105 protein-coding genes, 2 tRNA genes, 1 other RNA gene and 3 pseudogenes (1 of these 111 only partly in view) are annotated in these 114027 nt (G+C 58.6%); 54 read left to right on the plus strand and 57 right to left on the minus strand.

The window, feature by feature from the left end; translation table 11 throughout:
• Nucleotides 1–354 precede the first annotated feature (354 nt).
• Nucleotides 355–825 (plus strand): hypothetical protein, encoded by a 471-nt coding sequence (locus CJF39_RS09645; RefSeq protein ID WP_094993207.1) that lies wholly within the window; start codon nt 355–357, stop codon nt 823–825.
• Nucleotides 826–831: 6 nt separating this feature from the next.
• On the opposite strand, the gene CJF39_RS09650 is transcribed toward CJF39_RS09645, so the two are convergent.
• Nucleotides 832–2115 (minus strand): arsenic transporter, encoded by a 1284-nt coding sequence (locus CJF39_RS09650; protein ID WP_094993208.1) that lies wholly within the window; start codon nt 2113–2115, stop codon nt 832–834.
• 28 nt (nt 2116–2143) lie between these two features.
• Nucleotides 2144–2380 (minus strand): DUF1272 domain-containing protein, encoded by a 237-nt coding sequence (locus CJF39_RS09655; RefSeq protein WP_094993209.1) that lies wholly within the window; start codon nt 2378–2380, stop codon nt 2144–2146.
• Between the two features lie 211 nt (nt 2381–2591).
• Between CJF39_RS09655 and CJF39_RS09660 the strand changes: the two genes are divergently transcribed.
• Together CJF39_RS09660 and CJF39_RS09665 are read left to right on the plus strand one after the other, a co-directional pair.
• Entirely contained in the window at nt 2592–3197 is a 606-nt protein-coding gene (locus CJF39_RS09660) for a biliverdin-producing heme oxygenase (RefSeq protein ID WP_094993302.1), read from the plus strand.
• Nucleotides 3194–5431, plus strand: a complete 2238-nt coding sequence (locus tag CJF39_RS09665; protein WP_094993210.1) for an ATP-binding protein — start codon at nt 3194–3196, stop codon at nt 5429–5431. The genes CJF39_RS09660 and CJF39_RS09665 overlap by 4 nt, the downstream gene beginning before the upstream one ends.
• Before the next feature lie 112 nt (nt 5432–5543).
• Here CJF39_RS09665 and gltS read toward each other — a convergent pair whose 3' ends face one another.
• From gltS to gabP, 4 genes are all read right to left on the minus strand, one after another.
• Complete coding sequence (gene gltS / locus CJF39_RS09670) at nt 5544–6752, minus strand: sodium/glutamate symporter (protein WP_094993211.1); 1209 nt, start codon at nt 6750–6752, stop codon at nt 5544–5546.
• A 57-nt stretch (nt 6753–6809) separates the two neighbouring features.
• A complete protein-coding gene (gene hutG, locus CJF39_RS09675) occupies nt 6810–7748 on the minus strand; it encodes a formimidoylglutamase (RefSeq protein ID WP_094993212.1) in 939 nt (312 codons plus the stop codon).
• A gap of 19 nt (nt 7749–7767) precedes the next feature.
• Nucleotides 7768–8493 (minus strand): IclR family transcriptional regulator, encoded by a 726-nt coding sequence (locus tag CJF39_RS09680; RefSeq protein WP_094993213.1) that lies wholly within the window; start codon nt 8491–8493, stop codon nt 7768–7770.
• Between the two features lie 194 nt (nt 8494–8687).
• Nucleotides 8688–10079 (minus strand): GABA permease, encoded by a 1392-nt coding sequence (gabP, locus tag CJF39_RS09685; protein WP_094993214.1) that lies wholly within the window; start codon nt 10077–10079, stop codon nt 8688–8690.
• 545 nt (nt 10080–10624) lie between these two features.
• On the opposite strand from gabP, the gene CJF39_RS09690 reads away from it, so the two are divergent.
• The 5 genes from CJF39_RS09690 to CJF39_RS09710 are packed head-to-tail and all read left to right on the plus strand — an operon-like array spanning nt 10625 to nt 14816.
• A complete protein-coding gene (locus CJF39_RS09690) occupies nt 10625–11398 on the plus strand; it encodes an ABC transporter ATP-binding protein (RefSeq protein ID WP_094993215.1) in 774 nt (257 codons plus the stop codon).
• A gap of 13 nt (nt 11399–11411) precedes the next feature.
• Nucleotides 11412–12164, plus strand: coding sequence for a transporter substrate-binding domain-containing protein (locus CJF39_RS09695; protein ID WP_094993216.1), 753 nt, complete (start codon nt 11412–11414; stop codon nt 12162–12164).
• Between the two features lie 57 nt (nt 12165–12221).
• Nucleotides 12222–12914 (plus strand): ABC transporter permease, encoded by a 693-nt coding sequence (locus tag CJF39_RS09700; protein WP_094993217.1) that lies wholly within the window; start codon nt 12222–12224, stop codon nt 12912–12914.
• Nucleotides 12914–13603, plus strand: a complete 690-nt coding sequence (locus CJF39_RS09705; protein WP_094993218.1) for an ABC transporter permease — start codon at nt 12914–12916, stop codon at nt 13601–13603. The genes CJF39_RS09700 and CJF39_RS09705 overlap by 1 nt, the downstream gene beginning before the upstream one ends.
• Nucleotides 13584–14816 carry a methyltransferase gene (locus CJF39_RS09710; protein ID WP_094993219.1) on the plus strand — a complete coding sequence of 411 codons (1233 nt, stop codon included), beginning with the start codon at nt 13584–13586 and terminating at the stop codon, nt 14814–14816. The genes CJF39_RS09705 and CJF39_RS09710 overlap by 20 nt, the downstream gene beginning before the upstream one ends.
• A 39-nt stretch (nt 14817–14855) precedes the next feature.
• Here CJF39_RS09710 and uraH read toward each other — a convergent pair whose 3' ends face one another.
• Both uraH and CJF39_RS09720 read right to left on the minus strand, forming a co-directional pair.
• Nucleotides 14856–15266 carry a hydroxyisourate hydrolase gene (gene uraH, locus CJF39_RS09715; protein ID WP_094993220.1) on the minus strand — a complete coding sequence of 137 codons (411 nt, stop codon included), beginning with the start codon at nt 15264–15266 and terminating at the stop codon, nt 14856–14858.
• A gap of 24 nt (nt 15267–15290) precedes the next feature.
• Nucleotides 15291–15770, minus strand: coding sequence for a GlcG/HbpS family heme-binding protein (locus CJF39_RS09720; RefSeq protein ID WP_094993221.1), 480 nt, complete (start codon nt 15768–15770; stop codon nt 15291–15293).
• Nucleotides 15771–15906: 136 nt separating this feature from the next.
• Between CJF39_RS09720 and CJF39_RS09725 the strand changes: the two genes are divergently transcribed.
• The 5 genes from CJF39_RS09725 (at nt 15907) to CJF39_RS09745 (ending at nt 21915) form a co-directional block, all read left to right on the plus strand.
• The gene (locus CJF39_RS09725) at nt 15907–16581 is read left to right on the plus strand and encodes a heavy metal response regulator transcription factor (RefSeq protein WP_094993222.1); all 675 of its coding nucleotides are present in this window, start codon (nt 15907–15909) and stop codon (nt 16579–16581) included.
• Nucleotides 16574–17941: a heavy metal sensor histidine kinase gene (locus CJF39_RS09730; RefSeq protein ID WP_094993223.1), complete on the plus strand. Its 1368-nt coding sequence runs from the start codon at nt 16574–16576 to the stop codon at nt 17939–17941. The genes CJF39_RS09725 and CJF39_RS09730 overlap by 8 nt, the downstream gene beginning before the upstream one ends.
• 151 nt (nt 17942–18092) lie before the next feature.
• Nucleotides 18093–18168: transfer RNA gene (locus CJF39_RS09735), tRNA-Thr, on the plus strand.
• A 295-nt stretch (nt 18169–18463) separates the two neighbouring features.
• Nucleotides 18464–21064 (plus strand): autotransporter outer membrane beta-barrel domain-containing protein, encoded by a 2601-nt coding sequence (locus tag CJF39_RS09740; RefSeq protein WP_249275343.1) that lies wholly within the window; start codon nt 18464–18466, stop codon nt 21062–21064.
• Nucleotides 21064–21915: an alpha/beta hydrolase gene (locus CJF39_RS09745; protein ID WP_249275344.1), complete on the plus strand. Its 852-nt coding sequence runs from the start codon at nt 21064–21066 to the stop codon at nt 21913–21915. The genes CJF39_RS09740 and CJF39_RS09745 overlap by 1 nt, the downstream gene beginning before the upstream one ends.
• Nucleotides 21916–21995: 80 nt before the next feature.
• Here the strand turns inward: CJF39_RS09745 and CJF39_RS09750 are convergent, their stop codons facing one another.
• Nucleotides 21996–23279, minus strand: coding sequence for an OprD family porin (locus CJF39_RS09750; RefSeq protein WP_094993224.1), 1284 nt, complete (start codon nt 23277–23279; stop codon nt 21996–21998).
• 247 nt (nt 23280–23526) lie between these two features.
• Entirely contained in the window at nt 23527–24225 is a 699-nt protein-coding gene (locus tag CJF39_RS09755; protein WP_094993225.1) for a DsbA family protein, read from the minus strand.
• Between the two features lie 260 nt (nt 24226–24485).
• Here CJF39_RS09755 and CJF39_RS09760 point away from each other — a divergent pair, with 260 nt between their 5' ends.
• Nucleotides 24486–26558, plus strand: a complete 2073-nt coding sequence (locus tag CJF39_RS09760) for a TonB-dependent receptor (protein ID WP_094993226.1) — start codon at nt 24486–24488, stop codon at nt 26556–26558.
• A gap of 92 nt (nt 26559–26650) precedes the next feature.
• Here CJF39_RS09760 and CJF39_RS09765 read toward each other — a convergent pair whose 3' ends face one another.
• Together CJF39_RS09765 and aguA are read right to left on the minus strand one after the other, a co-directional pair.
• A complete protein-coding gene (locus CJF39_RS09765) occupies nt 26651–26851 on the minus strand; it encodes a hypothetical protein (protein ID WP_094993227.1) in 201 nt (66 codons plus the stop codon).
• Nucleotides 26852–27083: 232 nt separating this feature from the next.
• The gene (aguA, locus tag CJF39_RS09770) at nt 27084–28193 is read right to left on the minus strand and encodes an agmatine deiminase (protein WP_094993228.1); all 1110 of its coding nucleotides are present in this window, start codon (nt 28191–28193) and stop codon (nt 27084–27086) included.
• A gap of 325 nt (nt 28194–28518) precedes the next feature.
• Here aguA and rfbB point away from each other — a divergent pair, with 325 nt between their 5' ends.
• From rfbB to CJF39_RS09795, 5 genes are all read left to right on the plus strand, one after another.
• On the plus strand, nt 28519–29601 hold the full coding sequence (gene rfbB / locus CJF39_RS09775; RefSeq protein ID WP_094993229.1) for a dTDP-glucose 4,6-dehydratase: 1083 nt from the start codon (nt 28519–28521) through the stop codon (nt 29599–29601).
• 2 nt (nt 29602–29603) lie between these two features.
• Nucleotides 29604–30488, plus strand: a complete 885-nt coding sequence (gene rfbD / locus CJF39_RS09780; RefSeq protein WP_094993305.1) for a dTDP-4-dehydrorhamnose reductase — start codon at nt 29604–29606, stop codon at nt 30486–30488.
• 66 nt (nt 30489–30554) lie between these two features.
• Entirely contained in the window at nt 30555–32369 is a 1815-nt protein-coding gene (locus CJF39_RS09785; RefSeq protein WP_094993230.1) for a sensor histidine kinase, read from the plus strand.
• Complete coding sequence (locus CJF39_RS09790) at nt 32366–33760, plus strand: sigma-54-dependent transcriptional regulator (protein ID WP_094993231.1); 1395 nt, start codon at nt 32366–32368, stop codon at nt 33758–33760. The genes CJF39_RS09785 and CJF39_RS09790 overlap by 4 nt, the downstream gene beginning before the upstream one ends.
• 19 nt (nt 33761–33779) lie before the next feature.
• Entirely contained in the window at nt 33780–34235 is a 456-nt protein-coding gene (locus CJF39_RS09795; protein ID WP_094993306.1) for a thioesterase domain-containing protein, read from the plus strand.
• Between the two features lie 111 nt (nt 34236–34346).
• Here the strand turns inward: CJF39_RS09795 and CJF39_RS09800 are convergent, their stop codons facing one another.
• On the minus strand, nt 34347–34598 hold the full coding sequence (locus tag CJF39_RS09800; protein ID WP_094993232.1) for a pyocin S6 family toxin immunity protein: 252 nt from the start codon (nt 34596–34598) through the stop codon (nt 34347–34349).
• Nucleotides 34599–34614: 16 nt separating this feature from the next.
• Nucleotides 34615–35724: an S-type pyocin domain-containing protein gene (locus CJF39_RS09805; RefSeq protein WP_094993233.1), complete on the minus strand. Its 1110-nt coding sequence runs from the start codon at nt 35722–35724 to the stop codon at nt 34615–34617.
• A gap of 92 nt (nt 35725–35816) precedes the next feature.
• On the opposite strand from CJF39_RS09805, the pseudogene CJF39_RS09810 reads away from it, so the two are divergent.
• Nucleotides 35817–36062: pseudogene (locus CJF39_RS09810) on the plus strand (YiiD C-terminal domain-containing protein); the annotation flags it as partial.
• A gap of 24 nt (nt 36063–36086) precedes the next feature.
• Here CJF39_RS09810 and cysQ read toward each other — a convergent pair.
• Together cysQ and nudE are read right to left on the minus strand one after the other, a co-directional pair.
• Nucleotides 36087–36908 carry a 3'(2'),5'-bisphosphate nucleotidase CysQ gene (cysQ, locus tag CJF39_RS09815; protein ID WP_094993307.1) on the minus strand — a complete coding sequence of 274 codons (822 nt, stop codon included), beginning with the start codon at nt 36906–36908 and terminating at the stop codon, nt 36087–36089.
• Nucleotides 36909–36910: 2 nt separating this feature from the next.
• Entirely contained in the window at nt 36911–37477 is a 567-nt protein-coding gene (nudE, locus tag CJF39_RS09820; RefSeq protein WP_094993235.1) for an ADP compounds hydrolase NudE, read from the minus strand.
• Between the two features lie 87 nt (nt 37478–37564).
• Between nudE and yrfG the strand changes: the two genes are divergently transcribed.
• Entirely contained in the window at nt 37565–38227 is a 663-nt protein-coding gene (gene yrfG, locus CJF39_RS09825; RefSeq protein ID WP_094993236.1) for a GMP/IMP nucleotidase, read from the plus strand.
• Between the two features lie 98 nt (nt 38228–38325).
• Here yrfG and lysM read toward each other — a convergent pair whose 3' ends face one another.
• A complete protein-coding gene (gene lysM / locus CJF39_RS09830) occupies nt 38326–38766 on the minus strand; it encodes a peptidoglycan-binding protein LysM (RefSeq protein ID WP_094993237.1) in 441 nt (146 codons plus the stop codon).
• A gap of 114 nt (nt 38767–38880) precedes the next feature.
• On the opposite strand from lysM, the gene CJF39_RS09835 reads away from it, so the two are divergent.
• The 5 genes from CJF39_RS09835 (at nt 38881) to CJF39_RS09855 (ending at nt 44959) form a co-directional block, all read left to right on the plus strand.
• A complete protein-coding gene (locus tag CJF39_RS09835) occupies nt 38881–39768 on the plus strand; it encodes a LysR family transcriptional regulator (RefSeq protein WP_094993238.1) in 888 nt (295 codons plus the stop codon).
• Nucleotides 39769–39862: 94 nt separating this feature from the next.
• Nucleotides 39863–40702: a formate dehydrogenase accessory sulfurtransferase FdhD gene (gene fdhD, locus CJF39_RS09840; protein WP_094993239.1), complete on the plus strand. Its 840-nt coding sequence runs from the start codon at nt 39863–39865 to the stop codon at nt 40700–40702.
• Complete coding sequence (locus CJF39_RS09845) at nt 40699–43047, plus strand: FdhF/YdeP family oxidoreductase (RefSeq protein WP_094993240.1); 2349 nt, start codon at nt 40699–40701, stop codon at nt 43045–43047. Before fdhD ends, CJF39_RS09845 begins: the two co-directional genes overlap by 4 nt.
• A gap of 256 nt (nt 43048–43303) precedes the next feature.
• Nucleotides 43304–43780 (plus strand): glycine zipper domain-containing protein, encoded by a 477-nt coding sequence (locus CJF39_RS09850; RefSeq protein ID WP_094993241.1) that lies wholly within the window; start codon nt 43304–43306, stop codon nt 43778–43780.
• Nucleotides 43781–44032: 252 nt separating this feature from the next.
• Nucleotides 44033–44959: a hypothetical protein gene (locus CJF39_RS09855; protein ID WP_094993242.1), complete on the plus strand. Its 927-nt coding sequence runs from the start codon at nt 44033–44035 to the stop codon at nt 44957–44959.
• A 136-nt stretch (nt 44960–45095) separates the two neighbouring features.
• Here CJF39_RS09855 and CJF39_RS09860 read toward each other — a convergent pair whose 3' ends face one another.
• Entirely contained in the window at nt 45096–45560 is a 465-nt protein-coding gene (locus tag CJF39_RS09860) for an Lrp/AsnC family transcriptional regulator (RefSeq protein WP_094993243.1), read from the minus strand.
• 128 nt (nt 45561–45688) lie between these two features.
• Here CJF39_RS09860 and CJF39_RS09865 point away from each other — a divergent pair, with 128 nt between their 5' ends.
• From CJF39_RS09865 to CJF39_RS09885, 5 genes and pseudogenes are all read left to right on the plus strand, one after another.
• Complete coding sequence (locus CJF39_RS09865; protein ID WP_094993244.1) at nt 45689–46024, plus strand: hypothetical protein; 336 nt, start codon at nt 45689–45691, stop codon at nt 46022–46024.
• Nucleotides 46025–46127: 103 nt separating this feature from the next.
• Nucleotides 46128–47888: a GspE/PulE family protein gene (locus tag CJF39_RS09870; protein WP_094993245.1), complete on the plus strand. Its 1761-nt coding sequence runs from the start codon at nt 46128–46130 to the stop codon at nt 47886–47888.
• 86 nt (nt 47889–47974) lie between these two features.
• Nucleotides 47975–48448: pseudogene (locus CJF39_RS09875) on the plus strand (SPFH domain-containing protein); the annotation flags it as partial.
• Nucleotides 48449–48719: 271 nt separating this feature from the next.
• Complete coding sequence (locus tag CJF39_RS09880; protein ID WP_094993246.1) at nt 48720–49034, plus strand: DUF2388 domain-containing protein; 315 nt, start codon at nt 48720–48722, stop codon at nt 49032–49034.
• Nucleotides 49035–49267: 233 nt separating this feature from the next.
• Nucleotides 49268–50410, plus strand: a complete 1143-nt coding sequence (locus CJF39_RS09885; protein WP_094993247.1) for a DegT/DnrJ/EryC1/StrS family aminotransferase — start codon at nt 49268–49270, stop codon at nt 50408–50410.
• A 53-nt stretch (nt 50411–50463) separates the two neighbouring features.
• Here the strand turns inward: CJF39_RS09885 and gcvH are convergent, their stop codons facing one another.
• From gcvH to CJF39_RS09925, 8 genes are all read right to left on the minus strand, one after another.
• Nucleotides 50464–50847 (minus strand): glycine cleavage system protein GcvH, encoded by a 384-nt coding sequence (gcvH, locus tag CJF39_RS09890; RefSeq protein WP_094993248.1) that lies wholly within the window; start codon nt 50845–50847, stop codon nt 50464–50466.
• A gap of 62 nt (nt 50848–50909) precedes the next feature.
• On the minus strand, nt 50910–51992 hold the full coding sequence (gene gcvT / locus CJF39_RS09895; protein ID WP_094993249.1) for a glycine cleavage system aminomethyltransferase GcvT: 1083 nt from the start codon (nt 51990–51992) through the stop codon (nt 50910–50912).
• Between the two features lie 156 nt (nt 51993–52148).
• Nucleotides 52149–53765 (minus strand): ABC transporter permease, encoded by a 1617-nt coding sequence (locus tag CJF39_RS09900; RefSeq protein ID WP_094993250.1) that lies wholly within the window; start codon nt 53763–53765, stop codon nt 52149–52151.
• Between the two features lie 131 nt (nt 53766–53896).
• Nucleotides 53897–54898 carry an extracellular solute-binding protein gene (locus CJF39_RS09905; RefSeq protein WP_094993251.1) on the minus strand — a complete coding sequence of 334 codons (1002 nt, stop codon included), beginning with the start codon at nt 54896–54898 and terminating at the stop codon, nt 53897–53899.
• A gap of 118 nt (nt 54899–55016) precedes the next feature.
• On the minus strand, nt 55017–56234 hold the full coding sequence (locus CJF39_RS09910) for a 2-octaprenyl-3-methyl-6-methoxy-1,4-benzoquinol hydroxylase (protein ID WP_170942667.1): 1218 nt from the start codon (nt 56232–56234) through the stop codon (nt 55017–55019).
• Between the two features lie 85 nt (nt 56235–56319).
• The gene (ubiH, locus tag CJF39_RS09915) at nt 56320–57507 is read right to left on the minus strand and encodes a 2-octaprenyl-6-methoxyphenyl hydroxylase (protein ID WP_094993253.1); all 1188 of its coding nucleotides are present in this window, start codon (nt 57505–57507) and stop codon (nt 56320–56322) included.
• Nucleotides 57504–58838: a Xaa-Pro aminopeptidase gene (gene pepP, locus CJF39_RS09920; RefSeq protein WP_094993254.1), complete on the minus strand. Its 1335-nt coding sequence runs from the start codon at nt 58836–58838 to the stop codon at nt 57504–57506. The genes ubiH and pepP overlap by 4 nt, the downstream gene beginning before the upstream one ends.
• Nucleotides 58839–58867: 29 nt before the next feature.
• Nucleotides 58868–59431, minus strand: a complete 564-nt coding sequence (locus tag CJF39_RS09925) for a YecA family protein (RefSeq protein ID WP_094993255.1) — start codon at nt 59429–59431, stop codon at nt 58868–58870.
• 134 nt (nt 59432–59565) lie between these two features.
• Between CJF39_RS09925 and CJF39_RS09930 the strand changes: the two genes are divergently transcribed.
• From CJF39_RS09930 to CJF39_RS09945, 4 genes are all read left to right on the plus strand, one after another.
• Nucleotides 59566–59775 (plus strand): TIGR02449 family protein, encoded by a 210-nt coding sequence (locus CJF39_RS09930; protein WP_094993256.1) that lies wholly within the window; start codon nt 59566–59568, stop codon nt 59773–59775.
• Nucleotides 59772–60089 (plus strand): cell division protein ZapA, encoded by a 318-nt coding sequence (locus CJF39_RS09935; RefSeq protein WP_047279798.1) that lies wholly within the window; start codon nt 59772–59774, stop codon nt 60087–60089. Before CJF39_RS09930 ends, CJF39_RS09935 begins: the two co-directional genes overlap by 4 nt.
• A gap of 31 nt (nt 60090–60120) precedes the next feature.
• Nucleotides 60121–60298, plus strand: a non-coding RNA gene (gene ssrS / locus CJF39_RS09940) — 6S RNA.
• A gap of 56 nt (nt 60299–60354) precedes the next feature.
• The gene (locus tag CJF39_RS09945) at nt 60355–60990 is read left to right on the plus strand and encodes a 5-formyltetrahydrofolate cyclo-ligase (RefSeq protein WP_094993308.1); all 636 of its coding nucleotides are present in this window, start codon (nt 60355–60357) and stop codon (nt 60988–60990) included.
• Between the two features lie 22 nt (nt 60991–61012).
• Here CJF39_RS09945 and CJF39_RS23025 read toward each other — a convergent pair whose 3' ends face one another.
• Nucleotides 61013–61162, minus strand: coding sequence for a hypothetical protein (locus CJF39_RS23025; RefSeq protein WP_088500203.1), 150 nt, complete (start codon nt 61160–61162; stop codon nt 61013–61015).
• Between the two features lie 195 nt (nt 61163–61357).
• On the opposite strand from CJF39_RS23025, the gene CJF39_RS09955 reads away from it, so the two are divergent.
• From CJF39_RS09955 to CJF39_RS09970, 4 genes are all read left to right on the plus strand, one after another.
• Entirely contained in the window at nt 61358–61807 is a 450-nt protein-coding gene (locus tag CJF39_RS09955; protein WP_094993257.1) for an EVE domain-containing protein, read from the plus strand.
• Between the two features lie 166 nt (nt 61808–61973).
• A complete protein-coding gene (locus CJF39_RS09960; RefSeq protein ID WP_094993258.1) occupies nt 61974–62939 on the plus strand; it encodes an HlyD family secretion protein in 966 nt (321 codons plus the stop codon).
• Complete coding sequence (gene rbbA / locus CJF39_RS09965; RefSeq protein WP_094993259.1) at nt 62936–65665, plus strand: ribosome-associated ATPase/putative transporter RbbA; 2730 nt, start codon at nt 62936–62938, stop codon at nt 65663–65665. The genes CJF39_RS09960 and rbbA overlap by 4 nt, the downstream gene beginning before the upstream one ends.
• A complete protein-coding gene (locus tag CJF39_RS09970; protein WP_094993260.1) occupies nt 65665–66783 on the plus strand; it encodes an ABC transporter permease in 1119 nt (372 codons plus the stop codon). Before rbbA ends, CJF39_RS09970 begins: the two co-directional genes overlap by 1 nt.
• A gap of 96 nt (nt 66784–66879) precedes the next feature.
• Here the strand turns inward: CJF39_RS09970 and CJF39_RS09975 are convergent, their stop codons facing one another.
• Nucleotides 66880–67284, minus strand: a complete 405-nt coding sequence (locus CJF39_RS09975) for a flagellar basal body-associated protein FliL (protein ID WP_094993261.1) — start codon at nt 67282–67284, stop codon at nt 66880–66882.
• 185 nt (nt 67285–67469) lie between these two features.
• On the opposite strand from CJF39_RS09975, the gene CJF39_RS09980 reads away from it, so the two are divergent.
• The gene (locus tag CJF39_RS09980; RefSeq protein ID WP_094993262.1) at nt 67470–67811 is read left to right on the plus strand and encodes a bacteriocin immunity protein; all 342 of its coding nucleotides are present in this window, start codon (nt 67470–67472) and stop codon (nt 67809–67811) included.
• Between the two features lie 61 nt (nt 67812–67872).
• Here the strand turns inward: CJF39_RS09980 and CJF39_RS09985 are convergent, their stop codons facing one another.
• On the minus strand, nt 67873–68556 hold the full coding sequence (locus tag CJF39_RS09985) for an energy transducer TonB (protein ID WP_094993263.1): 684 nt from the start codon (nt 68554–68556) through the stop codon (nt 67873–67875).
• A gap of 363 nt (nt 68557–68919) precedes the next feature.
• Between CJF39_RS09985 and glpT the strand changes: the two genes are divergently transcribed.
• Nucleotides 68920–70263 carry a glycerol-3-phosphate transporter gene (gene glpT, locus CJF39_RS09990; RefSeq protein WP_094993264.1) on the plus strand — a complete coding sequence of 448 codons (1344 nt, stop codon included), beginning with the start codon at nt 68920–68922 and terminating at the stop codon, nt 70261–70263.
• Here the strand turns inward: glpT and CJF39_RS09995 are convergent.
• A complete protein-coding gene (locus tag CJF39_RS09995; protein ID WP_094993265.1) occupies nt 70260–70907 on the minus strand; it encodes a gamma-glutamylcyclotransferase in 648 nt (215 codons plus the stop codon). The genes glpT and CJF39_RS09995 overlap by 4 nt on opposite strands.
• 240 nt (nt 70908–71147) lie before the next feature.
• On the opposite strand from CJF39_RS09995, the gene CJF39_RS10000 reads away from it, so the two are divergent.
• Nucleotides 71148–71627: a sn-glycerol-3-phosphate transporter gene (locus tag CJF39_RS10000; protein WP_170942666.1), complete on the plus strand. Its 480-nt coding sequence runs from the start codon at nt 71148–71150 to the stop codon at nt 71625–71627.
• A 92-nt stretch (nt 71628–71719) separates the two neighbouring features.
• On the opposite strand, the gene CJF39_RS10005 is transcribed toward CJF39_RS10000, so the two are convergent.
• The 5 genes from CJF39_RS10005 to trxA form a co-directional block, all read right to left on the minus strand.
• Nucleotides 71720–72688, minus strand: a complete 969-nt coding sequence (locus CJF39_RS10005; protein ID WP_094993266.1) for a CDP-6-deoxy-delta-3,4-glucoseen reductase — start codon at nt 72686–72688, stop codon at nt 71720–71722.
• The gene (gene ubiD, locus CJF39_RS10010) at nt 72688–74154 is read right to left on the minus strand and encodes a 4-hydroxy-3-polyprenylbenzoate decarboxylase (RefSeq protein ID WP_094993267.1); all 1467 of its coding nucleotides are present in this window, start codon (nt 74152–74154) and stop codon (nt 72688–72690) included. Before ubiD ends, CJF39_RS10005 begins: the two co-directional genes overlap by 1 nt.
• An 88-nt stretch (nt 74155–74242) precedes the next feature.
• Nucleotides 74243–76225, minus strand: a complete 1983-nt coding sequence (locus CJF39_RS10015) for an acyltransferase family protein (protein WP_094993268.1) — start codon at nt 76223–76225, stop codon at nt 74243–74245.
• A gap of 122 nt (nt 76226–76347) precedes the next feature.
• Nucleotides 76348–77607, minus strand: a complete 1260-nt coding sequence (rho, locus tag CJF39_RS10020; protein WP_047291176.1) for a transcription termination factor Rho — start codon at nt 77605–77607, stop codon at nt 76348–76350.
• A 234-nt stretch (nt 77608–77841) separates the two neighbouring features.
• Nucleotides 77842–78171, minus strand: a complete 330-nt coding sequence (gene trxA / locus CJF39_RS10025) for a thioredoxin TrxA (protein ID WP_016783018.1) — start codon at nt 78169–78171, stop codon at nt 77842–77844.
• Nucleotides 78172–78446: 275 nt separating this feature from the next.
• On the opposite strand from trxA, the gene ppx reads away from it, so the two are divergent.
• Nucleotides 78447–79949, plus strand: coding sequence for an exopolyphosphatase (gene ppx / locus CJF39_RS10030; RefSeq protein ID WP_094993269.1), 1503 nt, complete (start codon nt 78447–78449; stop codon nt 79947–79949).
• A 52-nt stretch (nt 79950–80001) separates the two neighbouring features.
• Here the strand turns inward: ppx and ppk1 are convergent, their stop codons facing one another.
• Entirely contained in the window at nt 80002–82239 is a 2238-nt protein-coding gene (ppk1, locus tag CJF39_RS10035) for a polyphosphate kinase 1 (protein WP_094993270.1), read from the minus strand.
• Nucleotides 82240–82689: 450 nt separating this feature from the next.
• On the opposite strand from ppk1, the gene CJF39_RS10040 reads away from it, so the two are divergent.
• A complete protein-coding gene (locus tag CJF39_RS10040) occupies nt 82690–83307 on the plus strand; it encodes a DedA family protein (protein ID WP_094993271.1) in 618 nt (205 codons plus the stop codon).
• A gap of 201 nt (nt 83308–83508) precedes the next feature.
• Nucleotides 83509–84177 carry an isoprenoid biosynthesis glyoxalase ElbB gene (gene elbB / locus CJF39_RS10045; protein ID WP_094993272.1) on the plus strand — a complete coding sequence of 223 codons (669 nt, stop codon included), beginning with the start codon at nt 83509–83511 and terminating at the stop codon, nt 84175–84177.
• Here elbB and CJF39_RS10050 read toward each other — a convergent pair whose 3' ends face one another.
• The 5 genes from CJF39_RS10050 to CJF39_RS10070 all read right to left on the minus strand — a co-directional run bounded on the left by CJF39_RS10050 (nt 84178) and on the right by CJF39_RS10070 (nt 89863).
• Nucleotides 84178–84630 carry a YaiI/YqxD family protein gene (locus CJF39_RS10050; RefSeq protein ID WP_094993273.1) on the minus strand — a complete coding sequence of 151 codons (453 nt, stop codon included), beginning with the start codon at nt 84628–84630 and terminating at the stop codon, nt 84178–84180.
• A gap of 65 nt (nt 84631–84695) precedes the next feature.
• Complete coding sequence (locus tag CJF39_RS10055) at nt 84696–86591, minus strand: cytochrome c/FTR1 family iron permease (protein WP_094993274.1); 1896 nt, start codon at nt 86589–86591, stop codon at nt 84696–84698.
• A gap of 66 nt (nt 86592–86657) precedes the next feature.
• On the minus strand, nt 86658–87290 hold the full coding sequence (locus CJF39_RS10060) for a LysE family transporter (RefSeq protein WP_094993275.1): 633 nt from the start codon (nt 87288–87290) through the stop codon (nt 86658–86660).
• 105 nt (nt 87291–87395) lie between these two features.
• Nucleotides 87396–87953, minus strand: coding sequence for a mechanosensitive ion channel family protein (locus CJF39_RS10065; protein WP_094993276.1), 558 nt, complete (start codon nt 87951–87953; stop codon nt 87396–87398).
• On the minus strand, nt 87953–89863 hold the full coding sequence (locus CJF39_RS10070; RefSeq protein ID WP_094993277.1) for an ATP-binding cassette domain-containing protein: 1911 nt from the start codon (nt 89861–89863) through the stop codon (nt 87953–87955). The genes CJF39_RS10065 and CJF39_RS10070 overlap by 1 nt, the downstream gene beginning before the upstream one ends.
• A 50-nt stretch (nt 89864–89913) precedes the next feature.
• On the opposite strand from CJF39_RS10070, the gene CJF39_RS10075 reads away from it, so the two are divergent.
• Complete coding sequence (locus tag CJF39_RS10075) at nt 89914–90378, plus strand: TIGR02444 family protein (protein WP_094993278.1); 465 nt, start codon at nt 89914–89916, stop codon at nt 90376–90378.
• Here CJF39_RS10075 and CJF39_RS10080 read toward each other — a convergent pair.
• On the minus strand, nt 90375–91313 hold the full coding sequence (locus tag CJF39_RS10080) for an AlgP family protein (protein ID WP_094993279.1): 939 nt from the start codon (nt 91311–91313) through the stop codon (nt 90375–90377). The genes CJF39_RS10075 and CJF39_RS10080 overlap by 4 nt on opposite strands.
• Before the next feature lie 259 nt (nt 91314–91572).
• Here CJF39_RS10080 and CJF39_RS10085 point away from each other — a divergent pair, with 259 nt between their 5' ends.
• Nucleotides 91573–92238, plus strand: a complete 666-nt coding sequence (locus CJF39_RS10085; protein ID WP_094993280.1) for an FKBP-type peptidyl-prolyl cis-trans isomerase — start codon at nt 91573–91575, stop codon at nt 92236–92238.
• 65 nt (nt 92239–92303) lie between these two features.
• Here CJF39_RS10085 and rsd read toward each other — a convergent pair whose 3' ends face one another.
• From rsd to CJF39_RS23170, 8 genes and pseudogenes are all read right to left on the minus strand, one after another.
• Nucleotides 92304–92795: a sigma D regulator gene (gene rsd, locus CJF39_RS10090; protein WP_094993281.1), complete on the minus strand. Its 492-nt coding sequence runs from the start codon at nt 92793–92795 to the stop codon at nt 92304–92306.
• Between the two features lie 192 nt (nt 92796–92987).
• Nucleotides 92988–93515 (minus strand): disulfide bond formation protein B, encoded by a 528-nt coding sequence (locus tag CJF39_RS10095; protein ID WP_094993282.1) that lies wholly within the window; start codon nt 93513–93515, stop codon nt 92988–92990.
• Nucleotides 93516–93735: 220 nt separating this feature from the next.
• Nucleotides 93736–94977 carry a heme biosynthesis protein HemY gene (locus CJF39_RS10100; RefSeq protein WP_094993283.1) on the minus strand — a complete coding sequence of 414 codons (1242 nt, stop codon included), beginning with the start codon at nt 94975–94977 and terminating at the stop codon, nt 93736–93738.
• On the minus strand, nt 94974–96101 hold the full coding sequence (locus CJF39_RS10105; RefSeq protein WP_094993284.1) for a uroporphyrinogen-III C-methyltransferase: 1128 nt from the start codon (nt 96099–96101) through the stop codon (nt 94974–94976). Before CJF39_RS10105 ends, CJF39_RS10100 begins: the two co-directional genes overlap by 4 nt.
• Nucleotides 96102–96117: 16 nt before the next feature.
• A complete protein-coding gene (locus tag CJF39_RS10110; protein ID WP_094993285.1) occupies nt 96118–96885 on the minus strand; it encodes a uroporphyrinogen-III synthase in 768 nt (255 codons plus the stop codon).
• A complete protein-coding gene (gene hemC / locus CJF39_RS10115) occupies nt 96882–97823 on the minus strand; it encodes a hydroxymethylbilane synthase (RefSeq protein ID WP_094993286.1) in 942 nt (313 codons plus the stop codon). The genes CJF39_RS10110 and hemC overlap by 4 nt, the downstream gene beginning before the upstream one ends.
• A 125-nt stretch (nt 97824–97948) precedes the next feature.
• A complete protein-coding gene (locus CJF39_RS10120; RefSeq protein WP_094993287.1) occupies nt 97949–98695 on the minus strand; it encodes a LytR/AlgR family response regulator transcription factor in 747 nt (248 codons plus the stop codon).
• A pseudogene (locus tag CJF39_RS23170) lies at nt 98692–98823 on the minus strand (sensor histidine kinase); the annotation flags it as partial. The pseudogene CJF39_RS23170 and the gene CJF39_RS10120, both read right to left, overlap by 4 nt.
• A 257-nt stretch (nt 98824–99080) precedes the next feature.
• On the opposite strand from CJF39_RS23170, the gene argH reads away from it, so the two are divergent.
• Nucleotides 99081–100475, plus strand: a complete 1395-nt coding sequence (gene argH / locus CJF39_RS10130; RefSeq protein ID WP_094993288.1) for an argininosuccinate lyase — start codon at nt 99081–99083, stop codon at nt 100473–100475.
• 94 nt (nt 100476–100569) lie between these two features.
• Here argH and CJF39_RS10135 read toward each other — a convergent pair whose 3' ends face one another.
• Entirely contained in the window at nt 100570–101229 is a 660-nt protein-coding gene (locus CJF39_RS10135; RefSeq protein ID WP_094993289.1) for a glutathione S-transferase family protein, read from the minus strand.
• Nucleotides 101230–101356: 127 nt separating this feature from the next.
• Between CJF39_RS10135 and CJF39_RS10140 the strand changes: the two genes are divergently transcribed.
• The gene (locus CJF39_RS10140; RefSeq protein ID WP_094993290.1) at nt 101357–101641 is read left to right on the plus strand and encodes a hypothetical protein; all 285 of its coding nucleotides are present in this window, start codon (nt 101357–101359) and stop codon (nt 101639–101641) included.
• An 8-nt stretch (nt 101642–101649) separates the two neighbouring features.
• On the opposite strand, the gene dibA is transcribed toward CJF39_RS10140, so the two are convergent.
• Nucleotides 101650–103572 (minus strand): phosphodiesterase DibA, encoded by a 1923-nt coding sequence (gene dibA, locus CJF39_RS10145; RefSeq protein ID WP_094993291.1) that lies wholly within the window; start codon nt 103570–103572, stop codon nt 101650–101652.
• A gap of 150 nt (nt 103573–103722) precedes the next feature.
• On the opposite strand from dibA, the gene desA reads away from it, so the two are divergent.
• Nucleotides 103723–104907: a delta-9 fatty acid desaturase DesA gene (gene desA, locus CJF39_RS10150; RefSeq protein WP_094993292.1), complete on the plus strand. Its 1185-nt coding sequence runs from the start codon at nt 103723–103725 to the stop codon at nt 104905–104907.
• Between the two features lie 43 nt (nt 104908–104950).
• On the opposite strand, the gene CJF39_RS10155 is transcribed toward desA, so the two are convergent.
• The 4 genes from CJF39_RS10155 to gabD all read right to left on the minus strand — a co-directional run bounded on the left by CJF39_RS10155 (nt 104951) and on the right by gabD (nt 109212).
• Nucleotides 104951–106165: a response regulator gene (locus tag CJF39_RS10155; RefSeq protein WP_094993293.1), complete on the minus strand. Its 1215-nt coding sequence runs from the start codon at nt 106163–106165 to the stop codon at nt 104951–104953.
• A 144-nt stretch (nt 106166–106309) separates the two neighbouring features.
• The gene (gene gabT / locus CJF39_RS10160) at nt 106310–107593 is read right to left on the minus strand and encodes a 4-aminobutyrate--2-oxoglutarate transaminase (protein ID WP_094993294.1); all 1284 of its coding nucleotides are present in this window, start codon (nt 107591–107593) and stop codon (nt 106310–106312) included.
• A gap of 8 nt (nt 107594–107601) precedes the next feature.
• Nucleotides 107602–107733, minus strand: a complete 132-nt coding sequence (locus tag CJF39_RS23480) for a hypothetical protein (protein ID WP_262373531.1) — start codon at nt 107731–107733, stop codon at nt 107602–107604.
• Nucleotides 107734–107769: 36 nt separating this feature from the next.
• Nucleotides 107770–109212, minus strand: a complete 1443-nt coding sequence (gene gabD / locus CJF39_RS10165; protein WP_070411468.1) for an NADP-dependent succinate-semialdehyde dehydrogenase — start codon at nt 109210–109212, stop codon at nt 107770–107772.
• Nucleotides 109213–109559: 347 nt separating this feature from the next.
• Between gabD and CJF39_RS10170 the strand changes: the two genes are divergently transcribed.
• From CJF39_RS10170 to CJF39_RS10185, 4 genes are all read left to right on the plus strand, one after another.
• A tRNA-Arg gene (locus CJF39_RS10170) sits at nt 109560–109636 on the plus strand.
• Nucleotides 109637–109878: 242 nt separating this feature from the next.
• The gene (locus tag CJF39_RS10175; RefSeq protein ID WP_249275345.1) at nt 109879–110397 is read left to right on the plus strand and encodes an RNA polymerase sigma factor; all 519 of its coding nucleotides are present in this window, start codon (nt 109879–109881) and stop codon (nt 110395–110397) included.
• A gap of 10 nt (nt 110398–110407) precedes the next feature.
• Complete coding sequence (locus CJF39_RS10180) at nt 110408–111340, plus strand: FecR family protein (RefSeq protein WP_094993310.1); 933 nt, start codon at nt 110408–110410, stop codon at nt 111338–111340.
• 115 nt (nt 111341–111455) lie between these two features.
• Nucleotides 111456–113903 carry a TonB-dependent siderophore receptor gene (locus CJF39_RS10185; RefSeq protein WP_249275346.1) on the plus strand — a complete coding sequence of 816 codons (2448 nt, stop codon included), beginning with the start codon at nt 111456–111458 and terminating at the stop codon, nt 113901–113903.
• A 70-nt stretch (nt 113904–113973) separates the two neighbouring features.
• On the opposite strand, the gene CJF39_RS10190 is transcribed toward CJF39_RS10185, so the two are convergent.
• Nucleotides 113974–114027: the end of a YdgA family protein gene (locus CJF39_RS10190; protein ID WP_094993296.1), read on the minus strand. The gene runs 1425 nt beyond the window's last position; 54 of the gene's 1479 nt are visible here — the last part of the coding sequence; its start codon lies beyond the right edge, outside the window; the stop codon is at nt 113974–113976.

Genomic DNA, 114027 nt, shown 5'->3' on the forward strand with positions numbered 1-114027 from the left:
CTCGGCATGTCGCCTGTTGCCATCTATCCCATTACATCCCAGGGTATTCGGGAAGATATTCTTAACCGCCATAACATCCCCTGCGCAAATTGACGATCCGTGTTCGCCGCCTAAGTGCGACAGGACGCTACTTCACAATGTTTGGCTTATCCGTAGGAAAACTCTCAAAAGTTATAAAAAGTCGTCTATCAGGCCTACCGATGTGGTCGGAAGGTTTTGGGGCATCTGGCCCGTTTCTGACCGCGCTTTACACGGGTGAAGGGGAGATAGAACAAGGATAACCAGCCACTTCGCTTGGCGATTGCGAAGAGATGGAGTTCAATCCTCTCCTCAGCCTCCACAGGACACACGTTCATGGCAACGCCAAAGAAACAGCACAAGCACGCGCAGCGGGCCAAGTCCAAAGCCAAACAGAATCGTATGGGCAAGCCAGCGAACGCTTCGGCTTCTGCCCAGATCGATCATCCGTTCGATGACGTGAAGATCGACCTCAGCACCTTCGACTTCCAGGACATCAAGGAAAACGGCTTCGAACCTTCAGATTTCGACGACCTGTTCCAGGCCATGAAAGCCGCCGAAACCAGCGGGCTGCAAGCCATGTGCAGCGTGTTCCTGCAATACCCGGTGCTGGAGCTGGTGATTTCAGAGGAAGAGGAAGAAGACGCCACCGATTTTCTGATGGGCCTGTTGATTGCCTTCCGCATGACCGTGCACGGTGACGACGAAGACGCCGCACTGGCCTGGGTCGAAACCCCGGCCTTCCAGTCCGCTTACGTTGAAGCCTCGCGCCTGCTGGCCGAACATAGCGCCCGTAACGCGCACTGACCGCCCTCAGCCACCCAACCGAACAGCAAGCGCTGCCAAGGTAATCAGCAACACGGGCACGGTCAGCACAATGCCGACCCTGAAGTAATACCCCCACGTGATGCGGATCCCCTTGCGCGCCAGCACGTGCAGCCACAACAACGTGGCCAGGCTGCCAATCGGGGTGATTTTCGGGCCCAGGTCGCTGCCGATGACGTTGGCGTACACCATGGCCTCCTTGATCACGCCCGTGGCGCTGCTGGCGTCGATAGACAGCGCGCCGATCAGTACGGTCGGCAAGTTGTTCATGATCGACGACAGCAGCGCCGTCAGCAGCCCCGTGCCGAGTGTGGCGCCCCACACGCCATGCGCGGCGAATGCATCGAGCCAGCCGGCCAGTACGTTGGTCAGCCCGGCATTGCGCAAGCCATAAACCACCAGGTACATGCCCAGGGAAAAAATCACAATCTGCCAAGGTGCTTCCTTGAGCACTTTGCGGGTTGAAATCTTGTGCCCGCGAGCCGCGATCAACAGCAGTAACGCCGCGCATAACGCCGAGATGGCACTGATGGGGATGCCCAGCGGCTCCAGCGCAAAACACCCTGCCAGCAGAATAGCCAGCACCCACCAACCGGCGATAAACGTGGCGCGGTCGTGAATAGCGCTGGCCGGGGAATCCAGTTCGGCGGGGTCATAGCGCGCCGGAATATCGCGGCGAAAGAACCACAGCAGCATGCCCAGCGTCGCCGCCACGCTCACCAGGTTGACCGGCACCATGACCGCTGCGTATTGGTTGAAGCCGATTTTGAAGAAGTCGGCCGACACGATGTTCACCAGGTTCGACACCACCAGGGGCAAACTGGCGGTGTCTGCGATGAACCCCGCGCCCATTACAAACGCCAGGGTCGCCGCTGGCGAGAAGCGCAGCGCCAGCAGCATGGCAACCACAATCGGGGTCAGGATCAGCGCCGCACCATCATTGGCAAACAGCCCCGAGACCAGCGCGCCGAGCAATACCATGAAGGCGAATAGCCGTTTGCCACTGCCCTGCCCCCACCGCGCCACATGCAACGCCGCCCAGGCAAAGAACCCCGCTTCATCCAGCAACAGGCTGATAATAATCAGCGCGACAAACGTGCCGGTGGCGTTCCAGATAATTGACCACACCAAAGGGATGTCGCTCACGTGCACCACGCCAAAGATCAGCGCCAACACCGCCCCCATCGACGCGCTCCAGCCCACACCCAAACCGCGGGGCTGCCAGATGACCAACACAATCGTGAAGACGAAAATCGCACTTGCTACCCACATCAAACGTTTTCCTCGCTACAGCGTTTAATTAACAGCCTTCAGGCGTGTTCACCCGCACCGTGGAGGCCGGGTTATCGGTGAGCTTACTGGCCGGGCGACGCGGACGGGCCAGCAGTTCGCCGCCGCAGTTGGGGCACAGCCCGCCCAGTTTTTGTTCTGAGCACGCGGCGCAGAAGGTGCACTCGAATGAACAGATACGTGCATGTGACGCATCCGGCGGCAAATCGCAATCACAGCATTCACAATTGGGGCGCAGTTCGAGCATGGTGAATCCTCGCAGTCACGGGGGCCATAAAATGACGTGTTCGATCGTACCGTCGATCCAGTGTTGAGCCCTTGGGCTCGCACAAAGTGCTATCAATCTGCCAGACTTTTCCTTCACGACCTGACAGATTAATTGCACTTTTTTCACGCCATGGCTTCAAAAAGTCATGAACGTCTATTTATTGCGCACGCAGAGAGCCCTGTTACACGGCATGCCACCAGTCCAACCTTCCCCTGCTGCGCCCAGCGTCCTGAATGATCTGCGCGCCGGTACGCACACCCTGCACGTTGCGCTGGAGCAGCGTTTACCGTTTTTTTCAGACACGCTCGACCTCGAACGTTACACACGCTTGCTGGGTGCGTATTTCGGGTTTTATGAGGCGCTGGAAGACCGGCTGATGCGCAGTGCGTTTATCCCGGCAGGCTTTGACCTGCATGCGCGACTCAAGACCCCTGCCTTGGCGCAGGACCTGTCAGCACTGGGCATTGACACCCAAGCCCTGCCCCGCTGCCCGCACCTGCCTGACTTGCGCAGTGAAGCCGCCACGTTGGGCGTTTTGTATGTGCTCGAAGGCGCCACCCTGGGTGGCAATGTGCTGCGTAAGAGGGTGGCTGAGCAGTTGGGCCTTGATGCCGATACCGGCGGCGCTTTCCTGTTTGTGTATGGCGAAGACACCGGCCAGCACTGGAAAGCATTTCTGGAATTTTTGGGCAGTGTGCCGCTCGATGCCACAGGGCGAAGCGAAGCCGCACAGGCTGCCTGTTCAACGTTTAGCTGTTTCGAGCAGTGGCTCGAACGCCAGGAGGTTTTGCTATGAATCCACTCGACACTGAGGCGTTTGAAGCCCTGCTGGTCAATTGCGCCGATGAACCTATCCGCTACCCGGGCGCCATTCAGCCCCACGGCTTGCTGCTGACGTTGTCTGAGCCTGACCTGCACATCCAGCAAATCAGCGACAACGTACAGCGCTTGTTTGGCCTGAGCGCTCAGGCGCTACTGGGCGAGCCGCTGGCCATGCTGACGGGCCCCGAAGCGGCTAGCGCCGTCAAGAATGCGGCCGTGTTTGCCGCCCAAGTGGACGTGCCACCGCTGGAGCTGGAACTGCAGGGCATTCAGTACGAAGGCCTGTTGCACCGCGAAGGCGGCGTGTTGGTGCTTGAGCTGGAATTGAAGCCCGACGCGGTACAGATCCAAAGCACGATGGACAAAGTGCGCAACCTGAGCCGCATGCTGCAACGCTTGCAAGCGGCCAAAACCTTGCCCGCTCTGTACGAAATTTGCGTCCAGGAAATCCAGGCCCTCACCGGCTACGACCGCGTGCTGATCTACCGTTTTCAGGAGGAAGGCCACGGCCAAGTCATCGCAGAAGCGTCAGCACCGTCGATGGAGCTGTTTAACGGCATGTTCTTCCCGGCCTCCGATATCCCGGAGCAAGCCCGCGAGCTGTATCGCACGCATTGGCTGCGGATCATTCCGAACGCCGACTACCAGCCGGTCGAACTGGTGCCACGCCTGCGCCCCGACACCGGCGAAGCGCTGGACCTGAGCGGCGCCGTGCTGCGCAGCGTGTCGCCTATTCACTGCCAGTACATGAAAAACATGGGCGTGCTGTCGTCAATGAGCATCTCGCTGATGGACGGCGAGCGGTTGTGGGGCCTGATCAGTTGCGGCCATCGCCAGCCGCTGCACGTGCCCCACGAACTGCGCATGGCCTGCCAGACAATCGGCCAAGTGCTGTCGCTGCAAATCAGTGCGCTGCAAACCCTGGAAATCAGCCGCCAGCGCGAAGCCAAAATGGACGCGCTGGTGCAGCTCAACACTGCCATGGTCAACAGTCAGGAGAATGTCTTTGACGGCCTGGCCGCAACCCCTCAATTGCTGATGTCACTCACGGGCGCCAGCGGCGTAGCGATTATGGAAGACAAGGTGCTGCACCGTTACGGCGAGTGCCCGCAACCTGATGAAATCCGTGCGCTGTACCAATGGTTCAAGGCGTCAGGCGATTCGGTGCTCTCCAGCCACAGCTTGTCCACGCTTTACCCGCCCGCCGCGGACTACAAAGACATCGCCAGCGGCCTGCTGGCCATGACCCTGCCCAAGCCGGTCGACAATGCCGTGCTGTGGTTTCGCAAAGAGGTGAAGGAAAGCATCCCGTGGAGCGGGGACCCGAATAAACCCCTCAACCTTGAGGCCAGCGCCACCGGCCTGCGCCTGAGCCCGCGCACCTCATTCGAGCTGTGGAAAGTCGAGATGGACGGTATCTCCAGCAAATGGAGCCACGGCGACCTGTTCGCGGCCAACGACCTGCGCCGTTCGGCCCTGGAGAACGATCTCGCCCGCCAAGTACTGCGTGAACAACAGGCGGTGCGTGCCCGCGATGAACTGGTGGCGGTGGTCTCCCACGACTTGCGCAGCCCCATGACCATCATCTCGATGCTCTGCGGCATGATGCAAAAAGCCTTCAGCAGCGACGGCCCGCACACCTCACGCCGCATCACCTCGGCCATCGACACCATGCAACAAGCCAGCAGCCGCATGAACGTGTTGCTGGAAGACTTGCTGGACACTTCCAAGATCGAAGCCGGGCGCTACACCATCAACCCGCAGCCGCTGGACGTGACCCAGATTTTTGAGGAAGCGTTCTCGTTGCTGGCACCCTTGGCGCTGGACAAGTCGGTAGAACTGACGTTCAACGCTGAGCCCGACCTGAAGATCCACGCCGACCCGGAACGCCTGTTCCAGGTGCTCTCGAACCTGATCGGCAATGCGATCAAGTTCACCCCGGCAGATGGCAAGATCGGCGTAGCGGCCATGTCCAATGGCGATGAAATCGTGTTCAGCGTGCGCGACTCCGGCAAAGGCATTGCACCTGAGCAGTTGCCGCACATTTTCGAGCGCTACTGGACGGCCAAAGAGGGCAATGCCGCCGGCACGGGGTTGGGGCTCTACATCTCCCAAGGCATCATCAAGGCCCACGGCGGCCAGTTGCTGGCCGAGAGCAAGCCGGGCGAAGGCAGCGAGTTTCGCTTTACCGTGCCGAAACTCGCCTGACAACGCCCCGGCTACGGGTTGGCATCACTGCGGCAGTCGCTGCCGGGGTTCGGGGCTGTGATCGATTGCGACGCGATCGGCCGCCTCGTACCTCGCCAGCGTATTGACCGGCTCAGGCAAACGCGTTGATGAACCAGGTGATCATCGGGATCGCCACGATGTCGATCAAGACCGCGCCACACAACGGCACGATGATGAACGCTTTGTACGAAAACACTTTGTAGTGATCGCAGATTGCGCCCATGTTGGCCACGGCATTGGGCGTGGCACCCAGCCCGTGCCCCATGAAACCTGCGCACAACACAGCGGCGTCGTAGTTGCCGCCAAACAGGCGAAACAGCACAAAGATGCACAGCAGCAACATGATCACCACTTGCACCACCAGAATCACCAGCAACGGCATACCGAGCTGTTCCAGCTCCCAGAATTTGAGACTCATCATGGCCATGGTCAGGAACATGCCCAGGCTGACATCACCGATGGTGCTGACCGCATGGTCGGGCAGTTCTACCGCCTGGGTACGGTCGTTGAGGTTGCGCAGCACGATCGCGACAAACATGGCGCCCACGTAGCTCGGCAACACGATGCCCAAGTGTTGCTGCAAGCTACCGCCCAGCCAGAAGCCCACCACCATGATCACCACGATGCAGGTCAGCAGGCGCAGTAGCGTAGCTGCGTCCAACGCCGCAGGCGGTGTGTGGACCGCACCTTCAAACGCCTTAAGCGAGCCCGCGTCTTCCGCTTTGACACTCAGTTTGTTGCGCTCGATCAACCAGCGCGCCAACGGGCTGCCGAGCAAGCCGCCCGCCACCATGCCGAAGGTAGCCGCCGCGAGTGCTGCGGTGGTCGCCCCCACGGCACCCAGGTTTTCGGCAATCGGGCCAAAGGCCGCTGCCGCGCCAAACCCGCCTTCCAGCGAAACCGCGCCCGCCATGATGCCCAGCAACGGATCGATGCCCAGCGCCTTGGCCACGCTCACGCCGACCACGTTTTGCACCAGCGCCAACCCCCAGCACGCACCGAGGTAGATGAACAGCAGCTTGCCGCCCTTGCGTAACAAGCCCAGGCTGCCGCCCAACCCGACGGTGGTAAAGAACGCGACCATCAAGGGGGTTTGCAGGCTGGTGTCGAGGGTCAGGTCGAGCAGTTGCCGATCGCGCAACAGCCAAATCAGCAAGGCAAAGCCGAAGCCCCCGATCACCGGCGCGGGGACGCAGAGTTGGCGCAGCCAGTAACTGTGTTTTTTCAGTTGGGCACCCAGGCCCAGCAGGAGCAACGCGAGAGCGAGGGTGCTCAGCGCATCCAGTTGGAATGTCAGCATGGCGAATTTCTCTTTTTTTTATGATTCAACAAGCGGGTTCAGGAACGAGGGGAAAACTTAATTAATCAGGCTGGCCAGCAGCCGCGCGCCGATGCGGGCGGTTCTGTGGTCGATGTCGAGGCCGGGGTTGAGCTCAGCAATGTCGGCCATGCGCACTTTGCCGCTGGCCTTGGCGCGCCGCACCAGGTGCTCGACGATGTTCAGGTCGACGCCGTGCGCCGACGGGGCGCTCACGCCCGGCGCCTGGCTGGCAGGCAACACGTCCAGGCAAATCGTCATGTAGAGGTGATCCACACCCTCCAAGAAGTCATCCAGCGCGGTTTCCAGTGCGGGCATGTCCCAACTGTTCATGTGCCGGTCGAGGCGGTAACGCACGTTCAGCCGTTCGGCCTGTTCGAACAGGGCCTGGGTGTTGTTCAACTGGCTGACGCCCAGGCAGCAATACGCAAACGGCATGTTGGCGCGCTGGCAGTACTCGGCGATTTGCCGGAAGGGTGTGCCGGAGCTGCTTTGCTCGGCGTGGCGCAAGTCAAAGTGCGCATCAAAATTGAGAATGCCAATGCGCGGTGCGGGGGTTTGCATGCGCAGGTAATCGGCAAGCCCGCTGAAACTGGCGAAGGCGATTTCATGCCCACCCCCCAGTCCCAGTGGCAAATGCCCTTGGGCCAGCAGCTCACTGACCTGCGCCGCGTAAGCGTGTTGTGCGCCTTCGAGGTCGCTGCCCACACAGGCTACGTCCCCGGCGTCATACAACGGCGCGCTGCCGTGCCACGCCAGATTGGCCAGCGCCGAACGCAAGGCCGGTGGCCCCAGACGCGCGCCTGTGCGGCCTTGATTGCGTTTGACGCCCTCATCACTGGCCAGACCAATGAGCGCCGCGCCCGCAGGCACATTCGGCAACAGCGGCTTGATCCATTGATGCCAGCGCAGGGCACCCTGCCCTTCGGCGGCGTCAATACGGCCTGTCCACAGGGACATGTCAGGTACAACGGTCATGCGAAAACTCCCATTACATTCAATCCAGGCGAGCGCTTAAGCGCAGCGCGACGTCCTGCGTCCAACGGATCAGGCGCTCACTGCGTTGCTGGGCACGAAAGGCTGGGGCCATGAGGCTGATGGCGCCTTGCAGGCGCTCGCGGCTGTCGATCAAGGGGGCGCTGACGCCCCAGATGCCGTCGTCGATTTCACTGAGGCTCACGGCGTAACCCTGAGCGCGGATCTGCTCAAAGCTGCGCCGGTAATCTGCGCACGCCGCCTCGTCGACGCCCTGGCCGTGCAGTAAGGCCAGGCTGTGAGCCGGGTCCATGTGTGCCAACAGCACACGTGCCGAAGCGCCCACCAACAGCGGCTGGGCGAGGCCTTTTTGGTAGCAGCAGCGCAAAGGTTGCGGGCTGTCGACCAATTCGATGCAGATCGCCTGACCGTTGCTGGGCACCATCAGCGCCACGCTTTCCTGGCTCAGGTCGGCCAGCCGTTTGAGTTCGGGCTTGGCCAGCGTGACCAGTACCGCCTCGCGGTCGAATTTTTTTGCCAACTGCAAACAGGCCGGGCCCGGCAGGTAGCGGCCCTGTCCGTTTTCTTCGGCCAGCCCCCAACGCAGCAAGGTTTTGAGGTGGCGGTAGGTGCTGCTCAGTGGCTGGCCCAGTTGCGCAGACAGCTCGCGGGCAGAGATGGCCTCGCCGGATTGCCCCAGCGTGACGAGGATGTGCAGCAAGCGATCTGTTGGCGTGTTGTTGTTCATTGTCGGCCCCATGCTCTTGATCGCATGGTGCACGGAGTTTCCCATTAGCTGAAATAGCATTCCCACAGAGTGAGAAATACCCCGCAGATAGTGATCAACGGTCGTGGCGGAGGGCGTTATTGAAGGCAAAAAAAGACCGCCATCCGTTTCGATGGCGGTCCGGGTGGAACTCAACCGCTTGAGCCGTCCTGGCGTCAGTTGAGTACCGGTGCCCCCATTCTTTCAATTCGACGACGACGGGCGACCAGCAGGCCCGCCGTGACCACAAAGAGGCTCAGCAAGCCGGTGGCGATGATCTCGACCTGATGCGCTTCTTGAAACAGCATGACGGTCAAAATTGCCACGATGAACACAATCACCGCCCACGTCAGGCCCGGAAACAGCCACATCTTGAACGCAATTTTTTCGCCCTGAGCGGTGCGCTTCTGACGCATGCGCAGTTGCGAAACAGCAATCACCAAGTACACCAACAAGGCGATAGCGCCGGAGCTGGCGAGCAGGAATTCGAACACCGCCGACGGCGCCACATAGTTGGCGAACACCGCCAGAAACGCAGCACCAGTGGACATCATCACAGCCCAGTAAGGCGTACCGCTGGTATTGGTACGCTTGGCCACAGCCGGGGCGTCACCGCGGTTGCTCAGCGAGAACAACATGCGCGACGAGGTGTAGAGCGCCGAGTTCAGGCAACTGGTCACGGCAATCAGCACCACGATATCGACGATCAGCTTGGCGTTCGGGATGCCCATGCGATCCAGTACGGTCTGGTACGAACCAACCTGCGCCAGGCTCGGGTCGTTCCACGGCACCAGCGCTACAACCAGAAAGATCGACACGAGGTAGAACAGGCCAATGCGCCAGATCACCGAGTTGGTGGCCTTGGTGATTTGCTTGCTCGGGTCTTTGGATTCCGCCGCCGCGATGGTGACGATTTCAGTGCCCATGAACGAGAACATGGTGGTCAGCATGGCGGCCAGTACCGCGCCCATGCCGTTGGGCATGAAGCCAACGGTGTCGACCAGATGGGAAACGCCGCTGACTTGGCTGTTGGGTAAAAGGCCAAAGATCGCCAATACACCCAAAATAATGAAGCCAATGATCGCCAGCACTTTCACCAGCGCGAACCAGAACTCGAACTCGCCGTAGTTCTTCACGCTGAACAGGTTGGTGGCGGTCAGCAATAAGGTGATGACCAGGGTAAACACCCAGATCGCCGTGTCCGGGAACCACGCGTGGAGAATGGTGGCGGCCGCGTTGGCCTCCAGCGGAATCACCAAGACCCAGAACCACCAGTACAACCAACCGATGGTGAAACCGGCCCAGTGACCAATGGCACGGTCGGCGTAGGTGGAGAACGAGCCGGTATCGGGTGAGGCCACAGCCATTTCGGCCAGCATGCGCATCACCAGCACAACCAGCGTACCGGCGGCGGCGTAGGCCAGCAGCACGGCAGGGCCAGCCTGCGCAATGGCGTGACCGGAGCCCACAAACAGGCCGGCGCCGATGACGCCGGCAATCGACAGCATGGTCACATGCCGTGGCTTGAGCCCTTGTTCCAGATGGTTAGAGGATTGCGTATTGCTCATTGCGACTACCTTTGATTGAAGCCATTCCGAGCACCTGCGTTGACTTTCGTAAAAAGTAACAAACACAGGCGTTTAGAATCCTTGACGCAATAAGTGAGCCAAAATGTGACAAAGTGCCGTTTTCTGCGGGCTGCAAAGGCACTTCGAAAAAATCGCAGTCGCTTTAGCGCAAGGCTTTGGATGTCATTGTTACCGTAACACTCAGTTACATCCCACCCAAACGCACCAACATTACCCATTTGCGCCCCATGAGCCCAAATCCGGTGCGCATCTTCGACCTTTAGTAGGTTCGTGCTTCCAACGAGTGGCCAAAACTGGCACCATCGCGACCTTTTTTACGCGATACCTGTCTGGTTCAAGGGCAAAACACCGGCTCGGTTGTTGTCAACGCGACAGTCTGCTGTCGCAATGCGACCAACGGCCACCGGTATGCTTTTTTGTGCCCGTGTAGCAGTTGGTGGCGCTTATAGCCCTATGCTAGCTTGGCCATCGCCAGGACGGCCGCCCAACAGCAGGATCGCACCCGAACACAATGAGGACCGCACATGGCTTTGGCCACGCCCGCGCTTGAAATCCGCAATTTGCACAAACGCTACGGCGAGCTTGAGGTACTCAAAGGTATCTCGCTGACCGCACGCGACGGCGACGTGATCTCGATCCTGGGTTCTTCCGGTTCCGGCAAATCGACGCTGCTGCGCTGTATCAACCTGTTGGAAAACCCTCACGAAGGCCAGATCATCGTGGCCGGTGAAGAGCTCTCGCTTAAAAAGGCCAAGAATGGCGAACTGGTTGCTGCCGATGGCAAGCAAATCAACCGCATGCGCAGCGAACTGGGTTTTGTATTTCAAAACTTCAACCTGTGGCCGCACATGAGCATCCTCGACAACATTATCGAGGCGCCACGCCGGGTACTGGGGCAAAGCAAAGCCGAGGCCATTGAAGTGGCAGAAGCGTTGCTGGCCAAGGTCGGCATCGCTGACAAACGTCACGCCTACCCCTCCGAACTGTCCGGCGGCCAGCAACAACGTGCCGCGATTGCGCGCACGCTGGCCATGCAGCCCAAGGTAATTCTGTTCGACGAACCGACATCGGCACTTGACCCGGAAATGGTCCAGGAAGTACTAAGTGTGATCCGCGCACTCGCTGAAGAAGGCCGCACGATGCTGCTGGTTACCCACGAGATGGGATTTGCCCGTCAGGTGTCCACCGAAGTCGTGTTTTTGCACCAGGGTCTGATCGAAGAGCAAGGGTCGCCTGAACAGGTTTTCGATAACCCGGTTTCAGCGCGCTGCAAACAATTCATGTCCAGCAACCGCTAACGGAGCAACACGAATGCAGAACTATAAAAAGTTTCTTCTGGCCGCTGCCGCCACGCTGGTGTTCAGTGCGAACGCCTTGGCTGTGGATAAGTACAAAGTCGGGATCGAAGGGGCTTACCCTCCGTTCAACTCCAAAGACCAAAGCGGCAAGATCGTCGGATTTGACAAAGATATTGCCGACGCGCTGTGTGCAAAAATGAAGGCCGAGTGCGAGGTGGTGACCTCGGACTGGGATGGCATCATTCCTGCCCTGAATGCCAAAAAGTTCGACTTCATCGTTTCGTCGCTGTCGATCACCGACGAACGCAAAAACGCTGTGGATTTCACCGACCCGTACTACTCCAACAAGCAGCAGTTCGTGGCAAAAAAGGGTGTCGAGTTCAAAACTGACATCGACTCGCTCAAAAGCAAACAACTCGGCACCCAGCGTGCGACACAGGCCGCTACCTGGCTGGAAGACAACATAGGCGGCGACATCTCGCTCTATGACACCCAGGAAAACGCTTACCTCGACCTGTCCTCTGGCCGGGTAGATGGGCTGCTGGCCGACAAGTACGCGATTTATGGCTGGTTGAAAGATGACCCGGCAGGCAAAGACTACGAGTTCAAAGGCGAGCCAATCAACGAAGACGACAAAGTCGGCATTGCGCTGCGCAAAGGCGAAACCGACCTGCGCACCAAGTTGAACCTTGCCCTCAAAGAAATCAAAGAAGACGGCACCTACAAGAAGATCAACAACAAGTATTTCCCATTCAGCATTGAATGACCTGCCTGACCGGCGCGCCGCAAGGCTGCGCCGGTCCCTAGCAAAGCCTGCCTATTTATGACTATCGACTTATACGGATTCGGCCCGGCGCTTGCCGCTGGCGCGCTGATGACCGTCAAACTGGCACTCACGGCGCTGTGCCTGGGCCTGGTGCTGGGTTTGCTCGGCGCATTGGCCAAAACCTCCCCATACAAGCCTGTTCGCTGGCTGGGCGGCACATATTCGACGCTGGTACGCGGCGTGCCAGAGCTATTGTGGGTGCTGCTGATTTATTTCGGCAGCGTGAATGCCGTGCGCGCGCTGGGCGAGTTCATCGGCATGCCCGACCTGACCCTCAGCGCCTTCGCGGCAGGTGTCATCGCGTTGGGCCTGTGCTTCGGCGCGTATGCCACTGAAGTGTTTCGCGGCGCCATTCTGGCCATCCCGAAAGGCCACCGCGAGGCGGGTCTGGCGCTGGGTTTGACCAAACCACGGATTTTCACCCGGCTGGTCTTGCCGCAAATGTGGCGGATCGCCCTGCCCGGACTGGGCAACCTGTTCATGATCCTGATGAAAGACACTGCGCTGGTGTCGGTGATCGGCCTGGAAGAAATCATGCGTCAGGCTCAAAACGCCGTGACCTTCGCCAAACATCCGTTCACCTTCTACATGGTGGCTGCGGTGATGTACCTGGGCCTGACGGTTCTGGCCATGGGTACGATGCATGTGCTTGAAAAACGCGCAGCGCGCGGCTTTGTGAGGAGAACGTAATGGTCTGGGAACTCTTCATCAAGTGGCTGCCCAAGCTGATTCAGGGCGCGACCCTGACCCTCGAATTGACGGCGCTGTCGGTCATCGCCGGGCTGATCGTCGCCATCCCGCTGGGCATCGCCCGTTCGTCCAAGCTGTGGTACGTGCGCTCGCTGCCTTACGCGTACATCTTTTTCTTCCGCGGCACGCCACTGCTGATCCAGCTGTTTCTGGTGTATTACGGCCTCGGGCAGTTTGAAGCCGTGCGCGACAGTGTGTTGTGGCCATACCTGCGCAGCCCGTTCTGGTGCGCGATCATCACCATGACCCTGCACACGGCGGCGTACATTGCCGAGATCCTGCGGGGCGCGATTCAGGCCATCCCGCCGGGTGAAATCGAAGCTGCCCGTGCGTTGGGCATGTCGCGTTTCAAGACCCTGATCCACATTGTCCTGCCCCGCGCCGCACGCATCGGTCTGCCTGCCTACAGCAACGAAGTGATCCTGATGCTCAAGGCCAGTTCGCTGGCGAGTACCGTGACCCTGCTGGAACTGACCGGCATGACCCGCACCATCATTGCTCGCACGTACCAGACGGTGGACATGTTCCTGATTGCCGGTGTGATCTATCTGGTGATGTCATTTGTGCTGATTCAGGGTTTCAAACTGCTGGAGCGCTGGTTGCGCGTCGATGCCTGCCAGGGCCGTTAAGCCGGACGTGTTGCGGGGTGAGTCGTTGCTCGCCCGCTTCCGCGCACTGGACACCTTCCTCAGCCAACATCAACACCTGTGGCGCCCGCGTCCATTCACGCAACTGAATCTGCCGTGGGAAGCGCAACACCCCGAACTGGCGCAGTGGCTGCGCCAGCGTTCGTTACAGGACGCCGAAGACAGCCACAACCAACCTCACGCGTTGCCCGCCCCCGCGCCGTTCCCGGTGCTGGCTGCGATGTCGCACGCCTTGAGCGCCGTCACGTCCTTGCCGACGCAGGCGTTCAGGCCAGCATTGCCGCGTTTGCAGGTCGACGTGCCAGGGCGTAAATGGCAGCAAATCGACGCCTTCGCCCAGTGCCTGACGTTTCAAAACGCCCCCACTCATTGGCTGGACTGGTGCGCAGGTAAAGGCCATTTGGGCCGCCGTCTGCTCAGCTCAGGGCAGCAATTGACGTGCCTGGAATACGACCCGGCGCTGATTGAGTCCGGGCACTTGCTCAGCCAGCGTCACCACCTCGATGCCCGCCACGTGCAACAAGACGTGCTCACGGCCGAGGCCGCCGCACAGTTGACGGCCGACATGACCCCGGTGGCGCTGCATGCCTGTGGCGACCTGCATGTGCGGCTGTTGCAACTGGCGAGCGCCGCAGGCTGTGGACAACTGGCGCTTTCACCCTGCTGTTACAACCGCATCAGCACCCCCAGCTATCAACCGTTATCCACAGCCGCCCGCGCTTCGAGCCTGTTGCTGTCCCGGGAAGACTTGAGCCTGCCCCTGAGCGAGACCGTTACCGCAGGCAGCCGCGTACGCCGCCAGCGTGATGAGTCGATGGCGCGGCGTTTGGGGTTTGATTTGTGGCAGCGTCAGGCGCGGCAATGTGACGAGTACTTATCCACACCGTCATTGCCGAGCACGTGGCTGAGCAAGCCATTTTCTGTGTATTGCGAGGCGTTGGCAGCGCTGAAAAACTTATCCACAACCGGCGTTGAAGACTGGACTGCACTGGAAAAGGCGGGATGGCAGCGGCTGGCACAGGTACGCAACCTGGAATTGGTGCGCGGCTTATTTAGGCGCCCGCTGGAGTTGTGGCTGGTGCTGGACCGGGCGTTGTTCTTGAGTGAGCGCGGCTATGACGTGCAACTGGGCGCATTCTGCGACAGCCACCTCACCCCGCGTAACCTGATGCTGCTGGCGCAGCGCTGTGGATAACTGACGCCAGCAAGGGGCCTGCCTTTAGGGCTACAAGGCCTAGGAGCCGCGGTAAGTCGAGAAGCCGTACGGGCTCAGCAGCAGCGGGATGTGGTAGTGCTGATCGACGTTTTTCACGTCGAAAATCACCGGAATCTCAGGGAAGAAGGTGTCACGTCCGGCTTTTTTGAAGTAGTCGCCGGTCTTGAACACGACGCGGTACTCGCCGGTTTCCATGGCTTTTTTGGCCGGGAACAGCTCGCTGATACGCCCTTGTTCGTTGGTCACGCCTTGCGCCAGCGGCTTCCAGCTTTCACCAACGTGCTGCTCCAGCGTCACGTTGACACCCGGCGACGGCAAGCCGTTCTCGAGGTTCAACACATGCACGCTCAAAGGGTTGCCTGCGGCCAGTGCCAGGCTGGACACCGCGCTGAGGCTCAAAGCGGCCATCGTCATACGTAAAGATTTCATCGGTCATCCTCCAATTAATAACAATTAACGCTCAATCGTCAGGCCAACGGCGTGAGCGGCTTTGATTGCACACGCCTCGTCCTGCTCGGCCCCACCGGCACCGGCCACGCCCAACGCTCCTACCAGTTCATTGCCGGCAAACAGCGGGACACCGCCGCCCAACAGCAGCAACTCCGGGATGGAATTGAGGTTAGAGGCTTCGGGGTTGGTGCGTGCCCGCTCGGCAAACAGCCGGGTCGGGGTTTTGGTGGACAGCGCGGTGTAGGCTTTGCGCTGGCTGGCCAATAAGTTGTGCGGCCCGACACTTTCAGGTCGCATGGTCACCAGTGCGTTACCACCCCGGTCCAGCACGCTGAAAGCGCCGGTGCAGTGCGCGAGGGTGGCATCGGCCAATTGCCGCGCCGTGGTCAGATCCAGCTCCGCATGCCGCGGCAATGCAGGGGCGGCCTGAGCGTTGAGGGCGACGACCATGGCAGCGCCTGACAGCAGGGTTTTCAGCATCATTGGGCTTGCTCCTGAATGAATGACACCACCTTACCCGGCGCTGTTCGTCAGAACCCCGTCAGTTGGATTACAAGTTTGTAATAGGCAACACTCGCGAAGGCGCCTAGCCTGTGCAGACGATTGATCGAGGTGTGCGATGCGTTTGTTAGTGGTGGAAGACGAAGCCAAGACTGCGGATTTTCTGGCCAAGGGCCTGAAAGAATCAGGCTTTGCAGTGGATGTGGCGTTGAACGGGCTGGACGGGCGTTACTTTATCGAGCAGCAGGAATACGACCTGGTGATTCTTGATGTGATGTTGCCGGGGCTCAATGGCTGGCAGTTGCTGCAATTGATCCGCCAGCGTGGCGCCACACCGGTGTTGTTCCTGACGGCCAAAGACGCCATCGAGGATCGCGTGCGCGGTCTTGAGCTGGGCGCCGACGACTATCTGCTCAAGCCCTTCGCCTTCGCTGAACTGCTGGCACGGGTGCGCACCCTGTTGCGCCGTGGTCCGATGCGTGAAGCCGAGTCCTATACCATCGCTGACCTTGAAATCGACGTATTGCGCCGTCGCGTCAGCCGGGGCGGCCAGCGCATCAGCCTGACCAATAAAGAATTCGCGCTGTTGCATTTACTGGCCAGCCGTCAGGGCGAAGTGCTGTCACGGACCCTGATCGCTTCGCAGGTCTGGAACCTCAACTTCGACAGCGACACCAACATGGTCGAAGTCGCTGTGCGCCGATTGCGCTCCAAGGTCGACGATCCCTACATGCCAAAACTTATCCACACCGTGCGCGGCGTCGGTTATCAACTGGAAGCGCCCGATGAGTAAATCCATCACCTGGCGACTGGCGCTGGCGATTGCATTGACCTGTGCGCTGGTGCTGAGTGTGATCGGGGTGTTTCTGTATCGCTCGCTGGCGTCGGAACTGGCGCTACGGGACGATCAGGCCTTGCTCGGGCGACTCGAACAGATGCGCGCCTTGCTCCACGACAGTGACAGCCTCGAAGCCCTGCAAGCACGCCCGCGCCTGTACCAGAACATGCTGGGCAATCAGGACAGCGTGCTGCTGGTAAAACGTCAGGATGGCGGGCAAGTCATCGCCATCAACCCGCATCGACAAGCCCTGCCCACGCTGCCGCCCATCGCCAAAGACCGTGCGCCACAGCGGGCCGACATCCAGACCCTGGATGCCACCGTGCTGTTGGCGGGCATGGCGCAAGGGCCTGCGGGCGAAACCTTGAGCGTGATGGTGGGTAAACGCCTGGAAGAGCGCGAGCACATCCTCGCCCGCTATCGCCTGAACTTGTACGTCGCCATCGGGCTGGGCACGTTGCTGGCCTTTGCTCTGGGCGGCCTGCTGTTGCGCCGTGGCCTGAAACCGTTGCACACACTGGCGCAGGCCATGCGCGGCATCAACCCGCGCAGCCTAGACCAGCGCATGGCTGTGGATAACGTACCCACCGAACTCAAAGAACCCGTGCAGGCGCTCAATGCCATGCTGGCGCGACTGGAAGACAGCTTTGAGCGACTGTCCCAGTTCTCGGCTGATCTGGCCCATGAGATCCGCACCCCCCTGCACAACCTGCTGGGCAGCAACAGCCTGGCGCTGAACCAGTCGCGCAGCCCGGCGGAATATCAGGAAGTGCTGGCCTCGAACATCGAAGAGTACGAACGCCTGAACCGCATGGCCGAAAACCTGATGTTCCTCGCCCGCGCCGAACACGGGCAACGTCCGTTGCACCTTCACCCGTTGAATCTGCGGGACGTGGGCGAAGAGCTGTGCGATTACTTCGATGCCCTGGCCGAGGACCGTCAACTGCGCCTGGACAACCAGCTCCACGGAATGCTGACGGCGGATCTGCACTTGCTACAACGGGCCTTGAGCAATCTGATGGCCAATGCCGTGCGCCATGCCGAGCCGGGTTCAACCGTCAGCTTGCTGCGACGGGATGAACCGGGTTATTGCTGGATCGGCGTACACAACACCGGGCCGACCATCGAACCGCAGCACTTGAACAAATTATTCGACCGTTTCTACCGGATCGACCCGTCGCGAGCAGAACCGGGGGACTCGGGTGGTTTGGGGCTGGCGATCGTGCGCTCGATCATGCGCTTGCACGACGGCGAAGTCCGGGTCAGCAGCGACGACAGCGGGACGTTATTTGAGTTGGGATTTACCAACGCGTAATGCCCAAATTTGCTGATCTTTTGGGGCCATGCGAGCGCTTTAAAAACACCCGCAACCCCGATGGCGCCAGCGTTGCAGCAGATACCGTGAAAATAGTCTGATATCAGGGGTTTACAAGCCAAAACATCCCGGTATACTCGTCGCCCATAACGCCGGTATAGCTCAGTTGGTAGAGCAACTGACTTGTAATCAGTAGGTCCCGAGTTCGACTCTTGGTGCCGGCACCATACGAAACACCGAAAGAGGCTCACCGCAAGGTGAGCCTTTTTTGTTTGTGCCGAAAAAGTCCCGGAACTCATTCCGTGCTTCCCCCTCTGTCGTCGATGCCGAGCGCTTCATCAACGGTCGCCTGCCCTCTCAAACCCTCAGTGAAGGGTCGACATCATCCACTAGTGTTAATTAGCCATCATCTCCTTTAATATCGCCGCGCTTTTGCGTGCATGGCGCTTAGCCATCATTCGCTTTGAAAAAGCACATGCACGGAAGCGCCTGGATTATCAGCCGATGTTTAAGGAAGAATTTGTGTCCTCTGTTCTATTCCGTAAAAGCCTGCTTGCCCTCGCCATCACTGCCTGTGCCCTGCCTGTTCAAGCGCAAACGCTGCAACTGACCGATGCTGGCATGACCCTTGAACGCCAGCAGTTCAGCGAAAACGTCGAAATCACCGGGTCGATGAACCACTCTCAAGAGGGCGTCGAGGCGCTTCATATCCTGGGTTCCGACTTCGCCAAAGACCTGGTCTTCAACGCCACCATTACCTCAACCCATAGCTCGGGTGGCGGCATCGACATGGACAGTTGGTACAACCCCAACCCGTCGAACGGTGACGTGATGTGGGCCAACAATACGATCGGCGGCAACCTGATCAATAAAGGCAGTGTCAGCTCCCAAGGCAATGGCGCAACCGCGTGGTTGATTGATCCGGCCGTGGTGGGCGGTGATGTCATCAACGAAGGGTTGTTGAGCGCTAAAGGCGAACCGGATGTGGGCGAGGACGACCGTGACGTCTCACGGGCTGCGTATATTTCTGGCTCGACGCATATCAACGGTGATTTCAAAAACACCGCCTCGGGCAAGATCATCGCTGAAGGCACGGGCGCCAAAGCCTTTCAGATGGAAGGCGGGCAACTGGATGGCCGTCTTATCAACAACGGGCTGATTCACGTCACCGGCGAAGGCAGCACTGCCATCGATGTGACCAGTTCCGAACGTTGGAACGGCGTGAGTAACATCAATGACCGCGCTGATGTGCGCGGCATCGAGAACAACGGCACTATCATTGCCACCGGCGAAGATGCTGAAGGCATCCGTGCCGACGGTGTCAGTTTCGCCAGCGAGCAAGCCCACATCGTCAACAACGGCGTGATTCAGGCACAAGATGCCGCCATTGTAATCGGCGGTTTTGATATCGATGGCGTCAATCAGGGCGGCGCGCTGAACGTGGTCAACAACGGCACCCTCTTGTCTCAAGACGAAGCGGTAGATGCCTCGGAAAGCGACGGCCGTGTTTACCTGACACTGGGCGACGGCAGCAAGACCACCGGTAACCTGATCGACCTGAGCATGATCGAAGTGACCGGTAACGCTGCGTTCACAGGCACCGACACCACGGCAGACGGCGCCAACATCCGCATGAAAAATAATGGCTGGGTGGATGTCGGCAGCACGTCGTCGCCCGCGCACCTGGACCTCGGCCTGCCCCACACCACGCTGGATGGCAACCTGTACGTGGCCGGTAATTCGTCGCTGGGGCTGAACCTGAGCGCTGCCACCGATGCCCGCCGCCCTGTGCTGGCCGTCAGCGGCACAGCCGAATTCGGCAAAGGTTCGCAGATTCAGCTGGCCGCCAAAGGCAACGACTTCCGCACAGAGGGCACCACTTACACATTGGTGCAAGCCAACGAGCTGCAAGACAACGGGCTGAGCGTCACCAGCAGCTCGTCGCTGCTGAATGTCGACAGCTACGTGGTTGAGAACAATCAGATCGTAAGCAAGGTCACTGCCAAAGGCGCGGCTGAAGTCGGCAATGTGATCGCTGACATCGGCGGCTCGCATAACGCACAACAGGCTGGCGCGGCGTTCACCGAAGTCACCCGCCAATTGGCACAGCTCAGCCCGCAAGACCCGCTGTTTCAGCACTACGTCAACGCTTCCAACAACCCTGAAGCGCTGAAAAAACTGGCAGAACAACTGGCGCCAGATGTGAACGGCGGCGCCACCCAGGCGGCGACCACCAGCCAAACCTTGATCAGTAACGTGACGGGCAACCGTACCGGCGGCGGACGCGGCCTGTCGTCTGGCGACACGCTCAAAGAGACCGGCGTATGGGTGCAAACCCTGTACAGCGATGCCAATCAGGACATGCGCGATGGCGTGGCCGGGTTTAATGCGTACAGCCGCGGGATCGCGGTCGGCGCAGACGGCAAGCTCAACGATCAGCTGACGCTGGGTCTGGCGTACAGCTACTTGAACACCGATGTGAACGGCAAAGCGGGCAGCAAAACCGAAGTCGACAGCCATGCATTCACCCTGTACGGCGGTTTTGAGCAAGGCAATTACTTCGTTGACGCGGCGCTGACCTACGGCATGAACGACAACGACAGCCAGCGCAGCATCGGTAACACCAAGGCCAAAGCCGACTACGACAGCAACCTGTTCGGCGTGAACATGGTGGGCGGTTACACCTACCACATCACGCCCGACCTGCTGATCGAGCCACGCATCGCTGCGCGCTACAGCCTGGTAGATATCGACGGCTACCGCGAAAAGGGCTCGTCGGCTGCATTGAAGGTCAAGGATCAACGCTACGAAGTGGCAGAACTGGGCGCAGGCTTTCGCGTAGCAGCCAGCTACCCGCTGGGCCAGGGCACACTGACGCTGCAAGCCAAGTTGATGGCGTTCCACGATTTTGCCGCGGATGAAGCCAGCAGCACCTCGACCTTCACCCTCGGTAATACGCCGTTCGTGACCAGCGGTGCCAACGCCGTGCGCAACAGCTATGAAGCCGGTGTAGGCGCCGATTACCGCCTGGGTGCCGTGACGCTGGGCCTGAGTTACGACTATGTCGGCAAATCAGGTTTCGACGCCGATACCTTCTCGGCCAAAGTGCGTTACGACTTCTGATGAAGCCTTCAGGCCCCAACCCGCGCTCGCGGGTGGGTGTCTGGCCGTTGGGCATGGCGTTGTTGTTTAGCGCCCTGCTCGGCGGTTGTCAGACGCCACTTCAGGCGTTGCAGGAACAGGCATCACGCCAGCAGCAACGGCTTGATGTTATCCACACCCCGAATTTTCCCTTGATGCTGGCCCTGCCCTCGCCAGCGCCCGTTTCGGCGCGCATTCGCGTGTACCTGGAAGGCGACGGCCATGCGTGGGCGACGCCCCGTCAGCCAAGCCTGGACCCCAGCCCTCACGACTTGATGATGGCACGCCTTGCATTCAGCGATCCCGTGCCGAGTGTGTACCTGGCGCGTCCGTGTCAGTTTGTCAGCGCCCGCGCATGCACCCCACTGATGTGGACGGATCGGCGTTTCAGCCCCGAGGTGTTGTCGAGCCTCGATCAGGCGCTGGATCAGATCAAGGCACGGCTGGGCAATCAGGACTTTGAGTTGGTGGGGTATTCGGGCGGCGCTGCGTTAGCGTTGCTGCTGGCCAGCCAGCGCGAGGATGTGGCGCAGGTGCAGACGCTGGCCGGGAACCTCAGCCCGCGTCAGTGGGTGGCGCTGCAACAGCTCAGCCCGCTGACCGGATCGCTTGAGCCACTGGACAGGCGCCAGCGTTTGACCCGGATCGTCCAGCGGCATTTTGTGGGCAGCGATGATCGAATCGTGCCGCCCGGGCTGCTCGTTCGCTACCGTCACGCGCTGGGCGCTGCACGCTGCCTGCAATCGGTTGTGGTGCCCGGCGCCAGCCACGGCAGCGGTCTGGAACAGGCCTGGCGCCAGTGGCGCGATCAACCGATTCTCTGTCAGCCCTGAAAACCAAAACGCCCCGACCGGTGATCCGGCTCGGGGCGTTTTTCGTTCAGCGGTTCGGCCTGCAGCGCAGGCCGGCGGCATCAGAATACGTTGATCGGGTAATCAACGAAGATGCGCAGCTCGTTACCTTCTTTGTTGTACTGGTCGGCGTTGTTCGACACGCGCAACCATGAGCCGCGTACGCGCACGCTCAGGTCTTTGACCGGGCCGCTTTGTACGACGTACTTGGCCTGGTTGTAGATTTCGCGCTCGGTGCCACGGCCACGGTCGGAACCGTCGTCGATGTTGCTGCCGCGCACGTAAGCGATGTTGTAGGTCAGACCCGGAATGCCCACAGCGCCGAAGTCGAAGCCATAACCCAACTGCCACGAACGTTCGTCTTTGGCGTTGAAGTCGGACCAGTAGGAGTTGGCCAGCAAGATGGTGTTGCCGCCGTCGCCCACGCCGCCTGCGTTGCGGTAGCCGCCGTAGGGGTAGCCGATTTCGCCGGTGCTTTGCTGGTACGCCAAGATCAACGAGTGAGCGCCGAACGCGTAGGTGGTCGCCAGGCTCCAGATTTTGTTGTCCTGACCGTCGACTTCCAGCACATCGCGCGCGTAATCGGAGTTGACGTGGGTGCGGTAGCCGTTGAAGTCAAACGTCAGCGACTGTTTGTCTTGCAGCGGCAGCACGTAGGTCATGCCCAGGTATTGCTTGCGCAGCACGTCTTCCATGTCGGAGGCGTACAACGAGGCGGAGAAGTTATCGGTGAACTTGTAGCTACCGCCGAACACGTTGATGCTTTTCAGGTCGCCGCTGTCACGGGCGTCGGCGCTTTTACGCGACTCGGCGGTGAAGCGACCGACGTTGAGTTCCAGGCCGTCGATTTCTTTGGAGGTCAACAACGTACCGGTGAAGCTTTCTGGCATCAGACGCGAGTTGTCGTACATCAGCACCGGCAAGGCAGGCATCTGGTCGCCGTACTTGAGTACGGTGTTGGAGACGCGGAACTTCACCGCAGCGCCGGCCTTGGCAATGTCTTTGGCCGCTTTGCCGCTATCGCCAACCTTGAAGAAATCGATACCGCCAGCGCCACTGAGGTTACCCTCGCTGCCCAGACGCAGTGCGTAAATGCCGAAAGCGTCCACACCCACACCCACGGTGCCTTGGGTGAAGCCGGAGGTGAAGGTGCCCAGGAAGCCTTGGCCCCACTCGGCTTTGCGGTCTACGCCGTTTTTGTAGTCGCGGCTAATGTAGGCGTTGCGCGCCAGCACATTCAGATGGCTGTCTTCTACAAAACCTTTTGCGTCAGCTTGATCGTTAGCCATGGCCTGGGTAGCACTGAGTACGCCCAACGCGAGAAGACCTATCCGTTTGTTCAACATATTATTTTCCTTATTGCTGGATAAAGGCGCGCTGTGGGTTTCAAGCTGAAACATTGAGTGGTGGTTGCTTCACATAAACAAAAAAGGCCGGCACAAAGACACAATGCTGGCCTTTCGAAGAGTTGGTGTATGGCTTATAGCCACAGGCGTTGGCAGGAATCCTATCCGCCGTTACATCCGGGTGTCAATTTGATGAAACTTCCATCGCCTTTGAATGTCAGGCGATCCATTGCCACCACGCCCGGTATTACTCCGCACACCCATCCAGACCGCAGGCTGGCGCCGAGTTGGAAGGCTTATGGGCACCAGTAGCGGCCAGTTGTCGCAGCCATTGGGCGAAGGCCTGCGGGTTGCCCAGCCAAGGGCTTATATCCACAACCTGATACAGCCTCTCACGCTCAAGCACCAATGTCGGAAACCCTTGGCCGCCCACATCGGCCAGTAACCTGCGACTGGCTTTGAAGTGCGCGCGCGTGACCTCGCCGTTGCACGCGTCATACGCCGCGAGAAACGCATGCACATCCAGGCCCATTTGCGCCGCCACGGCCATCAGCACGTCTTCATCTGCAATCCGGCGCCCTTCGACATAGTGAGCAATCTGCAAACGCCCCAGCAGGTCAAGACCGCGCCCGGCCAATTGCTCGGCGGCCAAGACGGCCGTGGTGGGCGGCGCCGAATCGAAGACCGCGCTGGTGTCGCGCAACAAGCCATCGAAGTAGGCGTCGCCAAACACCTGCCCGGTGTGTTCGGCAATGCGTTTGTCATGGGGCATTACATAGTCACGCAACTGCGCGGACACCGGACGCCGATGACTGTCGATCATCATTCCGCCGCTGTGGGCGACCACCGGCAAAATGGCACGGGCAGCGTCAATCAATGGCTTGGCGCCGTAGCACCATCCGCACAGGGGGTCGTAGATGTAGTGCAAGGTCGTAGCAGCGGTCATGAACAGTCTCAAGCGGGGTAAACATCAGGTGGCAAGCCTAGCGCCGAGACGTGCCCTGAAAAAACGCTGAAAGGGTGCTTAGTGTATTTCGTGAATCGTTCAGATCCAGTGTTTACTACGGGTTAATCGATACAGCAACATTCAGACACAAACTTTCCGCTGAAGCAACTGGTAATGATAAACAGATACCAACAAGAACCATTATCATCCGCGACCTAAAAAATAATACTCGCTTTAACCTTCACGGAAGTTTCTCAACCATGCGTTCCCTCTGCCGCTTTACGCCCTTTAAATTGGGGCTGTGTGCATGCCTGTACGTCGGATTCAGTAGCGCTGCCACCACCCTTCCCGAAACCTCGGTCAATGCTACCGAAACCGACCTCGATGACCCGCGGGTCAAAGAGGTCACGACCGCGACCCGTACCTCAACACCCCCGCGGTATGTGCCGCAAGCCATTGATTCGGTCAAAACCAGCAACCTGATGGATTACGACATCAACACGCTGGGCCAGGCCTTGAGCGGCATTCCCAACGTCAGCAGCACGGCGGACACCCGCTTCGACAGCTTGCGCATTCGCGGCTTTGACGCCAGTAACGACTTTTACCTCGATGGCATTCGCGACGACAGCCAGTACGTGCGCGACTTGCACAACATTGAACGCATCGAAGTGCTCAAAGGTCCGGCCGCCGTGCTGTATGGCCGCGGCAGTCAGGGCGGGATCGTCAACCGCATCAGCAAAATGCCTCAATACGGGCGCCCGTCCAGCATTCAGGCGCAAGGAGGCACAGACGATTTTCGCAGCCTGTACGCCGACCTCAGCGCCGACCCGAGCGACACCCTCAGCCTGCGCTTGAACATGGGCAACGAAGACAAAAACAGCTTCCGCGATCATGTCAGCGGCAACCGCCAACTGTTTGCGCCGTCGATGAGCTGGCAAATCACCCCGGACCTCAATTGGTTGGTGCAGTACGAATACAGTCGCTACAACCGCACCCCGGATCGCGGGATCCCGAGTGTTGACGGACGGCCTGCCGATGTCAGCCGGGGTACTTCGTATGGCGGGCAGAACGACTTCATCGACGACAAGACCCAAAATCTGCGTTCACGGCTCACCTATGAATTGAACGGGAACTGGCAACTGCGCCACACCCTGGGCATTTTCACGCTCGACAGCCAGTTCGAGAACACCTACCTGACCGGCTACGACGCCAAGACCCGCAAGGTGAGCCGCCAGAGCTGGCAGCAAGACATGACCACCCGCAACGTCTTCAACAACCTCGAATTGGAAGGTGTGTTTGATACGTTCGGGTTGGAACACCGCCTCCTGACCGGTCTGGAGCTAGGCAGTCAGCGCCGTGACCCCACGCTTTACAGTGCCAAGGGCGTGCCCGGCGTGGACCTGTACAACCCGGATCGCCGCCTTCGCCCGACAGGCCCGATGGTGCTGTCCAGTGACAACCACACCGAGGTCGAAAGCCAGGGCCTGTATGTACAGGACCAGATCCGCCTCAACGATCAATGGCAGGTACTGGCCGGGTTGCGCCATGACCGGTTTGAAGTCGATACCACCAGCAACCTGAAAAGCATCTCGCAAACCCGTAACAGTCACGGCACCAGCCCGCGTTTTGGCGTCGTCTGGACGCCGCTGGAAAACCACGCGTTCTATGCTTCGTGGACCAAAACCTTCTCCCCGGTGGGCGGCGGTTTGATCGGCATCACGCCGGGTGCATCGGGCAACACCAATGACCTGAGCCCCGAGCTGACCAAGCAAAAAGAAATCGGCGTGAAAAGTGACTGGCTGAACGAGCGGCTGAGTACCACGCTGGCGGTCTACGAACTGGCGCTTTACAACCGCCGCACCAAAGACCCGGAAAACCCGGAAATCACGTTGCTGTCAGGCTTGCAGCGTTCGCGGGGCATCGAGCTGACGGCCAGCGGCAAATTGGGCGGCAACTGGTACATGCGCGGGGGTGTCGGCGTGCAGGACGCCACCGTGGTCAAGGACAACAACGGCTTTGAAGGCAAGCGCATCAATGGTGTGGCCAAGCGCAACGGCAGTCTGTTCCTGACCTGGAAACCGGAAATGGGCTGGTACGCTGAAACAGGTCTGACGCTGGTGGGGCAGCGCTATGCCGATAACCAGAACACTGTAGTGCTACCGGGTTATGGCCGTTGGGATGCATTGGCGGGATATCGGGAAAAAGATTGGGAGGTCAGCGGCGCGTTGACCAACCTCACTGACCGCGACTATTACGCGTCCGCCACCAGCGGTTCGCAAATCATGCCCGGCGAACCCCGCAGCTTGGTGGTGACTGGCAAATACAGCTTCTAAACGTTGAACCTGTAACCGTGGCGAGTAACGCGGGGTTGCCTGGGGCACCGCCTTCGCGGTCTCGTGCCTCGCCAGCGGCGACAGTCAACGTTTCAACTCATCAACACACCCGACAGGGCCTCCAGTTCTGCCTCGCTGAACAACCCGGCCGGGTAGCGTTCGCGAAGAAGTTGATAGGTAGACTGGCCTGGCTGGTTGCAGGGTCCTTTGCGTTTAAACCAATTGGCCAGAACGACAAGCGACTCGTGACTCACAGGTTGTGGTCGCGAACCTCGCTCGCAAAATACGTTCATGACAGCGCTCTCCAGGTACTTGAGCGGCAAATGTACTCAAGGTGTGTGACAGAACATCGCCGCGAGTAGCGCGACATGCCCGGCATGGCTCCCTTTCAAGATTTTTAACAAACTCTTTTACAAAATTTATACGCGTAATTACGGACTCATTTTTTGACCTGAAACAAAAAACCCGCCGTTATTGCAAACGGCGGGCTTTTTATTCATTCAACAAAGCTACAAGGCGTCTGGATCAGGCCTTGTGGGGCGCTGGCTGTTGTTGCGTCAGGCAGTGAATATTGCCGCCACCCAACAACAACTCGCGACCCGGCACCATCACCACTTCGTGTTGCGGGAAGAGGTCTTGCAGGATGGCCTTGGCCTGGGCGTCCATCGGGTCATCGAAGCTTGGCGCAATGATGCCGCCGTTGACGATCAAAAAGTTCACATAAGAACCGGCCAGTCGCTGCGACGGGTGGCGGTCCTGGCTGCCCACCACTTTGTCGACGCCATCGCACTCTTCCTGGGTGGCATACAGTGGCCCCGGAATCGGCATTTTATGCACCACGAATGGGCGGCCCTTAGCGTCGGTGCTGGTCAACAGCACATTCATCGCCGCGTGGCAGCGCACATAGTTCGGATCGCGCTCGTCGTCGGTCCAGGCCAGCAACACTTCACCGGGGCGCACGTAACAGCAGAAGTTATCCACATGGCCGTCGGTTTCGTCGTTGAACAGACCGTCCGGCAGCCAGATGATTTTGCTCACTGCCAAATTGGCGCGCAGCACGTCTTCGATTTCTTCGCGTGACAAATGCGGGTTGCGGTTGCGATTGAGCAGGCACTCGGCCGTGGTAATCAGCGTGCCTTCGCCATCGACATGAATCGAGCCGCCCTCGAGCACGAAACGCTCGGTGTAATAACGCGGGCACCGCTCGATTTCCAGCACCTTGCTGCCCACCTGCTGGTCGCGGTTCCACGGCGCATACAGACCGCCTTCAAAACCGCCCCATGCGTTGAAATCCCAGTTCACGCCGCGCACTTCGCCGCTGTCGTTAATGACGAAGGTCGGGCCGCTGTCACGCACCCAGGCGTCATCGCTGGACATCTCGACCACACGAATATTCGGCACATCCAAGCGGGCACGGGCATTTTCGTACTGACCGGCCGACACACAGACCGTCACCGGCTCAAAGCGCGCAATGGCCTTGGCCACAGCGGCGTGCGCGGCCTGAGCGGGCTTGCCACCCAAACGCCAGTTGTCCGGGCGCTCGGGCCAGATCATCCAGGTTTGGGTGTGCGACGCCCATTCGGCCGGCATGTAAAAACCGTCTGCGCGGGGCGAACTGTGCAAAAGAGTGGTCATTGAAATCAGGGCTCCAAAAATCCGTCGAGGTTGGGTTGAGCCAGCGCACGGCCCGCCATCACAGAACAGTGGACGTCCGGTGGGGCGGACGTCAACACGCAGCCCTCTTATAGCCGACAAATATCTACTTTTAAAACGTTTTCAGAGGATCGGTACGTTTAAATTGGTTTTTAGGTCGATATATATCGATAAATTCAGGATAAATGCCTTAACCCTTTGCCTCATTCATTCCCTCACCTGCTCAGTAGCACTTGCACCGCTCCGCGCATCCCCACAAGCTATGCGCCAATTGTTTGTACACCGTCAGGGAATAAGGGATATCCACATGCGCATTTTAGTTACCGGCGGCGCCGGTTTTATTGGTTCAGCTCTGATCCGTCACCTGATCCAGAACACCGGGCACGAGGTCCTCAACCTCGACAAACTGACCTACGCCGGCAACCTTGAATCGCTGCACAGCATTGCCACCAACACCCGCTACGAGTTCGTGCAGGCCGATATCGTCGACCAGGCCACCGTCAGCGCTGTAATTGAGCGCTTCCAGCCGGAGGCGATCATGCACCTGGCGGCCGAATCCCATGTTGACCGTTCCATCGACGGCCCGTCGGACTTCATCCAGACCAACATCGTTGGCACCTACAGCCTGCTGGAAGCCACGCGCGCTTATTGGCTCACGCTTGAAGAACCGGCGAAAAGTGCGTTCCGTTTCCACCACATTTCCACTGACGAAGTGTATGGCGACCTGCATGGCGTGGATGACCTGTTCACTGAAACCACTCCGTATGCGCCAAGCTCGCCGTACTCGGCCAGCAAGGCCGCTTCGGACCACTTGGTCCGCGCCTGGAACCGCACCTACGGCTTGCCGGTGTTGCTGACCAACTGCTCGAACAACTACGGGCCATTCCATTTCCCGGAAAAATTGATCCCGCTGGTGATCCTCAATGCACTGGCGGGCAAACCGCTGCCGGTCTACGGCAATGGCCTGCAAGTACGTGACTGGTTGTATGTGGAAGACCATGCCCGCGCCCTGTTGAAAGTCGTAACCGAAGGCGTGGTGGGCGAGACCTACAACATCGGCGGCCATAACGAGCAGAAGAACATCGACGTGGTGCGTGGCATCTGCACCCTGCTTGAAGAGCTGGCACCTCAGCACCCGGCTGGGGTGGCACACTTCGCGGACCTCATCACCTTCGTCAAGGACCGTCCGGGCCACGACCAGCGCTACGCCATTGACGCCAGCAAAATCGAGCGCGAGCTAGGCTGGGTGCCGGAAGAAACCTTCGAAACCGGTTTGCGCAAAACTGTGCAGTGGTACCTGGACAACCTTGAATGGTGCCAACGCGTTCAGGACGGTAGCTATCAGGGCGAGCGTCTAGGCTCTACAGAACCTAAAGACCTGATTGCATGACCATGGGCTCGCCTGAATTGAAAATTCTCATCAGCGGTAAAACCGGCCAAGTGGCCATGGAGCTGCAAAAACGTCTGGCCGATTTGGGCGAGTTGATCGTGCTGGGTCGCGATCAACTGGACCTGAGTCAGCCTGAGCAAATCCGTGCGCAGGTGCGGGCACATGCGCCTGATCTGATCATCAACGCAGCCGCCTACACGGCCGTGGACCAGGCCGAAAGCGACGTCGACGCCGCGAATGCGATCAACGCCACAGCGCCCGGTATTTTCGCTGAGGAAGCCAAGGCACTGGGCATCCCGCTGATTCATTACTCCACCGATTACGTGTTTGATGGCAGTAAAGAATCGCCCTATACCGAAGACGACCCAACCAACCCGTTGAGCGTCTATGGCCACAGCAAGTTGCTGGGTGAAAAAGCCATTGCCGCGACAGGGTGTCAGCACCTGACACTGCGCACCAGTTGGGTCTACTCCTCGCACGGTAAAAACTTCCTGCTGACCATGCAGCGCATGCTGCAAGAAAAACCGGAACTGCGCATCGTAGCGGACCAGATCGGCGCGCCTACGTGGGCGGGCACCATTGCCAACAGCACGCGGGCCTTGATTGAGCGCTGGCAAGCAGGCAACCCTGGCCCTTGGGGCGTTTACCACCTCACGGCCCATGGCCAAACATCATGGTTCGGCTTCGCCCAGGCCATCGGTGAACAGTTGCTGGCGCTGGACAAGCCATGCGCCGTGCTCGAAGCCATCCCTTCGAGCGCCTATCCAACGCCTGCCAAACGTCCGCTTAATTCACGACTTGATTGCAGTCGGCTGGCGGCTGACTGGGGCGTTACGCAGCCCGACTGGCACACGGCGCTGCGCGAGTGCATGGCCGAGCAAGGCTAAGCATCGGACGCGGATAGCTAAAAACCGCAGGTATACTGCGCCGTACTCTTGCGGCGTAGTTTCAACATGATCAAAACCCCTCCCGTGCCTCGCAGACCTCGCTGGCGCAGCCTCGCATTACTGGCCTTGTGTCTGGCGCCGTGGTTGTGGCCGTTGCAGCATCTGGCCGAGCGTTATTACCGCAGTGAACTGGCCGGGCAAAATCGCCAGACCCTCGATCTCTACGTCGCCAACCTGCTGGGCACGCTGCATCGCTATGAAGTGCTGCCGCAAATCCTTGGTGAACTGCCTGCCCTGCGCGCCCTGCTGGCAGACCCGGAAAACCCGCAAATTCTCAGCCACGCCAACCAGTTGCTCAATGAAATCAGCACCCAGACAGGGGCCGAGGTCATGTACCTGATGGATGCCCACGGCGATACGCTGGCCGCCTCTAACTGGGACAAGCAAGACAGCTTTATCGGCCGCAACTTCGCCTTTCGCCCTTATTTCAGTGAGGCGATGGACGGCAAACTGGGGCGTTTCTTCGGGCTGGGCACCACCTCCGGCAAACGCGGTTATTTCTTTGCCGCGCCCGTCGTCGAGGGTGACAAGAAAATCGGCGTGCTGGTGGTCAAGGTCGACCTCGACCACACCGAGCGCCTGTGGGGGCAAACGCCGGAACAACTGATGGTCACCGACCCCAATGGCGTGGTCATTCTGACCTCGCGCCCGGAGTGGCGCTTCAGGGCCACCCGCGAACTGACACCGCAAGAGCAGCAGTCGATCTTTGCCATCCTGCCCTACCCGACCCGCGACCCGAAGCCGCTGAACCTGAACCTCAGCAATTGGTTGGTACAAACCCAGGGCATCGACGAAACCGGCTGGAGCGTCAACATCCTCGCCCCGCGCACCTTGATCGACCGCCCGGTACGCACTGTGCTGGCCATCGGTGGCGCCACGCTGCTGGTGGTGATGTTGCTAATTGGTTTGATGATGCAGCGTCGTCGTCACTACATGGAGCGCATCGCCTTTGAAGCCAAGGCCCGCCGCGAACTGGAAATGCGCGTGGCAGAGCGCACCAGCGACCTTGAAGGGCTGAACCGGCGCCTGCGCGAAGAAGTGCTGGAGCGCGAACATGCGCAACAAGAACTGGTACGTGCGCAGGACGATCTGGTGCAGGCCGGCAAGCTGTCTGCGCTAGGCACCATGTCAGCGAGCATCAGCCACGAGTTGAATCAGCCGCTGGCCGCCATCCGCAGCTACGCCGAAAATGCCGAGGTCTTGCTGGACCACCAACGCATCGACGACGCACGCGGCAATCTCAAGCTGATTAACGAGCTGACTGGGCGCATGGCGTCGATCATTGCTCACCTGCGGGCCTTTGCGCGGCGCGATCGCCATGCCCCGGAAAGCGTCGCCTTGCAACCTGCGCTGGATGACGCGCTGGCCTTACTGGCCAAACGTCGTCGCAGCATGGAAGTCGAGTTGATTCGCGACTTGCCTGCCGCCACGCTCTGGGTTGAAGCCGGAGAAACACGCCTGCGCCAAGTGCTGGGCAACCTGCTGGCCAATGCCCTCGACGCGCTGACCGAAAAAGGTCCGCCGAGGCGGTTGTGGTTGAGTGCCGAATCCACCCCGGAAGGCGTCACCGTGTGCATCCGCGACAACGGGCCGGGTTTCTGCATGGAGGCGCTGGGCCGCGCTGGCGAGCCGTTTTACACAACCAAAACCCGAACCCAGGGGCTAGGCCTGGGCCTTGCCATTTGCGACACCCTGATTCGAGCCTTTGGCGGCGAATTGCTGTTTGCCAACCATAAGGAAGGCGGCGCCTTAATCACCCTACGACTGCGCGCAGGCGCGCCGGGCGTCAGCCTGCAAGCTTCAGAGGATTCCAGGTCATGAGCCAACCCATCGACGAGAAGGTCCAGGTCATCCTGATCGATGACGACCCGCACCTGCGTCAAGCGCTGTATCAAACCCTCGACCTCGCAGGCCTGAACGTCCTGCCGCTGGCCGAAGCCACCGGCCTTGCCGGGCGCATCGAGCGCAACTGGCCGGGTGTGGTGGTCAGTGACATCCGCATGCCCGGCATGGACGGACTTGAACTGCTGGCCGAACTTCACGCCCAGGACCCCGAACTGCCGGTGTTGCTGATTACCGGCCATGGCGACGTGCCCCTCGCGGTACAAGCCATGCGCTCCGGGGCCTACGACTTTCTGGAAAAACCCTTTGCCAGCGACGCTTTGCTGGAGGGTGTGCGCCGCGCCCTGGCCTTACGCGCGCTGGTGCTGGACAACCGCAGCCTGCGCATGGCCCTGAGTGACCGCCAGCAACTGAGTACGCGGCTGGTCGGCCTCTCGCCCCCGATGTTGCGCCTGCGCGAGCAAATCGGCGCACTGGCTGCCACCAAGGCCGACGTGCTGATTCTGGGTGAGACCGGCTCCGGCAAAGAAGTGGTCGCCCGGGCGTTGCACGACTTGTCGAGCCGCCGCGACGGCCCGTTTGTGGCAATCAACGCCGGGGCGCTGGCCGAATCCGTCGTAGAAAGCGAGTTGTTCGGCCACGAGCCGGGCGCCTTCACGGGCGCGCAAAAGCGCCGGATCGGCAAGTTCGAATTTGCCAATGGCGGAACGCTGTTCCTCGACGAAATCGAAAGCATGAGCCTGGACGTGCAGGTCAAGTTACTGCGCCTGCTGCAAGAGCGCGTCGTCGAACGCCTGGGGGGGAACCAGTTGATCCCGCTGGACATCCGCGTGATTGCTGCCACCAAGGAAGACCTGCGTCAGGCCGCCGATCAGGGCCGCTTCCGCGCCGACTTGTATTACCGGCTCAACGTTGCCCCATTGCGCATCGCCCCGTTGCGCGAGCGTGGCGACGATGTACTGATGCTCTTCAAGTACTTTGCAGACGAAGCCAGTGCCCGCCACGGCCTGACCCACAACGTACTGCAACCGGCACAACGCAGCTTGCTGCTGCGACACGCCTGGCCGGGCAACGTACGCGAACTGCAAAACGTCGCCGAGCGTTTTGCATTGGGGCTTGAGCTGGCGCTGGACAATGAGTCTGCCGATGCCCCGCCATCGTCTAGCCTTGAAGGTTCAGGCAAGTTGAGCGAGCAGGTCGAGCATTTCGAGAAAAGTCTGATCATGGCCGAACTCGAACGCTCCCACAGCTCCATGCGCAGCCTGGCCGAAGCGCTGGGCGTGCCGCGCAAAACCTTGCACGACAAGCTGCGCAAGTACGGCCTGCACTTTGAAAGCGGCAGCCACGCCCACCCCGATGAACTTGAGTGATTTGACCGAAGAGGCCTGCATGAACTGCGACAGTCGTTACCTGGAATCCATTCTCCACCACGACATCCCGCTGACCCGCGAAATGGGCCTCAAAGTCCTCGGCTGGCATGACCGGCAGCTGCGCCTGCAGTTGCCGCTGAGTGCCAACATCAACCACAAGAGCACCATGTTTGGCGGCAGCCTGTACTGCGGCGCGGTATTGGCGGGCTGGGGCTGGTTGCATTTGAGGCTACGCGAAGCAGGCATTGAAGACGGGCACATCGTGATTCAGGAGGGCCATATCAGCTACCCGCTGCCGGTCACGCAGGACGCGATTGTGCTGTGCGATGCGCCGGACGAGGCGGCATGGAACAAGTTTTTGAGCATGTACACACGCCATGGCCGCGCACGCCTGACACTGCAAACCCGGGTCATCAATACAGACGGCGAAGAAGACGCCGTCCGCTTCAGCGGCCAGTATGTGTTGCATCGTTGACCCTGGAACGAGGGGCAATACCGATTAGGTACGGGCAAGCTGCAACAGCGTCTCGCGTTCAACCTTATAGACGGTGACACCAAAAGTTGGCGGGGAGACGTTGGTACCCACCTAAAGCAGACTGCTGCGAAGTCCTAAGAAGTAAACCAACTCACTATTCAAGGGGTCACCCAGTATCGCCATAGCCGCGATCGATTGATCTGGCGTTAGTTCATGCTCTCCCTCAGGGACATCACCCAGGGTGGTCCAGCCCATTGCAGCGAGTATTGCTGGCTCTAACTCTTGTGGGACGCTTTTCTTGTACTGCAAAGAGTCGTCTGGGTTGGGCTCTGGATAAAAGCCACTGATTGCAATAAATACCATGGGTGACACTCCTAATTCACTTAGTTGTGATTCGTCTTTCAGGCTGGGCTTTTCCAGTTTGTTCACCAGTAGTCGCGTCGTACTCCCCTAAGTGGTTTCCTTGTTTGTCATACACTTCTACTGCTCCATGTTGATAATCCCATTCGTAGATTCGTCTTTTGCTTTTCCAGCGCTGTCGATTTCCTTTGCTACGGACATCGACAGCATCGGGGAAAGCAGGAAGAGTATTCGGTGCAGCGTGGTATTTGATATCACCACCAAAAGGCTTCGCATACACCACATACAGCGACTTCAGGCCCGTATCCGCAGGAAAGACCAGAATACAGTCGTCGAGTGTAATGTCTTCGCCGGGAAGCCCTTCAAGCTGACTGTCGGTGTTCTCCGGGATCGGGTGTACCAGGATGGTGCCCAGCTGCTTGCCGCTTTCGTCGGGGTAAGTCAGTGGCGGCATTCTTGAAGCGCTGTGGGGTGGCGTCCAGAGGAGGGTGATCCCGTTTAGTTCGGCCTCCAACGCCGTCTTGGTTGCGTTCCACTTCACCTGCACGGTGCGTACTGAGTCATCGCCCGACGCGCCGGTGTGAATACCGTAAATCTGCATGACCCCTTCGGCATCACGTCGGAACTGAAAGCGCACCCGTGTAGAGGCTTTGCTCATGCTGCGCAGTTGTTCGTCGGTATGGAGTGTGCCGTCACCCATTTTGGCGGGGAGCATGCCCATTAGAAAAACGCTGACCGGGCCTCCCGCGCCACGTATTGCCCACGTCATGCGCTGTTGCATGATGCCGCCACCCGCTACACGGGCGAGTCCGGCATCTGCACCGATGGCCAATGCAATGGCCTCTGACGCGGAAGGCAAAAGCATGGAGGCAACGACCATGACGTTGCCAAAGTTGGAGACGGGCTCGGTGTCCGTACCTGCCTCCGTGCTGCACCAGTTTTCAGCAACGCAGGACTTGGCGAAGACCACGTCAGTACGTTGCTTGGGAGAAGGCCATTGCTCTTTTGGGATATACACCGGCGCTGGCGCGGCCGACGTTTGCCATGCAGCCCATGAGGCACCACCGTTTGGGCGTTTCGGCTTCCAGAGGGGCTCGAAAAAAGGATCGTCTTTACCGTCCTTGTGCATGGGCCGCGCCTGTCAGCTCATTTGAAGCATGAAGGTTGCAGTCGAGTCCGAGGCCCGGTCAATTTAGCCTCGTAACCGTGTGTTTCTGAGGGCTACGCGAAGCAGGCATTGAAGACGGGCACATGGTGATTCAGAGGGGCCAAATCAGCTACCCGCTGCCGGTCACGCAGGATGTGATTGTGCTGTGCGAGGCGCCGGACGAGGCGGCATGGAACACGTTTTTGAGCATGTACACACGCTATGGCCGCGCGCGCCTGACACTGCAAACCCGGGTCATCAATACAGACGGCGAAGAAGACGCCGTCCGCTTCAGCGACCAGTATGTGTTGCATCGTTGAGGGTGAAACGAGGGGCAATACCGGTTACTTATGGACAAGCTCCAACAGCGTCTCGCGCCAGGGCGCTTTTTCCGGCAATGCCAAAAACGAGTCATTGAGCAACGATGCCCGCGCCGGGTAGGTGAACGGCTGGCCATCCAGCTGCAACACCACGCCACCCGCACCTTCGAGCACGCCTTGCGCCGCTGCGGTATCCCACTGTGACGTCGGAGCCAGACGCGGGTAGCAATCGGCCGCACCTTCAGCCAGTAAACAAAATTTGAGCGAGCTGCCGGCGCTGGTGAGCTTTAAATCACCCAGGTGTTCACTCAAACCCGCCAACAGTTGCTCTTGCGCCGGGCTGGAATGACGGCGGCTGGCGACGACGGTCAACGGCTCGCCCACAGGCGGGGCCGTGCGCACGTTGATACGCTCGACCTTGTTGCCTTCTGCACGCCATGCGCCGAGGTCCGCACCACCGTAATAGCAGCGGCCGCTGGTCGGCATCGATACCACACCAAACACCACACGGCCGTGCTCGATCAAGGCGACGTTGACGGTGAACTCTTCACTGCCGCAAATGAATTCCTTGGTGCCGTCCAACGGGTCTACCAACCACCAGCGAGACCACCCGGCACGCACGTCCTGGGCGATGTTGGCATCTTCTTCGGACAACACCGGGATGCTCGAGTCGAGCGCGGTCAGGCCGTCGAGCAGCACATGATGGGCTGCCAGATCAGCAGCCGTCACCGGAGAATCATCCGCCTTGGCAATGACCGCAACGTCTGCTCGCCAAAACGGCAAGATGGCGTCACCTGCCTGATGCACCAGTTGAATCACGCCTTGAAGCAGTTGAGGGACAGACAGGCTCACAGCGCAAATGCTCCGCGCTGCGTCAGCAGATCCCGCGCCAGATACAGCGCCGCCAAGGCACGACCCTCGGTGAATTGCGGGTTTTGTACCAGCGCCGACAGCTCGCGCAAATTCACTTTCTCGACACGCATGGGCTCCGGCTCATCACCTTCCAGACGCGACTCATACAGGTCGGTGGCCAGCACCACTTGGATCTTCTGGCTCATGTAGCCCGGTGACAGTGACAGCTCGGTGAGGTGCTCCAACTGACGGGCGCCATAGCCCGCTTCTTCCTTCAACTCACGCTCGGCAGCCGCCAGTACGTCTTCGCCCGGCTCGATCAGCCCTTTGGGCAGGGACACTTCGTATTCGTCGGTGCCGCCGCAATACTCTTCGACCAACAGGGCATGCTCGGCATCGATCATCGCCACGATCATCACTGCGCCATAGCCATTGCCGCGCCCCACCAGCCGTTCATACGTACGCTCAACGCCGTTGGAAAAGCGCAGCTGCACTTCTTCAACACGAAACAATCGGCTACTGGCAACAATTTCACGGGCGAGTACGGTGGGTTTTTGGCGCATAGCGGCTCCTCAATATGAACGGGTTACTATACCCCGGCTTTTCCGATTGTCTTGGTCGGATGTTTTCAACTGCGGGAGAAGTTTTGCATGACAGCGTTACCTTGGCGCGACATTGATACCGTTCTGCTGGACATGGACGGCACGCTGCTCGACCTGCATTACGACAACCACTTCTGGCTCGAACACTTGCCCCAACGCTATGCCGAACTGCATGGCATCAGCCGGGCCATGGCTGAACTGGAGCTGATGCCGTTGTTTGAGCGCAATGCAGGCCAATTGCAATGGTACTGCCTGGACTTCTGGAGCGCCGAGCTGAAGATCCCAGTTCGCGAATTGAAACGCGAAACCGCTGACCTGATTGCCCTGCGCCCTGATGCCGATACGTTTTTAGCCGCCATCAAAGAAGCAGGCAAGCGGGTGATTATGATCACCAACGCGCACCGCGATTCGTTGTCCTTGAAATTGGAACGCATTGAACTGGCGCCCTACTTCGAAAGGCTGATCAGCTCCCACGACTACGGTTTCCCCAAGGAAAGCCCGCAGTTCTGGGATGCGCTGCACGCCGATATCGGTTTCGAGCCCGCGCGCAGCCTGTTTATCGACGACACCTTGCCAATTCTGCGCAGTGCACGGGATTTTGGCGTGAGACATCTGTTGGCGGTCAAGCAGCCGGACAGCAAAAAAGGCCCGAAAGACACCAAGGAGTTTGCCGCGCTGGGGGATTACCGCGAGTTACTGGAAGGGCTTTGAGCCAAGGCTAATGAAGCGGATGGGGGATCCCAGCCTCGTGCCTCGGCAGCGACACACGTGCGTGCACACCTGTCATCGCTGCCGAAAACCACCAGGGTTTACTCAGGGATGCGCAATGTCTGACCCGGGTAGATTTTGTTCGGGTCTTTAAGCATCGGTTTGTTGGCTTCAAAGATTTTTTGATACTTGTTCGCGTCGCCGTACACCGTGAGTGAGATTGCGCTGAGGGTGTCGCCCTTTTTCACAACCACAAAACGCGAAGCAGCGACCATCGGGCCGGTCACAGTGATGTTGTCTTCAACGCTGGCAACACCTTCGATATTGCCCGCCGCCAGAATGATTTTTTCTTTCTCTTCCTGAGTCGCGACTTCGCCTGTCACGATCACTTTATCGCCCTCAACAGTGGCGCTGATGTTCGGATTGCCCAAACCTACTTTTTCTACGTGCTTCTTGAGTTCTTCCGAGGCGTTGGCTTTGCCCGGTGTCAGCAAGTCGATTACTTTTTCGCCTGCTTCCTTCATAAAGCTAAAAATACTCATCGTTCACGCTCCTAGGGTTGGAATATCCAGACACACAGCGTAGACCAACATTGGACAGGCAGGTTCAGGGATGGGCGCGTTAGAATCCCCCGACGATTTGCGCGTGGAGCGAGCATGGACATCAAACAACTGAAATTCCTGATCGCCCTCGATGAAACCCGTCACTTCGGTCAGGCGGCGGCCCGCTGCCATATCACCCAACCTACGCTGTCCATGCGCTTGCGCAGCCTTGAGCAGGAGTTGGGTTTGCAGTTGGTCAATCGCGGCCAGCGCTTTGAAAGCTTTACTGCCCCCGGTGAGCGCGTGCTGGCATGGGCCAGAACGGTGCTGTCCGCCTACGATGGCTTGCAGGCTGAAGCGGCTGCCTGCCGGGGCAATTTGATCGGCACGTTGCGCCTGAGCGTGGTGCCGTTGTCGAGTTTTGACCCGCTGCCGTTGTTGCAACAAATGCACAAGGCGCACCCCGAACTGCGCTTTGAATTGTCGGCGCTCAGCTCCGAACAGATCCTGGATCAATTGGCCCGCAATCAGCTGGATGTGGGCGTGTCTTACCTCGATCGGCTCGACCATGAGCGTTTCGACTCGCTCACCTTGAACGACACCCGCATGGGTCTTTTATACGACCAACGGCACTTCACGTTCGGTGAACAGCCGTTGAGTTGGGCAGCCTTGATTGAGTTGCCGTTGGCGCTGCTCAGTGGCGGCATGCATTTTCGTCAGTCCATCGATCACAATTTCCACAGCCGCGGGCTGACCCCACAACCCTTGCTGCAAACCGATGCAGTTCATCAGCTGTTGCAGGCCGTTCATGGCGGATTGTGCTGCGCGGTGATGCCGCTTGAAGGCGGCCTTGAAGCCCTGACCGACGACCTGCGCCTGCACCCGATTGCCGACGCGCAAACCCTCGCCCCTCTGGGTTTGATCATGCGCCGCGAAGCACCACGGTCGGCGCTGGCGGAGGCCTGCTTTTCGCTGTATCGGAAATCATCAGCAACTTCATGATCGACGGCATCTATCAATAGATCAGCACTAGCGATTAGACGCGACAGAGTGTCGCGCCTACCCTTATTGCTGAATATTCCGTCGGAACAGCCTTATGAACGCCAAGCGCCCTACGTGCGCGGCGCCCGCCCAGGATTCGCCCGCGCCCGCCGCCAGCCAGAATTATCACTACGTCACGCTGGACCACAGCAGCGGCGCTGAAACTGCCCTTGCCGAAGAGGTCGCGCTGGCGATTGCCTTCAATGGCATCAATCAAGCGGTGATGCTGGTCACGCCCACTGACCTTGAGGACTTCATCGTCGGTTTCAGCCTGGGTAGCGGGATCATTCAAGACCCGAGCGACATTTATGACCTCAAGCTCAGCGGCGCAGGCTCGGCGCAGTATGCGCACGTCGAAATCGCCAGCCGGGCGTTCTGGAACCTCAAACAGCAACGTCGCCAATTGGCAGGCACCAGCGGCTGCGGACTGTGCGGTGTCGAAGCCGTCGAGCAAGCGCTGCCCGACCTGAACGTACTGCCCGGTGCGCCCCTTCCGCCCGCGCAATGGCTGGACGGTCTACGCCAGCGCATCAGCGCGTTTCAACCGCTGGGCCAGCACTGCGGCGCCGTACATGCCGCCGTTTACATGGACGCCAAAGGCCAATTGCTGATGGGTCGCGAAGACATCGGCCGACATAACGCGCTCGACAAGTTGATCGGTGCGTTGGTGCGCCAACACATCGACTTGAGCGGCGGCGCGGCGATTGTCACCAGCCGTTGCAGCCTCGAACTGATTCAAAAAGTGTTGCGCGCAGGCATTCAGACCCTGATCAGCCTGTCCTCGCCTACGGGCCTGGCGCTGCAATGGGCTCGCCGCCACAACCTCAACCTCATTCATCTGCCGCAGAAAAGCGCGCCGCGGGTCTATAGCCCGGCGCAGGAGAATCCAGCGTGAGCACTCATCATCAAGCCGACCAAACCCCGACACCTCGCTACAAGCCCTATAAAGGCCCGGCAGGTGGCTGGGGCGCGCTGATCAGTGTGGCGCACGCCTGGTTGACCAGTGACAACGCCCTGAAAAACTTGCGCATGATGCTCAAGACCAACCAAAACGGCGGTTTCGACTGCCCCGGTTGTGCCTGGGGCGATTCGCCGGAAAGCGGGCTGGTCAAGTTCTGCGAAAACGGCGCCAAAGCCGTTAACTGGGAAGCCACCAAGCGGCGTGTCGATGCCAAATTCTTCGCCAAACACAGCGTGAGCGCGCTGCTGGAGCAAAGCGATTACTGGCTCGAATACCAGGGCCGCCTGACCGAGCCCATGCGTTACGACGCGCCAACCGACCGGTATGTGCCCATCACTTGGGATGCCGCATTCGCCCTGATAGCCAAGCATCTGCTGAACCTGACGAGCCCCAATCAAGCCGAGTTCTATACCTCGGGCCGCGCCAGCAACGAAGCGGCGTATTTGTATCAATTGTTTGTGCGTGCGTTTGGCACCAACAACTTCCCCGACTGCTCGAACATGTGCCATGAAGCCAGCGGTGTTGCACTTGCGCAAAGCGTCGGGGTGGGCAAGGGTACGGTCACGTTCGACGATTTTGAACATGCGGACGCTATTTTTGTGCTCGGGCAAAACCCCGGCACTAACCACCCGCGCATGCTTGAGCCCCTGCGTGAAGCCGTGAAACGCGGCGCGCAGGTGGTGTGCGTCAACCCGCTGAAAGAGCGCGGCCTTGAGCGCTTCCAGCACCCACAACACCCGCTGGAGATGCTCACCAACGGCGACCGTCCAACCAACACGGCTTACCTGCGCCCGGCGCTGGGTGGCGATATGGCGCTCTTGCGCGGCATGGCCAAGTTTCTGTTGCAGTGGGAGCGCGATGCCCAGGCGGCGGGCGAACCGGCAGTCTTCGATCACCCGTTTCTTAATGAACACACCACAGGCGTGCTGGACTACATCGCCAGCCTGGATGACACGTCATGGGAGCACCTGATCGAGCAATCCGGCCTGACGCTGGAAGACATCGAGCGTGCCGCGCGCATGTACCTCAAGGGCAAGAACGTCATCATGTGCTGGGCCATGGGCATTACCCAGCATCGTCACTCGGTGCAGACCATTCAGGAAATCGCCAACCTGATGCTGTTGCGCGGCAACATTGGCCGTCCCGGTGCAGGTCTGTGCCCGGTGCGCGGTCACAGTAACGTGCAAGGCGACCGCACCATGGGCATTAACGAACGCCCACCGGTGGCCTTTCTCGATGCCCTGGAGCGTCGTTTCAAATTCAATGTGCCGCGCGAGAACGGGCACAACGTGGTGGAAGCCATCCACGCCATGCTTGAAGGGCGCGCCAAGGTCTTCATCGGGCTGGGCGGCAACTTTGCCCAGGCTACGCCCGACAGCCCGCGCACGGCGCAGGCCCTGCGCAATTGCGACCTGACCGTGCAAATCAGCACCAAGCTCAACCGCAGCCATTTAATGCACGGCAAGGAAGCACTGATCTTGCCTTGTCTTGGCCGAACTGACATCGACATTCAGGCCGAAGGCCCGCAAGCGGTCACCGTGGAAGACTCGTTCAGCATGGTTCACGCGTCTAATGGCCAGTTGCAGCCCTTGTCGAATCAGATGCGTTCCGAACCGGCGATCATCGCCGGGATCGCAGCGGCGACCTTGGGTACGCACCCGATCGACTGGAGCTGGATCGTCGGGGATTACAGCCGCATCCGCGAGCTGATCGCTGACACTATCCCCGGCTTCAAAGACTTCAATACCCGTGTGCAGCACCCGGGCGGGTTCTATCTGGGCAACGCGGCGGGTGCGCGCCAGTGGAATACTCCCTCAGGCCGCGCCAACTTCAAGCCCAACGCTCTGCCTCGGGATCTGGTCGATGCACGCACCCGCGCGACGGGTCGCCTGCCGGACCTGATCCTGCAATCCATGCGCTCGCACGATCAGTACAACACCACCATTTACGGGCTGGATGACCGCTATCGCGGGGTAAAAGGCCAACGTAACGTGCTGTTTGTGAATGAGGCCGACATTATTCGACTGGGCTTCAAGCCGAGGCAATTGGTGGACATCGTGTCTATCTGGGATGACGAACACGAACGTCGGGTTAAAAATTTCACCTTGCTGGCATTTGATATCCCGGCAGGGCAAGCGGCCGCCTACTACCCCGAAGTAAACCCGTTGGTGCCACTGGAAAGCACCGGGGATGGCAGCCACACCCCGACGTCCAAGTTCGTGGCCATTTGCCTTGAGACAGCCACGCCGTCGAAGCTGATCATGGCCAAGGCGAGCTGAGGCAGAACGCCTGCAATCTCTGAAGCCACCGCGTCACCGCGTGACGCGGCGTTTTTCTTTTAGACACAAAAAAGGCCGCTTTCCTGAGAAAGCGGCCTGTCCGAACTAATGCTCAGACCGTGCAAAAGCTATTAAGTTCCCGTGTAAAAACAATAACTTAGTAAATTGTGTACAACTCGTGTTACTGGTCGGATTTCGATTGTAACCAACCGCGTACAGCCTCAGGATCGCGCCGTCATCCCTTTGAGGCTCACTTATGAAGCTCACCTCGATTCTCTTGTTGTCCCTTGGCCTGGTCAGTGGCGTAGCCTCGGCCGGTGGCACCACCGAAGCCGGTGTAGGCGGCGCATTAGGCGGGGTTCTTGGCGCTGTGGTTGGTCAACAACTCGGCGGCTCGACCGGATCAGCCATTGGCGCAGGCGTAGGCGGCGCGGCCGGTAGTGCCGTAGGTGCTGATAAACGCAGCCGTGGCGAAGCCGCCATCGGTGGTGCACTCGGCGCAGCCGGCGGTAACGTATTGGGCCGCAGCATGGGCGGCAGCACCGGCGGACTGGTCGGCGCAGCAGCTGGCGGTGGTGCAGGCGGCGCGTTGGGCAACTATATGGGTAACAAAAGCGACGCTGATGATCGTCATTACCGTGATCGCGGCAATCGCCGCTATTACCGCGATGACCACCCAGGTCGCGGCCATGCCTATGGTCACCGCAAGAAGAACAAACACCGTCATCATTGATGACACCCAAACGGGAGCCCCTAACGGCTCCCGTTTTTTATGGGTGTCTTGAATGGCATCTCTCGTGAAATTGTTTCAATGCATTACGCCCGCCTCTTTGCCGCCAATCATGCAACCTGCATGACCAAGCAAATTAATCAGGTTTATAAGTTATTGATTTGTAGATATTTTTTATAAATCACGGCTTGGCACAACCCCTGCAATCACTGAAATGAAGGCTGCACTTCTCACCATTTCAGGAGCACAACAATAATGATCGGGACTACAGAACACTATCCCGCTGCCCTGCAAGACAGCTCTGGCCACTCCGGTGTGTCATGGGCCGCGATCTTTGCAGGTGCCGCCGCTGCCGCTGCACTCTCCCTCTTGCTGCTGATGCTGGGCGCAGGCTTGGGCTTTTCAGCCGTGTCGCCGTGGTCTGGCGAAGGCGTAGGCGCCAAAGGGTTGGGCATCACAGCCATTATCTGGCTGGCCGTGACACAAATTATTGCCTCGGGCATGGGCGGCTATCTGGCCGGTCGTCTGCGGGTCAAATGGGCAAACATGCATGGCGATGAAGTGTACTTCCGCGACACTGCCCATGGCTTCCTCGCGTGGGCTGTGGCTACGCTGGTCACTGCGACACTGGTTGCCGGTTCGGTCAGTAGCATGATTGGCAGCGGCGTACAGGCCGGTGCAAATGTCGCATCAGGTGCAGCCACCGCCATGAGCAGTGCCGCTGGTAACCACGCCAACCAGGGTACGGGCAACAGCTCGGATTACTTCATCGACACGCTGTTTCGCGATGATCGTGGCACCGCTGTCAGCGAAGACGCCGCCCACGGCATCGTGACCCGTATCTTCGTTCGCAGCCTGGGCAATGAAGGCCAACTGAGCGCTGACGACCGTACCTACCTGGCACAAATTGTCGCTCAGCGTACCAACCTGACTCAGCCAGAAGCCGAGCAACGGGTTGATCAGGTCTACGCCAAGGCCCATCAAGCTATTGAAGAAGCCAAAGTTAAAACCAAAGAAGCCGCTGACACAGCCGCCAAGGTCGCTGCCTGGACCACCCTGTGGATGTTCATCACCCTGCTGATCGGTGCGTTCTTCGCCAGCCTGTGTGCCACCTTTGGCGGTCGTCGTCGCGACGCTGTGACTTACATCGACCACACCACGACCACCACGGTTGTCCGTTAATTCTGGAGAATAAAAATGCGCTCATTACTGCTGTTTTTCCTCGGTATCCCAATCCCGATCATCATCCTGATTGCGCTGTTTGTTCACTGACAGCTCATCCACGGCCTTCCTTGTGAAGGCCGTTTTTATTTGCGCGCTACACCGGCAGGCACGTGGTCGATTTGATTTCGGACAGCGCCACAATCGAGTTCACTTCTTGAATGCCCGGCACCATCGACAGCTGCTCGAAGAAGAAACGTTCATAAGCCTCGATGTCCGGGGTCACGATCCGCAGCAAAAAATCCACCGACCCCATCAGCACATAGCACTCCAGTACTTGCGGGAAACCACGGATCGCATCGGTGAATTGGGTAAAGTTGGAGCGCCCGTGGGCATTGAGTTTTACCTCAGCAAAGATCTGCGTGTTCAGGCCGACCTTCTTGCGATCCAGCAAGGTCACTTGCCCCCGAATGATGCCTTCGTCTTTCATGCGCTGAATCCGGCGCCAGCAGGGTGACTGCGACAAGCCCACTTTTTCTGCGATCTGCGCGCTGGACAGTGACGCGTCTTCTTGCAGCAGTGCCAAAATCCTGCGGTCGTAAGCGTCCAGATCACCTTGCATAAAAATTCCCGATTGTTAGCTAAAGATGAATTGATCAAGTCTTAATTGATCAAATTCTGATCATCATAGATAAATAATTTCCTACAGTGCATGTGAATATTTCTCCAGCCGAAAACAGGAGTCATTGCATGCCACATCTTGAAGCCGTACCCGCCTCGACACGCGCCGATGTCTGGGCCGTGAACACAGCGCCTTGCACCGTGCGTTATCACATTGTGGCGGAGGCTGAAGCCGATGTGCTGTGCCGCGCACTGAACCTGTTTGCCTTACAGCAGTTAATTCCGCAGCACGTGGAAGTGATGCGCGAAGACGATGTGTTACGCATTGAAATCATCAGCAATGAGCAAAGCTGGCACCGCGCCCAGGTGATTGGCGAAAAGTTGCGCAACCTGGTGAGTGTCTGTGAACTGGTGATGCATGAGGTGGCGTGCGTCCCGTCCCGCCTGCTAACGCGCTCGCAATAACCCGTATTAATTGGTAGTCGCGCCGCCCAAGTGCGCGGCTAGGCTTGGGTATTCATGGCCAGACAAGGACCTGTCTGCGCTTGTGCATTACCAAGGAGTCTTCATGCACGCCCATCCTGCCGCCGATCGCCCGCTTGACCTTGAACAGCTGCTGCCGGGGCTTGTGGCTCAAGGTTTAATAGCCCGGCCACTGGCCGATCAGGCTTTGAATCGTTATCGCACAACCTGCCACGACCCCGTCCACCCGCTGGTGTACCTGGCGACACAGCAATTACCCGATCTCACCCGCCCCGGCAAAACCCTCACCCTTGAGCACCTCACGGCGTGGCTTGCGCAACAATGCGGGCAGCCCTACGTGCGCCTTGACCCCTTGAAAATTGATGCCGCCAGCATCACCGGGCTCATGTCCAGCGCATTCGCTCAACGCCATCAAATACTTGCCATTGCAGCCGATCAAACCTCAATCACCGTTGCCAGTGCACAACCCAATGTGAAGGGCTGGGAGGCCGATTTGCGGCAAGCCCTCAATCGCCCGATCAAGCGGGTGATTGCCAACCCGCTTGAGATTGCCCGGCTGGGAACGGAACTGTTCCGTTTGGCCAAATCCGTGACCGGGGCAGCGCTCACTGATCAAAAAACCAGCTCCCTGCCCAACCTTGAGCAGTTGCTTAACCTTGGCGCAGGCAATCAGGAACCCGATGCCAACGATGCCCATATCGTTCATATCGTCGACTGGTTGTTTCAGCACGCGTTCGAACAGCGGGCCAGCGATATCCATATCGAACCCCGGCGCGAGCAAGGGGCCGTGCGATTGCGCATTGATGGCATTCTGCACAACGTTTATCACTTTCCGGTACACGTCACGACCGCAGTGGTCAGCCGCCTGAAAAGCCTGGGCCGTATGAATGTCGCTGAAAAACGCAAACCTCAAGACGGCCGCATCAAAACCAAAACCCCGGCAGGTGCCGAAGTCGAGCTGCGGCTCGCCACCCTGCCCACCGCTTTTGGCGAAAAAATGGTGCTGCGGATTTTCGACCCGCACGTTTTACTCAAGGGGTTTGACCAGCTCGGCTTCAGCGCTGAAGACATCCAGCGCTGGGACCATATGACCCGTCAGCCCAACGGCATTATTTTGATCACAGGCCCCACGGGGTCGGGTAAAACCAGCACGTTGTACGCAACGCTCAAGCAGTTGGCCACGCCGCAGAGCAACGTGTGCACGCTTGAAGATCCGATTGAAATGGTTGAGCCTGCCTTCAACCAGACACAGGTGCAGCCCAACATAGATTTAACCTTTGCCAACGGGGTGCGTGCGCTTATGCGACAAGACCCGGACATCATCATGCTCGGTGAAATACGCGACCTGGAAACCGCTGAAATGGCGATTCAAGCCGCACTGACCGGGCACTTGGTGTTGTCGACGTTGCACACCAACGATGCACCCGGGGCCATTAGCCGTTTACAGGAACTCGGCGTGGCGCCCTATTTGATCAAAGCCACCTTGCTGGGGGTGATGGCCCAACGATTGATACGAATTTTATGCCCGGACTGCAAAAGCGAGCACAGCGTGTCACCCGATGATTGGCACAACTTCGCACCCGACAGTCCCGCGCCCTCCAGCGTTTTTGATACCACAGGCTGCGATCACTGTCGGGAGACTGGCTACAACGGCCGAGCTGGCATTTACGAAATCATGTTGATGACTGACACGCTCAAGACCTTTATTAGCCATGACACTGATATCAACGTGCTGCGCAGAGCGGCGTGCGCCGAAGGCATGCGCCACTTAAGACTGGCGGCGGCGCACAAAGTGGCGACAGGGGTAACTTCCATGCATGAAGCATTACGCGTCAGCACCGTTTAGTTGAATTATTTTGAACACTATTTAACCGATTCTGGTGTGTGCGCGAGGGATAAAAATTTTTCGAATTTATCTCGAGTCACCTCAAACTTAACGCCGCCCAGGCTGCCTATGAGGTCAACAACCTCGAGCATGCTATTCGCAACCTTCTGCAAACCAACATTCGAACAGTGCTTGGCTCAATGGAGCTGGATGCCATGCTCAGCCAGCGTGACGGTATCAATGAAAAACTGTTGCGCACGGTCGATGAAGCAACAGCTCAATGGGGGATCACAATTACTCGAATCGAGATTAAAGACATCAGCCCGCCCGCAGATTTGATGGCCGCCATGTCAGGCCAAATGACAGCCGAACGAATCAAGAGAGCTCTAATCCTTGAAGCCGAAGGTTTGCGCGCCTCTGCAATTTTGACGGCTGAGGGTAAAAAACAAGCCCAAATTCTGGAAGCTGAAGGCGGTCGTCAGGCAGCATTTCTCGCATCTGAAGCCCGTGAGCGTCAGGCGGAAGCAGAGGCGCGCGCCACGCCTCATTCGCTAAAACAAAGAGCTGAGGCATGTGGGAATTCATGCAAAGCCTCAACCACTGGGACTGGCTGGCACTCGCTGCAGTGCTGCTGACCTTAGAGGTGTTCGGTACAGATAGCTATCTGCTATGGGCCTGGCTTGCCGCTTGTATGGATGGCTGAAGGGCCTGACACCGAGGTGGGCACTGCCGTTCGGGTGATCGCTCAGAATGGGGTCGTGATTGTCGTGGAAATTGTGACGTAAGGTTACGGAACTCTCTAACACTGACTAGAATAAAAGTTGTTAGTTAATTTATCCGGAGTTTCCCATCATGCGTCTCAAATATGCTGTTGCCGCTGCCGCTTTGTTGACCCTTCCTGTTGGCTCAGCGATGGCCGACAGCTTCTGGCGCAACGTCCTGTCGTCCGGTGCGACCACCGGTTCCACCTACCTGACGTTCAAAAAAGACCGTAAGGTAATCGCCGCTCAAGATGACGCGGGCAGTTTTGTGGCCAGCAACGGCGAGATTCGTGGCCCGTACCTGGAATCCGCCATGCAGCAAGTGCGCGCTGAGAACCCGAACTTGAAAGTCAGTGACATGGACCTGGCCAATGCGATTCTGGCGAAAAATGCGACGGCTGAATAAATCCGGTCTGTAGTCGCTGAGGCACTGCATGAGGGGCTGTGATCACTGAGTAAGTGATTGCAGCCCCGTGCCTCGCCACCAACGTCAGCCGTTAACGCGATGCAATCCAGCGCTTCATTCAGCCTTCATACAGAAATTTCACCTGATGTGATTCATCCTCTGGGTATGATTTGAACCTTGTGCTATTGCTCTATGGTCACTCATTCCTCATTCACATCGGACGTCATGCCTTTATGAGCTCGCTGCCTTTCCTGCCTTTTTCCAAACCAACCATTGATGAAGCCACCATTGCTGCCGTGGGCGACGTGTTGCGCTCGGGCTGGATCACCAGCGGGCCAAAGGTTCAGGCATTCGAGGCGCAATTATCGGCGTACTTTGGCGGGCGCCCGGTGCGCACGTTCAATTCCGGAACCTGCACCATGGAAATCGCCCTGCGCATTGCCGGTATCGGGGCCGGTGACGAAGTCATTACGACACCGATTTCCTGGGTAGCCACGGCCAACGTAATTCTCGAAGTCGGCGCCACACCGGTGTTCGCCGATATTGATCCGATTACGCGCAATATCGACCTGAAAAAAGTCGAAGCCGCGATCACGCCGCGCACCAAAGCCATTATTCCGGTGTACCTCTCCGGCCTCCCGGTGGATATGGATGCGCTGTACGCCCTGGCCAAGAAACACAGCCTGCGTGTGGTCGAAGACGCGGCCCAGGCGCTGGGCTCCAGCTGGGACGGACAGCGAATCGGTGCACGCGGTGATTTTGTGTCTTTCAGTTTTCAGGCCAACAAGAACATCACCTCGTCTGAGGGTGGGTGCCTGGTGCTCAATAACGAAGACGAAGCACGACTGGCGGAAAAATACCGCCTGCAAGGTGTCACCCGTACCGGCTTCGATGGGCTGGATGTTGACGTACTGGGTGGCAAGTTCAACATGACTGACATTGCGGCTGCCATCGGTCTGGGGCAGTTCGCTCATATCGAGGCGATTACCGCGCACCGTCGCGAACTGGCCAGGCATTATTTCGAGTGTTTCGGCGCTGGCTTTGAAGCCGAATACGGCGCGCAATTGCCTGTGGCTGATTTCAGCAATACCAATTGGCATTTGTTCCAGCTGGTATTGCCTGAACGCAAGGACGGCCAACCGGCACGGGCAACGTTCATGAAAGAGATGCAGGCATTGGGAGTGGGCGTGGGCTATCACTACCCACCCATTCACTTGCTGAGCTTGTACCGCGCGCAAGGTTTCAAAGAAGGAATGTTCCCTGTCGCAGAACGCGTAGGGCGGCTGATTGTGTCATTGCCGATGTTTACAGCCATGACCAAAGCCGATGTCGAACGGTCGGTTAATGCCGTAAAGACTGTGTTGCAAAACGCGTAACCGGTTTTCGCTGCCGGTAGAGATATCTGCCGGCAGCAACGGTCCTGTCGGACTTACTCGCCGATGGCGGCTTTGTAACCAGCAGCATCCAGCAGTTTGTCCAACTCAGCGGTATTGCCTGGCTTGAGTTTGAAGATCCAGCTCCCGTAAGGATCGCTGTTCAGGTATTCAGGACTGTTTGCCAGGTCTTCATTGACGGCTATCACTTCACCCGACACAGGCGCATAAATATCAGAGGCGGCCTTTACCGATTCAACAACGCCTGCCACGTCACCTGCGGAAAAGACTTTGCCCACTTCGGCCAACTCAACGAACACCACATCCCCCAACGCTTCCTGAGCGTGATCACTGATACCTACAGTGACAGTGCCGTCTGCTTCCAGACGGGCCCACTCGTGACTTTCAGCAAAGCGCAACTCAGCAGGGATCAGGCTCATATTCAGTGTCCTCAAGAAGAAATGTCAGCGGCCTGCACACAGCGCAAGCCTGCCGGTAAAGGTTAGATCAAGGCTTTGCCATGACGTACAAATGTGGGTTTCACCACGCGAACCGGGTACCACTTGCCACGAATTTCGACTTCAGCACGGTCAGCCGTAGCGATCGGAACGCGGGCCAAGGCAATCGATTTGCTTAGCGTAGGAGAGAAACTACCACTGGTTATCTCTCCTTCGCCAACATCAGCGATACGAACGACCTGATGAGCACGTAGGACGCCTCGCTCTTCCAATACCAAACCCACCAGTTTCAACTGCACGCCACCTGCTTTTTCGGCCTCCAGCGCTTCGCGCCCGATGAACGCGCGCGAAGCGGGTTCCCAGGCAATGGTCCACGCCATGTTGGCGCACAGGGGCGAGACCGACAGGTGGATGTCCTGACCATACAGGTTCATGCCAGCCTCAAGCCGCAACGTGTCGCGCGCGCCGAGTCCGATTGGGGAGATACCTGCACCGACCAGATCGTTGAAGAACGCGGGCGCTTGATCGGCGGGGAGCATGATTTCAAGCCCGTCTTCGCCGGTATACCCGGTGCGGGCAATGAACCAGTCGCCCACGTCCAGCCCTTCGAACGGTTTGAGCTGGTGAATCACCTCGCTGCGGGCCTGACTCACCAGTTCGGCAACCTTGTGCCGGGCCTGCGGGCCCTGAATCGCCAGTAACGCCAGCTCCGGGCGCTCCTGCACCTGCACGTCATAACCTCGGGATTGAGCCGTCATCCACGCCAGATCCTGATCGCGGGTCGCTGCGTTGACCACCAACCGGTAACCGTCGGCCCTGAGGTAAACGATCATATCGTCGACCACGCCGCCCTTTTCATTGAGCATCGCGCTGTACAGCGCACGGCCTGGTGTTTGAAGGCGTTCGACATCATTGGCCAGCAAGTACTGAAGCCATTCCCTGGCCTGCGCTCCGCCGACATCAATCACGGTCATGTGCGAGACATCAAATACTCCACAGTCCCGACGCACCTCGTGGTGTTCCTCCACCTGCGAGCCGTAATGCAAAGGCATGTCCCAACCGCCAAAATCGACCATCTTCGCGCCGAGGGCGAGATGCAGGTCATACATAGGCGTACGCTGTCCCATGGGTTCCTCCTTCCGGGATTGGCGAAGGTGCGGGCAGGCGTGCAAAGCGTTTCAAGCTAGTTAAGTCAGCTTTCTTACGCTGCGCAGGGAACCTGGCCTGATTGACAGACCGCACCGAATGCCGCGCATTGTAGCCGCATGCCGGTGCACTGACACCTAGCCGATTCGATGGGCCGAACGTCGAATCAACCCGATGACCGGCAACAAGCCCACCAATACCAGTGTCAGGGCGGGCAAGGAGGCGCGAGCCCATTCGCCTTCACTGGTCATTTCGAAGATGCGCACGGCCAGTGTGTCCCAACCGAAGGGCCGCATTAGAAGGGTTGCGGGCATTTCCTTGAGCACGTCGACAAACACCAGCAGCGCCGCACTCAATGTCCCCGGCAATAACAGCGGTAGATACACTTTGAAAAACAGTCGCGGGCCACTTACACCCAAGCTGCGGGCAGCTTCGGGCAAAGACGGACGGATGCGCGCCAGGCTGTTTTCGAGCGGGCCATAAGCGACGGCGATAAAGCGCACCAGATAGGCCAACAACAAGGCTGACAGGCTGCCCAGTAGCAACGGCTTGCCCGCCCCGCCCAGCCAGCCCGAAAGTGGAATGACCAGTTCGCGGTCCAGATAACTGAATGCCAACATGATCGACACGGCCAATACCGAACCGGGCAGCGCGTAGCCCAGGTTGGCAAGGCTCACTCCGGCACGGATAGTCGGTGTCGGCGCCTGACGCCGGGCAAACGCCAGTACCAGAGCCACACAGACAGTGATGAGCGCCGCCATGCTACCCAAATACAAGGTGTGCAGAATCAGGCCTGTATAACGCTCATCGAGGTCAAACCGCCCGCGCTGCCAAAACCACACCATCAGTTGCAACATCGGGATCACAAATGCACAGGCAAACACCAATGAGCACCACCCGCTGGCCAGCCAGGCCTTAGGCCCGGTGAGGTGATAGAGGGCTTTGCCACGCGGACGCTCATTACTCGCACGGCTGGCGCCCCGGGCGCGGCGTTCGCCATAGAGCACGATCATAACCACCAATAGCAGCAGGCTGGCCAGTTGCGCGGCGGTTGAGAGACTGAAAAAACCGTACCAGGTTTTGTAGATCGCCGTGGTGAACGTGTCGAAATTGAACACCGACACGGCGCCAAAATCAGCCAGCGTCTCCATCAGCGCCAGCGCCACCCCCGCACCGATCGCCGGGCGCGCCATGGGCAACGCCACGCGCCAGAATGCCTGCCACGGGCTCTGACCCAAAACCCGCGCCGCCTCCATCAAGCCTTTGCCCTGGGCCAGAAAGGCCGTGCGCGCCAGCAAATAGACATACGGGTAAAACACCAGAATCAGCACGATGATCACGCCGCCGGTTGAGCGCACACGAGGCAGACGCAACCCCATGCCGAACCATTCGCGCAGGAGCGTTTGCACGGGCCCGGCGAAGTCCAGCAAGCCGACGAATACAAACGCCAGCACATAGGCCGGGATCGCAAACGGTAGCATCAGCGCCCAGTCTAGCCAGCGCCTGCCGGGGAATTCGCACAAACTGGTGAGCCACGCGAGGCTGACACCCAGCAGCGTGACGCCTACCCCTACCCCCGCAATCAGCGTCAGCGTGTTGCCCAGCAGACGCGGCATTTGCGTGTCCCACAAATGGCTCCAGATCTGTGTATCCACACTTTGCCAGGACAGCAGCAATACACTCAGGGGCAAAAGCACCAGAGCAGCAATGGTAAAAACCAGCGGATACCAGCGACGTTGGGCGGGATGTGCCACAAAGGACTCTCGGAAGATGGGAGGGACGAGGATTGTAGGTTGCGTTGCGACACGATGTGGAAGGGTTTAGCCCTCGCGCCAGCCCTCTTTCACGGTAGAGGGCCAGGGCGAAGGTGTGCGTTACATTCGACTCAATTCCAGCCTGCGCGGTCCATCATGCGGATAGCTTCAGCCTGACGCTTGCCCGCCACTTCAACCGGCAGGGCGTCTGCCTTGAACTCACCCCAACTGGCCACTTCAGCAGAAGGTGGAACGCTTGGGTTCGCCGGGAATTCCTGGTTGGTGCCTGCAAAGATCGACTGCGCCTCAGGCGTGGTCATCCACTCCACCAGTGCCTTGGCGGCTTCTGGATGCGGAGCGTATTGGGTCAAGCCAATACCCGACAGGTTGACGTGGACACCGCGATCAGCCTGATTGGGCCAAAATAACTTCACGGCCAGATCAGGTTTCTGCTTGTGCAGGCGGCCGTAGTAGTACGTGTTGACGATGCCTACGTCGCATTGACCGGCGTTGATCGCCTCCAGCACTGCGATGTCATCCGAGAACACGTCGGTGGACAGGTTGTTCACCCAGCCCTTGAGGATCTCTTCGGTTTTGTCGGCCCCATTCACTTCAATCATGGTGGCAGTCAGCGACTGGTTGTACACCTTTTTGGCCGTGCGCAGGCACAAGCGCCCTTCCCACTCTTTATTTGCCAAGGCTTCGTAGGTGGACAGTTCTTCAGGCTTAACGCGGTCAGTGGAATAGGCGATGGTGCGCGCGCGCAGGCTCAGGCCCGTCCATGCGTGGGAAGAAGACCGGTATTGCGGCGGGATGTTTTTGTCTATCACTGCGGAGGTGAACGGCTGCAGAATGCCCATTTGCTCGGCTTGCCACAGGTTGCCTGCGTCGACGGTCAACAACAGGTCAGCAGTAGCGTTCTGGCCTTCTGCCTTGATGCGCTGCATGAGCGGCGCTTCCTTGTCAGTGATGAACTTGACCTTGACCCCGGTTTTCGCGGTGTAGGCGTCAAATACCGGCTTGATCAACTCGTCAATACGCGAGGAGTAAACCACCACTTCGTCGGCAGCATAAACGCTGCTCGCAAAAACGGTCAGGGCCAGGGCAGTCAGTAGACGCTTGGGTGCCAACATGAGGGGCGGTCTCTCTAGATGCGAATCGGGCGTAAATGGTAGTGAATCACATTTGCCAGCTCAACCTAACTCGCCCCCGAGGCGTTACCAGATGTTGCAAGCGCAAGCAGGGAGGCGATCACGGCTTGGCCAATGGCGGCAAATCCCCGGTCAACCCTAGTGCTTGACGCACGAATACTGCTTTAGCCTCGGGCATTTGGTTAACCCATTTCAGGCCGCTGTTGCGCAGTAGGCGTGCGGTGAGTGAATCCGCCTGGAACAGTCGCTGAAAACCTTCCATCGCAGCCATCAACGCCAGATTGTGCGGCATGCGACGACGTTCGAAACGGCTTAATACTTTGATATCGGCAAGACGCTCGCCACGATCCACGCCATGCAACAGCACGTGCGCCAACACCGCAGCGTCGAGGAAACCGAGGTTAACGCCCTGCCCGGCCAACGGGTGAATGGTGTGCGCGGCATCGCCAATCAGCGCCAGCCCATGCGCCACATAGCGTTTGGCGTGACGTTGACGCAATGGCACGCAGACCCGCGGGTCTGCGCTCAGTACCGACCCCAGTCGGCCTTCAAACGCCAGCTCCAGCTCATGGCAGAACCCGTCGTCATCCAGTGCCATCAGACGCTGAGCGTCTTCAGGCGTGGTGGACCAGACAATCGAGCACCAGTCCTGCTGGCCATCGCGCTCCAACGGTAAAAATGCCAAAGGGCCATGGTCAGTGAATCGCTGCCAGGCGGTTTGCTGATGCGGCTGGGCGCACCGCACACTGGTAACAATGGCGTGATGCATGTAGTCCCATTCACGGGTCTGACAGCCCGTCAGGCGGCGCACCGCCGAGTTGGCGCCATCAGCCGCGATCACCAGCGGAGCGCGCAAGGTGCGACCGTCCGCCAGTGTCAGCAGCCACTCGTCACCCGAGCGGCGCATTTGCTCCAGTCGCGCATTGGCCAGCAATTCGATATCGCTGCTCTGCAAACACGCCAGCAACGCATCCTGCACGACGCGATTTTCGACGATATGACCCAGTACGTCGGCATGCACGCTGGCTGCCGAGAAATGAATCTGGCCCGTTCCGCTGCCGTCCCACACGTGCATGTGCGAATACGGGCTGACCCGACGGCCGACAATCCCGTCCCACGCACCCAAGCGTTGCAGAATGCGCTGGCTGGCAGCCGACAAGGCGCTGACACGAGGCTCAAAGGTATCAGCCGGGCTGAACGGTGTAACGCTCAGCGGCCCGCCATCGAGCAGCAGGATTTTCAACCCACTGTCCTTGAGCGCCAGCGCCAAGGCGCTTCCGACCATTCCGGCCCCAACAATCAGCAGATCTGCGCGCATTTCCATGCTTTAAGCCTGTGTCGTGAGCGGCATGCGCCGCACGTGAAAAAAGGATCGACAAGGAACGCGAACGCTCCCGCCATCGTCAAATGTCTGCGCGGGCGCCCAACCCCATGGCTTGACGGGCAAACCAGCGTTTGGCCGGAGGCAGCAAATCAAGACCCAGCAGGCCCAGGTTGCGACCGAACGACACCAGCGTCTGATCGCTGCCAAACAGGCGCGTCACCTGATCCGAGAAGCCAATCGTCAATTGCTGATCGCGTTGTTGGCGCTGTTGATAACTCAACAGCGTGGCAAGGTCACCGGGGTGTCTGTCGCTCGCCAGCAACGCTTCAGCCAAGGCTTGCGCATCGCGCAGCGACAGGTTGAAACCCTGACCAGCAATCGGATGCAGGCTGTGGGCGGCATTACCCAGCACGGCCAGGTGCGGGCGTACTTGCTCTTGCGCCTCGATCAGCGTCAGCGGGTACAAATGCCGCGCCCCCACTTGCTTGAGGGTGCCCAGACGATAACCGAACACGCCCTGCAACTCGCTGAGGAAGCTGCGCTCATCCAGCGCGGCCAGACGCTCGGCGTCCATTCCCAAGCGGGTCCACACCAACGCGCAGCGGTTTTCCGGCAGCGGCAGCAAGGCCATTGGGCCTTCGTCCGTAAAGCGCTCAAAGGCCATCCCGCAATGGGCTTCGCTAGGGGTGATGTTGGCGATCAGCGCGCTTTGGTCATAAGGACGCTTACTGACATGAATCCCCAACTGCTCACGCAGGTTCGAACGCCCGCCGTCGGCCAGCACGGCCAGGTCGCAGTCGAGCGTGGTCTCATCGTTGAGGGTGAGGCGATAACCGTCTTCGAGAGGCTGCATGTGGATAACTTCGGCCGGGCAGCGCCAGGTGATGACGTCAGGGTCCAGGTGTTTCCACAGGCACTGGCCGAGCCAGGCGTTCTCGACCACGTAGCCAAGCGCCGGGACGCCTTCTTCAATGGCGGACAACCGCGCGGTCGAAAAACGCCCGCGGTCGGACACATGAATGTCTTTGATCGGTTCGGCGCGGGCAGCGATTGACTGCCACAGCCCCAGTCGTTCGTAGATCTGTCGGGCGCCATAGCTCAATGCCGAAGAACGGGCATCGTAGCTGGGCTGGTAGCTGTTGCCGGGCGCGAAAGGTTCGATCAGGACGATTTTCCAGCCCCGCGCTTTGGCCCCGGCCTGCAATGCCAGCGCCAGGCTCGCGCCCACCAGCCCGCCACCGATGATGGCCAGATTGACTCGACTCATGCTGCGTTCACCTTGGCTGCGGCCATCAAGGCTTCGATATCGGCCACCGTTTTCGGCACGTCGCCCGTCAAAATCTCACACCCGTTTTTGGTGACCACTACGTCGTCCTCGATCCGCACACCGATGCCGCGCCATTTTTTGGCGACGGCTTGATTGTTCGGGCTAATGTAGATGCCGGGTTCAACGGTGAGGGTCATGCCGACTTCCAGCACGCGCCACTCGCCCCCGACCTTGTACTCACCCACGTCATGCACATCCAGCCCCAGCCAATGCCCGGCACGGTGCATGTAAAACGCTTTGTAGGCTTCGCTGGCGATCAGTTCCTCCACGTCGCCCTGCAATAACCCGAGCGCCACCAACCCCGCCGTTATCACTTTAACCGTGGCTTCGTGGGCTTGATTCCAGTGCTTGTTCGGCGCGATCTCAGCGAACGCGGCTTCTTGCGCCGCCAGCACCACGCCATAAATCGCCTTTTGCTCGGGCGAAAATCTCCCGTTGACCGGGAAGGTACGGCTGATATCGCTGGCATAGCAGTCGATCTCGCAGCCCGCATCAATCAGCACCAGATCGCCGTCCTTGAGCAGGGCGTCGTTCTCTTGGTAGTGGAGGATGCAGCTGTTGTCACCCGAAGCGACAATGGAGCCATACGCTGGCATTTTTGCCCCGCTTTTCCGGAATTCATAATCCAGCTCTGCTTCCAGGCTGTATTCATGCAAACCAGGACGGCTGGCTTGCATGGCACGGACATGGGCACGGGCCGAAATCTGCGCCGCGTGGCGCATGACTTTTAATTCTGCCGCCGATTTATACAGGCGCATGTCATGCAGCAGATGATCCAGGGCAACAAATTCGTTGGGCGGCTGAGCGCCGAGGCTGGCCTTGGAGCGGATGGTATTGATCCACTCCATTACATGGCGATCGAATTCCGGGTTGCTGCCCATCGCCGAATACACACGGTCGCGTCCCTCAATCAGACCCGGCAGGATGTCGTCGATGTCGGTAATGGGGAATGCGTCGTGCGCACCAAAATCGCGCATGGCGCCTTCTTGCCCGGCCCGCAGGCCGTCCCACAGCTCGCGCTCTGGGTTGCGTTCGCGGCAAAACAGTACAAATTCGCCATGGGCTCGGCCGGGGATCAACACAATGACCGCTTCTGGCTCGGGGAAACCGCTCAGGTATTGGAAGTTACTTTCCTGACGGTACACGTGCTCAACGTCACGATTGCGAATCGCCACAGGGGCCGCCGGCAATATTGCGATGCTGTTGGGCCCCATCTGCGCCATGAGCGCCTTGCGGCGGCGTGCGTATTCCGATTTCGGGATATGAATCATGGGCAGACGGGTTTCCTCTTGGCGATCGATCAGTGCAGCGAAGGCTTGGCGGCCGCAGGCTCTTCAGGCTTTTTAGTTTCGGTGTACAGCAACAGCGGCGCGACGCGCAGGTATTCCATCACTTCCATGTAATCGCTTTCGCCATCGTCAGATTCTTCAAGCGCATCTTGCACCTGCGCGATGGCCGCCAAGTCTTGCAGCACTTCGCGACCTTCATTGCTCAACGCGTTATCGCGGTAATTAAGACCGAAACCGGCCAGGAAGCCCTGACACCATTCGCCCAAAGCAATGGCGCGGTCAGTCAGTGGCGCGTCGTCTGTCGGCAGCAACAGCACAACGGTCATGTCGTCACTGGTCAGCTCACCCTTGACCATCTCTTGCAAACCAATCAAGGCATTGCGTACGTTGTCACTGATTTCAGTTTCGCTCTGGAACAGCTCAGCGGCATCAGCCAGCCAGCCATCATGGTCAAAGCCAACGCCGGCCGCACTGCGGCCCAGCAGCAGGCCATGCAACTCGGCAGGCGATACGTTATGGCCGCTGGTGCTCAGCAGGGTGGCAAAGGCTTGGTACGGGGAGTTCTGAATAGGCATGGTCAGCTAGGCGCCAAGCGGCGCTATGTCTAGAATGGAGGCCTTGTATCCTAGCATCGGCAGACGAGCCAGACCATCAAGGCGTCAACTCGCCTGATCGTCCCCACCCATCAGAAAATACACAGTAGGACACAATGGAAGACACCGACCTGCATGAACTGATGGCCAGGCTCGAACTCCTGATTAGCCGGGTCGAGCAACTTAAAAGTCAAAACGGACTCTTACTAGCTCAGGAAAAGACTTGGCGCGAGGAACGCGCGCACCTCATTGAAAAAAACGAAATCGCCCGACACAAGGTGGAATCGATGATTTCGCGCCTCAAAGCCCTGGAGCAAGACTCATGAGTTCAAGCAATAGCGTCACCGTGCATATCCTCGATAAAGAATATTCGATCATGTGCCCCCAGGAAGAACGGACCAACCTGGTGAGCGCCGCCCGTTATCTGGACGGCAAAATGCGCGAAATCCGTAGCAGCGGCAAAGTGATTGGCGCCGATCGCATCGCCGTAATGGCCGCGCTCAATATCACTCACGATCTGCTGCACAAGCAGGAGGTCGCTGAAGTTCAGACCAGCAGCTCAACCCGAGAACAAGTGCGCGACCTGCTGGAACGCGTTGATTTGGTGCTTGCCACTGATCCGAACGAACGTCAAAGCTGATTCAAAAGGTTTCTTTGGGGTATACTCGCGCCACTCCCTGGAGTATTCGCCAGTTAGCGATGTCCCTGAGCCGATTCGCATTACCCTGGAGCTTGCACGTTGGACCGGTGTGCATGTCCGCTCGACGGAAAGCCTTAAGGTCTACTGCAACTTCCACCTTGAACTTTCGGGTTCAAGGGCCAAGCCGACAGCGGTACGTCGGGGAGCCTGATTTTTCCAGTGCAATGCCAGCCCTCCGCTGGCATTGGCTTTCTCGGTGTCGACCTTGAACAGCACGCCACCTACCCGCCCGCAACTTCGCCGCCAACTGCGCAGCGCCCGCCGCGAACTTTCGCCTTGCGCGCAACGTCTGGCAGCCCGTGGCCTGTACCGGCAACTGGCGCAACATCCTCTGTTCCGCCGCGCCAAACACATTTCCCTTTATTTGCCCACCGACGGTGAAATCGACCCGCGCCTGCTGCTGCGTGAAGCGCAACGCCGGGGCAAGATCACGTACCTGCCTGTACTCAGCGCATGGCCCCGGACCAAAATGGTGTTTCAACGTATCGCCCCCGGCGAGAAGCTGATCCCCAACCGCTTCCGAATTCTCGAACCGCGCATCAATCATGCACGCCAACGCAAGGTCTGGACACTCGACCTGGTGTTGCTGCCATTGGTGGGGTTCGATCCGAACGGTGGACGGCTGGGCATGGGCGGCGGGTTTTATGACCGCAGCCTTGCGTATCTGGCACGTCGACAATGCTGGCGCAAGCCGACACTGCTAGGCCTGGCCCACGAATGCCAAAAGGTCGAAAACCTGACTCAAGCCAGCTGGGACGTGCCGTTACAAGGCACCGTTTCGGACAAGCAGTGGTATGTCGCCCACACGTCGCCAGGGCATCACGCGACGCGCGATGCCTGAAAAGTCGTTAACGCAAGAAAGTTTAGCGTTTGAAAGGTTGTACTTGCTGTTGAGCCAGTTCAATCGGCGCATCGGTCGAGTTGGACCACAAACTTTGCGCATACCCCGTTGTAACTACGCCCAAACCGAACAAAAAAGCCAAAACCCACAGTACATCCGGTTTGCGTTTCATCGATTGCCCCCCTTCAGGCAAATCAACACGATGACAGCAACGGTTTTTGTTATAGGCCGTGCAGCAGCGTCAAGCTTAAAATCCCGGCATTCTGCGACAACCGTTAACGACACGCAAACGATGGCGTCAACCGGCTGTCGGTTTATCAAGATGTTTCAAGAAAGATGATTCGCATCATGTTTCAGGAGAAGAAAAATGGCCTATTGGTTGATGAAATCCGAGCCTGACGAGTTCTCGATCAACGACTTGCAGAAAATCGGTGAAGCCCGCTGGGACGGGGTCCGTAACTACCAGGCGCGTAACTTCATGCGTGCTATGGCGGTGGGCGATGAGTTCTTTTTCTACCATTCCAGTTGCCCGCAGCCTGGCATTGCAGGGATTGGCCGCATCGTCGAAGCCGCTTACCCCGACCCAACCGCGCTCGACCCCGAAAGCCATTACTTCGACCCCAAAGCCAGTACCGAGAAAAACCCGTGGAGTGCGTTGCAAGTGGCCCACGTGCAAACCTTTCCTCAGGTGATCAAGCTCGATTATCTAAAACAACAGACGGCGCTGGCCGAGATGCCCCTGGTCCAAAAAGGCAGCCGTCTTTCAGTCATGCCCGTCACAGCCGAACAATGGGCGACGGTACTGACACTGCTCTGACACACAGCCAACACCTGTAGGCACAAGCGTGCCCCGGCACACAGTAAAAATCACTTCGGCAATACCGCCCATTAGCGTCTAGGCTTTGGCCTTCCTTTGACTGGCATCAAACCGCCCCGGCAGTGAGACCGTCAAACTAGAGCGCTCTGTGAGACAGGATGTTGGCATGTCGAAGAACCACCGTGTATCCCATTATTTCGTTATTCCGTTGGTGATCCTGCTGGTGGCAGCAGGCGGGTTCGGTTACTGGAAATCCCAGCATGACCGCCTCCCCGAAGGCATCAGCATGGGCAACGGCCGACTCGAATCCACGGAAGTCCAAATCGCCGCCAAAATCCCCGGCCGCCTTGCCGAAGTGCTGGTCGACGAAGGTGATCGCGTGACCAAGGGCCAACTCCTGGCCCGCATGGACACACGCACCCTCGAGGCCTCGCGTAATCAGGCCGAGGCCGAGGTGCTGCGGGCCCGGCAAACCCTGGCTGCCAACGAGGCCAACGTACAACTGCGCCAAAGCGAAAAGCTGCTCGCCAGTCAGGAGCTCAAACGTTTCCGGCAACTGGCCCAGCGCGGCTTTGCCAGTGGCCAGCAACTGGATCAGCAACAGGCTCGTTTTGACACCAGCAACGCTGCCGTAGTCGCTGCACAAGCTCAAGTGGCCGCCGCCAGGGCCGCGATTCACGCCAGCGAAGCTCAAGTAGCGCAGCTCACCAGCGAAATCGACGACAGCAGCCTGCGCGCGCCCATCGACGGCGTGATCCAACTGCGCCTTGCCGAGCCCGGCGAAGTACTGGGCTCGGGCGGACGCGTGTTCATGATGATCGACCCCAGCGACCAGTACATGAACCTGTACTTACCCGCCTCGGTGGTCGGCAAACTGACCGTCGGCGCGCAGGCACGCATCCTGCTCGACGCCCTGCCCGACAAGCCCCTACCCGCAAAAATCAGTTTCGTGGCGGCCAAATCGCAGTTCACCCCAAAAGAAGTCGAAACCCGCGACGAGCGTCAAAAACTGGTGTTCCGCGTCAAACTTCGCCTGACCGATCCGAGCGCCGTGCCGCAAGCCAAGCCCGGCATGCCGGGCGCCGGTTACGTGCGCACTGCCGACGTGGACTGGCCGGCTAATCTGCAATGAGCGACCTGGCCCTCAACGCCAGTGGCATCAGCCACCGTTACGGCAAGCAGCAGGCGCTGCTCGATATCTCCTTCAGTTTGCCCAAAGGCACGCGCTGCGGGCTGATCGGCCCGGACGGTGCGGGCAAGTCGAGCTTGCTGGGGCTGATTGCCGGGGTCAAAAAGCTTCAGCAAGGCAGCCTTGAAGTGCTTGGCGGGCCGATTGACGATCGCCGCCATCGCAACACGCTCTACCCGTTGATTGCTTTCATGCCCCAAGGGTTGGGCGGCAACCTGTACCCGGAGTTGTCGATCAGCGAAAACATTCGCTTTTTCGGCACCTTGTTTGGTCTGTCCAAAGACGACTGCGAACAACGCATGGCCAACTTGCTCAAGGCCACGGACCTTGAGCGATTTGCCGAACGTCCGGCGGGTAAGTTGTCCGGCGGGATGAAGCAAAAGCTCGGGCTGTGTTGCGCGCTGATTCACGAGCCCGACCTGCTGATCCTTGACGAACCCACCACCGGCGTCGACCCGCTTTCCCGTCGGCGCTTCTGGGAACTGGTTGACGACGTACGCAGCCAGCGCCCGCAGCTGACTTTGCTGGTTGCCACGGCCTACATGGAAGAGGCGGAACAGTTCGAGCACTGCCTGATGCTCGACCGCGGCACATTGATTGCTACCGGGCTCACGCAGGAACTGGCGGCGATCACTGCCACCGGCAAACTGGACGAAGCGTTTACCCACTATCAGGGCGACACCGGCCACAGCAACGAACCGTTGGTGATTCCGCCACGGGTCAGCGACAACAGCGATATCGCCATCGAAGCCCATGACCTGACCCTCAAATTCGGCGATTTTACCGCCGTGAATAACGTCAGTTTCGCCATCGGACGCGGCGAAATCTTCGGTTTTCTGGGCTCCAACGGTTGTGGCAAAACCACCACCATGAAAGTGCTGACCGGGCTTATGCCCGCCACCGAAGGCAGCGCCAAACTGCTCGGTAATCCGGTGGATGCCAAAGACCTGGCTACGCGCAAACGCGTGGGTTTCATGTCTCAGAGCTTCTCGCTGTATGGCGAGTTGAGCGTGCGGCAGAATCTGGTTTTACACGCACAGCTATTCGACTTGCCCAAGCAGGACAGTCGCGCGCGGATTCAAGAGCTGATCGAGCGTTTTGATCTGGCGGACATTGCCGAGCAACAGTCCGGCGAACTGCCACTGGGCTTGCGTCAACGCCTGTCGCTGGCAGTGGCGGTATTGCATCGCCCTGAAGTGCTGATCCTCGACGAGCCCACCTCAGGGGTTGACCCGGCCGCGCGCGACGATTTCTGGCGGTTGCTGATCGAGCTGTCGCGGGATCAGGGCGTGACGATCTTCTTGTCCACCCACTTCATGAACGAAGCCCAGCGCTGCGACCGCATTTCGTTGATGCACGCGGGCAAAGTATTGGCCTGCGACACCCCCGATGCATTGCAGCAACAGTTTCACGGCGAGACGCTGGAAGCCGCATTCGTTACCTGCTTGGAGCACGCGCAAAACGAGCAGGACGCTAGCACGGTACCCGCTCCCGAGACTGGCGCTGCGGTGGTCAACGCCCCGCCACCGCCCGGCAAAAGCGGCTTCAGCCTGACTCGGCTGATTGCCGTGGCCAGCCGCGAATCCAAAGAGCTGCTGCGCGACAAAGTTCGCATGGCATTCGCCTTGCTGGGGGCGGTGTTCATGATGGTAATTTTCGGCTACGGCATTTCGCTGGACGTGGAAAACCTGGCGTTCGCTGTTTACGACCAGGACCAAAGCCCGCAAAGCCGCGCGTACCTGGAAGCCTTCCGCAGCTCGCGTTACTTCGAAGAACACGCGCCCATCCACAGTGCAGAAGAACTGCACAAGCGTCTGCAACGCTCAGAAATCAAAATCGCACTGGAAATCCCGCCTGGCTTTGGGCGCGACCTGTACGCCGGCCGCCAGCCCACCGTCGCCGCGTGGCTGGATGGCGGCATGCCGTTTCGCGCAGAAACCAGCCGTAACTATGTTGAATCCGTGCATCAATCCAACCTTGAGCAACTGTCCGCCTTGAGCAGTCTGGCGCAGAACAAACAAGGGGCGGCCAAACTCGAAACACGCTTTCGCTACAACCAGGACGTGGTTAGCGTGAATGCAATCGGGCCGGGCGTGATGGCGCTGATCCTTGCCTTTATCCCCGCGATGCTGACAGCCCTGGGCATCGTGCGCGAAAAAGAGCTGGGCTCCATCACCAACTTTTACGCCACGCCACTGACCCGGCTTGAATTTCTGCTGGGCAAACAGATGCCCTATCTGGCCGTCAGTCTGGTCAATCTGGCCTTGCTGGTTGCCATGAACCGCTGGCTATTCGGGGTGCCGTTTAAAGGCAGCGCGCTGACATTGGCCCTCGGCGGGCTTTTGTATGTGCTGTCGACCACCAGCATGGGACTGCTGATATCGGCATTCACTCGCACCCAGATCGCGGCGATCCTCGGCACCATGATCATCACCAGCCTGCCGACCATCCAGTTCTCCGGCCTCATCGTGCCGCGCTCGTCACTGGACGGCTCTGCGGCGTTAATGGGCATGCTGTTCCCCGCCGGGCACTTTCTGGACATTGCCGTGGGGACCTTCACCAAAGCCCTGGATTTGCGCCAGCTGTGGCCGCAATGCCTGGCGCTGCTGGGCTTCTTCGTCGCCTTTACCGGCTTGAGTCTCATCATGCTCAAGAAGCAGGAGGTTTGATGCACAAGCTCTCGCATATCCTGCGCCTGGGGATCAAAGAACTCACCAGCCTGCGGCATGACAGCGTGCTGCTGCTGTTTTTGTTCTACGCCTTCACGGTGGCGATTTACATGCCGGCGGCGGGATCAATTATTGGCGTGCACAACGCCAGCGTCGCGATTGTCGATGAAGACCACAGCGCCTTGTCGCGCAAGCTCAGCGAGTCATTGCTGCCACCGGAATTCAAAACCCCGCAAGCACTGCCTTACGATCAGTTGGACGAGTCCATGGATGGCGGCCAATACACGTTTGTCATCAACGTACCGGCCAATTTTCAGGCGGACTTGCTGGCCGGGCGCGAACCGGGTCTGCAAGTAAACGTCGATGCAACAGCCATGAGCCAGGCGTTTATGGGGGCGGGTTACATCGGGCGTATCTTCCAGCGTGAACTGCTCAACTACACCGGTCAGGCCAATGCAGCGGCAAACACACCAGCACTTATCAACGCACGGGCACTGTTCAACCCGAACCTGGAGGGCGGCTGGTTTTTGGCGGTGATTCAGATCGTCAACAACATCACCATTTTGGCCATTGTGTTAACCGGCACCGCGCTATTGCGCGAACGGGAACACGGCACCCTCGATCACCTGCTGGTGCTGCCCCTGACAGCGCTGGAAATCATGCTGGCAAAAATCTGGAGCAGCATGCTGGTCGTGGTGCTCTGCACCTGGGTGTCGCTGGAGGTCATCGTCAAATGGGCGTTGGGCGTGCCGCTGGCCGGGTCACTGGCGTTGTTTTTGGGTGTGACGGCGCTTTATCTGTTTGCCAGTACCGCGCTGGGGATTTTCCTCGCCACCCTCGCCCGTTCAACACCGCAGTTCGGCTTGCTGGCCATCCCGGTCATCATCCCGATGCTCTTGCTCTCGGGCGGCAGCACGCCGCTGGACAGCATGCCTGAATGGCTGCAGTGGGTGATGCAGTGCTCGCCTTCAACTCACTTCGTGAGTTTGAGCGCGGCAATTCTGTTCAGGGGGGCGGGTGTGGACGTAGTGTGGCCGGATTTGTTGGCGCTGGCCGCCATCGGCCTGCTGTTCTTTGCGATTGCCCTGGCGCGGTTTCGAAAGAGCCTGGCGTCGTAACGTTTGCGCCGGGCATGACCCTTGGTCACCGGCTTTGTTCGCGACGCACTGTGCGCAAACAAAGCCGGTGCCTGCACGGCGAATCCAAAGGCTGGCTTACTGAACGATCAAGTTGTTGAACAACAGATCATCCACCTGCGGCTTGCCCGTCTCATCGGTCATGACCTGCTGGATCTGCTTCAGCGCTTCTTGGCGCAGCTTCTCTTTATTCTCGACATTGCCCAGGGTTTCACTGGTCTGCTGAGTAAACAGACCGACCAACTGATTGCGAATCAACGGATCGTTGGCCTTCACGACCTTGGCGGCTTCGTCGCCCGTAACACGTAAGGCGATATCGGCCTTGTAAACCTTGAGCTTCGGGCTGCCATCCAGACCGTAATTCCCCACAAAGGGCGGCGTCAGGCTGATATAGCTGACTTTGGCTTCGCCCTCTTTCGCGTCTTCCGCCACCGCCGCCATCGGCAACAACAGGGCCAGCATCAACAGGATCCACGCTTTCACAATTCGCTCCTTTATACGGTTTGGGGCAAGCATACGGGTCGTTTCGCCTCAGCCCAAGGGTTATAGCTGAGTGGCAGATCACCGACAGTCGTACGTCGGTATCATCCTCTTCGTTATCGGCTGAGGTGAGCAAAGCAATAACGCGCTCATCAGAAACGAGCAATATTGAGGCAAGTGACATAACTATGTACCTCACCCGCTGTTTAAAGCGCACGTACGTTTGTGTCTTCCCAACAAAGGGAAAACACAAACGAATACGGCGGGAATTTAAAATCAAAACTAAATATGAAGACTACACAGCCCATGAACTCGTTGAACTGTTCACCCAGATTTGGGGCCTCAACTGCATCACTGAAGAAAAACACAGCGCCTTGGTTGAGCATTTTTTAACGATCACTGAACACCCGGATGGTTTGCAATTAACGGTGTACATCGAAGCCGGCATAGCCAAGGATCCCCGCGATGTCATTCGAATCGTGAACGAATGGCGACTGGCCCATGGCAAGCCGGGCTTCAAAACCCAATGACTCTCGGATGCCGCCTTGTGGCGGCATCAACCCTGAATCAGTCCGGCGGACTGGCCCGGGCTTACAAAGGTTTATCAGCCAGTTGCAACTGATCCTTGTGGCCGGTGACCACCAACCGCGCTTTTACACTTTCCGCAAGCGCGTCCAGAAAGAGGCTGCCAGGCTTGGCCTGGCAAGTCTTTATTGTTTGGGCCATACCCTGCGCGAGATCAAACAGCGTCTCGGACAATTGTTCGGTCGAGAGCTTTTTCGCGATATACAGGTCGATCAAGCGATTGCGCGTCACCATGAACAAGGTTAAACCGCCAGACAGCACGTTAAGGTTGCGCCAATTGAATCGGGAAACTTCGTTATTGAGTGTGCGGCAGGTGGCGCCCTTGAGGTCGAAATGGCGCATGTTGCCCAAGGCTTCAGGGGTATCGCTCACCGTGAAAACCAAGGGTGAGAAAAATACCATGTGCTTGGGGCCACCCTCTTCTTGCTTCCAGGCCGAAAAACGCCATTCACTCATTGCTTTCAGCGCCGCGCCCGCAAATTCGGGGTGCGTGCTGTAAAGAATTTCGAGATCGGCCACTGAACCATCCGGGTTGACCTTGAACCGGGTTCGTACTTCGCCTGGCAAGCCGATACGTTGCAGTTCTTTGGGATAAACAGGCTTTACCTGGTACTGCAACGTAGGCGCGGAATCACCGGCCAACGCCTTCAGCGACATCATTAAGACGAACAACCCCACCAAACTCTTCATGCTTTCTCCCAAGCTGCGCGGTACACGCCTGCATCAGTGCAGAAAGAGCTGATGATAAAAATTTGTCGCCAATTCTTTCAGGTCTCGGTTTCCCAACGAAGCGTGGGAGCCGTCCGGTTTAACCGCCAGTGTCCATCCCTTAAACGTATCTGGAAGCCTTGATGGATAAGGAGGACAGGCCTTTGCGTCACCGCAGTGACAACGGGACAGGTGCTTGAGGTATTACACCTGTGCGACATGTTCATAAGTGAACATGCCTTATGCGTTGTTAACTTTCGTTTCAGATGAGAAGACCTGTCATTTTCGGTAACGAAAATGTAACGTTCGGGCCCGCCGATATAACAAGAAATTTGGAGCTCTTGAATGTTTGCCTTTTTCCGACCTGCCGCACATCAGGCACCGCTGCCTGCCGAAAAAATAGACAGCACCTATCGACGCCTGCGATGGCAGATTTTCGCCGGTATCTTTTTTGGTTATGCAGGCTACTACCTGCTGCGTAAAAACTTCTCGCTGGCCATGCCGTACTTGATTGATGAGGGGTACACCCGGGGTCAACTGGGTGTGGCCATGTCGGCAATCGCCATCGCTTATGGCTTGTCGAAGTTCCTCATGGGCCTGGTGTCCGATCGCTCTAACCCGAGGTTCTTCCTGCCGTTTGGCCTAATGATTTCAGCGGCCGTGATGTTCATTTTCGGTTTCGCGCCTTGGGCAACGTCCAGCGTGACCATGATGTTCATTCTGTTGTTTATCAACGGTTGGGCGCAGGGCATGGGTTGGCCGCCCAGCGGCCGGACCATGGTGCACTGGTGGTCGCAGAAAGAGCGCGGCGGCGTGGTGTCTGTGTGGAACGTGGCGCACAACGTGGGCGGCGGCCTGATTGGCCCACTGTTCTTGCTGGGCATGGCATGGTTCAACGATTGGCACGCCGCGTTTTACGTACCTGCTACCGTTGCATTGCTGGTGGCATTGTTTGCCTTTGTGACCATGCGCGATACGCCGCAATCCGTCGGTTTGCCGCCAATTGAGCAGTACAAAAACGATTACCCGGCCGGGTATGACGCCAGCCACGAAGACGAATTCAGCGCCAAAGAAATTTTCATCAAATACGTGCTGCGCAACAAAATGCTCTGGTACATCGCCATGGCTAACGTGTTCGTCTACCTGCTGCGCTACGGCGTGCTGGACTGGGCGCCAACCTACCTTAAGGAAGCCAAGCACTTCACCGTGGACACCACGTCGTGGGCATACTTTTTCTATGAGTGGGCGGGTATCCCGGGGACGCTGCTGTGCGGCTGGATGTCGGACAAAATCTTCCGGGGCAACCGTGGGCTGACCGGCATCGTGTTTATGGCACTGGTGACGGTCGCGACGCTGGTGTACTGGCTCAACCCGCCGGGCAACCCGAGCATCGACATGATCGCGCTGTTCTCCATTGGCTTCCTGATTTACGGGCCAGTGATGCTGATCGGTTTGCAGGCTCTGGAACTGGCACCCAAGAAAGCCGCAGGTACGGCAGCTGGCTTCACCGGGCTGTTCGGTTACTTGGGGGGGTCGGTGGCGGCCAGCGCAGCGATGGGTTATCTGGTTGACCACTTCGGCTGGGATGGCGGCTTCGTACTGTTGATCAGTGCGTGCCTGTTGGCGATCGCGTTCATGATCCCCACCCTGCGCCACAAGAAAGTAGCCAGCGAAGCGCGCAACGCTTAAGGCTTGATTGATCCACAGCGCTTGAGCCGCGCCTCCAGATTCCGGTCTGGCATGGCGTGGCTGCGCAGGGCGCTTACGGTCTGCTCCACATAATCGCGAGTGGTGCCGTAACGCCCGCAGGCGTTGGCCAACACCTGCCCCAGTACGTCATCTGGCAGATTGCCCGCATAGCTGGGCAGATGCCGCTCCAGCACAAAACCCAATGCCTGCACCTGAGAGCCATCTTCAAGACGGCAGGTGAGCCAGTGCGGCCGGTAAGACGGCACGGGCATCTCTCGTAGCCACAAGGCATAGAGTGCTGCATCGAGGTTTTCTTCCGGCAGCCGATAAGCAAACCCGCTGCACGACCCGCCCCGGTCCAGCCCGAACACCAGCCCCGGCAACTGCGGGGTGCCACGGTGTTCGTGGGACCACACGTACAGCCCTCGATGGTAGCCATGCACACGGCCACGAACGCGCTCGACTGCTGAACATTCGGGGCGCCAGATCAGTGAGCCATAGGCAAATAACCACACCGGCCCGCCTTTGTGGCGCGCCATGGTACCGAGCAGCGAGCTGCGCAATTGTTCGGGAGTCAGCGGCGCCCCGAGATCAAGTCGCGGCGGATAGGCGAGGGTCAAGCAGGTCGGTTCAGTGACAGTCATAACGAATGGGTACAGGCCTTGCGCACTTGCAGGATGTCCACAACATAACGTGCTGAATCTTATAGCACTGAATGTGAAATGACGCGCTTGGCCTGACATATGGCTACCGGGTCACGAATCGGCGCTACGCTGAAACCCGAAGCCGTCGATCTGTTCCAGTCAGGTTCAGGTTTGCGGCCAACGACCTCTTTATAGTGACCCGCCACTGGCGCACGCCAAACTGCCAACAGAGGCCTATGCATGAAGAAATACGGAATCTGTGGCTTGTTGATGTTGGTCAACGCCAGCGCCGCGATGGCGCATGATGAAGCGCAACAGCAGGATCAGGACTTTTGGTACGTTCAAACCAGCGTCTACACCAGGCACTTTTCGCCCGACCCCGAGCACAACAACAACCAGGACCTGATCGGCCTTGAGTACCATCACCGCTCAGGCTGGCTGGCGGGTGGAGCGACGTTTCGTAACTCGTTCAGGCAACGGTCGTACTACGCCTACACCGGAAAGCGCTTCGACAGCGAGACTTATCCCGTGTACTTGAAAGTAACGGGGGGGCTACTGGAGGGCTATCACGGGAAGTATCAGGACAAAATCCCACTCAATCGTTTTGGCGTAGCGCCCGTGATCATTCCGTCCGTGGGTGTTCACTATGGCCCGGTCGCCACCGAGCTGGTGTTGCTCGGTTTCAATGCCGCGATGGTGACAACGGGGTTACGTTTTTAATCGCTGAGAGGAACGCATTTCCGCCTCGCGCTATAGCCAACTTGTGCAGTCGCTGTCGAAGCACAAGGCTGCGACAGGCTGCACGAGACGTATCAAGGCCGTGGGCTGTATGCGAAGACGTCGGCACGCATTTGGTGGGCGTCCATCCCTGCCGCAACCAAGGCGTCGAGGGTGCCGTAAATCATCGCCGGAGAGCCGCTCGCATAGACGAAAACAGAGCGCAGATCGCGGATGTCTTCGCACACAGCTTCGTGCAACAACCCACAGCGCCCTTCCCATCCGCACAGATCACTCACGACCTTGTGCAAATGCAGGTTAGGGATCTGCTGCCACGCGTCCCACTCTTCCAGGGTGTAGAAGTCTTCAGGACGACGTACACCCCAGTAAAGATGCACGGGGTGCGGGAAACCTTTCTCACGGCAATGCTCGATCAGGCTGTGCATTTGCGCCATACCGGTGCCCGCAGCGATCAGTACCAGCGGGCCATCGGGCAACTGGGACAAGTGTGTATCACCGAACGGCATTTCAACCCGGATCATTTTGTTGCGTTGCAGTTGCTCAATCAGGCTGCGGGCGCTGTCTTCACGCACCAACACGTGCAGCTCAAGGTCACGTCCGGCATGTGGCGCGCTGGCCAGCGAGAACGCGGATTTCTCACCGTTCTCACGCTCCAGCATCACATATTGGCCCGCGTAATAACGCGGCGGCTTGCCGGCGGGCGCACGCAAGCGCACCCGCCAGACATCGCCGCCCATTTCTACGCAATCAACCAACTGGCACGTCAGGCTGCGCACCGGCAACTCTCCCAAGGCAAGCACGCCATCCCACAACACGACGCAGTCTTCCTGCGGTTGCGCCAGGCAGGTGTAGATCTCGCCATGGTCACGTATCTCGCCCGCTTGCTGCACGCGCCCTTCAACCAGCAAGGCGGCGCACACATGGCAATTACCGTTGCGACAGCTTTGCGGGCATTCATAGCCCAGGCGCTGCGCCGCATTCAGAATCGGCTCGCCGGGCAAGGTATCCAACACCGCGCCTGACGGCTGCAAGGTTACTCGCATCAATCTATTCCCAATTGATTCCAGATGTCATCGACCCGGCGTGTCACTGCCTCGTCCTTGACGATGACCCGTCCCCATTCGCGCGTGGTCTCGCCCGGCCATTTATTGGTCGCATCGAGCCCCATCTTCGAACCCAGACCGGACACCGGCGAGGCGAAATCAAGGTAGTCGATTGGCGTGTTATCGATCATCACCGTGTCGCGCTTGGGGTCCATGCGCGTGGTAATGGCCCAGATCACGTCGTTCCAGTCGCGGGCATTAATGTCGTCATCGGTCACGATCACGAACTTGGTGTACATAAACTGGCGCAAAAATGACCACACACCGAGCATCACCCGCTTGGCGTGCCCCGGGTACGATTTCTTCATGGTCACGATGGCCATGCGATACGAACAGCCTTCAGGCGGCAAGTAGAAATCGGTGATTTCCGGGAACTGCTTTTGCAGGATCGGTACAAACACTTCGTTCAGGGCCACACCCAGAATCGCGGGCTCATCCGGTGGACGGCCTGTGTAGGTGCTGTGGTAAATCGGCTTGACCCGATGGGTGATGCGCTCAACGGTGAAGACAGGGAAGCTGTCCACTTCGTTGTAGTAACCGGTGTGGTCACCGTACGGGCCTTCCGGGGCCATTTCGCCGGGGTGAATCACGCCTTCAAGGATGATTTCAGCCGTGGCGGGGACTTGCAGGTCGTTGCCGCGGCACTTGACCAGCTCGGTCCGGTTGCCGCGCAATAACCCGGCAAAGGCGTATTCGGACAGGCTGTCAGGCACCGGTGTCACCGCGCCAAGAATGGTTGCCGGGTCGGCGCCCAATGCCACAGAAACAGGGAATGGCTGGCCGGGGTGTTTCTCGCACCATTCGCGGTAATCCAGCGCACCGCCACGGTGGCTCAGCCAGCGCATGATGACTTTATTACGGCCAATCACTTGCTGACGGTAGATGCCAAGGTTCTGGCGATCCTTGTTCGGTCCTTTGGTGACGGTCAGGCCCCAGGTAATCAACGGCGCCACATCGCCCGGCCAGCAGTGTTGAACCGGCAGCATGGCCAGATCGACATCATCGCCTTCAATCACCACTTCCTGGCACACCGCGTCTTTCACGACTTTCGGGGCCATGGAGATGATCTTGCGGAAGATCGGCAGTTTGGACCACGCGTCCTTCAGACCTTTCGGCGGCTCTGGCTCCTTAAGGAACGCCAGCAATTTGCCGATTTCACGCAGCTCGCTGACGGACTCAGCACCCATGCCCATGGCCACGCGCTCAGGCGTGCCGAACAGGTTACCGAGTACCGGGATCGTGTGGCCGGTCGGGTTTTCGAACAGCAACGCCGGGCCTTTGGCGCGCAGCGTGCGGTCGCAGATTTCGGTCATCTCCAGCACTGGAGAGACGGGAATCTGGATGCGTTTCAACTCTCCGCGCTGCTCTAGCTGCTGCACGAAATCCCGAAGATCCTTGAATTTCATTGACGTTGGCACCCTCAAAATAGGCGTACATCCTACCTGCAATGCCGCCCGCTGGCAGCTTATCGCTGCTGGGCGGGCGGATTTGAGCTCACTTCACCTCCAGTGCCTTGGCACCCGCCACCTCTTGGAACAGCGGAGCCAACACAGGCAGCAGTAACCGGGCGCCCACCTCGGACAGGTGATTGTCGTCGGTATACAACGAATGACCGTCTTGCTCGGCCCGGCATAAGCCCGTGTCGTCACACAATTGCGGCGTAGGGTCCAAAACCTTGACACCGGGGTCGTTGGCAGCGAGTTGAGCGAATAGCTGGTTGATAAACGCCTTCTGTTTAAGGTGCTCACTCAGCGCAAAACCGGTGCCCGCCGTCGGCTGGTGCAACATTGCCAGTCGACTTAAACGGTACGGAGGATTAAACGGCTGCAGCGGGGCTTCTTTCATCAACCACACGCGATGCCCGGCTGTGCGCAGCTCATTAATGCGCGTTCGCAAACCGTCCGCCAACCGTTGCTCGGCAACGGCCCGGTCGTAATGACCATCCGCCGCTTTGAGCGCATGGCCTTTGTCACCTTTGGCGTCGCCATCGAGGTACAGGCTCCAGCGTGCCACCAGCATTACGTCACCGACGGGTTCGCTATTGAGCGTCTGTTCCACGCGTCGATTGTACTGGGCGCAACGTTCGCCATGCTCCAGCCCTTGGAGCGGCAAACAGCCTGCCGAACTGGCCAACATGACAGTGACCCCGTACTGCTGGGCGCTTTCGTCCAGCGCAGGAATCAACGCCGTGGCGTGGCTATCACCCCATACCAACAACTGAGCGGGCCTGTCTAAGGCGCCATAGCGGCAAAAAGGCGTGTCGGCGGGACTTTTATCGTCAGTGATGCAGGCCATCAGCTCGGGCCGCCATTTACTGGCGTTGGCATATTGCAACGCCTGCTCTGACAAACGGGACGGCAAGCCGTCAGTCCAGCGCAGCGCTTGCCCCGCCAGCCCCAGCACCACAATGCCCACAGCGGCGGCGATCAGAATCTGACGACGCCCGGCCAGCAATCGACGTTCACGAAACGGGGTTTCCACAAATCGCCAGGACAAATAGCCCAGGATCAACGTCAGTGCGATCAGCGCAGCGGTCAACGCGGGGCTGAAGTCGTCCACGCTGGCATAACTGCCAAACACGAACACCGGCCAATGCCACAAGTACCAGGAATAAGAAATCAGCCCCAGACCGACCATCAAGCGGGTGCTTAAGAACTGCCCAACCCACGTACTGCGATGCTCGTTGGCCCAGATCAGCGCCACAACGCCCAGCACAGGCAATAATGCTGCCGCGCCGGGGAAAGGAGTGCTTTTGTCATAGCCGAAGACCGCCACCAATATCAGCGCCAGCCCCAAAAGGCTGAAGCATTGCGCCGCGGTTTGCGTGAGACGTTTTTTGCGCTCAGGGGCGATGGCCAGCATGGCACCGGCCAGTAATTCCCACGCACGCATCGGCAGCAGGAAAAACGCTTTCTCCGGGTGATGCGCCACGGCCCAGACGCTCAAGCCAAACGAGATCAGTAACAGGCTAAACAACGCCATGCGCCAGTGCCTGAAACGGCTTGAAAGCAACGTCAGTATTAACGGGAAGACGATGTAGAACTGCTCTTCAACCGCCAATGACCACGTATGAAGCAACGGCTTCAGGTCGCTGGCGGCATCGAAGTAACCCTCTTGGCGCATAAACAGCAGGTTGGACACGAACATCACTTGGTAGCGCACCGAGCGCCCCAGTTCTTCGTAGTCCTTGGGCGCCATCAGGAACCAGCCCGCCACCAATACCGCCGCCAGCAACACAAACAAAGCGGGCAAGATCCGGCGCGCACGACGTGCCCAGAACTCAACGAAGCTGAAACGTCCGGCTTCCCGCTGACGCCAAATGATTGAAGTAATCAGATAACCGGAAATGACGAAGAACACATCAACGCCAACAAAACCGCCGGAAAAACCGGGCACACCAAAGTGAAACAGCACTACTGCAAGTACAGCCACTGCGCGCAGGCCATCAATATCCCTGCGATAAACAAGAGAAGTCATAACGCTCGAAACCCGCTAATACATTGTTTTTATTGACCGGAGTTAAGCATAAACCTCCCTTTTTTATGACTAAAAAAAATGGCGCCCGTGCAGGGCGCCATTTTTAGGGTCGAGAAACCGTGTTACTTGCGTTTCATCGACAGGAAGAACTCGTCGTTGGTCTTGGTCTGTTTCAGCTTGTCGATCAAGAACTCAATGGCGGCGACTTCGTCCATCGGGTGCAACAGCTTGCGCAGAATCCACATGCGTTGCAGCTCGTCGTCTGCGGTCAGCAACTCTTCACGGCGGGTGCCGGAGCGGTTGATGTTGATCGCAGGGAAGACGCGCTTTTCAGCGATCTTGCGGTCTAGGGGCAGCTCCATGTTGCCGGTGCCCTTGAACTCTTCGTAGATCACTTCATCCATCTTCGAGCCGGTTTCAACCAGCGCGGTAGCGATGATGGTCAGCGACCCGCCTTCTTCGATGTTACGTGCCGCACCGAAGAAACGCTTTGGCTTCTCAAGGGCGTGTGCATCAACACCACCGGTCAATACCTTGCCGGAGCTCGGGATCACAGTGTTGTAGGCGCGGGCCAGACGGGTGATGGAGTCAAGCAGGATCACCACGTCCTTTTTGTGTTCAACAAGACGCTTGGCCTTCTCGATCACCATTTCAGCCACCTGCACGTGGCGGGTTGGCGGTTCGTCGAACGTCGACGCAACCACTTCGCCGCGTACCGTACGCTGCATTTCGGTCACTTCCTCAGGACGCTCGTCGATCAACAGCACGATCAAGTGAACTTCAGGGTTGTTACGCGAAATGTTCGACGCGATGTTCTGCAGCATGAGGGTCTTGCCCGCTTTTGGCGGAGCAACGATCAGACCGCGCTGACCTTTACCGATTGGCGCGCAGAGGTCGATCACACGACCGGTCAGGTCTTCGGTGGAACCGTTACCGATTTCCATCTTCATGCGAACGTTCGGGAACAGCGGGGTCAGGTTCTCGAAGAGAATCTTGTTTTTCGCGTTCTCAGGACGATCGTAGTTGATCGTGTCGACCTTCAGCAGGGCGAAGTACCGCTCGCCTTCTTTTGGCGGGCGGATTTTACCGACGATGGTGTCGCCGGTGCGCAGGTTGAAGCGACGGATCTGGCTGGGCGAGACGTAAATATCGTCAGGGCCGGCAAGATAGGAAGCGTCAGCAGAGCGCAGGAAGCCGAAGCCGTCCTGGAGGATCTCCAGCACGCCATCACCGGAGATTTCCTCGCCGCTTTTCGCGTGCTTTTTCAGCAGGGAGAAAATCACGTCCTGCTTGCGCGAACGGGCCATATTTTCTATGCCCATTTGTTCGGCCAATTCGAGCAGTTCGGTAATCGGCTTTTGCTTGAGTTCAGTCAGGTTCATATAGGAATGACGTAATCATTTATGGAGGGGGGAAATTAAGCTTTTGGCTTAATGAGGCCGCGCCGCAGAGAAGGCGACAGGATCGCGTACTAATTCGATAAGGAGTGCGTCGGCGACGGCTTGCAGGGGGCAGTGGAGAAACCAGTGCGGGGCCGAATGTAACACTTGCTTTTCATAGCGTCTAGTCCTTGAGCCATGAAAAAGCCCCGCATTTTGCGGGGCTTTTATCGACACTTAGATGTTGGCGTCGAGGAATGCAGCCAATTGCGACTTCGACAGCGCACCCACCTTGGTGGCTTCGACATTGCCGTTCTTGAACAGCATCAGCGTCGGAATACCACGTACGCCATGCTTGGCCGGGGTTTCCTGGTTTTCATCAATGTTCAGCTTGGCAACGGTCAGCTTGCCTTTGTACGTCTCAGCGATCTCGTCCAGAACTGGCGCGATCATTTTGCAAGGGCCACACCATTCAGCCCAGTAGTCGACCAGTACGGCGCCTTCAGCCTTGAGAACATCGGCCTCAAAGCTAGCGTCGGTGACGTGTTTAATAAGATCGCTGCTCATGGAAGTCTCCGTGGTGGTAAGCAAAAACGTAGCACATCATAGCCGTCATCACTGCGTTCAGGAAGCTGACGCTTGATTGACTATAACTATAGTCAGCCATGAGCCGACGTATGTAGAAGGTTTTGAACAACTCGGCCGCCACTCAGCGGTCAGATAACCGGTGACACGCACTCAGAAAAAAATGTTGATCCCTATCAAGCCATCCAACATCACGCGTTGGCGCGAGCCTTTGATCGTGGCACGATGGCGACGTTATCGACCGAGACCCCTCAACCATGCCCCAATCCCAAGCCAAGAATCCATCCCTGATCGCCGCCATTGATCTGGGTTCTAACAGCTTTCACATGGTGGTGGCCAAGGCACAGAACGGTGAAATCCGTATCCTTGAACGTCTTGGTGAAAAGGTGCAGTTAGCTGCCGGCATCGACGAAGAACGCAAACTCAACGAAGAATCCATGCAGCGCGGGCTCGATTGCCTGAAACGTTTTGCCCAACTGATCAACGGTATGCCCCTGGGCGCCGTGCGGATTGTAGGCACCAACGCCTTGCGTGAAGCCCGTAACCGCAACGAGTTCATCGTGCGCGCCGAGGAGATTCTCGGGCACACCGTTGAAGTCATTTCCGGACGGGAAGAAGCACGCCTCATTTATCTGGGCGTATCGCACACCCTCGCCGACACGCCGGGCAAGCGCCTGGTGGCCGACATCGGCGGCGGCAGTACTGAATTCATCATCGGCCAACGCTTTGAGCCATTGCTGCGTGAAAGCCTGCAAATGGGTTGCGTCAGTTATACCCAACGGTACTTCCGCGACGGCAAGATCACCCCGGCACGTTATGCACAGGCTTACACCGCCGCGCGCCTGGAGATCATGAGCATCGAGCACGCCCTGCACCGCTTGGGCTGGGATGAAGCCATCGGCTCGTCCGGCACCATTCGCGCCATTGGTCTGGCCCTTAAAGCGGGCGGTCACGGCAATGGTGAGGTCAACGCCGAAGGCCTGGCTTGGCTCAAGCGCAAACTGTTCAAGCTGGGCGAAGTCGACAAGATCGACTTTGAAGGCATCAAGCCTGATCGCCGGACTATCTTTCCTGCCGGGCTGGCGATTCTGGAAGCGATCTTCGACGCCCTTGAACTGCAGCGCATGGACCACTGCGACGGTGCGCTGCGCGAAGGCGTGTTGTATGACCTGCTGGGCCGTCACCACCACGAAGACGTGCGTGAGCGCACACTCAGCTCGCTGATGGACCGTTACCATGTCGATCGCGAGCAGGCCGCGCGGGTTGAACGCAAAGCCCTGCGGGCCTTCGATCAAGTGGCCAAGTCATGGGACCTGAAAGACGGCGTATGGCGTGAACTGCTGAGCTGGGCGGCCAAGGTGCACGAAGTCGGTCTCGACATCGCTCACTATCATTTCCACAAACATGGCGCTTACCTGATCGAGCACTCCGATCTGGCCGGATTCTCACGTGAAGATCAGCAAATGCTGGCGCTGCTGGTACGCGGTCATCGCCGCAACATACCGAAAGACAAGTTTGCTGAATTCGGGGATGACGGCATCAAGCTGATTCGTCTGTGCGTATTGCTGCGCTTTGCGATTCTGTACCACCACATTCGTGGCGACCAGCAAGCGTCACAAGTCAAACTGCGCGCCGATGGCGATCACCTTGACGTGATATTCCCTGAAGGCTGGCTGGAACAGAACCCGCTGACCCAAGCCGATTTTGAGCAGGAAGCTCAATGGCTGACTCGGGTCGGAATTGTGTTGACGGTGTCCTGACGCTGTATATGCATACCGTCGCTGGCGCTCTGTGCGCCAGCGACTTGCAGGTTTACACCGACGGCCCGGTGCTGACAGTCAATACCGGCAGGCTCAAGCGCTCCAGCAACGTGGCCTGGGCGCTGCGCGGATTTTGGTTGCCGGTTGGCGTGTTGCGGATATAACGCCCGTCCGACTGCAAGCTCCAGCTGTGGGTGTTGTCTGTCAGGTAGCATTCCAGCTCTTTCTTGACCCGCAGAATCAACTTTTTGCCTTCAATCGGGAAGCACGTCTCGACGCGCTTATCGAGGTTGCGCTCCATCCAGTCCGCACTCGACAGGAACATCTGCTCTTCCCCGCCATTGAGGAAGTAGAACACCCGCGTGTGTTCCAAAAAGCGGCCAATGATCGAACGCACATGAATGTTGTGCGACACGCCTGGAATACCCGGGCGCAGGCAGCACATCCCGCGCACGATCAGATCAATACGTACCCCGGACTGGCTGGCCTTGTACAACGCCCGAATGATTTTCGGGTCCGTCAGCGAGTTGAACTTGGCGATGATGTGCGCAGGCTTGCCTTCCAGTGCGAACTGGGTTTCCCGGGCAATCATGTCCAGCATGCCCTTCTTCAGGGTAAATGGCGCATGCAGCAGTTTCTTCATGCGCAGGGTTTTGCCCATGCCTATCAATTGGCTGAACAGCTTGCCGACGTCTTCGCACAGCGCATCATCCGACGTCAGCAAGCTGTAGTCAGTGTACAGACGTGCGTTACCGGCGTGGTAGTTGCCGGTGCCCAAGTGCGCGTAACGCACGATTTCGCCGGCTTCACGACGCAAAATCAGCATCATCTTGGCGTGGGTCTTGAAACCCACCACCCCGTAGATCACCACCGCGCCCGCCGCTTGCAGACGGCTGGCCAGTTGCAGGTTGGACTCTTCGTCAAAACGCGCACGCAGCTCAACCACCGCCGTCACTTCCTTACCATTACGCGCCGCATCCACCAGCGCATCCACGATCTCGGAGTTGGCGCCGCTGCGGTAGAGCGTCTGGCGCACGGCCAGTACATGCGGGTCCTTGGCCGCCTGTCGTAGTAAGTCGACGACCGGGGTAAACGACTCAAACGGGTGCAGCAGCAAGATGTCCTGCTTGCTGACTACGCTGAAAATGTTTTCGCTGTTCTGCAACAGCTTCGGAATGGCCGGTGTAAACGGCGTGTATTGCAGCTCGGGGTGGCTGTCCAGGCTGGTGATGCTGAACAGACGCGTAAGGTTCACCGGCCCATTGACCGTGTACAACTCGGTCTCGTGCAGGTTGAATTGCTTGAGCAGGTAATCGGACAGGTGCTTAGGGCACGTATCAGCCACTTCCAGACGCACCGCGTCACCGTAACGACGCGAGAACAACTCGCCACGCAATGCGCGGGCCAAGTCTTCTACATCTTCGGTGTCGACCGCCAGATCGGCGTTGCGGGTCAGGCGGAATTGATAGCAGCCTTTTACTTTCATGCCCTGGAACAGGTCATCGGCATGGGCGTGAATCATCGACGACAGGAACACATAGTTGTCGCCCGGCCCGCCAACGTCTTCCGGCACTTTAATCACCCGCGGCAACAAGCGCGGGGCTGGAATGATCGCCAAACCCGAATCGCGGCCGAAGGCGTCAATGCCTTCAAGCTCGACGATGAAGTTAAGGCTCTTGTTTACCAGCAACGGAAACGGGTGCGTCGGGTCAAGACCGATCGGGGTAATGATTGGCGCAATTTCATCGCGGAAGAACTTGCGTACCCATGCCTTGATTTTAGTGTTCCAGTGACGCCGACGGATGAAGCGCACCTGATGCTTTTCAAGTTCGGGCAGCAGGATGTCGTTAAGGATTGCGTACTGGCGATCCACATGGCCATGCACCAGCTCACTGATCCGCGCCAGCGCTTGATGCGGCTGCAAGCCGTCAGCACCGGCCTGTTCGCGGGCGAACGTGATTTGTTTTTTCAGGCCCGCGACCCGGATCTCAAAGAATTCGTCGAGGTTGCTGGAAAAGATGAGCAGAAATTTCAGCCGCTCCAGCAACGGGTAGGACTCATCCAGCGCCTGCTCCAGCACGCGAATGTTGAACTGCAATTGCGACAACTCACGATGGATATACAGGCTGCTGTCATCCAGACCCGGAATGGCAATCACCGGGTGCGCCGCGCCATGGCTTTCGGCCGCTGCGGGGGCATGGGTTTCCGGCTCGGGCGGGGTTTGGGTGGCCTGCTCAACAATCGGTTGAGGTTCGGTGGCAACGAGTTCTGTCTGTCCTTCGGTATTCATTGAGTGTTCCTGATAAGAGCGGGTTTGACTCTCGTAACAGTTAAGCGGCGCGGCCAGTCAAATTGACAACCAGAATGCCACCAACGCCTGCGGGATTAAACCGCTCAGAGGCGCTTTATGCGGGCTGAGGCCTGGTTAGAGGGTGTTTTATTCAAATTGTTCTAAAGCTGTTGATACATCACTGCTGCCTGCCGCTTATCCACTGCGACTTTAGTAGCGTCTTCAGTGCGTAGCGACACATCGCCAACGACCGGCAAAACCAGAAATTCCCTCGGCCTTAACGCGCGCGACCTTTATAACTGCGCACCATGAACACCCGATGACAACACTGATGATGTAAGTCAAAACCATGTGCATTGTAGGATTTGTTCACGCCAAGACACATTTCGATACTTTCATACACGCGCTTGAAGGCGTAGGCTGCGCGTTCATTTCGCCAGCATCCAGACAATGCTCCAACAATTTCTTCAAGAATTCGGCTACTTCGCCCTGTTTCTAGGGACGTTCTTTGAAGGTGAGACCATTCTGGTACTCGCAGGCTTCTTGGCGTTCCGCGGATACATGGACCTCAAACTGGTCATGATCGTGGCGTTCCTCGGCAGTTACGCCGGCGACCAGCTGTGGTACTTCCTGGGGCGTAAGCACGGCCGCAAACTGCTAGCCCGAAAGCCGCGCTGGCAGCTGATGGGCGACAAGGCGCTGGAGCACATTCGCAAGCATCCGGACATCTGGGTCCTGAGCTTCCGCTTTGTCTATGGGCTGCGCACCGTCATGCCGGTCGCCATTGGCTTGTCCGGTTATCCGCCGGGCCGTTATTTACTGCTCAACGGCATTGGCGCCGCTATCTGGGCCATCGCCCTGGCCACCGCCGCGTATCACTTTGGCGCCGTGCTGGAAGGCTTGCTCGGCAGCGTTAAAAAATACGAATTGTGGGTATTGGGCGCCTTGCTGGTGCTGGGCATCTGCCTGTGGATTCGCCGTCGCTTCAAAAATGCGCGCATCGCCCGACAGACTGCGCTGGATGAAAAAAACAAAGCCGCCGAAGCCAACACCCCGCCCGCCGAGTAATACCGTGTGTGCGCTCGCACACACCCCTCCCGAGGCGTTGCCATCGCAGCGCCTGCCCGCTCTCTTCTAAACTGAACACTGACGCGTGAAAGCGATCCATGTAGTAAGCATTCAACGACGTGTGCCCGATCTGTCCGCTCTGGCATCTGCTGCCAAATCAGGCGACATTAACGCCACGTATCACGTTTTAGGAGAACCCACATGACCCAGAAAAAAGTTGCCGTGATTCTGTCGGGCTGCGGCGTCTACGACGGTGCCGAGATCCACGAAAGCGTCATCACCCTGCTGCGCCTCGATCAGCGTGGCGCCCACGTTCAATGCTTCGCACCCAATATCGCGCAAATGCATGTCATCAATCACCTGACCGGCGAAGAGATGAACGAGTCGCGTAACGTGCTGGTTGAGTCCGCGCGCATCGCCCGTGGCGAGGTCAAGGATATTCGCGAGGCGAACGTTGAAGACTTCGACGCCTTAATCGTACCCGGCGGGTTTGGTGCCGCGAAAAACTTGTCTGATTTCGCCGTTAAAGGTGCTGAATGTACCGTGCAGCCTGACGTGCTAGCGCTGGCTGAAGCCTTTGCCGAAGCGAGCAAACCCGTGGGCTTGATGTGCATCTCACCTGCCATGGCCGCCAAAATCTATGGCCCTGGCGTGACCTGCACCATTGGTAATGATGCCGACACGGCCGCCGCCGTGAGCAAAATGGGCGCTACTCACCAAGAGTGCGAGGTCAGCGAGATCGTCGAAGACAAGGCCCGCAAGCTGGTAAGCACCCCCGCCTACATGCTGGCGAATTCCATCAGCGAAGCCGCCTCGGGCATCAACAAGATGGTCGACCGTGTACTGGAATTGACCCACGAAAACGATTGATCAGACCCGCGCCAGACGCGTCAAAATTCGATCCAGCGCATTGGCGAACGCCTGTTTCTCGCGTTCGCCATACGCGCCCTGCCCGCCACCCACCTGACCTTGCTCGCGCAGATCCGTGAACAGGTTACGCACCGCCAGCCGCTCGCCCATGTTGTGAGCATCGAACTCTTTACCACGCGGATCGAGTACGGCCACGCCCTTTTTCACTAAACGGTCTGCCAACGGCACGTCGCTGCAAATCACCAGCTCGCCGGGCACTGCGTGCTCAACCAGATAATCGTCGGCGGCATCAGGACCGCTGGGCACCACAATCAATTTGACTAACGCATACGTCGGCTTGACCTGGCTCTGCCCGGCAACCAGCACGACCTCAAACTGCCGCTTTAAAGCGAACTTGATGACTTGATCCTTCGCGGCCTTGGGGCAAGCGTCGGCGTCGATCCAGACACGCATGGGCACACTCTCCTGAACATTGGGTGTGGGCGCTGCCGGGCAGCGTCCACACTGTTGAGCGCTCGCTAGGCTGGCAGCCTGCGCTTTTCGGCCAGTTTGCTGCGGCCGTAAAGCACGATGATCGCCAGCAATGCAATGGCCTGAGCCCCCAGCGAGTAGGCATCAGCATGAATGCCCAACCAGTCGAACTCGAAGAACGGCACAGGACGAGTGCCGAAAATCCCGGCTTCTTGCAGCGCTTTCACGCCATGCCCGGCGAACACAACCGACAGCGCGCACAGCAATGCCGCGTTGATGCCGAAGAACATCGCCAACGGCAACTTGGCCGACCCGCGCAGGATGACCCATGCCAGGCCGATCAACAGCACCAAGGCCGTGGCGCCGCCCGCCAACACCGCGTTATGCCCGGCCGGACCGGCTTGCAGCCACAGGGTTTCGTAAAACAGGATCACTTCAAACAATTCGCGGTATACCGAGAAAAAGGCCAGGATCGCAAAACCGAAGCGCCCGCCGCCACTGACCAGGCTGCTTTTGATGTAGTCCTGCCACGCTGCAGCATGTCGGCGGTCATGCATCCACACCCCGAGCCACAACACCATGACGCTGGCAAACAACGCGGTGCACCCTTCGAGCAGTTCGCGTTGCGCGCCGCTGACGTCGATCACATACGCGGCCAACGCCCACGTCGCGAGGCCTGCCAGCAGCGCTAGCCCCCAGCCGATGTTGACACTGCGAACGGCAGACTGTTGCCCGGTATTGCGCAAGAACGCGAGGATGGCCGCCAGCACCAGAATGGCTTCAAGCCCTTCGCGCAGCAGGATCAATAAGCCCGAAATGTAGCTCAGCGACCAACTCAAGCCATCGCTGCCCAGCAACCCGGCCGATTCTTTGAGCAGCGCTTTGGCGGCCTCCAGACGTTGCTCAACCTGCTCGACGGGCAAGCCATCCTGCAACGATTGACGGTACGCCATCAGGGCTTTCTCTGTGTTTTTCCGGACGTTGCTATCGACGTTATCCAGTGAGCTTTCAACCAGCTCGAAGCCTTCAAGATAAGCGGCAACAGACAGGTCATAAGCTTGTTCACGGTCACCTGCGCGATACGCCGCAAGGCTTTTGTCGAGCGTGGCGCCGGTGTAATCGAGCAACTGGCCTGGCCCGCGCACGACCTGCGGCGGCTGTGCGCGCTGCGCACGGAAAGTCGCCGCCGCCTGCGGGCCATCAGCGGCCAGAATTTCATTGGGTGTTTGACGGGCAAGATCGGCCAAGTTGTAAGTTTTGTCTGCTTTGACTGCCTTCGGGTCAGCACTCAGGCCTGCGATATAGGTAGCCAGGTCCCAGCGCTGACGCTCGTCGAGCTGGTCCGCAAATGAAGGCATGTCCGTGCCTTCGACACCCAGCCCCAGCGTGTTGTAAATCGCGTAGAGACTCAGGCGATCCAGGCGTTCTGCGTCGCGCAGGTTGGCAGGCGGCGGCGCCATGCCCACCCCGGCCGGGCCGTCCCCGGCTCCCGTTTCGCCATGGCACACCGAGCAATGCTGTGCATACAGCGGCGCCCCACGGGTGGGATCCGGCGTAATCACAGGCGCCTGGCTCACCTCATAGGCCACTGCCAGTTTGGCACCCAATTGACGCGCTTCACGGGCTACGGCAACGCCGTCCTCGCGTTGCTCGATAGCGCGCTGCAAAGCCATCACACCCTGGGTCAGCTCCGCACGCTCCGGGCGTTCAGGCAAGTCGGCAATCAGCCCCTTGAGAACGGCCAGGAATTCCAGTTGCTCGCGATATTCGGTCTCGTCGATGACCTTTCCATCTTCGACCGTGGGCGGGTAATCCGCGCCAATGTAATCAATGAGATGAAGTGCCTGCGAGGCACCTTCCGGGGAGTTGGCAGACACAACAAGGCTGCACAACGCGAGCATGGGCACCAGCAGCCATGCCAAGAAACGCGAGCGGGCGGTCATGGAAAAATCCGGGTGGAAATGAGAAGTAACACATTGTTCACTTCCCTTCGCAATGTCTCAAGGGCTTTACGTCGTTGCGCGGTGCAACGTCGCCAGAAAACCTGCTGCACCTACGAATAACCCGGCAAAAGTGCGATTCATGCGGCGCTGCTGTTTCGGGGTACGCAACAGCCGTAGCACCTTGGATGCCAGCCCGGTGTAACCCGCCATCACAATCAGGTCGACGCAGATCATGGTCGCGCCCAGGATCAAATATTGGGACAGCAAAGGAGCATGGGGATCAACGAACTGCGGCAGCACCGCCAGCATGAACACCAGCGCCTTGGGGTTGCTGACATTCACCAAAAAGCCGCGAAACACCAGCGCCAGCGGTTTGCCGATGGGGCGAGCGGCGGCGTTGTCGCTAAGGTCGGCAGGCAAGGCGCGCCATTGCTTGACGGCAAGGTAGATGAGGTACGCCACGCCGAACCACTTGATGGCGTAAAAGGCAGTTGAAGAAGCCGCGAGGATTGCACCGACACCGGCTGCCACAATGACGATTTGCAGGGCCAGCCCCAGTTGCAGGCCGATGGCATTCCAATAGCCCCGCCAGAAGCCGTACTGCAGGCCGCAAGACATTGAAGCAATTGCACCCGCGCCGGGCGACAGACTGATGACCCATGACGCCGCAAAAAAGGCCAACCACGTTTCCAGCGACATCGCGCACCTCCCGGACAAAATCAGTAACAAGTCCTTAAAACTAATGCGCGGGCTGAAATTTAACCACTGGTTTTTTGCTGTAAAGCCTGTGGGAACGCAGACTGTTTACACATCACCTTCGCGCCAGCGGCGAACGGAACGCTGGAAGAACAGGCTGTTGGGCACTTGCACCATGCTGCTGCCACTGCCCGCTTCCGCAGGTTCGATCAGGGTGGTGTACAGCAAGTTGATTGCCACCACACGGCCTTTGACCCCCGGCTTGTCCAACGTGTCGAGTAACTCGACTACGTCGCCGATGCGGAACGGTCCGACGGTAAAAATGAGCACGGCACACAAGAGGTTGGACAGCACGCTCCACATCGCGAAGAAGGCAATGGCTGCTACCGCGACGAACCCTGAAAGCGCAGTCCACAAGACCGTGGCGGATACACCCAGACGCTCCAGCACGAAGATGACCGCGCTGCCCATGATGAACCAGCGCAAGCCGCCGCGAAGTGGCATCAGTAGCTGTGGCGGCAGCGGGTAGCGTTCACCCAGGCGTGTGAGGAAACGCGCAATCACGCGCTGCAGGAAATAACCCGCCAAGAGAATCAGCAGAATTTGGATGCCAATCCACAGCGGCGCGATCAACTCGGCCGGTAAAGGGAGGCCCAATGACTCCATCAGGACAAGGCCTCAAGCTCTGCCTGAAGGGTTTCCAGCACTTCCAGCGCTTCCATCCAGCGTTCTTCCAACTGACCTTCCAGCACCTTGAGTTTGGCCTGCTCAGCCAGCAGCTCACGCAACTCGTCCTTACGGGCAGCTTCGTACACCGCACTGTCGCCAAGGCTGACTTCAATGCTAGCCAGCTTTTCGTTGACCTTACCCAACTCGCTCTCAAGCTTGTCAGCTTCGCGCTTATGGGGGGCCAATTGCTGACGCAGTGCAGCGGCTGCCTGGCGTTGAGCCTTTTTGTCAGTCTTGTCCGGATTGACCGGCGTAGTGCTGACAGGGGCGTTGCGCAAACGGTAATCGGCCAGCCAACGTGCGTAGTCTTCAAGGTCGCCGTCGAACTCCTGCACCTTGCCGTCGGCCACCAGCAGAAACTCGTCGGTGGTGCTTTTGAGCAAATGCCGGTCGTGAGATACCACCAGCACCGCACCGCTGAACTCTTGCAAAGCCATGGTCAGCGCCAGACGCATTTCGAGATCAAGGTGGTTGGTCGGTTCGTCGAGCAGCAACAGATTAGGGCGTCCCCACGCGATCAAGGCCAGCGCAAGGCGGGCCTTTTCGCCGCCCGAAAAATTCAGCACAGGCTCATCGATGCGCGCACCACGGAAGTCGAAACCGCCGAGGAAGTCGCGCAGTGTTTGTTCGCGTTCAGTAGGCGCCAGTCGTTGCAGGTGCAGCAGCGGGCTGGCTTTGGCGTCCAGCGAATCAAGCTGGTGCTGGGCAAAGTAGCCTACGACCAGGTTCTCGCCGCGGGCCAAACGGCCAGCCAGCGGCTCCAGCTCGCCCGCGAGGTTTTTGATCAGGGTTGATTTACCGGCCCCATTGGGGCCCAGTAAACCGATACGGGCACCCGGCACCAGTTGCAGCTTGACCTTCTCCAGGATGGTTTTGTCGCCATACCCCAAGCGGGCATCGGACAAATCCAGCAGCGGGCTGGAGAGCTTCACGGCTTCACGAAACACGAAGTCGAACGGCGAATCAACGTGGGCCGCGCTCAGTTCTTCCATGCGCTCAAGTGCCTTGATCCGGCTTTGTGCCTGACGCGCCTTGGTGGCTTGAGCCTTGAAACGGGCGATGTAGCTTTCCATGTGCGCACGTTGCGCCTGTTGCTTCTCGTAGGCCTGCTGTTGCTGGGCCAGACGCTCGGCACGGGCGCGCTCGAAGGCTGTGTAACCACCGCGGTAGAGCGTGATTTTGCGCTGATCGACGTGGGCGATGTTGTCCACCACGGCATCGAGAAAATCCCGGTCGTGGGATATCAGCAGCAAGGTGCCCGGGTAGCTTTTGAGGAAGTCTTCGAGCCACAAAATGGCATCAAGGTCCAAGTGGTTGGTCGGTTCATCGAGCAACAACAAATCCGACGGACACATGAGGGCTTGCGCCAGGTTCAGGCGCATCCGCCAGCCACCGGAAAAGTCGGCGACCGGGCGATCCATTTGTTCGTTGGTGAACCCCAGACCGGCGAGCATTTTGCGCGCACGGGCGTCGGCAGTGTAGCCGTCGGCGCTGTCCAGCTCGGCATGCAGGCGTGCCTGAGCCGGGCCGTCTTCGTCCGCCTCGGCCTTGGCCAGATCGGCTTGCACCTGGCGCAGACGCTGGTCGCCATCGAGCACGTAATCGATCGCAATGCGGTCGAGGGTGTCGATTTCTTGCCGCATGTGGGCAATCCGCCAGTCGGCAGGGAGCAGACAATCACCCGAATCGGGGGTCAACTCACCCAGTAACAAGGCGAACAACGTGGATTTACCGGCGCCGTTGGCGCCGACCAGACCGGCTTTGTGGCCGGCGTGCAGCGTCAGCTCGGCGTCTTCTAGCAGACGTTGCGGGCCACGCTGTAAAGTCAGGTTCTGAAGTCGGATCATAATGGCGGCGGAGTCTACCAGCTTCCCTCTCAACTGGCGCTAATTGCACTATGCACACTGACCTGTGGAACTACTGTTTACACCTCTATGCGCGGCCCGGCGTCGAGCACGCCTGCCTTGAGCTGCAAAACCGGGGGATGGATGTGTGCCTGCTGCTGTGTGGGGCATGGTTGCAAACGCGCGGCGTGGCCTGCAATGAAGGCCGACTGACGCAACTACAGGCCTGCGCCGAGCCTTGGCAGCGCGACGTCATACAGCCTTTACGCCAATTACGGATGCAATGGCGTGAAGCGTCTGAGCACGATGAGGCACTCGCCACTTTGCGCATGCAGGTCAAAACGTTGGAGATAGAGGCGGAGCGCACATTGCTGTTGCGGTTGGAATCATTGACTCGCAAGTGGCTGCCTGGGCAATCAGCACAGAAATGCAACTGGTTGCGGGAGCTGGTCAGCCTTGTTGGCCAACCCGATTGCGACACGCTGCAAGCGCTGCGTGCCGCAATCAACCACGCTTAAGAAGCGCTGGTTGGCGTAACCGCGGGGGTTGTCGCAGGCGTTGGAGCGGGCGTTGCGGCTGGCGCAGAGGCCGGTGTTGCAGCAGGTGTTGCGGCTGGCTTGGCGGTTGTTGCCGGCTTGGTTGCCGCTGGCTTTCTGGCTGCAGGCTTAGCCGCTGGTTTGGCGACCGCAGGTTTTGCAGCGGGCTTAACTGCCGGTTTGGCGGCGGCAGGTTTGACAACTGCTGGTTTGGCGGCAGGCTTCGGCGCCGGTTTGGCGGCGGCGCGGGTGGCTGGCTTGGCGGCGGCTTTGACCGGCGCTTTAGCCGCAGGCTTGGCAGCAGCAGGTTTTGCGGTGGCTGCTTTCGTAGCAGGATTAGCGGCTGGGGCTTTAGCAGCCACAGGTTTGACAGCGCGTGCGGTGGCCGGTTTTTGCGCCGCCGCTTTAGCCGCTGGTTTCGCAGCCGCTTTTACAGGGGCCTTGGCAGGGGCTTTTGCGGCTGTTTTGGCGGGCGCTTTTGCAGCAGCCTTCTTGGCACTGGCAGCAGGCTTGGCGTCACGGGTGGTCAACGCTTTGGCAACAGCTTCCTTGACCCGGCCTACACCTTGAGCGAGCTTCAAGCTTTCTTGAGCGTCGCGCTTGAGTTGCAGGATGTAATCGCGGGTTTCTGTTTGACGTTCTTTCAAGGCATCGAGCAGTTGCTCAAGCTCTTTAACTGCAGACTTGGCTTTGGACTGAGCCTTGGACTTGCCGGAATTGGCCGCGTCTTGCAGTTTGGCGCGCGCTTTGTGCAGTTTTTCCTGAGCTTTGCCGCGCTGTTTTTCAAGCTTGGCGAGCAGTTTCTCAGCATCAGCCAACGCTTGGGAGCAAGCGTTTTCCAAATGCTCAAGCAAGCTGCCTGAGAGCTGTTGGAGCAGGTGCAACGGGGTATTAACGGGCTTCTTTTTGGCCGACATGGTTTACCTCCTGGCTGAAGTGAGTGCGGCTCATACTAGACCTCTGTAAGAACCGCCGATAGATCATGTTGACACTAACGATAGCTATGCGTTGCATGGCGTCGAGAAAGTTGTTCCGGATCAACCTTTAGTCCGCTGCGGTGTTTATTTAACGGAGGCTTTTACCGGTTCAAAACGTTCCGTTGTTCCGAGTAAATAAAACACGATGCCCTGCAACACGGCTGGCATAATCCCCGGCACTTTTGGCCGGAGAGTGACCATGGCTCGTTATCTTTTATGGACTTTTTTATGCCTTGCTCCATTGGCCCACGCAGCGCCGGAAACACAGACCGATGCCGCGCATGACCTGGCTTACAGCCTGGGCGCCAGTCTGGGAGAACGCCTGCGCGAAGAGGTGCCTGACCTGCAACTTGACGCCTTGATTGAAGGGTTGCGCGCAGCTTATCAGGGCAAGCCGTTAACCCTCAGCGATGCACGCATCGAGCAGGTGTTGACGGAACATCAGTCGCGGATCGACGCTGCCTCCACTCAGCCTGATATCGAGCGCGCCCTGTCGGCCGAGCACGCGTTTTTGGAAAAGGAAAAAGCGCTGCCACATACCCGTGAGCTGGCGGACGGCATTCTTCAAACAGAACTCAACCCCGGCACAGGTGCAAAGCCTGAGGCTCAAGGGTGGGTGAAGGTGAACTACATGGGACGGCTGCCCGATGGCTCTGTGTTTGATCAAAGCACGCAGCCACAGTGGTTTCGTCTGGACAGTGTGATAGCGGGATGGCGTAGCGCGCTGACTCAAATGCCCGTCGGGGCTAAGTGGCGACTGGTAATACCGTCAAGTCAGGCGTATGGCGCTGACGGCGCCGGGGATTTGATCGCGCCTTACACACCGCTGGTGTTTGAAATCGAATTGCTCGACAGCAAAAAATAAAGCGCATCTCGCCTTCGATTGCAGGAGCGCAGGTGCTCCTGCAACGTCTACGCCGGGGTGGCATATCAGGCTTGGATGGCTTCAGCGTTGGGCATGACGTTTTGGTTGTGAGCGTTGTGCAGTACTTCGATCAGGCAGTCTTCCAATTCGAATCGTTCATGAAGCAAGGCACCCAGCTCTTTGAACTTGGCGGCCAGCTTTTCACAATCAGGACGATGATCCTTGCCGTCACAGCGGTCATTGAAGTCCAGAGCACGTTCAGTGATTTCTTGAATGCGCGGATAAAGTTGACTGGCGAGCTCAATGCCGCGCTCATCATCAAAGGCTTTAGCTTCTTGATGTAGCTGATCGTAAATCTCGAAGTGGCCAGCCGACACATAGTCGACCAACACCTGGCAAAACTCTTTTTGGGTTTTACGCTTGGGATTCGAGGAATTTTGCTCGATCTTGACGGCTTCGTAAGCCTTCACGAGCTCTGCGCGCTCATGCAGCCAGTTATCAATCAGCTTGTGGACGCCGTTGAAACGCTCCTGAGCATTCTTGCAACTCTCTAGCATGGTGATCTCTCTTCCCTTATGGGCTCATGCCACCCAGCGTTGGCCGGGCCTGTCTGAACCCAAAAGTGCGCTAGAGCGCAACGGCATTGGGCGGCATATTCCAGTAATGCGTGCGGGCCAGATTATGCCCGCACGGTGACTGCTTCAAGGTACGCACGAGAGAAAATTCATACAAGCGTTTAATGGGACCTGCTACGCCGGGTCGCAGGGAGGGCTATGCATGCGGGAAACGACTGTGCGAATGAGCTGCGTAATGCTTAGCAGGCACAGGCCGGTGAATGCCAGCAAACTCAACTCGGGGATGCTCAGGCCAAAAACTGTCCAACTGACGTGAACACACTCTTCGCTCCCTCTGAATAGCGCCGAAAGGGCAGTTTTCAAGGAAAAGTTGTGCAACATGCAAATGAAGTCGGGCTGGCAGAACATGAGTTGCTCAGGCGGCACCCTGAGTAATATCACTTGGCGCACTGCGCTCATTGCCCCGGCGAACGCCAGTACCAACGACACGATCGAATAACTCATTACACGTTTGGGGCGCGAGGCATGCGCATAAGCGATCAGATTCACGATACAAAAGGTCAGTAGAAAAAAACGCTGCACCCAACATAACGAACACGGTTTAAGTCCGGGCCCGTACTCCAGATACAAGGAGACGCTCAGCACAGTCGAACTGGCTAAAAACATCAGGAGAAATATGAAACGTGAGCCGGCCAAAAACATGGCTTTTCCGTAACAAAATAGACAGGTAATTACGGTAGTGGAAAGCCGTTGGCCCTTTCAAGATGGGGCCCGGGGGAAGCTTCCGTAAGGCTGTAAGGATTAACCGACAGGCTCTGAAAGATAGTTTGTTACATCTCGTAGGAATTTTACTTTCCGGAAATTAAGTACGAGATTTCTTTAAGGGAAGCCGACTTACGCCTATGCATAAGTCGGACTCTTTTTAGATACTACTCGCAGCGGCCGGTAAGGGTAACGCTAACAAACGCTCATCCAAAAGGTTCAAACCTTCTTGAAACAGTTGATTGCTACGATCGGTTTCACCCAGTTGAGCCAATAACCTGGCGAGTTCAGCGCAGGCTTCCGGGTTACGCTGAAGTTTGAGGCTGCTTTCCAGGTAATCACGGGCCTTGCCCCACAAGCTGTTCTGCAGGCACAAACGACCCAAGGTCAGCAGCAGGCTCGGATCTGCCGGATGCGCCTTGAGCCAGCCTTCAGCCGTTTGCAATTGTTTGACCGGATCTTTGCCGCGCAACAAACCGTACAGACGCACCAGATGGCTGTCGTAGTTGCGTTTCAGGGCGCCCCGCAAGACTTCCTCAGCCTCACCTTGAGCCCCCAATTGACGCAATTGTTCGGCATAGGCCAAAACCAGCGCCGGCTCCTGACGCTGGGCCGAGGTCAGTTGCTGCCACGCGCGCTGCAACGATTGCAGGGCCGCTTCGCCTTCTGTCTCGCGTTGTGCTGCCAGATTGAGGTTTTGCCCCCATGCCCGGCTTTCCAGCTCTGCCAGTTCTTTGGCGGGCAACACTTTGTCTTTGCGTAGCTCCGGCAACAGGCGAATCAGCGCTGTCCAGTCGCCACGCTGTTGATGCAGACGCTGTAACTGACGCAGCACCTGCACGTTATGCGGATGACGCTCGTGCATGGCTTGAAGGGTATTCAGTGCGCCATCGGTGTCGGCGCGGTCTACTTGCAACTGCGCATGGCTCAAGGCAATCGCAAGTTCCGCTTGTGGCTGACGCTGCAACGCGCGCTCAAGCAGTTTGTCACTCTCTTCGTAATGACCCAGCTCGTTGGCCGCACGGGCCGCGCCAAGATAGAACAGCAGCGGCTGCCGCTCTGCTTCGGCTGCACGTGACAAGTGTTTTTGCGCACTGGCCCAGCGTCCTTCGGCAAGATCCATCTGGCCTTGCTCGATCGCTATTTGCACACGCCGGCTACGGTTGCGACGCGACCAGGGGTTAACCAGCCCGGTTGAGGCCGTCACCAGCTCGACCAACAGCTTGATGCCCCAGATCAAAAGCCACAGCACAACAATCAGCGCCAGCGTGGCCCACACACTGGACTCATAGCGAAAACTTTTATAAGCGATTAGCACGTAGCCCGTGTCTTCGGCAATGGCCAGGCCGATGCAGGCCGCCGCTGCGATCAACAAAAACACAATCACATAGAAGCGCTTCATGGACTGGTCTCCTGCGCCGGGTTGCCGGCTGCCTGACCCGGCTCGTCAGCACTGACGTGACGTCGCTCGAGGTAAGCCTGCACCGCGCTCAACGTGCCGGCCAAGTCCGGGGTTTTGACAGTTACCGGTTGCTTGCTGAGCTCAACCACTTGCTCCAACAGCTTCTGGCTTTGCGGATTGTCCTGATTGAAGTTGCCTTTGAGCACCTCTTCAGCCTGCGCCAACGCCTGGGTGTACACCGGCGCCTGTCCATTGAGCGCCGCCCATTGCGCCTGCTCCAGTGCAAGGCTCAAGGCTAGACGTACTTGCGTCAGGCTTTGCCCGGCCAACAGTGGGCGGACGTTTTTATCCGCATTGAAATCAATGCGGATGTAATGGGAGATTTCGTCCCACCACTGCGCCCATCGGCTTGCGCCATCCCCGTCAGCCGTCAGGCCAAGCAATGAATCGCCTTGGTCCTGATAAGCCGGAGCCAACGCATTGAGCTGGGCGACTTGATCGCGCAAGGCTGCCAGACGCAGGAACAGGCCGGTACGGTCTGGCTGTTCGACACTGCGCAAGGCCGCGAGGCTTTTGGCCAACTGTTCCCGCGCAGCGTACGAGCCCGGGTCATTCTGTTCACGCAAAATGGCATCTGCCCCCTCCACCAGCGCCTGCGCACTGGTGATGTCTTGCAGTGCAGAAAGGCGCAGGCTGGCCAGACGCAGCAAATGCTCGGCCTCCGCCAGGCGCCAATCCTTGCGACTGGCTCCAAGAACGGTTTCGAGGCGCTGATTCAAACGCTGCTGGTCGCCCTGCAACTGCACCACCAGCTGGCGCTGATCATCCAGGGCGCTGGCCGAAGGCAATTGGTTCAGACGCGTGAGCAACTGTTGCTCACCTTGCTTGATCGACAAGGTTTGCGCACCCAACGTTTGCACTTCGCTCAGTTGTTGCGCCGTCTCCGTTTGTAGATGACGGACCTGCCACACGCCCCAGCCGCCTACCGCGACACCGGCAGCACCGAGCAACAGGGCGACGACCGCCAGGCCATTGCCCCGGCGCTCAGGCTTGACGACAGGCTTTTCAGCCGGCGCTTGCGGCGCGGGCTGCACAGGTTCTTTGGTCAAGATTGTTTCGCTCACGTATCCATCCTTTGCATTAGAGGGCAGGTACGGGATGCTCCCGTAACGCCGCCAGCAAAGCCGCGGCACTGGCGCCACGACAATCCACAACATGTTGGGCCCCGGCGCTGCGCGCCATCTCAGCCACGCGGGGGCTTGGAACAAACAACGGTAACGCTGACAGCCGGGTCCAGGCATCGCCAGCCAACTGCCGTAAATGTTCGAATCCTTGTCCACTGCTGACCACCAGCGCGTTCAGGCGTTCCACTTGAACACGTTGGCAGAGCGCCTCTGGCGGGTAGGACGGCAATTCACGCGCATAGAGCTCAAGGTAGTCGACCTGCGCGCCCAACTGGCGCAAATGGTCGGCCAATCGCTCGCGCCCGCCCTGCCCGCGCATGATCAAGACCTTGCGTTCGGCCCCTTCGACAGCACGCTTGAACTCCTCAAGGGCCAGCAAGGCTTCACTGTCATCTGCCGATGGAGGGTAGCTAACATCCAGCCCATAACCGCAGAGAATCTGCGCCGTGGCGGCCCCGACACTGAACCACTTCTGCCGGGGCGGCTGCGACCAATACTGACTGACCAGAGCCAGCCCCAGCCGGGCAGCGGGTTTACTGACGACTATGACCGCGCAATAACGATCCAGCCCACTAATCAGTTCGCGCTGCGGATCGTTTAACTCCAGCGGCCGAATCGCCAACAGCGGCAAGCTGCTGCTGAACACCCCGGCAGCGGCCAACTCGGCGGCCAATGCCGCGGAGTCATCGGCTGGCCGGGTCAGCAACACACGCCAGCCTGTCACGCGTGACCTGCCTCACCGTAAACGGCTTTAAGGATGTCCCCCGCGCCTTGGGCCAACAAGGCCTCAGCGACCTGCTCACCCAACGCTTGGGCATCACTGCGGGGCGCACGGGCATCAGCGCTCAACAGTGTCCCGCCGCTAGGCTCGCCCACCAGACCGCGCAACCACAGTTGCTCACCCTCAAGCACGGCGTAGCACGCAATCGGAACCTGACATCCACCATTAAGGTGTTTGTTCAAGGCACGTTCGGCCGTAACGCGCACGGCCGTGTCGGCGTGATGCAAAGGCGCGAGCAACGCATGTATTTCGGTGTCGGCACTGCGGCATTCGATGCCCACAGCCCCTTGGCCGCCCGCGGGCAAGCTGTCTTCGATGCTGATGGCGGACGTGATGCGATCTTCAAAGCCAAGACGGATCAAACCTGCTGCCGCAAGAATGATGGCGTCGTATTCGCCAGCGTCGAGCTTGGCCAGACGGGTATTGACGTTGCCGCGCAGGAAACGGATTTCGAGATCCGGACGACGGGTTAGCAATTGAGCCTGACGGCGCAGGCTCGACGTACCCACCACGCTGCCCGTGGGCAAGGCGTCAAGGCTGGCATAGGTATTGGACACAAACGCGTCACGCGGGTCTTCGCGCTCACAGATGCAAAACAGACCCAGGCCTTCAGGAAAGTCCATCGGCACGTCTTTCATCGAGTGCACGGCAATGTCGGCTTCGTTTTCGAGCAAGGCTGTTTCCAGTTCCTTGACGAACAGGCCCTTGCCGCCGATTTTCGACAGCGGCGAGTCCAGCAGCTTGTCACCACGGCTGACCATGGGCACCAGCGTCACCACAAGACCAGGGTGGGCCTGCTCCAGACGGGCTTTAACGAATTCGGCCTGCCACAGAGCCAGGGCGCTTTTACGGGTAGCGATGCGGATTTCGCGAGAGGACATGGATCAATCCGTACTGAAAAGATACGGCGGATAATAACAGCTCAGCCAAATCTGCTTTGACTTGTATCAGAAGTCAGCGGCCTCCCTGACCGAAAACGGGGCTCACGCGCCCTATTGGGCGCGTGCTACAGCTGCTGCATCATTTTTCGAACACCCGCTACATGGCGGCGGCTGACAATCAATGCATCACCATTGAGCCCTTTGAGGAACAGCTGGAAGTGCCCCAGCGGCGTGCGCTGCAGGCGCTCGATACGATTGCGCGCCACCAAGGCATTGCGGTGAATACGCACAAAGCGTTCGCCAAACTCGTCTTCCAACGCCTTGAGAGGCTCATCCAGCAAGACTTCGCCGCCTTCATGGCGCAAGGTCACGTATTTGTGGTCGGCAATAAAGTAGATCACCTGGTCGATAGGGATCAGCTCAATGCCTTTGCGGGTACGGGCGCTGATATGGCTGCGGGGGCCACTGCCCGATTGCGCTGCTGGACGGGTAAGCGCAGCCAGTTGAATGCGGTTGGGCCGGTGCGCCTCTTTCAGGGCGGCGCTGAGGTCCTGGGCATTCACCGGTTTGAGCACATAGCTGACGCCGCTGTCTTTCAGCGCCTGCTCGGGGAAGTCGTCAGGCGCCACGCAGAACACCACGGAAGGCGGCAGTTCGCGCTCGCACAATTTCGCAGCCACTTGCAGCCCGTCCAGACCCGGCATGCGGATGTCGAGCAACACAACGTCCGGTTTCTGGCTCTCGATCAGGTTCAATGCCTCTTCGCCATCAGTGGCGACGGGCTCCAGCAACGTATAGCCCTCAAGCGAGCCGAGCAATCGGCTCAAATGCTCGCGGGCCAGGGTTTCGTCATCAACGATCAGGACATTCATATAGCGCTGTATTCCTGCGTGAGTCTCGCACAAGGATAGCGTAGACAGGTGAAGTGACGGCTGTCACGGCGATCGATGCTAAGACTAGCGCGAAGGCCAAAAAGTGCCGTAAACCGCACAGCAATATTCACCTGTATCTGTGGCTCGTTTTAATTGCGGATCCGTCGAAGCACCAGCAAACATCTGTAACGACTTATCCATACGACCAACTGTAGACGGTTGCCAAGCCGAAGGTGCTCAATCGATACATTTCGTTTCGGTATTTTGTTTATACCTCAGATCAGGCAAAAACCAGCCGACCTGCGTCAACGCCTTGAAGGGCAACCCTGTTATGATTCGCGGTAACTTTTTGTGTAACTCCCCTCAGCCGATTACGAGCGAATCCATGAGCACCGACAAGACCAATCAGTCCTGGGGCGGCCGCTTCAGTGAACCCGTCGACGCCTTCGTTGCGCGCTTCACCGCCTCCGTCACCTTCGACCAGCGCCTTTATCGTCACGACATCATGGGCTCCGTGGCCCACGCCACCATGCTGGCCAAGGTCGGTGTACTGACCGATGCCGAACGCGACAGCATCATCGATGGCCTGAAGACCATCCAGAGCGAAATCGAAGCCGGTACGTTTGACTGGCGCATTGATCTGGAAGACGTGCACATGAACATCGAGGCGCGTCTGACCGACCGCATCGGCGTGACCGGTAAAAAACTGCATACAGGCCGTAGCCGCAACGATCAGGTGGCGACGGATATCCGCTTGTGGCTGCGCGATGAAATCGACCTCATCCTGGCTGAAATCACCCGTTTGCAAAAAGGGTTGCTGGAGCAGGCCGAACGCGAGGCCGAGACCATCATGCCTGGCTTCACCCACCTGCAAACCGCCCAGCCCGTGACATTTGGTCACCACATGCTGGCGTGGTTTGAAATGCTCAGCCGCGACTACGAGCGCCTTGTAGACTGCCGCAAGCGCACTAACCGCATGCCGCTGGGCAGCGCCGCACTGGCGGGCACCACGTACCCGATCGACCGCGAATTTACCGCGCAACTGCTGGGCTTTGATGCCGTTGGCGGCAACTCGCTGGACAACGTGTCGGATCGCGATTTCGCCATCGAATTCTGCGCTGCCGCCAGCATCGCGATGATGCACCTGTCGCGTTTCTCCGAAGAGCTGGTGCTGTGGACCAGCGCGCAGTTCCAGTTCATCGACTTGCCTGACCGTTTCTGCACCGGCAGCTCGATCATGCCGCAAAAGAAAAACCCGGATGTTCCCGAACTGGTACGTGGCAAAAGCGGTCGCGTGTTCGGCGCGCTAATGGGCCTGTTGACCTTGATGAAGGGCCAGCCCCTGGCCTACAACAAGGACAATCAGGAAGACAAAGAGCCGCTGTTCGATGCCGCCGACACCCTGCGCGATTCGCTGCGAGCATTTGCCGACATGATTCCGGCGATCAAACCCAAGCACGCAATCATGCGCGAGGCTGCACTGCGCGGGTTCTCCACGGCGACCGATCTGGCGGACTATCTGGTACGCCGCGGCCTGCCGTTCCGCGACTGCCACGAAATCGTGGGTCACGCCGTGAAGTACGGTGTTGAAACAGGCAAGGACCTGGCAGAGATGAGCCTCGACGAACTGCGCCAGTTCAGCGATCAAATCGACGACGACGTATTTGCGGTGCTGACACTGGAAGGCTCGGTCAATGCGCGTAATCACATTGGCGGCACTGCTCCGGCCCAGGTAAAGGCAGCGGTTGCTCGCGGCAAAGCCTTGCTGGCCAGCCGCTAACAATCGGTAGTCGCTGTCCGGGCAATGGCAGCCGTCGGGGTCAACCCACGTGCAACTCGTCAGCGACTACATCCGGGCGCCCAAGGGCGCCCGATTATTTCTTGCTACTGATCCACGCCATAAATTGCGGCATGGCCGCGGTTTTGTCGGCGGCGATCTTCTGCGCATGCGGGGTTTGCTCAAGTTGCTTGAGTAAGGCTTTCGCCGCAGGCCACTCGGCCAACAAATCCAGTCCAAATACTTTATGCCCTACGGCACACGCCAGATCCACGCTGTAGAGGAAGAAAATGTCCGCCACACTCAAGGTTTCGCCTGCCACATACGGGGCGAATTTACCGTGCCTGCCGAGGGAAGAAATGCCTTGAATCAACTCGGCTTTAGCTCTTTCCTTAATCTCCTCCGACACTTTCATGCCAAAGAAAGCCTCGGGATAACACGCGCGGGCTGGCAACTCGATGTACAGCTCGATTTCCTTGGCCAGCGCCAGCACCTGAGCACGCTCGAACGGATCGGCTGGCAGCAGGGCGGCGCCCGGTTGAGTGTCTTCAATGTATTGCAGGATCACGCTGGTTTCGTTGATGAAGCCCTGCTCAACACCCAGCACCGGCACTTTGCCACGCGGGCTGATGGCCAGCGCTTCGGGGGTCTGGGCGGCAAAAAACGGCACTTCCTCAAACGGCACGCCTTTTTCCAGCAGCGCCATTTTGACCATGTTGTAGTAGTTGCTGACTGCAAATCCGTAAAGCTTGAGCATTGCGAAGCCTCCAGGCCGGGTTGGGGGGTGGGCAGCGTTTGTTATAGAGGTTCACCACTCGACTGGCTAGCAGCATCACTGCGCTGAATGCAGTTAAACTGCCCGCCTTTACTTAAGGAGCCTGCCCATGAGCGAGCCAACAGACATCGATAGCGACGAAGAAGCGTTCGCCGAAAACACCCTGATCGAGGCCATCGAAAACCAAATAGAGGCCGACAACCCGCCTGCTGCCAAAGCCACATTCAACAAGCTGACGCTAGTGGGCTATGAGCGCGATGACATTTTGAACATGATGGCCCACGTGCTGGCTGTGGAAATTGACGCGATTCTCGAAGAAGACCGCGCCTTCAACACCGAGTGGTACGAAGCCGCGTTGCGCGCACTGCCCGAGCTGCCACCCGAGAAAAACTGAGCCGGCACTCAGGAGCGAATCGTCGGCGCCCGCTGCCAATCCAACGCGTGGGCGGGCACCGGACGACCAAACCAGTAGCCCTGCCCCAAGTCGCAATGGTGGTCGAGCAGGAATTGCGCCTGTTCGACATACTCGATCCCTTCAGCGTGCACCTGCATGCCCATGCTCTGCGCCAGCGCGATGACTGCGCGCACGATGGCCACATCGTCATCGTCACTCGGCAGCCCGGCGACAAAACCCTGATCGATCTTGAGCTTTTGCACCGGCAATCGCTTGAGCCGCAACAGCGACGAAAAACCGGTGCCGAAGTCATCAATCGCCAGTCGCAACCCCAGCTCACGCAGGCGATGCATCTGCTCCAGCGCAACTTCAGAATTGTCCATGACCGCACTTTCGGTCACTTCCAGCTCCAGCAACGCGGGATTCAGCCCGGTGTCCGTCAAGACTGTAGACACCAACTGATACAGCTCGGGCCGCGCAAAGAGGCGGCTGGAAATGTTCACGGCGACAAACGACAACTCCACGCCCGCCGCTTGCCATTGGCACATCTGCCAGCAGGCCTGCTCCAGCACCCACGCATCAATCTCGGCAATCAACCCCGTACGCTCGGCAATCGGAATAAATTCGCCCGGCGCCACCAGACCGCGTTGCGGGTGCTGCCAACGTACCAACGCCTCAACGCCCACCATGCGGCTGGAGGTCAAGTCGTGAACCGGTTGGAAATAGACGCGCAGCTCATGCTGTTCCAGGGCGCGCCGTAAATCACTGGCCACTTCAATGCGGTATTGCGCATGGGCAGTCAGTTCTTCGGTGTACAAAGCGTAGCCTTCGCGGCCCGCGCTTTTGGCCTTGAACAACGCCGAGTCGGCATTGCGCAGCAATTGTTCGGCATTCAGGGCGTCATTGGGGTACAAGCTGATGCCCACACTGGCGCTGATGAACAGCTGGTGGGTTTCAATGATAAAGGCGCCCTTCATGACTTCGAGCACTTGCTGGGCAAAGCCGGCAGCCTGAGCAACCTGTGTGCAGGTTTCCACCAGCACGGCGAATTCATCGCCGCCCAGACGAGCCACGGTAAAGCCTTTACCGAACACCGCCGTCAGGCGCTCACCCACGGCCTTGAGCAACAGGTCACCGACGTTGTGGCCCATGCTGTCGTTGATGATTTTGAAATGATCGAGGTCGATCATCAGCAGCGCGCAACCCGATTTGTGCCGTTGCGCGTACGCCAGCGCCTGTTCGGCACGGTCAGTGAACAGCAAGCGGTTTGGCAGGTCAGTCAGTGGATCGTGATGCGCCAGACGCATCAATTCGGTTTGGGTGTTTTTGATTGCAGAAATGTCCGAAAACACTGCCACGTAATGGCTGACCCGGTCTTGGCTGTCGCGAACGGGGCGAATTGTCTGCCATTGAGGATAGATCTCGCCGCTTTTGCGACGATTCCAGATCTCACCGTGCCATTCGCCGGTTTTTTCCAGCGATTCGAACACGGCCTGATAAAATTCCGGCCCATGATGCCCAGACTTGAACATGTTGGGCCGTTGACCCAGTACCTCGTCAGGTGCATAGCCGGTGATTTTCACCAACGCCGGGTTCACGTGCACGATGACGCCATTGTGATCGCTGACCAGCACGCCCTCACGGGTGCAGTCGAACACCACCGCAGCCTGACGCAGGCGCTCTTGATCCTGACGCTGGCGTTTCAAGCGCGCGCCCATACCCAAAAAACTGAACAGGCGGGCACGTGCGACGAATATCAGCCCGGCACTCACACACACCCAAACATAGCTATTAACCAGCTGCCAGCGCGCCAATTGGGCTGAATCATCAAGAAAACTGTTCAATAAATGATCAGTGAGCAACAGCCACGAGACCGACAACAGCCCGTATAAAAGGGCTGCACGCATGGCATCACGATAAGAAACCGACATAAGACAGTCAAAACGCCTACAAAAAAAGAGGAATTATAGTGTAAGAAACATCCCGCGACTGTTATCTGAAAGGCCGACTGGTTTTATCTGCCTGCATAGTGATAATGCGTGTTGCAGTTTTTTTCATCTTCCCCGAGGGCCAAACAGCCTATGTGGTACAACGGTTTACTCGACTTGTCAGCCTGGCAACTGGTGGCAGTCACTCTGTTGATGACCCACGTGACCATTATTGGTGTCACGGTTTATCTCCATCGCTATTCAGCTCACCGCTCCCTGGAGCTCAATGGTGGCCTGAAACACTTCTTCCGCTTCTGGCTGTGGCTCACCACTGCACAGAACACGCGCGAGTGGACTGCCATCCACCGCAAACACCACGCCAAATGCGAAACCACCGATGATCCGCACAGCCCGGTCATCAAAGGGTTATCGACCGTTTTGCGCAAAGGTGCAGAGCTTTATCGCGAAGAAGCACAAAATCCCGAAACCCTGCGCATCTATGGCAAGAACTGCCCTGAAGACTGGATTGAGCGCAATCTGTACTCGCGTTACAAACTGTTGGGCGTTGCGATCATGCTCGCCATCGACCTGCTGCTGTTCGGCGCCATCGGCCTGACCATCTGGGCGATCCAGATGATGTGGATTCCCGTCTGGGCCGCTGGCGTAGTAAACGGTCTGGGCCATGCGGTGGGTTATCGCAACTTCGAATGCCGCGACGCAGCGACCAATCTGGTGCCGTGGGGCATCATTATTGGCGGCGAAGAGCTGCACAACAATCACCACACCTACCCGAACTCGGCCAAGATGTCGGTGAAAAAGTGGGAGTTCGACCTCGGCTGGGCGTGGATCAAAGTGTTCAGCTTTTTACGTCTTGCCAAAGTGCAGCGGGTTGCCCCCATCGCCCACCGGGTCGAAGGCAAAGGCAGCCTGGACATGGACACCGCCATGGCCATCTTGAACAACCGTTTTCAGATCATGGCGCAGTACCGCAAGTTGGTAATTGCACCGCTGGTTAAGCAAGAGCTGGCCAAGGTCGATCATTCAGTGCGCCACCAGTTCCGCCGTGCCAAGCGCTTGCTGTCACGCGAGACCAGTTTGCTGGAAGACCGTCATCACCAACGTATCGAGACGTTGCTTGAGCACAGCCAGTCGCTGAAAGTGATTTACGAAAAGCGGCTGGCCTTGCAACAGATCTGGGTCAAGACCAGCTCCAACGGGCACGACATGTTGGCGGCAATCAAAGATTGGGTCCACGAAGCTGAGGCCAGCGGGATTCAATCACTGCGAGAGTTCGCCAAGCAGTTGAAGACGTACTCGCTGCGCCCGGCAGCGGTTTAAAGGAGAGCGTGCAACCGTTGCTACAGGCAGCAGTTGCACAAGCTCAAGACTTTTTAAGCAGACGCTCCAGCTCCGGCACGCCAACTTTCAACAGGCGTGCCGTTTTGCTTTTAGCCACCTCGTTCACCCCTTCGCCAGGCTGCAAGCTGGCCACCTGCCCCGCCAGATTCATCAGCAAGGCTTCCCGCGAATACACCCCGCCACCCAAGTGATATATCGCCGCGATCAGCTCGCGCAGCTCCAGCGGTAAACGCCAACGGGTGCGCAACGCCGAACCATAGGCCGCGCCGAACTCAGCCAGCGACTCGTCAATGGCTTGAGTGTCCAGCGCGCCACCGGCCTGCTGCCACTCCTGCAAACAGCGTAATAACGCCAGATCTCCCAGCCGATGCAGTAACCCGGCGCAGTAGCAGCGCTCCTGATCCAGCATCAACAGGCGAGCCAACGTGCGCCCGTATTCAGCGGTGTGCAGCGACGCGTTCCAGTAATGTTCCGCGTAATCAGCCAGGCAAGGGTCGCTGAGACGAGCGCTGCGTTTGAGGGTCAACCCGAGCACCAGATTCATACTTTGCGCCGGCCCGAGGCGTTGCAACGCCTGCGCAAGCGTCTGCACCGGACTGGCCTGATGCTGGGCTGCGCTGTTGGCGGCCGCAATCAGCACCGCCGTAATTTGCGGGTCGGTGCGCACCTCTTGCTCAAGCAGTTTCAGGTCCAGGCCACCCGGATTGAGGCTGCGCTTGACCGCCAACTGCACGTCGGCCAGCAAAGGCGCGCCATCCGATGAGGCACGCCGGTGTTCCAGAAACCGCGTGAGGGTCATACCGGGGGTCAACGCCGGAACGTCGCACGCCACCTCTTGCCCCGCGCTCAGCAGCAGGCCTTGCAATCGCTGTGTCAGACCGGGCATGTCCAGCGGTTTGGTCAGGTAAGCCGTGGGCACCAGTGGCAAGGCTTCCCGCACGCTGGCACTGTCGTTGCGATTACTCAACAAGATAAACGGCAAAACAGGGCTTCGCCGGCGCTGACGCACGTGGCGCAACAGATCGAGACCGCTGACGCCAGAGAGGTCCCAGTCAGCGATCACCAGGTCGCAGCTCTTTTCGCCCAACAGTGCGATCGCCTGCTGACCTTCGCCACATACATCCAGTCGCGCGTCGCAACGCACACTCAGTACCACTTGTTTGAGCAGATCCCGAGACCACGGGTCGGTCTCGGCAATCAGCACGCTCGGCGCAGTGGACACATCAACAGCAGTCATGAATACGCTCCGGGGAATGTCTATGCACCTTAGTCAATGCCGCGCGTCGGATACAGGCCAAATGCCCTAATTGCGCTTTACAGACGCAAAAAAACCGCCGAAGCGGTTTTTTTGTGTCACGTATCACAACTTACACGCCAAGACTCACGCCAGTTCAGCGAAGCACTCTTCGATGATGGCCAGGCCTTTGTCCAGTTGTTCGTCAGGCGAGGTCAGCGGCACCAACACCCGCAATACGTTGCCGTAAGGACCGCACGACAACAGGATCAGACCTTTCTCACGCGCTTTGGCGACGACCTGTGCCACGGCCGCTGCGTTTGGTTTGTGGGAGTCGCCGCCTTCAAACAGCTCAACCGCGATCATGGCACCCAGTGCGCGAACATCACCGATGACCGGGTACTTGGCCTGGATAGCCTTGAGGCCGGTAACCAGACGCTCGCCCACCGCTTTGCAGCGGTCCAGCAAGTGTTCTTCTTCAAACACGTCCAGCACAGCCAACGCAGCCGCACAGGCAATCGGGCTACCGGCATACGTGCCACCCAGACCGCCCGGTGCGATGGCGTCCATCAGCTCGGCCTTGCCGCACACACCGGCCAGCGGGAAGCCGCCCGCGATGGATTTGGCAAACGTGGTCAAGTCGGCAGTTACGCCCATCTGCTCCATGGCGAAGAACGTACCGGTACGCCCTGCACCGGTCTGTACCTCATCCGCGATCAACAGGATGCCGTGCTTGTCACACAGCTCGCGCAGGCGCGCCATGAACGCTTTCGGCGCCACGTAGAAACCACCTTCACCCTGTACCGGCTCGATGATGATGGCGGCGATGTCTTTCGGCTCGGCATCGTTTTTGAAGATGCGCTCGATGCTGGCGATAGAGTCGTCAACGCTGATGCCATGCAGTTCGCACGGGTACAGCGCACGGAAGATCCCGCCCGGCATCAGGCCCATGCCGGCCGAGTAAGGCACGACTTTACCGGTCAGGCCCAGCGTCATCATGGTACGGCCGTGGTAGGCGCCGGTGAATGCAATCACACCCGCACGACCCGTGGCGGCGCGGGCGATTTTCACGGCGTTTTCCACGGCTTCAGAACCGGTGGTGACCAGCAAGGTTTTCTTGTCGAAATTGCCCGGCACCTTGGCGTTGATTTTTTCACACAGCTCAACGTAGGGCTCGTAGGCCAGTACCTGGAAGCAGGTGTGGGTCAGTTTGGTCAGTTGCTCTTGAACAGCGGCAACGATTTTCGGGTGCAGGTGACCGGTGTTGAGTACGGCAATACCGCCTGCGAAGTCGATGAATTCACGACCTTCAACGTCAGTCACGGTCGCGTTCTTCGCAGACTCGGCGAAGATCGGGTGAATCTGGCCAACACCGCGCGGGACAGCGGCTTCACGGCGTTTCATCAGGGATGCGTTGGTCTTGTTGCTCATGGGTGTCCTCATTCGCCGCTCATCAAACGGCGTGGTTCAAGGCTGACGCGCCGGGGAGACAACCAGGCCAGCATGCGATGATCGACTGGCATGGCGCTCCCGGCCACAGGAATTAACACGTTGAAACGCAGAGGAAGCATCGCTCTCGTGCCCCCTCTGCTGAACCACCCGCCGGGTTAGATCCCCAGGCAGAGATATTTGATTTCCAGGTAGTCTTCAATGCCGTATTTGGAGCCTTCACGGCCCAGACCCGACGCCTTGATACCGCCGAACGGGGCGACTTCGTTGGAGATCAGACCGGTGTTCACCCCGACCATGCCGTATTCGAGGGCTTCCGCCACACGGAATACACGGCTCAGGTCGCGGGCATAGAAGTACGACGCGAGACCGAATTCGGTGTCGTTGGCCATGGCGATCACTTCGGCTTCGTCTTTGAAGCGGAACAGTGGCGCCAGCGGGCCAAAGGTTTCTTCCTTCGCCACAGCAGCATTTTTTGGCACGTTTACCAGAATGGTCGGCTCAAAGAAGCTGCCTTCCAGGCTGTTGCCACCAGTCAATAGCGTTGCGCCTTTGCTCACGGCGTCTGCAATGTGCTCTTTGACTTTGGCCACGGCCTTGTCATCGATCAGCGGCCCCGTGGTGGTGCCTTCTTCCAGACCGTTACCGATCTTCAGCTTGCCCACAGCCGCTTTGAGTTTTTCGGCAAACGCGTCGTACACCGAATCCTGAATGTACAGACGGTTGGCACAGACGCAGGTCTGGCCGTTGTTGCGGTATTTGGAAATGATTGCGCCTTCAACAGCCTTGTCCAGGTCTGCGTCGTCGAACACGATAAAGGGCGCGTTACCCCCCAGTTCCAGCGAAACTTTTTTAATGTCCTTGGCACATTCAGCCATTAGCTGGCGACCGATCTCGGTCGAGCCGGTGAAGGACAATTTGCGCACGATCGGGTTGCTGGTCAGCTCGCCGCCGATGTCGCCAGCGCTGCCGGTAACCACGCTCAACACGCCCTTCGGAATGCCTGCACGGTGCGCCAGCTCAACCAGTGCCAATGCGGAAAAAGGTGTTTGCGAAGCAGGCTTGATGACCATGGTGCAACCGGCCGCCAGTGCCGGGCCTGCTTTACGCGTGATCATGGCAGCCGGGAAGTTCCACGGCGTGATCGCGGCGGTAACGCCAATGGGTTGCTTGATCACGATCAGGCGTTTGTCCGGCTGGTGACCCGGAATGACGTCGCCATAAATACGCTTGGCTTCTTCCGCGAACCACTCGATGAACGACGCGGCGTAAACAATCTCGCCTTTGGCTTCGGCCAGCGGCTTGCCTTGCTCCATGGTCATCAGGCGACCCAGGTCATCTTGATGTTCGATCAGCAACTCAAACCAACGGCGCAGTTTAGTGGCACGCTCTTTGGCAGTCAGGGCACGCCAGGCTGGCAGCGCCTTATCGGCCGCCTCAATGGCGCGGCGGGTTTCAGCGGCGCCCATCTTTGGCACAGTACCGAGAATTTCACCGGTGGCCGGGTTATTGACCTTGATCGTCTGGCCGCCGTCGGCGTCTACCCAAGCCCCGTCGATATAGGCTTGCTGGCGGAACAACTGTGCGTCTTTGAGCTGCATGTGGGCTTTCCTTAACAGCACCGCGCGGACGCGGAGCAAATTATTGAGTGTAGAAAGGCGCCAGAGGTGGCTGCCGTCAGGAAGTCATTCACTGCCAAAGTGTTCAAAAAACGCACAACACACACGGCGTGCGGTTTAGCACTCAGACAAGAGCGTTTGAAATCTCAAACGAATCCTAGGAGCAAAGGGGGTAAAGGACAATAGGTTGTTCGAAAAAAAGAACAAGCGGCTATTAAACCCCCTTTCTCGCACGGCCCCCATTAATAGCCCATATCGGCGCAAGAAACACCCGCTCAATCAGCGGCATGGACGGGTGACACGCAGATGAGTATTATGGCGCCCGCGTCGCACCAGTAGCTCAGCTGGATAGAGTACTGCCCTCCGAAGGCAGGGGTCGTGGGTTCGAATCCCGCCTGGTGCACCATTCTTCTTTCCCTTGTTCAAGGGAACCGCTTTACCCCTCCGTTATTTATTCGCTCTCCTGCAAGTCATCGCTTGATGCATTGCCGCGACTGAGCTTGCCCCCTGACACGATTAGAAAGAAGGGTGTGCTGCATTCTGGCGTCCTCCCTTTCAGTGGCGTACATGGCGGGTCATTGCGCCGGGGCGCGCAATCATGAATGATACGGCTTCTCATTCACGCCATTGCCGCTTGAGTCTCTGTTGATGCCCTCGCCTTCTCCTTCCCGTTTGCTGGCCAGTTTTCAGGAGCATTACGACGATCTGTTGTCGTTCCTGACCCGCCGCCTGCGAGACCGTCACCGGGCGGCGGATGTGGCGCAGGAAACGTGGATCAAATTGGCGAAGATCGATCCACACTCAATCACTGTGCAAAATGATCGGCACTTTATTTTCAAGGTCGCGGGCAATCTGGCCATTGATACGCTACGGATCGATCAGCGCCAGACCCGTAATTTGAGCGCCGAGCCTCCGTCGGTGGAACTTGTGGATCCGGGCTTGCCGCCTGAAGGGCTGCTGTTGGCCAAGGAACGCATCGGGATTCTCGACCAAGCATTGCAGCAGTTATCGCCCAACGCCCGGCAAGCGCTGCTCATGAGCCGCATCGACGGGATGACCCAAGCCCAGATCGCCGCTGAGCTGGGCGTGTCGCCAAGTATGGTGGCAAAATACATCGGCCAGGCGTTGCGCCACTGCCGTGACTGGCTCAAACACAACCATGCCTGAGCCCGCCGCAATGCCTCCTTGCCCCCCCTCCGACGATCTCGACGATCAGGCCATTGATTGGCAAACCCTGCTGCACTCGGGTGAAGCCACGGCGCGTCAGCGTCTGGCGTATGTTCAGTGGCAGCACACAAGCCCCGCCCACAAAGCGGCTGCTCAAGAGGCCGAAGCGCTGTGGGCAGACATCGGTTTGACCCCAACGGCTCACACTCACGTCGTCACACCTCGCCCGCGCCGCAGGGCTGCACGCTGGGCCAGCGGGGTGGCGGCCGGGCTGGTGCTGGCAGTGGTCGGTTATGGCGGCGCCGAGGCTGTGCCGGGCTGGTTCGACACCCATCACACCGGCGTTGGCCAGCGCCAGCAATGGGTATTGAGCGATGGCTCACGGGTCACGCTCAACAGCGCCAGCGCAATTACCGTCGACTTCAATGAACACCGCCGCACGCTCTCACTGCGCAAGGGCGAAGCCTTGATTGAAGTGGCTGAGGACCCGTCGCGGCCTTTTATCGTTGAGGCTGGCGCCGATCGGGTGCAAGCCAAAAGCGCTACCTTTAGCGTGCGACGCGAATCGGATCAAACAAGGGTGCTAGTGGCCACCGGCGCTGCGCAGGTCGAGCATCAGGCTCAAACACTGGAGCTGCGAACCAATCAGTTAGCGGTGTACCGAGCCGGGCAAGCGCTGGCCGAGCGCGATCAGGTGGACGCCCATGCGCTCACAGCCTGGCATCGCGGCAAACTGATCTTCAATCGTAAACCGTTGCAAGAGGTGCTGGCCGAGCTGGAGCGCTATCAATACGGGCGCATCGTCCTTCCTGATGCCAGCCTCGGCGCGTTGCAAATCAGCGGCGTGTTCGACCTCAACGACCCGCAAAACCTGCTGCATACCCTGGAGCAACGTTACGGGCTGAACATCACCTATTTGCCGTTTGTGGCGTGGGTGCGCTGAAAATAATTCTTCGCGGGCACTGCAAGATCCGCTCGGGCATATCGTCGTAGTAAGACTGAGAGCGAAATACGTTCTCATTTGCGACATAAAAACCCGAAGAAGGATTGAAAACGCGATGGTCGAGCACGTCAAAAAGCCGCGTAGTGCACAACGTAAAGAACAGCGACTGCGTCAGGTGTTGATCGCCACCACCTTGTTCGCCAGCTTGGGCGGCACCGTGCAGGCCACGGCTCAGACAGCGACGGCACAAGACACAGCCATCAGCACGCGTCAGGTCACTGTCAGCGTCCCGGCTCAAGACCTCGACCAAGCCCTTACCCAGTTCGCCGACCAGGCCGACTTGCACCTGCTGTTCACGTCTGCTGAAGTCGCCGGTCTGCACAGCCCGGCGTTGCAAGGCCAGATGAGTGTCGCGCAGGCGTTGCAGACCTTGCTGGCGGGCAGCGGCCTGAACTGGCAGTTCAGCGATGCACGGACGGTGACCCTGCACAAGCCGGAAGCGCCCGCCCAAAGCCTGCAACTCAAAGCACTGCAAGTCAGCGTCGGCGCGCGCACCAGCACAGCGATCAGCGAAATTCCGGGCACCGTGTGGGTGGTCGACCACGTGCAGTTGCAAGAACAGCTCGACACTGGCGTCACCCTGAAGGAGGCCATCGGCAAGCTGGTACCGGGGCTGGACCTGGCCCCTGAAGGACGCAGTAACTACGGGCAAAACATGCGCGGGCGTAACGTGCTGGTGATGATCGACGGCGTCAGCCAGAACAGCTCGCGCGGGTTGTCGCGACAATTCGACAGCATCTCGCCGTTCAACGTGGAGCGGGTCGAAGTGTTATCTGGCGCCAGCGCGCTGTACGGCGGCGGTGCCACGGGTGGGATCATCAATATCGTGACCAAAAAAGGCACCCCCGGCCCGGCTCAATTCGAAACCGAACTGTCAGCCACCAGTGGCTTCAACAACAGCGATGACCTGTCCAGCCGCATCTCGCAATCGGTGAGCGGCGGCACGGAACGCATCTACGGCCGGCTGGGGATTTCCGGCGAGCAGAATGAAGCCTTTTACGATGGCAAAGGCGATCAGGTGTTTATCGACAACACCCAGACCGACCTGCAGTACAACCGCACCCTTGACCTGATGGGCAGCCTCGCGATCAAGCTCGACGATGAACAGGACCTCGACCTGCTGGCGCAGTATTACGACTCGGGCAACCACGGCAACGTGGGCATTTACTTCCCCAACCTGCACGACAAGGCCCCCTCCAACCTTGAAGATGCCGAGATCCGCAGCGGCTATGACACCGACCTTAAGCCGCGCTCCAAACGCCTGCTGTTCAACGCCAACTACCATCACAGCGACGTACTGGGTCAGGACTTCTACCTACAGGGTTCTTACCGCAAGGAGGACAACAACTTCTTCCCGTTTCCTTACTACAACACTGCCAAACCCCAAGGCTCAAAAGGCGTTTACTTTGCGGCATCGCAGCAAAACTTTGAAGTCACCAGCCTCAAGGCGCTGTTCGCCAAGCAGTGGGACCGCTTGAAGCTGACGTATGGCGTGGACCTGGATCGCGAGCGTTTCAACGCCGAGCAAAGCGTATTTGATTCGGCCATTTCCTCGCAAAGCGGCGGCCTTGATCTGGTCACCCAGAGCAAAGCCCCGCGCTATCCCAGCTACCGCGTGGACGGGCATTCGGTGTACGCGCAACTGGACTGGAAACTCACTGACGCCCTGACCCTGTCCGGCGGCGCGCGGCGCCAGCAAATGGACGTGGAGGTGGGCGTATTCAAGAATGTACCGGGGGGCAGCAACGACTACGCGGTCAATCTGTTCAACCTGGGCACCATTTACGACTTCCAGAACGGCCACCAGACCTGGATCAACTACAGCGAAGGCTTCGACCTGCCGGATCCGGCCAAGTACTACGGCAAGCCGGGTTTGAGCGTTAAAGATAACCCGCTGGCCGGTATTAAAAGCCGTCAGGTTGAGACCGGGTGGCGTTTCGCGGATGTGGATTGGGATGCGCAGGCCGCGGTTTATTACATCTGGTCGGACAAGGTCATCACCACAGATGCCGCCACACTGACGATTGATGTAACAGACAAGAAGAGCCGCGACTTTGGGTTCGAAGGCGCGTTGACCCGTCACTTCAGCGACGGCTGGGAGGTGGGTGGCACCTTGCACATGGTGCGTTCAGAGGAAGAAGACGCTAACGGCGACTGGATGAAGCGCGATGCGCGTTACGCATCATTGTCCAAATCCACCGCGTTCGTGGGATGGCACGGAGATGGACGTAACGTACGCCTGCAAGGCAACCATGCATTCACCCTCAAGGACGATGCCGACCACACAATCAGCGGCTACACCACGTTCGATTTAATGGGCAGCCAAGAAACCGGATTTGGCACGTTCAGCGCGGGTATCCAGAACCTGCTCGACAAGGAATACAGCACCGTGTGGGGCCAGCGTGCAGCGCTGTTCTACTCGCCAACATACGGACCGGAATACTTGTACGACTATCAGGGCCGCGGTCGGACCTACAGCCTGACGTGGTCGATGGCGTATTGACGCATCGTGTTGCACGCCAGCGGCGACAGATTTTCTGTCACCGCTGACGAGGCATGAGACGCTGGGGTAATTACTGAATCGGCGCGTTGAAGCGCAGAGTCATTTGGTTGATGAAGTCTTCAAG

Source organism: Pseudomonas lundensis (assembly GCF_002269125.1).
Taxonomy (GTDB): domain Bacteria; phylum Pseudomonadota; class Gammaproteobacteria; order Pseudomonadales; family Pseudomonadaceae; genus Aquipseudomonas; species Aquipseudomonas lundensis_A.

Bases quoted from the DNA above. Each gene is read 5' to 3' on its own strand.
- CJF39_RS10005 (WP_094993266.1), bottom strand. From the start codon at position 72,688: ATGCGAGTAACCTTGCAGCCGTCAGGCGCGGTGTTGGATACCTTGCCC.
- CJF39_RS09860 (WP_094993243.1), bottom strand. From the start codon at position 45,560: ATGCAAGGTGATCTGGACGCTTACGACCGCAGGATTTTGGCACTGCTG.
- CJF39_RS09665 (WP_094993210.1), top strand. From the start codon at position 3,194: ATGAATCCACTCGACACTGAGGCGTTTGAAGCCCTGCTGGTCAATTGC.
- CJF39_RS10175 (WP_249275345.1), top strand. From the start codon at position 109,879: ATGCCCTCGCCTTCTCCTTCCCGTTTGCTGGCCAGTTTTCAGGAGCAT.
- ubiD (WP_094993267.1), bottom strand. From the start codon at position 74,154: ATGAAATTCAAGGATCTTCGGGATTTCGTGCAGCAGCTAGAGCAGCGC.
- argH (WP_094993288.1), top strand. From the start codon at position 99,081: ATGAGCACCGACAAGACCAATCAGTCCTGGGGCGGCCGCTTCAGTGAA.
- CJF39_RS10060 (WP_094993275.1), bottom strand. From the start codon at position 87,290: ATGTCGCTGGAAACGTGGTTGGCCTTTTTTGCGGCGTCATGGGTCATC.
- CJF39_RS09955 (WP_094993257.1), top strand. From the start codon at position 61,358: ATGGCCTATTGGTTGATGAAATCCGAGCCTGACGAGTTCTCGATCAAC.
- gabP (WP_094993214.1), bottom strand. From the start codon at position 10,079: ATGAGCAATACGCAATCCTCTAACCATCTGGAACAAGGGCTCAAGCCA.
- gltS (WP_094993211.1), bottom strand. From the start codon at position 6,752: ATGCTGACATTCCAACTGGATGCGCTGAGCACCCTCGCTCTCGCGTTG.
- CJF39_RS09645 (WP_094993207.1), top strand. From the start codon at position 355: ATGGCAACGCCAAAGAAACAGCACAAGCACGCGCAGCGGGCCAAGTCC.
- CJF39_RS09730 (WP_094993223.1), top strand. From the start codon at position 16,574: ATGAGTAAATCCATCACCTGGCGACTGGCGCTGGCGATTGCATTGACC.
- CJF39_RS09710 (WP_094993219.1), top strand. From the start codon at position 13,584: ATGCCTGCCAGGGCCGTTAAGCCGGACGTGTTGCGGGGTGAGTCGTTG.
- CJF39_RS09855 (WP_094993242.1), top strand. From the start codon at position 44,033: ATGATCGGGACTACAGAACACTATCCCGCTGCCCTGCAAGACAGCTCT.
- CJF39_RS09705 (WP_094993218.1), top strand. From the start codon at position 12,914: ATGGTCTGGGAACTCTTCATCAAGTGGCTGCCCAAGCTGATTCAGGGC.
- CJF39_RS09650 (WP_094993208.1), bottom strand. From the start codon at position 2,115: ATGTGGGTAGCAAGTGCGATTTTCGTCTTCACGATTGTGTTGGTCATC.
- CJF39_RS09930 (WP_094993256.1), top strand. From the start codon at position 59,566: ATGGAAGACACCGACCTGCATGAACTGATGGCCAGGCTCGAACTCCTG.
- rfbD (WP_094993305.1), top strand. From the start codon at position 29,604: ATGGGCTCGCCTGAATTGAAAATTCTCATCAGCGGTAAAACCGGCCAA.
- CJF39_RS10050 (WP_094993273.1), bottom strand. From the start codon at position 84,630: ATGCGTGTCTGGATCGACGCCGACGCTTGCCCCAAGGCCGCGAAGGAT.
- desA (WP_094993292.1), top strand. From the start codon at position 103,723: ATGTGGTACAACGGTTTACTCGACTTGTCAGCCTGGCAACTGGTGGCA.
- CJF39_RS10000 (WP_170942666.1), top strand. From the start codon at position 71,148: ATGAAGAAATACGGAATCTGTGGCTTGTTGATGTTGGTCAACGCCAGC.
- CJF39_RS10180 (WP_094993310.1), top strand. From the start codon at position 110,408: ATGCCTCCTTGCCCCCCCTCCGACGATCTCGACGATCAGGCCATTGAT.
- CJF39_RS09980 (WP_094993262.1), top strand. From the start codon at position 67,470: ATGTACCTCACCCGCTGTTTAAAGCGCACGTACGTTTGTGTCTTCCCA.
- CJF39_RS09800 (WP_094993232.1), bottom strand. From the start codon at position 34,598: ATGGTATTTATTGCAATCAGTGGCTTTTATCCAGAGCCCAACCCAGAC.
- CJF39_RS09850 (WP_094993241.1), top strand. From the start codon at position 43,304: ATGAAGCTCACCTCGATTCTCTTGTTGTCCCTTGGCCTGGTCAGTGGC.
- CJF39_RS10100 (WP_094993283.1), bottom strand. From the start codon at position 94,977: ATGAAGCGCTTCTATGTGATTGTGTTTTTGTTGATCGCAGCGGCGGCC.
- CJF39_RS09985 (WP_094993263.1), bottom strand. From the start codon at position 68,556: ATGAAGAGTTTGGTGGGGTTGTTCGTCTTAATGATGTCGCTGAAGGCG.
- CJF39_RS09795 (WP_094993306.1), top strand. From the start codon at position 33,780: ATGAACTGCGACAGTCGTTACCTGGAATCCATTCTCCACCACGACATC.
- ubiH (WP_094993253.1), bottom strand. From the start codon at position 57,507: ATGAGTCGAGTCAATCTGGCCATCATCGGTGGCGGGCTGGTGGGCGCG.
- CJF39_RS09765 (WP_094993227.1), bottom strand. From the start codon at position 26,851: ATGAACGTATTTTGCGAGCGAGGTTCGCGACCACAACCTGTGAGTCAC.
- CJF39_RS10120 (WP_094993287.1), bottom strand. From the start codon at position 98,695: ATGAATGTCCTGATCGTTGATGACGAAACCCTGGCCCGCGAGCATTTG.
- CJF39_RS10085 (WP_094993280.1), top strand. From the start codon at position 91,573: ATGGCTCGTTATCTTTTATGGACTTTTTTATGCCTTGCTCCATTGGCC.
- CJF39_RS09885 (WP_094993247.1), top strand. From the start codon at position 49,268: ATGAGCTCGCTGCCTTTCCTGCCTTTTTCCAAACCAACCATTGATGAA.
- CJF39_RS10185 (WP_249275346.1), top strand. From the start codon at position 111,456: ATGGTCGAGCACGTCAAAAAGCCGCGTAGTGCACAACGTAAAGAACAG.
- hemC (WP_094993286.1), bottom strand. From the start codon at position 97,823: ATGTCCTCTCGCGAAATCCGCATCGCTACCCGTAAAAGCGCCCTGGCT.
- CJF39_RS10080 (WP_094993279.1), bottom strand. From the start codon at position 91,313: ATGTCGGCCAAAAAGAAGCCCGTTAATACCCCGTTGCACCTGCTCCAA.
- CJF39_RS09760 (WP_094993226.1), top strand. From the start codon at position 24,486: ATGCGTTCCCTCTGCCGCTTTACGCCCTTTAAATTGGGGCTGTGTGCA.
- CJF39_RS09905 (WP_094993251.1), bottom strand. From the start codon at position 54,898: ATGTTGGCACCCAAGCGTCTACTGACTGCCCTGGCCCTGACCGTTTTT.
- glpT (WP_094993264.1), top strand. From the start codon at position 68,920: ATGTTTGCCTTTTTCCGACCTGCCGCACATCAGGCACCGCTGCCTGCC.
- CJF39_RS09935 (WP_047279798.1), top strand. From the start codon at position 59,772: ATGAGTTCAAGCAATAGCGTCACCGTGCATATCCTCGATAAAGAATAT.
- CJF39_RS09865 (WP_094993244.1), top strand. From the start codon at position 45,689: ATGCCACATCTTGAAGCCGTACCCGCCTCGACACGCGCCGATGTCTGG.
- CJF39_RS10155 (WP_094993293.1), bottom strand. From the start codon at position 106,165: ATGACTGCTGTTGATGTGTCCACTGCGCCGAGCGTGCTGATTGCCGAG.
- CJF39_RS23025 (WP_088500203.1), bottom strand. From the start codon at position 61,162: ATGAAACGCAAACCGGATGTACTGTGGGTTTTGGCTTTTTTGTTCGGT.
- ppx (WP_094993269.1), top strand. From the start codon at position 78,447: ATGCCCCAATCCCAAGCCAAGAATCCATCCCTGATCGCCGCCATTGAT.
- CJF39_RS09880 (WP_094993246.1), top strand. From the start codon at position 48,720: ATGCGTCTCAAATATGCTGTTGCCGCTGCCGCTTTGTTGACCCTTCCT.
- CJF39_RS09655 (WP_094993209.1), bottom strand. From the start codon at position 2,380: ATGCTCGAACTGCGCCCCAATTGTGAATGCTGTGATTGCGATTTGCCG.
- dibA (WP_094993291.1), bottom strand. From the start codon at position 103,572: ATGTCGGTTTCTTATCGTGATGCCATGCGTGCAGCCCTTTTATACGGG.
- fdhD (WP_094993239.1), top strand. From the start codon at position 39,863: ATGAACGCCAAGCGCCCTACGTGCGCGGCGCCCGCCCAGGATTCGCCC.
- uraH (WP_094993220.1), bottom strand. From the start codon at position 15,266: ATGAAATCTTTACGTATGACGATGGCCGCTTTGAGCCTCAGCGCGGTG.
- CJF39_RS10095 (WP_094993282.1), bottom strand. From the start codon at position 93,515: ATGTTTTTGGCCGGCTCACGTTTCATATTTCTCCTGATGTTTTTAGCC.
- CJF39_RS09785 (WP_094993230.1), top strand. From the start codon at position 30,555: ATGATCAAAACCCCTCCCGTGCCTCGCAGACCTCGCTGGCGCAGCCTC.
- CJF39_RS10065 (WP_094993276.1), bottom strand. From the start codon at position 87,953: ATGGAGTCATTGGGCCTCCCTTTACCGGCCGAGTTGATCGCGCCGCTG.
- rho (WP_047291176.1), bottom strand. From the start codon at position 77,607: ATGAACCTGACTGAACTCAAGCAAAAGCCGATTACCGAACTGCTCGAA.
- CJF39_RS23480 (WP_262373531.1), bottom strand. From the start codon at position 107,733: ATGCTTCCTCTGCGTTTCAACGTGTTAATTCCTGTGGCCGGGAGCGCC.
- gcvH (WP_094993248.1), bottom strand. From the start codon at position 50,847: ATGAGCCTGATCCCTGCTGAGTTGCGCTTTGCTGAAAGTCACGAGTGG.
- gabT (WP_094993294.1), bottom strand. From the start codon at position 107,593: ATGAGCAACAAGACCAACGCATCCCTGATGAAACGCCGTGAAGCCGCT.
- CJF39_RS09700 (WP_094993217.1), top strand. From the start codon at position 12,222: ATGACTATCGACTTATACGGATTCGGCCCGGCGCTTGCCGCTGGCGCG.
- CJF39_RS09870 (WP_094993245.1), top strand. From the start codon at position 46,128: ATGCACGCCCATCCTGCCGCCGATCGCCCGCTTGACCTTGAACAGCTG.
- CJF39_RS09725 (WP_094993222.1), top strand. From the start codon at position 15,907: ATGCGTTTGTTAGTGGTGGAAGACGAAGCCAAGACTGCGGATTTTCTG.
- rfbB (WP_094993229.1), top strand. From the start codon at position 28,519: ATGCGCATTTTAGTTACCGGCGGCGCCGGTTTTATTGGTTCAGCTCTG.
- hutG (WP_094993212.1), bottom strand. From the start codon at position 7,748: ATGACCGTTGTACCTGACATGTCCCTGTGGACAGGCCGTATTGACGCC.
- yrfG (WP_094993236.1), top strand. From the start codon at position 37,565: ATGACAGCGTTACCTTGGCGCGACATTGATACCGTTCTGCTGGACATG.
- aguA (WP_094993228.1), bottom strand. From the start codon at position 28,193: ATGACCACTCTTTTGCACAGTTCGCCCCGCGCAGACGGTTTTTACATG.
- CJF39_RS09750 (WP_094993224.1), bottom strand. From the start codon at position 23,279: ATGTTGAACAAACGGATAGGTCTTCTCGCGTTGGGCGTACTCAGTGCT.
- CJF39_RS10055 (WP_094993274.1), bottom strand. From the start codon at position 86,591: ATGACCGCCCGCTCGCGTTTCTTGGCATGGCTGCTGGTGCCCATGCTC.
- CJF39_RS10070 (WP_094993277.1), bottom strand. From the start codon at position 89,863: ATGATCCGACTTCAGAACCTGACTTTACAGCGTGGCCCGCAACGTCTG.
- ppk1 (WP_094993270.1), bottom strand. From the start codon at position 82,239: ATGAATACCGAAGGACAGACAGAACTCGTTGCCACCGAACCTCAACCG.
- gabD (WP_070411468.1), bottom strand. From the start codon at position 109,212: ATGCAGCTCAAAGACGCACAGTTGTTCCGCCAGCAAGCCTATATCGAC.
- CJF39_RS09755 (WP_094993225.1), bottom strand. From the start codon at position 24,225: ATGACCGCTGCTACGACCTTGCACTACATCTACGACCCCCTGTGCGGA.
- CJF39_RS09680 (WP_094993213.1), bottom strand. From the start codon at position 8,493: ATGAACAACAACACGCCAACAGATCGCTTGCTGCACATCCTCGTCACG.
- gcvT (WP_094993249.1), bottom strand. From the start codon at position 51,992: ATGGGACAGCGTACGCCTATGTATGACCTGCATCTCGCCCTCGGCGCG.
- CJF39_RS09995 (WP_094993265.1), bottom strand. From the start codon at position 70,907: ATGACTGTCACTGAACCGACCTGCTTGACCCTCGCCTATCCGCCGCGA.
- CJF39_RS09960 (WP_094993258.1), top strand. From the start codon at position 61,974: ATGTCGAAGAACCACCGTGTATCCCATTATTTCGTTATTCCGTTGGTG.
- pepP (WP_094993254.1), bottom strand. From the start codon at position 58,838: ATGATTCATATCCCGAAATCGGAATACGCACGCCGCCGCAAGGCGCTC.
- CJF39_RS09925 (WP_094993255.1), bottom strand. From the start codon at position 59,431: ATGCCTATTCAGAACTCCCCGTACCAAGCCTTTGCCACCCTGCTGAGC.
- CJF39_RS09745 (WP_249275344.1), top strand. From the start codon at position 21,064: ATGAAGCCTTCAGGCCCCAACCCGCGCTCGCGGGTGGGTGTCTGGCCG.
- elbB (WP_094993272.1), top strand. From the start codon at position 83,509: ATGACCCAGAAAAAAGTTGCCGTGATTCTGTCGGGCTGCGGCGTCTAC.
- CJF39_RS09970 (WP_094993260.1), top strand. From the start codon at position 65,665: ATGCACAAGCTCTCGCATATCCTGCGCCTGGGGATCAAAGAACTCACC.
- CJF39_RS09790 (WP_094993231.1), top strand. From the start codon at position 32,366: ATGAGCCAACCCATCGACGAGAAGGTCCAGGTCATCCTGATCGATGAC.
- trxA (WP_016783018.1), bottom strand. From the start codon at position 78,171: ATGAGCAGCGATCTTATTAAACACGTCACCGACGCTAGCTTTGAGGCC.
- CJF39_RS10140 (WP_094993290.1), top strand. From the start codon at position 101,357: ATGAGCGAGCCAACAGACATCGATAGCGACGAAGAAGCGTTCGCCGAA.
- CJF39_RS10040 (WP_094993271.1), top strand. From the start codon at position 82,690: ATGCTCCAACAATTTCTTCAAGAATTCGGCTACTTCGCCCTGTTTCTA.
- CJF39_RS09690 (WP_094993215.1), top strand. From the start codon at position 10,625: ATGGCTTTGGCCACGCCCGCGCTTGAAATCCGCAATTTGCACAAACGC.
- CJF39_RS10075 (WP_094993278.1), top strand. From the start codon at position 89,914: ATGCACACTGACCTGTGGAACTACTGTTTACACCTCTATGCGCGGCCC.
- rbbA (WP_094993259.1), top strand. From the start codon at position 62,936: ATGAGCGACCTGGCCCTCAACGCCAGTGGCATCAGCCACCGTTACGGC.
- CJF39_RS09835 (WP_094993238.1), top strand. From the start codon at position 38,881: ATGGACATCAAACAACTGAAATTCCTGATCGCCCTCGATGAAACCCGT.
- CJF39_RS09805 (WP_094993233.1), bottom strand. From the start codon at position 35,724: ATGCACAAGGACGGTAAAGACGATCCTTTTTTCGAGCCCCTCTGGAAG.
- CJF39_RS10135 (WP_094993289.1), bottom strand. From the start codon at position 101,229: ATGCTCAAGCTTTACGGATTTGCAGTCAGCAACTACTACAACATGGTC.
- CJF39_RS10015 (WP_094993268.1), bottom strand. From the start codon at position 76,225: ATGACTTCTCTTGTTTATCGCAGGGATATTGATGGCCTGCGCGCAGTG.
- CJF39_RS09720 (WP_094993221.1), bottom strand. From the start codon at position 15,770: ATGATGCTGAAAACCCTGCTGTCAGGCGCTGCCATGGTCGTCGCCCTC.
- CJF39_RS09660 (WP_094993302.1), top strand. From the start codon at position 2,592: ATGCCACCAGTCCAACCTTCCCCTGCTGCGCCCAGCGTCCTGAATGAT.
- CJF39_RS09695 (WP_094993216.1), top strand. From the start codon at position 11,412: ATGCAGAACTATAAAAAGTTTCTTCTGGCCGCTGCCGCCACGCTGGTG.
- lysM (WP_094993237.1), bottom strand. From the start codon at position 38,766: ATGAGTATTTTTAGCTTTATGAAGGAAGCAGGCGAAAAAGTAATCGAC.
- rsd (WP_094993281.1), bottom strand. From the start codon at position 92,795: ATGCTAGAGAGTTGCAAGAATGCTCAGGAGCGTTTCAACGGCGTCCAC.
- CJF39_RS09910 (WP_170942667.1), bottom strand. From the start codon at position 56,234: ATGCGCGCAGATCTGCTGATTGTTGGGGCCGGAATGGTCGGAAGCGCC.
- nudE (WP_094993235.1), bottom strand. From the start codon at position 37,477: ATGCGCCAAAAACCCACCGTACTCGCCCGTGAAATTGTTGCCAGTAGC.